This is a genomic window from Streptomyces sp. NPDC091272 (assembly GCF_044757485.1).
In the GTDB taxonomy this organism is placed as follows: Bacteria; Actinomycetota; Actinomycetes; order Streptomycetales; family Streptomycetaceae; genus Streptomyces.
In genome coordinates, this window is record NZ_JBIVVC010000003.1 from 509,632 (window position 1) to 624,974 (window position 115,343).

Here is a 115,343-nt window from a genome sequence, read left to right on the forward strand (position 1 = left end):
GGTCGTGCACCGCGACATCAAGCCGGCGAACATCCTCCTGGAGGCGACCGGCACCGGTCGCCCGCACCTGCGGCTCTCCGACTTCGGCATCTCGATGCGCAAGGGCGAGCCCCGCCTGACCGAGACCGACTACGTGGTGGGCACCCCCGGCTACTTCGCACCCGAGCAGATGATGGGCGCCGAACCGGACTTCCCCGCCGACCTGTTCGCCGTCGGACTGGTCGCCCTCTATCTGCTCAGGGGCCAGAAGCCGGACTCCCGGGCGCTGATCGAGCACTTCGCCTCGTACGGCACCCCCGCCGCACCCGAGGGCATTCCGGAGCCCTTGTGGCAGGTCGTCGCGGGGATGCTCCAGCCGGACCCGCAGGCGAGGTTCCGTACAGCCACGGGGGCGCGCAAGGCGCTGACCGCCGCGGTCGAGATGCTCCCCGACGCCTCCCCCGGAGAGGACCCGGTCGAGGTCTTCGACCAGATCGGCCCCCTGCCGCCGGGCTTCGGCCCGTCCGGCCCCGAACCGACTCCTCCTCGCCCCACCGGGGCCCAGGGCCCCACCTCTCCCCAGGAACGTCTCCAGGGCCCCTCCTCACCCCAGGAACGTCTCCAGGGCCCCTCCTCGTACCGGGAACACGAGCAGCGACCGGCGCCCGCGCATTCCTCCGACCCTCACCCCGGCCCCGAGCAGCGGCAAGACCCCGCGACCTCCCCCGGCCGGCACCAGAGCCCGGCCCCGCAACAGAGTCCGTCACCTCACCACCAGAGCCCGGCCCCGCAGCAGAGCCAGTCCCCGCAGCAGACGGCCATGTCCGGCCCCCTCCAGAGCCCGTCCCCGCAGCAGAGCCCGGCCATGTCGCAGACCGGTAGCTTCCATCTCGCTCCGCCCCCGCAGCAGAGCACCGACGGCGTCTCGTCCAACGGCCCTGCTCCGTCGTCCCTGCCCTCGACCCAGGCTCCGTCCTCCGCTCCGCCCGCCGCTCCTTCGTCCCCCGGGCCCGCCCATGCGGCGCCCCCGTTCCCCGGGGCGCTGCCGGGCCGCTCGCAGGCCCTGGGCGGCGCCGTCGACCATCAGCTGCCACCTACTCGTGGCTACACCTCCGGCTTCGCCGAGGGGCCCGCCCCCGCCGCCCCGACGGCGTACGGCTCACAGCCCCCGCAGAGCGCATTTGCTCAGACGCAGGCACCGGGACGGGCGCCTGCCGGGCAGAAGCGGCCGGGACCGCCCCCGAAGGTGACGGTCCCGGTGCTGATACTCGCGCTGCTCTGTTTCGCCGTGGGCCTCTGGGCCCTGACCCAGACCTGACCAGGGCCTACCAGGACGCCGGAGGCGGGCCGTACCCCTGCGGCGGGCCCTGCTGCTGAGGTGCCGACTGCGGTGTCTGCTGCGGGGCCTGATACTGCGTCGACTGCGGCGCCTGCCCCGGCGCCGGCTGCGGGTGCTGATACTGCGGGTGCTGCTGCGGGGCGTTCTGCTGCGGGGCGTTCTGCGGCGCGACGTTCTGCGGCGAGACGTTCTGCGGGGAGACGTTCTGCTGCGGGGCGCCCGGACGCTGCGCGTTCCGGTGCGGTGGGTTGCCCTCTGCCGCCGCCGCCCGGTGTCGCGCCAGCAGCGTCCACACCCCGAGGGCGAGCACGAGCACGGTGCCCGTGCCGATACCGGCGCCCGCGACCAGCTTCATCGTGCCGCTCTTCGCGGCCTGCGCACCGCTCTGTCCGCGGGCTGCCGCGTCCCGGTCGTCGTCCGACACCCCGAAGTCACCCGGCGTCCCCGCGTAGGCCGGGCCCTTGCCCTTGTCGCCCTTCACGCTGACCCGCAGGGTCAACCCGTACGCCGTGTCCCCGAAGGTCGTGCCGACCTTCGGGCTCAGGGAGACCCGCAGGTAGTACCAGCCCGCGAGCCGCATGTCCCCGTCACCGCTGCTGGAGGTGAAGCGGTTCTCGTACGCCACGGGCGGCAGCGGGTCCATCGCCGCCGTCTTCTGCTTCCCGTCGTACGACATCGAGCTCGCGGCCTGCACGAACCCGCGTGCGGGGTTGTACAGGTCGAAGGAGACCGCGCTGCCCACGAACCCGTTCTTCGTCCCGACGGCACTGTGCAGGTCGATGTCGGAGAAGATCTGCTGTCCCCAGTCGAGGGGCACCCGGTAGAAGAGCGACTGTCCCGGCCGGATCTCGTCGCGCCACTCGCCCGTGTCCAGCCCGGTGGCGTCGTTGAAGCCCGTGCCGCCGTGCCGCTTCTGCGGGCCGCCCACGGGCGGGGCGGGCGAGGCGCTGGGCCAGCTCTCGGGCGCCTCGGTGGGCCCGGCCGTCTTGAGACCCGGTTCGGACTGGTAACGGATCTCCAGCGGCCAGTCGTCCGGTGCCGAACCGTCCGCCGTGGTCCGCTCGACGAGTACGTAGTACGTGCCGGCCTCCTGACAGCTGCTGGCGCCCTCCTCGATCGTCCGCGCCGCGTAAGTACTGATCGGGCGGGCGAACTCCGCCGATCCGAAGCCCACGTTGTCGCCGGAGTCGCAGGAAGTGTTGCCGCGGTCCAGGACGGACACCTTGAGGCCGTCACCGATACCGACCTTGGGCCCGTTGCGGGGCACGGCGACCGCCGAGACGTACGCGTTGCTCTTGGCATCGAGGTCGAGCCGGTAGTACCTCTTGCCCTTCGGCCCGATGCTGTCCTTGTACGTCGCTCCTGCGGTCAGCGCCGGAGCGTCCGCCGTACTCACGCTCCCGCTGACCGGTTCGGCCGCCGTGTCGAAGACGTACGGTGCGGGCTCGCCCGCCGCCAGCGCCTGCCCCGGCAGTGCCACCACCGCACACAGCGCCGCCGCTCCGGCGAGCACCCTGCCCAGGCCGGAGCCCGTGAGCACCCGGCCCCTGCCGCGCTGCCTCTTCACACGCCACCCCCTGTCGCGTTCACCGCCGTCCGGCGCCGCACCGTGCGGAACACCGCTCCGACGACCGACCCTGACCGGTCCGCCGCACACCGCGGCGGTCGCGGTGCCGGACCATCGTGCCCCGCCCGCCCCAGGGCTGTCCGCCCGGGGGACCGATTTGCCGGTCGATGTTTCACGTGAAACATCGACCGGCCGGGGCGACCCCCGCTCCCGCCCCTTCCCCCTGAGGCTCCCGATCGCCGCTCTCGGCCCCGGCCCGGCCCCAGCTCCAGCCCCGGTCCTGGCCCCAGTTCCGGCTCCGGCTCCGGCTCCGGCTCCGCGCAGCAAAGAACCCCGGCCGCCTCAGCGACCGGGGTCCCTCACACTCTGACTACTGGAGCTCACACACCCGAACCTGCGGGCACGGAGTCAGTCGCCTCCGTCCACAGATCCTGCTCGGCGCGATCCGCCTGGATCTGGCGGTACACGAGGAGCCCGCCAATGGCGGCCAGTGCGACCAGGAGAAGCTTCTTCACCGCGCGACCTCGTCTTTCCTTGACGTAGGAGACCTTTGGCGGCCGACTATACACACCGGCCGAGACCTATCGGTGACCTACCGCGGGCTTCAACTCGGGGACGCAAAAAAGCGGTTGGCCCGGACGAGAACTTCCTCGTCCGGGCCAACCGGTGTCTGTGGGCCTAACAGGATTTGAACCTGTGGCCTCATCCTTATCAGGGATGCGCTCTAACCAACTGAGCTATAGGCCCGCTGCGCTCGCGCGCTGACTTCTGAAGATTAGCGCACGTGGGGGGCAGTGCCAAAATCGGTTCCCCGCCCCCCACCACGAGGCCCTACTCGTCCTCGGCGAGCGTGAGCTCCACACCGCCCACGAAACCTGCCGAGAGGTTGTAGATGAAGGCGCCCAGCGTCGCCAGGGCCGTCGCCAGGACCACGTCGATCACCGCGATGACCGACGTGAAGATGAGCACCCGGGGCAGCGACAGGAACGACTGGAGGTCGAACCCGCTGCTCTCGCCGGAGCCGGCCGTCGAGCTGGTCGCCTCACTGATCGTGCCGCCGACGGTCGCGAAGACGCCCATGGCGTCCATGACCATCCACAGCACGGCCGCCGCGATCACCGTGCAGATGCCCAGGGCGATCGACAGCAGGAAACTGACCTTCATCACCGACCACGGGTCGGCCTTGGCCACCCGCAGCCTTGCCTTGCGGGTACGCGGCGTCGTCCGCGCGCCGGTGCGGGGCCGCCGCACGGCCCCGGTCTGTCCGCCCTGTGTACCGCCACTGCTCTGTCCCGCAGGACCGCGCTGACCGCCCTGGGTGGCACCGCCGCCCTGCGGGGCACCGTGCGCCTGGTAGGCCTGCGGCGGGTGGTACGGCTGGGACCCGGGTCCCTGGGCCGGCTGCTCCCGCTCACCGGGCAGCGGCCCGGCCGCGTACCCGTCGTAGTTCTGGGGCTGCGGCCCCCGGGTGTCCGTCACAGTTCCCCCCTGGGAGTCCGCGGCAGAGCCACGGGCACCGGGTGCTCCAGCCCCGGAAGATTTTCCTCCGGTACCCGTGGCTCCACTCACGACCTACTCCTCGTGCTCCCCTGCCGAAGGCTCGGCGCCCTCGACGACTTCGGCAGCGGCCGTAGCAGCGACCGCACCGTCCGCATCGGTCTCCGGGCCGTCCTCGACGCCGTCGACCTCTTCGGCCTCTCGGCCGGCCTCGGCGTTACGGGCGATGCCGACGACGGCATCCCGCTTGCCCAGGTTGATCAGTTGGACGCCCATGGTGTCACGGCCCGTCTCCCTGACTTCGCTGACTCGCGTACGAATCACACCGCCGCCGAGTGTGATGGCGAGGATCTCATCCGTCTCCTCCACCACCAAGGCCCCGACGAGCGTCCCGCGGTCCTCCACGATCTTGGCGGCCTTGATACCCAGACCGCCTCGGCCCTGGACGCGGTACTCGTCGACGGGAGTGCGCTTCGCGTACCCGCCGTCGGTTGCGGTGAAGACGAACGTACCGGGCCTGACCACATTCATCGAGAGCAGTTCGTCTCCCTCGCGGAAACTCATGCCCTTTACACCCGATGTCGCACGGCCCATCGGGCGCAGCGCGTCATCCGTCGCCGTGAACCGGATCGACTGGGCCTTCCTGCTGACCAGCAGCAGATCGTCCTCGGCCGACACCAGCTCCGCGCCGATGAGCTCGTCGTCGCTGCCGTCCGCGGTCTCCCGCAGGTTGATCGCGATGACACCACCCGAACGGGGCGAGTCGTAGTCCTTCAGGGACGTCTTCTTCACCAGACCACCCTTGGTGGCCAGGATCAGGTACGGCGTCGCGTCGTAGTCCCGGATCGCCAGGATCTGTGCGATCTTCTCGTCCGGCTGGAACGCGAGCAGGTTCGCCACGTGCTGGCCACGCGCGTCCCGGCCCGCGTCGGGCAGCTCGTAGGCCTTCGCCCGGTACACCCGGCCCTTGTTCGTGAAGAACAGCAGCCAGTGGTGCGTCGTGGAGACGAAGAAGTGGTCGACGATGTCGTCCTGCTTCAGTTTCGTGCCCCGGACGCCCTTGCCGCCGCGCTTCTGCGACCGGTAGTCCTCGGTCTTCGTGCGCTTGACGTAGCCACCGTTGGTGATGGTGACGACGATGTCCTCCTCGGCGATCAGGTCCTCCATGGACATGTCGCCGTCGAAGGGCACCAGCTGGGAACGCCGGTCGTCGCCGAACTTGTCGACGATGACGGCCAGTTCCTCGCTGACGATGCCGCGCTGGCGCTCGGGCGAGGCCAGGATCGCGTTGTACTCGTTGATCTTGGACTGCAGCTCGTCGTGCTCCGCGACGATCTTCTGGCGCTCCAGGGCGGCCAGCCGGCGCAGCTGCATCTCCAGGATCGCGTTCGCCTGGATCTCGTCGATCGACAGCAGGCCCATCAGGCCCTCACGAGCGATCTCCACCGTGTTGGAGCGGCGGATCAGCGCGATGACCTCGTCGATCGCGTCCAGGGCCTTGAGCAGACCGCGCAGGATGTGCGCCCGCTCCTCCGCCTTGCGCAGCCGGAAGCGGGTACGCCGGACGACGACCTCGATCTGGTGGGTCACCCAGTGCCGGATGAACGCGTCCAGCGACAGCGTGCGCGGCACTCCGTCGACCAGGGCCAGCATGTTCGCGCCGAAGTTCGACTGCAGGTCGGTGTGCTTGTACAGGTTGTTCAGCACGACCTTGGCGACCGCGTCGCGCTTGAGCACGATGACCAGGCGCTGGCCGGTCCGCGACGAGGTCTCGTCACGGACGTCGGCGATGCCGCCGACCTTGCCGTCCTTCACCAGGTCGGCGATCTTCTGCGCCAGGTTGTCCGGGTTCGTCTGGTACGGAAGCTCCGTGACGACCAGGCACTGCCGGTTCTGGATCTCCTCGACCGCCACCACGGCGCGCATCGTGATCGAGCCGCGGCCCGTCCGGTACGCCTCCTCGATGCCCTTGCGGCCCACCACGAGGGCGCCGGTCGGGAAGTCGGGTCCCTTGATGCGCTCCATCAGCGCGTCCAGGAGCTCCTCGTGCGAGGCCTCCGGGTTGTCCAGGCACCACTGGGCTCCCGCGGCGACCTCGCGCAGGTTGTGCGGCGGAATGTTCGTGGCCATACCGACCGCGATGCCCGCCGAACCGTTCACCAGCAGGTTCGGGAAACGCGACGGCAGCACCGTCGGCTCCTGGTTACGGCCGTCGTAGTTGGCCGTGAAGTCGACGGTCTCCTCGTCGATGTCGCGCACCATCTCCATGGAGAGGTTCGCCATCTTGCACTCGGTGTAGCGCATCGCGGCGGCCGGGTCGTTGCCCGGAGAGCCGAAGTTGCCGTTGGAGGCGACCAGCGGCATCCGCATCGACCACGGCTGCGCCAGACGCACCAGCGCGTCGTAGATCGAGGAGTCGCCGTGCGGGTGGTACGTACCCATGACGTCACCGACGACGCGGGCGCACTTGTAGAAGCCCTTCTCGGGCCGGTAGCCGCCGTCGTACATCGCGTAGAGCACACGACGGTGGACGGGCTTGAGACCGTCCCGTACGTCGGGCAGCGCACGCGCCACGATGACGGACATCGCGTAGTCGAGGTACGAACGCTGCATCTCGGTCTCGAGCCCGACGGGCTCGATCCGCACGGTCTGATCCTCTACGGCGGGGGTAACAGGGGTGTTCTCGTCGGCCATTGCTGGTCAAAATCCTTTCGAAGCGGTCAGCGACGGACCGACTCAGATGTCGAGGAAGCGGACGTCCTTGGCATTGCGCTGGATGAACGAGCGCCGCGCCTCGACGTCCTCGCCCATGAGCACCGAGAACAGGTCGTCGGCCTGCGCCGCGTCGTCGAGCGTCACCTGGCCGAGCACACGGTGGTCGACGTCCATCGTGGTGATGCGCAGCTCCTCGGCGTCCATCTCACCGAGACCCTTGAAGCGCTGGAGGTCGCCCTCCTTGATGCGCTTGCCCTGCTGCTCGCCCGCCTCGCGGAGCGCGTCGCGCTCACGGTCGGAGTACGCGTACTCGACGTGGTCGCGGCCCCACTTGAGCTTGTACAGCGGCGGACGCGACAGATAGACGTGCCCGGCCTCGACCAGCGGCCGCATGAAGCGGAACAGGAAGGTCAGGAGCAGCGTGTTGATGTGCTGGCCGTCGACGTCGGCGTCCGCCATCAGGATGATCTTGTGATAGCGGAGCTTCTCGATGTCGAAGTCCTCGTGCACACCGGTGCCGAAGGCACTGATCAGCGCCTGCACCTCGGTGTTCTGGAGGATCTTGTCGATACGGGCCTTCTCGACGTTCAGGATCTTGCCGCGGATCGGCAGGATGGCCTGGTACATCGGGTTACGGCCGGACTTCGCGCTACCGCCGGCGGAGTCACCCTCGACGATGAAGATCTCGCACTTCGTCGGGTCGTTGGACTGGCAGTCCGACAGCTTGCCCGGCAGCGACGCCGACTCCAGCAGACCCTTGCGACGGGTCAGGTCACGCGCCTTACGGGCCGCGACGCGGGCCGTGGCGGCCTGGATCGCCTTGCGGATGATGTCCGCGGCCTCGTTCGGATTGCGGTCGAACCAGTCGTTGAGGTGCTCGTGGACGACCTTCTGCACGAAGGTCTTCGCCTCCGTGTTGCCCAGCTTCGTCTTCGTCTGGCCCTCGAACTGCGGCTCGCCCAGCTTCACCGAGATGATCGCCGTCAGACCCTCACGGATATCCTCGCCCGCGAGGTTGTCGTCCTTCTCCCGAAGGAACTTCTTCTCCCGCGCGTAACGATTCACCAGGCCGGTCATGGCCGCCCGGAAACCCTCCTCGTGCGTACCGCCCTCATGCGTGTGGATCGTGTTCGCGAACGAGTACACGCCCTCGCTGTACTGCGAGTTCCACTGCATCGCGATCTCGACCGAGAGCATCCGCTCCTTGTCCTCGGCCTCGACGTCGATGACGGTCGGGTGGATGAGCTCACCCTTGCGCGAGTTCAGGTACTTCACGAAGTCGACGATGCCGCCCTCGTAGAAGTACGTGACCGTACGCACCTGCTCGTCGTCCGCGGCGTCCGCCGTGTCCGCGCCGGCGACGGCCTTGGCCGACTCCCGCTCGTCCGTCAGCTTGATGGTCAGTCCCTTGTTGAGGAACGCCATCTCCTGGAAACGCCGCGACAGGGTCTCGAAGGAGTACTCGGTGGTCTCGAAGATGTCGCCGTCGGCCCAGAACGTCACCGAGGTGCCGGTCTCGGTGGTGGCCTCGTGGCGCTCCAGCGGCGCCACCGGCGCGCCGAGCTTGTACTCCTGCGTCCAGCGGTAACCGTCGGTGCGGATCTCCACCGCGACCCGCTGGGACAGCGCGTTGACCACGGACACGCCGACACCGTGCAGACCGCCGGAGACGGCATAACCGCCGCCGCCGAACTTGCCGCCCGCGTGCAGGACCGTCAGCACGACCTCCACGGCCGGCTTGCCCTCGGACGGGATGATGCCGACAGGGATGCCGCGCCCGTTGTCGACGACACGTACGCCGCCGTCGGCCAGGATCGTCACGTCGATCATGTCGGCGTGGCCGGCCAGGGCCTCGTCCACCGAGTTGTCGACGACTTCCTGCACCATGTGATGCAGGCCACGTTCACCGGTCGAGCCGATGTACATGCCCGGACGCTTGCGGACCGCGTCCAGGCCTTCCAGGACTGTGATCGCGCTGGCGTCGTACGCCGAGGTGACCTCGGAGCTGGTGCCCGCGGAGGGCACCGCCCCGGGTACCGCAGCACCGACGGCGGCCGCCTCGGTGGAGGCGCCGCCGCCGTCCTCGCCGGCAGTGGACGGAGTGATCTCGTTGGGGTTGCCGGAATCGGCCACGAAGCGCCCTTTCTGGCACAGCACAGGCCCATCCCCTGCCGTCGGCTGGGGGAATCCCCATCCCCAGGCAGGCAGGAGCGGCTGCGTCGTTCTGTGTGAGTCGACGTGCCCCGCGAAACAAGCGGGGACTAGTCATCAGTCTACCGGTAGCGCGGACACGAATGGGGGTTTGCCGGTACCTGAGTCCGCATGTGCCGCCCCGAACCGGGGTCGACCGACTCCCCATATCCGGGGAGGGGCTCCAGGCGGCTCACACCGGCATCCAGCGCTTCGGGCTGTCAACCTCCCGCTACGGTGAGGGACGCCTCACTCCTGTCACCCGGTTTCACGTGAAACATCCGGTTCATGTTTCACGTGAAACAGTGACGGAACAGCTCTACCCGTACGTATCGCCCGGACCCGTGCTGCCCGGCGCGCGCAGAGGCCCGTACCGGCGCTGCGGCGCGTTCGGCCCTTCGAGTTTGATCACCCGCACGGTGTCCCGGCCGAGTTCCTCGTTGAGCTGCTTCAGCAGGGTCGGCAGCATCCACTTCAGCTGGGTGGCCCACGCGGTGGAATCGCACCGCACCCACAGGATCCGCTCGTCCTCGTCGTACCTCAGCGGCTCGCTGTGCTGCGCCACCGGGCCTCCGACGATGTCCTTCCAGCGGCCCATCACACCGCTGACCGCGATCGGCATCTCCCAGCCGCGCTCGGTCTTCAGCCGGTCAAGCGCGGTTCCCAGCTTCAGCGGGTCGCGCCCGTCGGCCCCCGATCCCGACCGCAGACCGCCTCCACGGCGCACGGTCTTCTTCTGCTGCGCGGCGGCGCCCCGTGCGCGAGCCTGCTCCTTCGCGGCGGCCAGCGCCTGACGGGCCAGGTCCACACCGGAGGACTCCGGCACCCCAGGCGCTTCCAGCGCCTCCCGGCCGGTGGCCGGCTTCGGCACGACGGGCTTGTCCTTGCCGCTCACAACCGCGTCACCGCACCGTCGGCAACGGAGTAACGGGCGCCCGCCAGTACCCCTGGGACGTCGTCGTCCACAGCCGCCGTCACCAGCACCTGCTCGCCAGGCGCCACCAGCTCCGCCAGCCGCTCCCGGCGGCGCGCGTCCAGCTCCGCGAAAACATCGTCGAGGACCAGCACCGGTTCGTTGCCCTCCGCCCGCAGCAGGTCGTACGAAGCGAGCCGCAGCGCCAGCGCGTACGACCAGGACTCCCCGTGGCTCGCATAACCCTTGGCGGGCAACTGGCCCAGCTTCAACAGCAGTTCGTCACGGTGCGGGCCGACCAGTGTCACGCCCCGCTCGATCTCCTGCTTGCGCGCCTCGGCGAGTGCCTCCATCAGCTGCCCGTACAAATCCTCGCGGGAGAGCGCGTCCCCCGGGGCCGAGTTGCGGTACTCCAGCGCCACGGGCCCCCCGCCGGGGGCGAGTTGCTCGTACGCCTTGTCGGCCAGGGGCTGAAGCGTCGCGATCAGGTCCAGGCGCTGGGCGAGGAGTTCCGCACCGACCTTCGCCAGGTGCTGGTCCCACACGTCGATGGTGGACATGTCCATGGACCGGCCACCGTGCCGCCTGGCCATCGCCGCCGACTTCAGCAGGGTGTTGCGCTGCTTGAGCACCCGGTCGTAGTCCGACCGCACCCCCGCCATGCGCGGCGAGCGCGCCGTGATCAGTTCGTCGAGGAACTTCCGGCGCTCACCGGGGTCGCCCTTCACCAGGGCGAGGTCCTCGGGTGCGAACAGGACCGTCCGTACGATGCCCAGCACGTCCCGCGGCCGGACCTGCGAGGACCTGTTGATCCGGGCGCGGTTGGCGCGTCCGGGGTTGAGCTCCAGCTCGACCAGCTGGGAGCGCTCGCCCTGGGTGACGGCCGCCCTGATAACCGCCCGCTCGGCGCCCATCCGCACCAGCGGGGCGTCCGAGGAGACCCGGTGGCTGCCCAGGGAGGCCAGGTAGCCGACGGCTTCGACGAGATTCGTCTTGCCCTGCCCGTTCGCCCCCACGAAGGCGGTGACGCCCGGGTCGAGCGGAACCTCGACCCGGGCGTACGAGCGGAAGTCGGCCAGCGACAGATGCGTGACGTGCATGGTGTTGCGCCGACCTTCCCCCGACTGTGCCTTGCTGCCCTGTCGGGCCTACTTCTGCTGTGCTTACTTCTTGTTGGACTCGACCGCGTGGCCGCCGAACTGGTTGCGCAGTGCGGCGATCATCTTCATCTGCGGGGAGTCGTCCTGACGCGACGCGAAGCGTGCGAAGAGGGAAGCGGTGATGGCGGGCAGCGGCACCGCGTTGTCGATGGCGGCCTCGACGGTCCAGCGGCCCTCGCCCGAGTCGGCGGCGAAGCCCCGCAGGCTTTCGAGGTGCTCGTCGTCGTCCAGGGCGTTGACGGCGAGGTCCAGCAGCCAGGAACGGATGACCGTGCCCTCCTGCCAGGAGCGGAAGACCTCGCGCACGTCCGTGACGGAGTCGACCTTCTCCAGGAGCTCCCAGCCCTCGGCGTAGGCCTGCATCATGGCGTACTCGATGCCGTTGTGAACCATCTTCGCGAAGTGGCCGGCGCCGACCTTGCCCGCGTGGACCGAACCGAACTCACCCTCCGGCTTGAGGGCGTCGAAGACCGGCTGCACCTTCGCCACGTCGTCGGCTGCGCCGCCGTACATCAGCGCGTAGCCGTTCTCCAGGCCCCAGACGCCACCGGAGACGCCGCAGTCGACGAAGCCGACGCCCTTGGCCTTCAGCTCCTCGGCGTGCTTCTCGTCGTCCGTCCAGCGCGAGTTGCCGCCGTCGACGACCACGTCGCCCGGGGAGAGCAGCTCACCCAGCGCATCGATCGTGGACTGGGTGGCGTCACCGGCCGGGACCATGACCCAGACGACGCGCGGGCCCTTGAGCTTGCCCACAAGCTCTTCCAGGCTGTGAACGTCGGCGACGTCCGCGTTGCGGTCGTAACCGATGACGGTGTGACCGGCGCGGCGGATGCGCTCGCGCATGTTGCCGCCCATTTTGCCGAGGCCGACGAGACCGAGCTCCATCAGAGATTCCTTAACCTTCGAGGCGATTCGTACCCGGGTCCGAGCCTACGCCCGGCTTGTGCGGTTGGCCCGAGGGGCACGTGAGGCCCGGCGCCACCTGGCCCCGGGCCTGCACCGCGGTGTCCGGCGAGGTCAGCCGGACAGCCGCACCGGCATGATCAGGTACTTGTACGCGTCGTCCGCCTCGGCGTCCACGGCCGGGCGGCCGCTGAGCAGCGCCGGCTTGGTCGACGTCGTGAAGGAGAGCTGGGCGACCGGGGAGTCGATCGCGCTCAGGCCGTCCAGCAGGAACGTCGGGTTGAAGGCGATCGAGATGTCGTCGCCGTCGAGGTTCGCGTCGACGCGCTCCACAGCCTGTGCGTCGTCGCTGGAGCCCGCTTCGAGGATCAGCACACCCTGCTCGAAGGTCAGCCGGACCGGGGTGTTCCGCTCGGCCACCAGGGCCACACGCTTGACGGCCTCGACGAACGGGGCGGTCTCGATGACGGCGACGGAGTTGAACTCGGTCGGGAACAGCGTGCGGTACTTCGGCAGGTCGCCCTCGAGCAGACGGGTCGTCGTCCGGCGTCCGGCGCCCTCGAAACCGATCAGGCCCTCACCGGACCCCGAGCCGGACAGAGCGATGGTCACCGTGTCACCGCTGGTCAGCGACTTGGCGGTGTCCAGGAGCGTCTTGGCGGGCACCAGGGCGACCGCGGACGCCTCCGGGTCCTCCGGCTTCCACAGGAACTCGCGGACCGCGAAGCGGTAGCGGTCGGTCGACGCCAGCGTGACCGTCTCGCCCTCGATCTCGATGCGGACACCCGTCAGCACGGGCAGCGTGTCGTCGCGGCCGGCGGCGATGGCCACCTGGGCGGCGGCGGAGGCGAAGACCTCACCGGGAACGGTGCCCGTGGCGGTGGGCATCTGCGGCAGCGCCGGGTACTCCTCCACAGGCAGTGTGTGGAGTGTGAACCGCGAGGAGCCGCAGACCACGGTCGCCCGTACACCGTCTGTGGAAATCTCCACGGGCCGGTTGGGGAGCGCACGGCAGATGTCGGCGAGCAGCCGCCCGGACACCAGGACCGTGCCGTCCTCCTCGACCTCGGCGTCGACCGACACCCGGGCCGACACCTCGTAGTCGAAGCCGGAGAGGCTCAGTGCGCCCTCCTCGGCCTTCAGCAGAAGGCCCGCGAGGACGGGCACCGGCGGACGGGCCGGAAGGCTGCGGGCCGTCCAGGCCACCGCCTCCGCGAGTACATCGCGCTCCACCCGGATCTTCACCGGAACCGCCTCCTGCTGTTGCTGGCTCGCCCTGCTGGCTTTCGTCGTCTGGACCGGTGTCCCCGACCGTCGGCCGGGGAAGTTCACCGGGGAACAGTCTGACGCACGCCACCGACACTCGTTGCTGCTGCCGGTCAAGTCGAGCGGAGAGCGGCCTGGAGGCTTCGGGCCGAGTTGTACACAGGGCCTTCTTCTTTGCGGATTCCGGGCTAACTCTTAGTGGGAGTAGTAGTAGGGCCTGTGGAAACCGTGGATAACCCCGTTTTCGCAGCTCAGACCCACTTTTTTGTCCACCGCCCCTGTGGGCGGAGCCCGTGGACAACCAGCCGTCTCTGTGGACGGCGAGAAGTTCTGCACACCCGATGCACAGGCAGGGGCGACTTCCCCACAGCTGTGTCCCCAGCTTTACCCACCTTCCCCACAGCCCAACCGACCTCGTTGGTGTGACGCCTTTCACTCGACCCGGTGAGAGGGGGTGTTTCGTTGCCGAACAGTGGACAGCGCTGTGGAGAAGCTGGGGACAAGGCCACCGATCCTGTGGGCCGCCCGTGGACAACCCGGCTCGACCCCTGTGGAGGAAAAACTTGTCCACAGGCTGTGGATCAAAGTTTGCCACAATTCCACAAGCACCTGACCTGGTGTGATGAAGCCTCAGATGCCACCCCTGTGGACATAATCTGGACAACTTCCCAGTCCCCAGGGTGTGGACGGAACATCGTCCCAGGATCTGTGGAGAACTCCACCCGGTGGGCCCGAATTCGAACACCAACAGGTGTCAACAGCCTTGGGACAACGGGCGGAAGGCGCCTCGGACGGCCCTGCGAGCACCCCGATCGGGCCCGGTGGAGCCGGATCCAGGTGCTCGGGACGACGAAGAGGGCGCCGGGAGAATGCTTCTCCCGGCGCCCTCACAGACGTGGATCCGGCTTCGTCAGCCGTTCTTGATGCGGTTGGTGAGCTCGGTGACCTGGTTGTAGATGGAGCGGCGTTCCGCCATCAGGGCGCGGATCTTACGGTCCGCGTGCATCACCGTCGTGTGGTCGCGGCCGCCGAACTGCGCGCCGATCTTCGGCAGCGAGAGGTCCGTGAGTTCGCGGCACAGGTACATCGCGATCTGCCGGGCCGTCACCAGCACGCGGCTGCGCGAGGATCCGCACAGGTCGTCCACCGTCAGACCGAAGTAGTCCGCGGTCGCCGACATGATGGCCGGCGCGGTGATCTCCGGCGAGGCGTCCTCACCACCGGGGATCAGGTCCTTCAGCACCTGCTCGGTGAGACCGAGGTCCACCGGCTGACGGTTCAGGCTCGCGAAGGCCGTGACCCGGATCAGTGCCCCCTCCAGCTCGCGGATGTTGCGCGAGATGCGGGAGGCGATGAACTCCAGCACCTCCGGGGGGGCGTTGAGCTGCTCCTGCACGGCCTTCTTGCGGAGGATCGCGATCCGCGTCTCCAGCTCCGGCGGCTGCACGTCGGTGGTCAGGCCCCACTCGAAGCGGTTGCGGAGCCGGTCCTCCAGCGTGACCAGCTGCTTGGGCGGCCGGTCGGAGGAGAGCACGATCTGCTTGTTCGCGTTGTGCAGCGTGTTGAAGGTGTGGAAGAACTCCTCCTGCGTCGACTCCTTGCTCGCCAGGAACTGAATGTCGTCGACGAGCAGGATGTCCACGTCGCGGTAGCGCTTGCGGAAGGCGTCGCCCTTGCCGTCGCGGATGGAGTTGATGAACTCGTTGGTGAACTCCTCCGAGCTCACGTACCGCACCCGGGTGCCGGGATAGAGGCTGCGCGCGTAGTGACCGATCGCGTGCAGCAGGTGTGTCTTGCCGAGCCCGGACTCCCCGTAGATGAACAGAGGGTTGTACGCCTTCGCGGGGGCCTCGGCGACGGCGACGGCGGCCGCGTGCGCGAACCGGTTCGACGAGCCGATGACGAAGGTGTCGAAGAGGTACTTCGGATTCAGCCGTGCCTGCGGCTCACCCGGACCCGGCGCGGGCGCGGGCTGCGCGGCGAGCGGCCCCGGCGCTCCGCCGGCCACGGGCAGGTTCGGGTTGCGGCCGTGGCGCGGGCCCTGGTCCTGGCGGTCGGAGCGGTCCTGACGCTGCTGCTCGTACGACTGCTGGTCGTACGTCTGCCGGTCGGGCAGCTGGGAGCGGTAGTCGTGCTGCGGCGGACGGGAGTAGGGGTCGCGGTCCTGGAAGCCGCCCAGCCGGGGCTGCTGCCAGCCGCCGTGGTCGTCCTGCTGCTCGCCGGGCCAGGTGCCTGGCGCGGGACGCGACTCCTGGCGGTACTCGGGGTAGGCGGGGCGGGCGGTGGGCAGCCCGTCGTCCTGCTGGCGCCGCCCGTAGGAGTCGTAGCTGTCCCGGGTATCCCGGCTGTCGCGCGTGTCCCGGCTGTCGCGGCCGTCCCTGCTGTCGCGTCCGTCGTGTCCGTCGCGGGTGTCACGCGGGTCACGTCCGTCCCGGTTGTCCCGGGGGTCGCGCTGGAGAGGCTCGTCGTGCTGCGGGGACTGCTGCTGTGGCTGGTACGGGGACTGCTGCTGCCGCATGGGCTGGGGTGCGGGGGACTCCCCGACGGAGTCGTCCACCGTGATCGCGATACGGATCGGACGGCCGCACTCGTGGCTCAGTGCCTCGCTGACGAGCGGGGCCAGTCGGCCCTCCAGGACCTGCTTGCTGTACTCGTTCGGCACGGCGAGGAGGGCGGTGTCCGCGACCAGTGCGAGGGGCTGGCAGCGCTCGATCCACTGTCTGTCCTTGGCCTCGAACCCCTGCTGGCCCTCGCCGAGCAGGTGCTCCAGCACGCGTGGCCACACTGCGGCAAGATCGGCAGGTACGTCAGCCACAGGGCACGCTCTCTCACAGGTCCCACGAAGGTGTGGTTCTCGGGACGGGACGGGAAGGACAGGCCGGCAGGCACCTGCAGAACGACTGCATGCTTACGAAAGCCTGAATCCTGGTTCGGCCACGGTAGTCGTGGCAGCTCACACGGTTCAAGTTGTTGTCCACAGGCTGTGCACAGTGCGGCCTCGGGAGGCGCCGGTTTGACCGAATGGCGTAGCCGCGCGTACCGTAACCAGGTCGAGTTGTCGATGGCTGCTGCCGCCTGCCTCCGATGGGCAAAGATCATGGTCAATGATCGTGAAGCGGTGCACTGAGAGCGTTGCGAGCTTCCTCGTGGGCGCACGGTGACAGCCAGGCGATGTCCCGCCACCCCCGATTCATTTCTGGAGCCCCCGAGTGAGCAAGCGCACCTTCCAGCCGAACAACCGTCGTCGTGCCAAGACCCACGGCTTCCGTCTGCGCATGCGTACCCGCGCCGGCCGCGCCATCCTGGCGAACCGCCGTGCCAAGGGCCGCAGCGAACTGTCCGCCTGATCCCGTTCGGATCATGACGTGCTGCCTACCGAGAATCGGCTGAGGCGGCGCGAGGACTTCGCGACCGCGGTACGACGAGGGCGCCGCGCAGGCCGCCCGCTTCTTGTCGTCCACCTACGCAGTAGCGGTGCAACGGACCCGCACGCGCCAGGGGAGAGCTCTCCCCCGACGCGTGCGGGTTTCGTCGTGAGCAAGGCCGTCGGCGTCGCTGTCGTACGCAATGCGGTGAAGCGGAGACTGCGCCACCTCATGCGCGAAAGGATCGCCGAGCTGCCCCCCGGTAGCCTGGTGGTTGTACGGGCGCTGCCCGGAGCGGGTGACGCCTCCCACGCACAGCTGGCCCGAGACCTGGACGCCGCTCTGCAGCGGCTGCTGGGCGGGGCTCCCCATACCGAAGGTCAGGGGAGAGGCACGCGATGAAATACCCGCTGCTGGCGCTCATCAAGCTGTACCAGTGGACCATCAGCCCCATGCTCGGGCCGGTCTGCAGGTACTACCCGTCGTGTTCCCACTACGGATTCACGGCCATCGACCGGCACGGTGCGGTGAAGGGCACTGCGCTCACCGCCTGGCGCATCCTGCGGTGCAACCCGTGGTCGCCCGGTGGTGTGGACCATGTTCCGCCACGCACCCGACGACGGTGGCACGAAGCGCTGCGCGACGCGTGGCGCGGTAGCAAGGGCGAGAAGTCCGCCGTTGGCGTGTCTTCTCAGGGATCGGCCCCCGATACCCCGAGCCCGGCCGCAGAGACCTCGCCCAATGCTCAAGGAGCCTGATTAGTGGACACGATTGCCAGTCTGTTCAGCTTCATCACCTGGCCTGTTTCCTGGGTCATCGTCCAGTTCCACAAGGTGTACGGGGCCATCTTCGGCCCGGACACGGGCTGGGCCTGGGGCCTGTCCATCGTGTCCCTCGTGGTTCTGATCCGTATCTGCCTGATCCCGCTCTTCGTGAAGCAGATCAAGTCGACGCGGAACATGCAGGTGCTCCAGCCGAAGATGAAGGCGATTCAGGAGCGCTACAAGAGCGACAAGCAGCGTCAGTCCGAAGAGATGATGAAGCTGTACAAGGAGACGGGTACCAACCCGCTCTCCTCGTGCCTTCCCATCCTGGCGCAGTCGCCGTTCTTCTTCGCCCTGTACCACGTGCTCTCGGCCATCGCCGACGGCAAGAAGATCGGCGTCATCAACGACTCGCTGCTGGAGAGCGCCCGCCTGGCGCACATCTTCGGTGCCCCGCTTGCCGCCAAGTTCACGGACGGCGCCGCCAAGATCGAGAGCCTCGGAGCCTCGGCCACCTCGGTCAAGATCGTCACCGCGGTCATGATTGTGATGATGTCGGCGTCGCAGTTCTACACGCAGCGCCAGCTCATGACGAAGAACGTCGACCTCACGGTCAAGACGCCGTTCATGCAGCAGCAGAAGATGATGATGTACATCTTCCCCGTGATGTTCATGGTGATGGGCATCAACTTCCCCGTCGGTGTTCTCGTCTACTGGCTGACCACCAACGTGTGGACCATGGGCCAGCAGATGTACGTCATCAACCAGAACCCGACGCCTGGCAGCAAGGCCCAGGACTCTTACCTGCAGCGACTGCTGAAGAGCACGGTGGAGTCGGGCGAGGTCAAGGCGAAGCGCAAGCGCAACGTCGTCAAGGTGATCGTCGCCAAGGGCACGGACCGCAACGACGTCGAGCGCAAGTTCATCACCGGTCTGGCCAAGGCCGGATTCGTGGCTGAGGCGGACGGCACGGTCTCCAAGAGCACCAGCGCGCTCGCGGAGGCCGAGGGCGGCGCGTCCGTCGCCAGGCGCCAGCAGCCCAAGCGCCAGACCAAGGCCAAGCGCCAGACGGCCGCACCCCAGCAGGGCACGGCGGACAAGGCCACCGAGGACTCCGACTCCAAGACCTCCTTGGAGAAGAAGGACGCACCGCAGGACGCCAGGCCCTCAGCGGCCGGCAAGCCCGCCCGTTCCCAAGCCAAGTCCGGGCAGCGCAAGGGCCCGCAGCGGCCCAAGCACCCGTCCAAGAAGTAAGAAGGAGTCCTCCCGTGACGGACGGCACCACCACTTCCTCCGCGCCTGCCGAGGGCACCGACACCTTGTCGCGCCTGGAGCAGGAGGGCGAGATCGCAGCCGACTACCTCGAGGGTCTGCTCGACATCGCCGACCTCGACGGCGACATCGACATGGACGTCGAGGCCGACCGGGCCGCTGTCTCGATCATCAGTGACTCAAGCGGCCGTGACCTGCAGAAGCTCGTGGGCCGCGACGGCGAGGTGCTGGAAGCGCTTCAGGAGCTCACCCGCCTTGCGGTGCACCGTGAGACCGGTGACCGCAGCCGACTGATGCTGGACATCGCGGGCTTCCGGGCCAGGAAGCGCGAGGAACTCGCGGAGATCGGCGCCAAGGCGGCGGACGAGGCCAAGACCTCCGGTGCCCCGGTGAAGCTCGACCCGATGACGCCGTTCGAGCGCAAGGTCGTGCACGACGCCGTTGCCGCGGCGGGCCTGCGCAGCGAGTCCGAGGGCGAGGAGCCCCAGCGCTTCGTCGTCGTGCTCCCCGCCTGACCGGATCATTGCCCTTCGGCCCCGTCTGTTCGCAGGCGGGGCCGAATTTTGTCAGCCTGATAGTCAGCCACCACAGTGCGGTACGGAAGGACGGTCCCCGTGACGGAGGCAGCAGCGGAGCTTCCCCAGGCCCCGGAAGTAGCCAAGGCGGTATTCGGTGAGTTCTTCCCGGGAGCCGTCCGGTACGCGGAGCTGCTCGCGGACGCGGGGGTCGAACGGGGGCTGATCGGCCCGCGCGAGGTGCCGCGTCTGTGGGAGAGGCATCTGCTCAACTGTGCGGTGCTCTCGGAGGTCGTGCCGGAGAACATCACCGTGTGCGACGTCGGCTCCGGCGCCGGGCTCCCCGGCATTCCGCTGGCCCTGGCACGGCCTGACCTGAAGATCACTCTCCTGGAGCCGCTGCTGCGGCGTACGAACTTCCTCCAGGAGGTCGTCGAGCTGCTGGGCCTCGACCATGTCACGGTCGTGCGGGGGCGGGCCGAGGAAGTGATGGGGAAGGTCGATCCCGTGCACGTGGTGACCGCGCGTGCGGTGGCTCCGCTGGACCGGCTGGCCGGCTGGGGCGTGCCCCTGCTGCGGTCGTACGGCGAGATGCTCGCGCTCAAGGGCGACACCGCGGAGGAGGAGCTCAAGGGCGCGCGCGCCGCGCTCAGCAAGCTCGGTGTGGTGCGGACCGAAGTGCTCCAGGTCGGCGAGGGAGTCGTGGATCCGCTCTCCACGGTGGTGCGTGTCGAGGTCGGGGAGAGTCCGGGCGGAGTGCGGTTCGCCGCGAAGCGGGCCAAGGCCGCGCGGACGGGCAGGACGCGGCGGCGCCGCTGAACGCCCGCGCCCTGCTGAAGGCCCGCGCCCCGGTGATGCTCCATACATGGCGCGGTACGCCGACGGCGCGGAGTGTCGGTCTCTCCTGGTGAGCCCGTCCGTGCATCGTGTTTCACGTGAAACGTCGCTCGCTGCTGCAAGGAATCATCAGCCGGGGTCGTGCGGCTGCCACTCCGCACGAAACGAAACCCGAAAGGGTCATGGGGTTGTCCACAAAGGGGCGTTCTTCCACAGGAGAGCGGACCTCACTGGTTCACGACCCCCAAAGCGTGACAGGCTCTGAGCATTACGAGCCTGAAGTCGAGGAGGGTGAATCCTTGCGGTCCGACGCCAACATCGCGGGACCGATGACCGATCCGGTCCCCGGCCCCCGTTCAGAAGCGGCGGGGGACGATGTTTCACGTGAAACATCGCCCCTGCCGGACGACACTCCCATTGGACGTGCTGCCCAACTGGCGGTAGACGCTCTCGGCCGTGCCGGCGAGGGGCTGCCCAGGCCTGAGCAGACACGTGTGATGGTGGTCGCCAACCAGAAGGGTGGCGTGGGGAAGACCACGACGACGGTCAACCTCGCTGCCTCGCTCGCCCTGCACGGCGCGCGGGTCATGGTGATCGACCTCGATCCGCAGGGAAACGCCTCAACGGCGCTGGGAATCGACCATCACTCCGAAGTTCCCTCGATCTACGACGTTCTGATCGACAGCAAGCCGCTGTCGGACGTGGTCCAGCCCGTCCGGGACGTCGAGGGGCTTTTCTGTGCCCCGGCCACCATTGATCTCGCCGGTGCGGAGATCGAGTTGGTGTCCCTGGTGGCGCGGGAGAGCAGACTCCAGCGTGCCATTCAGGCGTACGAGCAGCCGTTGGACTACGTCCTCATCGACTGCCCGCCGTCCCTGGGCCTGCTGACCGTGAACGCGATGGTCGCCGGCGAGGAAGTGCTGATCCCCATCCAGTGCGAGTACTACGCGCTGGAAGGTCTCGGTCAGTTGCTGCGGAACGTGGAGCTGGTGCGCGGGCATCTCAACCCCGAACTGCACGTCTCGACGATCCTGCTGACCATGTACGACGGCAGGACGCGGCTCGCCTCGCAGGTGGCGGAGGAAGTACGCAGTCACTTCGCCAAGGAAGTCCTCAAGACCAGTATCCCGAGGTCCGTCCGGATCTCGGAGGCTCCCAGCTATGGGCAGACCGTGCTCACCTACGACCCGGGCTCCAGCGGCTCGCTCTCGTATCTCGAAGCGGCGCGGGAGATCGCGCTGCGAGGAGCCGGTGTCTTCTACGAGGCGCAGCACGCCCATGCTGTCGACCAGAACAACCAGCACAGCATGGCGGAGGGTGTTCAATGAGCAATCGACCTAGAGGACTGGGACGCGGGCTCGGCGCGCTGTTCCCGCAGGGACCGCAGGAGAGGCAGGCCCCAACTGCCGAGTCCGCGCCGGCGCCGCAGGCGTCCGCGCCGGTGCTGACGGCGGAGCGAGGGGTGGCCGCGGCGAAGGTGACCGCACTGCCCTCGGGCGATGTTTCACGTGAAACATCGATCCCGGCGCAGGAGCGAGAGCCCGAACACGCTACGACGGAGCTCTTGGAGGCACCCGCGGGGGCCTACTTCGCCGAGGTACCGATCCGGTCCGTCAATCCCAACCCGCGGCAGCCGCGCGAGGTCTTCGACACCGACGCCCTCGCCGAGCTGGTCACCTCCATCAAGGAGGTGGGCCTTCTCCAGCCCGTCGTGGTGAGGCAGACGAGTGCCGACCGCTACGAGCTCATCATGGGTGAGCGTCGCTGGCGGGCGTGCAAGGAGGCCGGGCTGGAGCGGATCCCCGCCATCGTCCGCGCCACCGACGACGAGAAGCTCCTTCTCGACGCACTGCTGGAGAACCTGCACCGGGCTCAGCTCAACCCGCTCGAAGAGGCCGCCGCGTACGACCAGTTGCTGAAGGACTTCGACTGCACGCATGACCAGTTGGCGGACCGGATCGGGCGTTCACGTCCGCAGGTCTCGAACACACTGCGTCTGCTGCGGCTTTCGGCGCCGGTGCAGAAGCGGGTGGCGGCCGGTGTGCTGTCGGCCGGACACGCACGCGCCCTGTTGATGCTCGATGCGTCGGAGGAGCAGGACGTCCTCGCCAAGCGCATCGTGGCAGAGGGACTCTCGGTGCGTACCACCGAGGAGGTCGTCAAGCTGATGAACTCCAAGCCGAAGAGCGAGACGAAGCCGAAGGGGCCGAGGGCGGGCACCCTGATGGCCCCCGCTCTGTCGGATCTTGCCACGCGGCTCTCCGACCGCTTCGAGACGCGGGTGAAGGTCGACCTCGGCAAGAAGCGCGGGAAGATCACCGTGGAGTTCGCGTCGGTGGAGGACCTGGAGCGGATCCTGGGCACCCTTGCCCCCGGCGAGGGACGGGTTCTGGAGAAGAGCCTGGCCGAGCAGGAAGACCAGGACGCGGAGAGCTGAGGCCTCCACGAACTGTGGTGCGGGGCGGGGGTGTTCGGGCAGTGGCCGGAACACCCCCGCCCTTTGCCTGTGGTCGGTACCCGTCCCCATGACCGGTGGATACGATGCTTCCTGGTACGGCGCATCCACTGTGATCCACCTCAGGGAGGGCGGAGCCATGCGAACGGTGAGCCGGGGCCAACTGGTGACTGCGGGGCTGGGGCTGGGGGCTGTCGGCGGGTTCGTCGGCAGTCTGATCCGGGAACGGAGCGCACTGAGCGCTGCTCGTGGTGCGGCAGGCGAGGAAAGTGGGGAACTGCCTTCATGGGGCGTCGGCTCGTACCGCTCACGCTGGACAACCTTGCGGATCTTCCCCACAGGTGCCGCGGCTGTGTCTTCTGGGAACTCGATCCCGTCCGCGGGAAGGCAGCGGTAGAGGCGGGCAGTGCAGCGCGGGAGAAGGAGTCATGGATTTCGGCCGTCCTGCTGGAGTGGGGTTCCTGCGGCAGGGTGGTCTATGTGGACGACGTCCCGGTGGGCTTCGTGATGTACGCGCCGCCGGCCTACGTGGCGCGGGCGACGGCCTTCCCCACGAGTCCGGTGTCCCCGGATGCAGTGCAACTGATGACGGCTCTGATCGTGCCCGGGTATCAGGGGCAGGGGCTTGGCCGGGTGATGGTGCAGACCGTGGCCAAGGATCTTCTCGGGCGGGGCTTCAAGGCGATCGAGGCGTTCGGTGACGCCCGATGGAAGGAGCCGGGCTGTCTGCTGCCGGCGGATCACTTGCTGTCGGTGGGATTCAAGACGGTGCGACCGCATCCGAGGCACCCCCGGATGAGGCTTGAGCTGCGTACGGCGCTGTCCTGGAAGGAAGACGTGGAGATGGCGCTGGACAAGCTACTCGGCGTGGTCCAGAAGGATCCTGTGCTCCGGCCGTTGTAGCCGGTGGTAGCGCCGCAGTCGGCTCAGGCCGGAGCGGTGCAAACAGTGAGGGCCCATCCCGTACGGGATGGGCCCTCACTGTTTCACGTGAAACAACAGCGGCGACTACTGCTCGCCGATGAAGGGATCCAGGTCGCGGACGATCGCGGCCTTCGGCTTGGCGCCGACGATCGTCTTGGCCACCTCGCCGTTCTGGTAGACGTTCAGCGTCGGGATGGACATGACGCCGTACTTGGCAGCGGTGGCCGGGTTCTCGTCGATGTTGAGCTTGACGACCTCGATCTTGTCACCGTGCTCGGCCGCGATGGCTACGAGGGACGGCGCGATCTGGCGGCACGGACCGCACCAGGCGGCCCAGAAGTCGACGAGCACGGGCTTGTCGCTCTTGAGGACGATCTCGTCGAAGGAGTCGTCGGTCACGTTCTTCAGGTCGCCGGCCACGGCGGCCTCCTTCACTTCTCTGGGGTGTGGGGTGGGGAGGGGTCAGGCTGCGGGGGTCTTCTCCGGCTCGGGCACCTTCTCGGTGTCGGCGAGCGCAGCGAGATAGCGCTCGGCGTCGAGCGCGGCGGAGCACCCGGTGCCGGCAGCAGTGATGGCCTGCCGGTAAGTGTGGTCGACGACATCGCCCGCGGCGAAGACACCGGCCAGGTTGGTGCGGGTCGAAGGGGCTTCGACCTTCACGTAACCCTCGTCGTCCAGTTCGACCTGGCCCTTGAACAGCTCGCTGCGAGGGTCGTGGCCGACGGCGATGAACAGGCCGGTCACGTCGAGCGGGGCGCTCTCGCCGGTCTTGGTGCTGCGCAGGGTCAGGCCGGAGAGCTTCTGGTCGCCCTCGAGGGACGCGGTCTCGCTGTCCCAGGCGAACTTGATCTTCGGGTCGGCGAAGGCGCGTTCCTGCATCGCCTTGGAGGCACGCAGGGTGTCGCGACGGTGGACGATGGTGACGGACCTGGCGAAGCGGGAGAGGAACGTGGCCTCTTCCATCGCGGTGTCGCCGCCGCCCACCACGGCGATGTCGTGGTCCTTGAAGAAGAAGCCGTCGCAGGTGGCGCACCAGGAGACACCGCGTCCGGAGAAGGCGTCCTCCTTGGGGAGGCCGAGCTTACGGTGCTGGGAACCGGTGGAGATGATCACAGCCTTGGCGCGGTGCACGGTGCCGGCGGTGTCGGTGACCGTCTTGATGTCGCCGGTGAGGTCGACCGAGACGATGTCGTCGGGAATGAGCTCGGCACCGAACCGCTCGGCCTGGGCGCGCATGCTGTCCATCAGGTCCGGGCCCATGATGCCGTCGCGGAAGCCGGGGAAGTTCTCGACTTCGGTGGTGTTCATCAGCGCGCCGCCTGCGGTGACGGCACCTTCGAACACCAGCGGCTTCAGTGAGGCGCGCGCGGTGTACAGCGCGGCGGTGTAACCGGCCGGCCCGGAGCCAATGATGATCACATTACGGACGTCGCTCACGGGTTTCTTCCTCGTCTCTGCAGACTGCCTACTGCCAACCGGGGCCCGGTCTGAACCTTCCACCCCACCCAACGGATACTACGGGCCTGGCATTCCCGAGACGGACGGGCACGTTGGCGCGTGGGTCAGTGACGCGGGTAGGCGTGTGTCAGCAGCAGCTCGCCCTTGCCCGCAGGGGTGGCGTCCACGCACGCGGCGTCGATGACGTACGCCTGCACCATCGTGCTGTCCGAGGGGTGCGGCAGCAGTACGAGAAAGGCCTGCTTCCCTTCGTACATGCCCTGCTCGGTGCCCAGCGGTGTGTCGGGGCGGCCGGTGCCCCTCTGGATGCAGGAGGGGACGCCGAGAGCCTGCTTCGTGGAGTTGGGGCTTTCCTGTATGTCGACCGACGGAGCGTTCTTGTCCTTGGGGGTGCGCAGGCTTTCGTGGCGCGTCGCGCCGAGCAGGTTCTGGACGTGGTTCTGGAGCGGCGCACCGGAGAACTGCTGGATCTGTGCGGCGGACGCGGCGTCCTTGCCGGAGTGGTGCGGTGCGGACCGGAACGACTGGAACGACTGGACAAGCAGAACGGCGAGGCCGAGCGTTGCGACGCCCAGGACGGCGCTCCACACGGCACGGCGGCGGGGCTTGCGCGAACCGGGGCGTCCGGGCCCGGTCGTGGCGGGGGCGCGGCCGGCCCGCTGTGGGGCAGCAGGACGTTCCACGGATCGGCGCCGCGAGGGCGCAGACGATGTTTCACGTGAAACATCGGCAGGTTCGTCGGCCCCGTGAGCCCGTCGGCCGTCGCCGTGAGCTGTGCCGGCGACTGCCGAGGAGCCGGGCGCCTCGGCGGCGGACGCTGCGGAAGCGGGGGCCGCCGAGTCGGTCGCGGAGTCAGGGGCCGTGGAGTCCAGCAGGGCTTCGGCCGCCAGGGCCGCGTCGATACGCCCCGCGATGTCGGCGGGCATTCGCTGTGGACCGGGCAGGGTGCCGAGCAGCCCCCGGATCTCTTCCAGGGAGCGCTGCACGTCGGCGCAGAGTGCGCAGCCGTCGACGTGCTGCCGTACGTCCTCGGTGCGGGACGGCGACAGCAGTCCCTCCGCGAGGTCGGCGATCTCCGCGACATCCGGGTGCTGAGCCGTGCCGGTCATGGAGGTCACGCGCGCCCACCTCCGCCCTTCACAGCGGCAGGACCGTTCGGCCCTGCGTCTTTTGGTTCGGTTGCCGGTGGGACGGATGTCCCCGGCCTCCGGTTCCTTCCCCCTCCGGAGTCGTCGTTACCCCCGGCGCCGGTACGCAGATGAGTGAGGAGGGGAAGGAGTCTCGCCCGGCCGCGTGCGCAGCGGCTTTTCACCGTCCCCGCCGGCACGTCGAGGACCCGGGCGGCCTCCGCGACCGGGTACGCCTGCATGTCCACCAGGATCAGGGCTGCGCGCTGTTCGGCGGGGAGGGTGCGCAGTGCGGCGAGGAGTTCACGGTGCAGGTCCTGGCGTTCGGCGGGGGCCTCGGCGGACTCGTGGGGTTCCAGGAGCTGCTCCAGGCGCTCGGTGTCGTCCACGGGCGAGGTCTTGCGGGAAGCGGCCTTCCGGACCCGGTCGAGGCAGGCGTTGACCGTTATTCGGTGCAGCCAGGTGGTGACGGCGGACTGTCCGCGAAAGGTGTGGGCGGCCCGGAAGGCGGAGACCAGGGCGTCCTGGACGGCGTCGGCCGCCTCCTCGCGGTCGCCCAGGGTGCGAAGGGCGACCGCCCACAGCCGGTCGCGGTGCCGGCGGACGAGCTCCCCGAAGGCGTCCGGGTCCCCCTTGACGTGCCGGGCCAGGAGATCCTGGTCGTCGGCATCGCGCAGTGTGACTTCGTCCAACGGTGAGCCCCCTCTCCCCTGGCGGCTGAGTCAGCCGGTGAACTTCACATCGGTTATGGCCTGCTTGTACCCGGGGTCGCTGTACTCATCGCCGGGCGCCGACGGCATCGCGGTGATCCACACGAGCACGTACCGGGACTTCACCGGAGACTCTGCCCGCAGATCGGCGGTGGTGCCGTCGGTCTCGGTGGAAGCGATCTTCTTCATCGAGTCCAGCGAGGCCGATGACGACATGGAACCGGCGGCGTACAGGGAGATCGCGGTCTTGCTGCCGCTGTAGCTGAGCTGTATCGAGGCCGCCGAGACGTCCTTGGGGGCGCCGAGGTCGTAGACGATGCCGACACCCTGCTTGAAGGGGGCGAGCACCGGCCCGCCCTTGAAGGATTTCGTCCGCCAGTACGTCGAGCTGTCACCGTCGTACGTCTTGCCGACGTCGGAGGCGTGCTGCGGCTTGCCGTCCGGGTAGTACTCCTGGGCGTCCTTGACCGCGAGCGGACCGTTCGGCCTGGGCTTCTCGTCGCTGCCGTTGTTGATCGTGGTGTCGGTGGTGACGGGCTCGTCCGCGCTCTTGCGGTCCAGCAGGGTGTCGGCGAGCTGCCAGCTGCCCAGGCCGAGAGCGGCGATGAGGAGCGAGGCCACCCCCCACTTGAGGACCCGGCCGGTGCGGCTCTGCAAGGGCCTCGGCGGAGTCGGCACCGGCTGGGGGGCGGCGACGGGCCGCGGTTGCTGGCGCCCGTACGCACCCTGCTGGTACGTGGTGCGCTGATAGTCGGGCGGGGTGGTGAACGTGGGCTCCGGCGGACGGACGCGGGGCATTGCCGCGACGGCCTTGGCGAGCTCGTCGGGCGTCGTGCAGGGCGGCTCCTGGCGGGAGGCGGTGGCCCCGTCGTTGGCCAGGGCCCGCATGGCGAGTTCCGAGAGCCCTCGGTGGACGCCGGCTCGTACCTGGTCCGGGGCGATCAGCCCGATGCCCTTGGGTAGGCCGGTGAGACCGTAGGCGTCGCTCTCGTACGGCCAGCGCTGTGTCAGCGACGCGTACAGCAGCGCCCCGACCGCCTCGGTGTCGGTGAGCTGGGGGCGCTCGGCCGTGATGCCGCGCAGGGCCGCGTTCACCGCGAGGCCGCGGATCCGGTACTGGCCGGTGGAGGTGCGGAGCACGGCGCTCGGGGTGAGCCGCAGGTGGGACAGGCCCTCCCGGTGCGCGGCTGCCATGGCCTGCGACACCTGGCTGACGAGCTGGTACGCGTCGTGCGGCTCCAACGGTCCGGTGGCGAGCACGGCGGTCAGCTCGGTGGCGTCGGGCAGCCACTCGTGGACGACGTAGACGAGGTCGTTCTCCTCGACCGCGTCCAGTACCTGTACGAAGCGGGGGTCGCCGAGCAGTGCCGAGGAGCGGGCCGCGGCGAGCACGGACCTGGCCCGTGCGTGGTCCGCGGGCAGCAGGTGGACGCCGACGGCCCGCCGCAGTTTCTCGTCCACCGCGCGCCAGCTGCTGAACCCGTCCAGGCGGGTGACGCACTCCTCGAGCCGGTACCGTCTGGCCAGCTTGTGGCCGCTGTGCAGCTCGGGCGCGACGATCGGGGTCTCGGTGCCCTTCTTCTGGCCCGCCTCGTTCTGTGTGCTCATCTCCGATGTGCCCTGGCCTTCCGCCACCCCGTCGGCCGTGGCCCTGTCCGCACCAGCGGCAGACGATGCCCTTCCGCCGGAGGCGGGAGAAGGGCCGTCACCGCTGTTGTCGGCCACGTCGACGGCAGCCGTGCTACGTTCCGCCACCGTCGTTCCTGCCTCCCCATCCGTTGCGCGCTGCTGAGCAGCTTTGCCAATTGTGCCCACAGTCCGCTGCTGTGCACGACACACGACGGCGGGCGATGGTTGTGCGGACGTGTACGTTCCTCAGCGGCCGAGCCGTCCGCGGACCATACCGACCAGAGCGTTCAGCTCCGCGATGTGCATCTTTCTCGCGGCCACGAAGAAGACGCCGAGGAGGACTGCCCCGCCCACGATCAGAGCGGCGAGAGAACCGAGAACGCCCTGGCCGAGGGCTTGCGAGAGCGCATACCCCGCCGCACCGGCAAGCATGGCTGCCGGAACCGAGGCGATCGCCAGGCGTGCGTACGTACGCAGGACGTTCGCCCCGTCCAGATCGCCGCCGAGCCGCCTGCGCAGCCGCTGCCAGGCGATGCCCACACCGATCGCGTAGGCGAGTCCGTAGGACGCGGCCATACCGGTGACGGCCCAGCGGTCCGGCAGCAGGAGGTAGCAGAGCGCGGAGGCCCCGGCGTTCACCACTGCCACGATGACCGTGTTGTAGAAGGGGGTGCGGGTGTCCTCGTACGCGTAGAAGGCGCGCAGGACGACGTACTGCACGGAGTACGGGATCAGGCCGAGGCCGAAGGCCATCAGCATGTAACCCATGTTCGTGGCCGGGGCGATCCCCGAGGAGCCGAAGATCAGTGTGCAGATCGGTACGCCCAGCGCGAGGAAGGCGAAGGCGATCGGGACGATGGCGACGGCGGTGGTGCGCAGACCCTGCGAGATGTCGTCGCGGACCGCGCCCGCGTCGCCCTCGTTCGCCGAACGGGACAGCCTGGGCAGCAGCGCGGCCATCAGGGAGACGGTGATGATGGCCTGCGGCAGTCCCCAGATGAGCTGGGCGTTGGCGTAGGCGGCGAAGCCGATGCCGTTGCCGTTCTTGCCGACGGCGGCGGTGGCCAACTGGATGACGACGATGGCGCCGGCTTGGTTGGCGAGGACGAACAGGATCGTCCACTTGGCGAGCTTGGCCGCTTTGCCGAGGCCCTGCCCCTTCCAGTCGAAGCGGGGACGCAGCTTGAAGCCGGTCTCGCGCAGGTACGGGATCATCGCGAGGGACTGGACGACGAGGCCGAGCAGGACACCGATGCCCAGCAGGCGCTCGCCCGCCGGCGGGATGCTCGTCACCTTCATTCCGGAGTTCGCCGAGGTGCCGTACACCCAGATGAACATGCCGAGCGTGCTGATGATGACGATGTTGTTGAGGACCGGTGTCCACATCATCGCGCCGAACTTTCCGCGCGTGTTGAGGATCTGTCCCATCACCACGTGGACGCCCATGAAGAAGATCGTGGGAAGGAAGTAGCGCAGCAGGGTGACGGCGACGTCGTTGGCTGCCGCGTCCTGGGAGATCTGCACCGACAGGAAGCGCACCAGGAGGGGTGCGAAGACCATCGCGAGGGCGGTGAGAGCGCCGAGGGCCACGGTGACGAGGGTCAGCAGGCGGTTGGCGTAGGCCTCGCCGCCGTCCGCGTCGTCCTTCATGGCGCGTACCAGCTGCGGTACGAAGACGGAGTTGAGGCCGCCGCCGACGGTCAGGATGTAGATCATCGTCGGCAGCTGGTACGCGACCTGGAAGGTGTCGCCGAGCAGGCCGGCGCCGAGCGCCGCGATGATCAGGGCGGAGCGGATGAAGCCGGTGAGGCGGGAGACCATGGTGCCCGCGGCCATCACCGCACTGGACCGCATCAGTCCTGCCGCGCGGCCGGCGGGCTTCTTCGGCGGGGGGGCAGCCGCGGGTTCCGGGGCCGCGGGGGCGGGAATGCCCGGGACCTGCTGGTCGCGGTAGAGGTGCGCGAACGCGTCCTGTTCCGGCCGGTCGTCCTCACTGGCCCTGGTCACCAGGTCGTCGACGCCGGTGAACTGCACGGTGCGGGCGTCGTCGCCGTACGGCAGGTGGCGGGAGGGCCCGTCGGGCTCGGGCGGCGGGGTCTGGGCCCACACCCTCGGGTCCGGGGCATGGGGCGGCGCGGCCGGCTGCTGGTAGAGCGGCGGCGTCTCCTGGTAGGTGCCGGGCGGTGGCGGGGGGTGCGAGGCACGGTCGTACAGCGCCTCGGTCACCGGGTCCTGCGCGGAGATGTCCTGCGCCCGGTAAGGATCGTGCTGATAGGCGGACTGCAGATAAGGATCTTCCTGGGCGGGCGGCGGAGGCTCCTGCCGCGGGGGCGCGTGGCCCGCGGCATCGCCGCCCGCGCGCTGCCCGCGGTCACCGTCGTACGGCGCGTTCATTGCAACCCCACCTCATCGTCCCCGGCCGACGGCCACGACATCGCTCAACGGTCCTTGCTCAACGGTCCACTTTCTCACCCGTGGCCGAAGGCTCCCCGCTTTCCGGACCGGTGTCCGGGTTCGGGTCACTCGGCTGCTCGGGGTCCCCACCGTCGGGAGCGCCGTTCTCGGGCGCCTCGCCGCGGGCCGCCGAGCGCTTGCGCTGCGAGTACATCTTGATTCCGGCCAGGACGAGGAGGAGCACGCCGCCGGCGATCACCAGCATCACCGTGGGGGTGACCTCGTTGACCTTCACCGTGAAACGCATCTCCGGCCCGTACGGAGTGCCGTCCTCGGTGAACAACTGGGCGACCACCGGCACCTTGCCGTTGGCGTTCGCGGTCGTCGCGATCTTCACGGACTGGCTGTGCCCGCCCCTGACCTTGATCGGTTGCTCGGTGACCGCGCTGCCCTCGCCCTCGCCGAGCTTCAGCCGGGTCGGCTTGGTGGACTGGAGGCGCAGCACCAGGTGGTGGACGTCCTGCACGAGCTTGTTCTGCACCGTCACCGGGATCGTCGCGCTTCGCCCCGAAAGGGTCGCGGTCGACTTCTCGATCAGGGTGATCTCGCTGGTGAGGTCGTACAGATAGCGCTGGACGTCCGCACGGTAGATGCCCGCCGCCACGTCGTGGCCGCGCCAGGACGTCGACATCTCGCGGTTTATGGCATTGCCGAACGGGGTGACGACCCGCTCCGGGCGCGTCAGCACCACCTTGAAGTGGTCGAGTGTGTTCTGCGTCGCCTTGATGTCCTCGAAGGCGGAAGTGGGGAGCTCCCGGTCGCGCAGTGTGCCGGGGTAGGCGGCGGAACCGGGCACCTGGGTGGTCGCGTCGGGATCCGGTTTGGCCTTCGCGGCGGCCACGAGGTCGAGCGGCTCGGTCCAGCGCTGGGAGTCGAGGGCGCGCAGGGCGGAGGCCATCGTCTGGGCCTGGGTGACGCTCGGCATGCGCTGCGGAGCGACGACGGTGCTGCGTTGTCTGTCCTCGTCCTGCTGGGTCAGCGCCAGCGTCTGGGCGAGGAACTCCTGGACGGCCAGCGTGGAGTTCTCCGCCCTGGACATGTCGCCCTGGAAGGCGGTGGACAACCGGGCGTCGGCGACGATCGCGGTACGGCCGGCGCCGATCGGGCGGGCGGAGGTCGGGGAGTACGGAAGCCCTCGGATCTCGCGCAGGCTGTCGCTGCGGGCGATGACGTTGTGGGCGCCGGCCGAGGTGGCGGTGTTCATGATCGCGGGGTCCACGGCTCCGTCGATCGGCCAGGCGAAGTCCGTGGACGCCTTGACGTGCAGGGTCGAGTCCACGGTGATCTCGGCGGCCTTGGTGGCCCGCTGCAACTGGTTCAGGGAGCCGGGAACGTTCTTGCCGCGGTGGGCGAGGGAAGCGAGGTCGGGGTCGGCGAAGGGGAGCGCCACCACCTTCTTGCCCTTCACGGCGTTCTCGACCGAGTTCAGCCACTGCTTGGCCACTGCCTGGCTCTTGCCTGGCACGTTGACGCCGGTCGCCTTGTCCTTGACCGTGTAGCCCTTCACCATCGCGTCGACGGTGGCGAGCAGGTCGGGATCGATGACCCAGGTCACCGGGAGCTCGTTGCCGAGCGAGACCAGTTGTCCCAGCCGTCCGCCGGGGGCGAGCTCCTTGGCGAGGTCGTCGTTCTCGAAGACGGGGGTCTGCTGCTCGTCCGATCCCGTCTCGGCGCTCAGCCGGGTCGTGGAGATCAGCGGCCACATGTAGGTGAGCTGGGTCTTCTGCTTCGTGCCGTCGTCCTGCCAGGGAAGGAAGGTCCGCTCGACGCCCAGCACCCGCTCGGCGCCCTGCCCGGCGGACTTCCCGGAGAGCGTCACACCCAGCTGATACACGCCCGCGTCCTCCAGTCCCAGCTTGTCGACGGGGACGGCGAGGCTGAAGTCCGTACTGACGCCGGACGGCAGCTTCGGGATCTTGACGACGTAGGTCTCCAGCTCCTGGGGCTCGTTGCCCGCGGAGTAGCCGCTGCGCGCGGCGGCCGCGTCGATCTGGGTGCGGCCGGAGAGCCTGCTGCTCACGCCGAGCCCGACCCTGGCCTCGGTGATGGTCTCCCGGCCCTTGTTGGTGACCGTCCCCGACACCGTGACGGTGTCGTCCTTGACCGGGGCACTGGGGGTCAACGAGTCGAGGGAGACATCGACCGTGCGCGACCCCGACGCCTCCGTCGCCGCGTACGCCGCCGGGGCTGCCGGGAGCTCCGCCAGGCCGACCAGGAGCGGGGCACCGGCCATGAGGGATGCCGCACGCCTTACCCATCGGCGGGCAGGAGAAGGAGTCATCCCCTGGAAGTCTGCCGCCTCGGCCACGCGCTCGCCCGTCCCTCGTCGTCGTTGGCTGCCGTTGATGGTTGTCCGGTTCCTGCGTCCACGCATGGTAACGATGCGCGCCACGGCGAAGTGCCGCGGACTGCGCCACATGATCGGAAGAGTCTCTCAGGGCCCCGCGAAAACGATGACACTCCGCCCGGCGGGGGCACGTACCCTTTTCTGTTGTGCCGAACGCCAACGAAGACAACTCCAGCGCCCTGAGTCAGGTGCAGCGCCGCGCAGTGAGCGAACTGCTGCGGGTCTCACCCGTCGCCGACGACCTCGCCCGCCGATTCCGGGAGGCGGGCTTCCGGCTGGCCCTGGTCGGCGGCTCGGTCCGGGACGCGCTCCTGGGCCGGCTCGGCAACGACCTGGACTTCACCACCGACGCCCGTCCCGAGGAAGTACTGAAGATCGTCCGGCCCTGGGCGGATGCCGTGTGGGAGGTGGGGATCGCCTTCGGGACCGTCGGTTCGCAGAAGGACGGCTATCTGATCGAGGTGACGACCTACCGCTCCGAGGCGTACGACAGGACCTCGCGCAAGCCCGAGGTGTCCTACGGCGACTCCATCGAGGAGGACCTCGTCCGCCGCGACTTCACCGTGAACGCGATGGCGGTCGCCCTCCCGGAGAAGGATTTCGTCGATCCGCACGGCGGCCTCGACGACCTCTCTGCGAAGCTGCTGCGCACGCCGGGGACGCCGGAGGACTCCTTCTCGGACGACCCGCTGCGGATGCTGCGTGCGGCCCGGTTCGCCGCGCAGCTCGACTTCGAGGTGGCCCCCGAGGTGGTGGCGGCGATGACGGCGATGTCCGAGCGGATCGGGATCGTCTCCGCCGAGCGGGTGCGTGACGAGCTCAACAAGCTGCTGCTCTCCGACCACCCGGCCAAGGGTCTCTCCTTGCTCGTCGACACCGGCCTCGCGGACCACGTGCTGCCCGAGCTGCCCGCACTGCGGCTGGAAAGTGACGAGCACCACCGGCACAAGGACGTCTACGAGCACTCCTTGATCGTTCTCCAGCAGGCCATCGATCTGGAGGAGGACGGGCCGGACCTGGTGCTGCGGCTGGCCGCACTGCTGCACGACATCGGCAAGCCGCGCACCCGGCGCTTCGAGCAGGACGGCCGGGTCTCCTTCCACCACCACGAGGTGGTCGGCGCGAAGATGACCAAGAAGCGCATGACCGCGCTGAAGTACTCCAACGACATGATCAAAGACGTGTCGAAGCTGGTGGAGCTGCACCTGCGCTTCCACGGCTACGGCACGGGCGAGTGGACCGACTCGGCCGTGCGCCGGTACGTCAGGGATGCCGGCCCGCTGGTGGAGCGGTTGCACAAGCTGACCCGCTCGGACTGCACCACCCGCAACAAGCGCAAGGCGACCGCGCTCTCACGGGCCTACGACGGGCTGGAGGAGCGCATCGCACAGCTCCAGGAGCAGGAGGAGCTGGACTCCATCCGGCCCGACCTGGACGGCAACCAGATCATGGAGGTCCTCGGTATCAGCCCCGGGCCCGAGATCGGCAAGGCCTACAAGTTCCTGCTCGAACTCCGCCTGGAGAACGGGCCGATGGGATACGACGAGGCAGTCGCAGCGCTCAAGGAGTGGTGGGCGGCCCAGGACTGAGCCGATGTTTCACGTGAAACATCACTCCTGGCCATGGGGTCGGCGACCGGGAGTGTTTCACGTGAAACGACGCCCAGCCCTGGTGGTTGGCGGCCGCGAATGTTTCACGTGAAACATCGTCCGCCTCGCGCGAGCCGGTTCCAGCGGGCCAGTGCCAGTGCCACCCCCGCGTAGAGCGCCGCGGTTGCACAGACCAGGGCTGCCGAACGCCCGTCCGGCGGCAGTACCAGGGCCGCCGTGGCCGCCGCGCCGACGAACGCCACGTTGAAGAGCACGTCGTAGAGCGAGAAGATGCGGCCCCGGTAGGCGTCGTCCACGGAGGACTGCACCTCCGTGTCCGTGGCGATCTTCGAGCCTTGGGTGGCGAGGCCGAGGAAAAAGGCACCGGCCAGGACCGGTACGGGTGAGAACGGCAGCCACAGCGCCGGTACGAGGACGGCGGCCGACGCGGCACACAGCACCGTCCAGCCGTACGGCCCCAGCCGCGCGGTTGCCCACGGGGTGAGCAGCGCCGCCGCGAAGAACCCGGCGCCGGAGATTCCCGCGGCGAGCCCCAACAGCGCCAACCCGTCAGCGCCGTCACCCCGGGCGGACGTATCGGCCCACGCGTACCGGCACAGCATCAGCACGGTCACCGTCAGTGCGCCGAAGCAGAAGCGCAGCACAGTCATCGCAGCCAGGGCGCGGGCAGCGGAGCGTTGTACGGCCAGGTGGCGCAGTCCGTCCCGCAGTCCTTGGGCGGTGGAGGCGAGCGCCGCGCCCAGCCGGGGTTTCCTCAACTCGGGTTCCGGGCCCAGCAGATCGCGGCCCATGCGCAGAGCGGCCAGTGCCGATCCGAGGTAGAGCAGGGCGCCCAGGAGAACGACCACGGCGTCGGAGTCCGGGCCCAGCAGCCGTACGCCGAATGCGAGTCCGCCGCCCAAGGTGGCGGCGAGGGTGCCGGCTGTGGGCGAGAGCGAGTTGGCGACCACCAGACGCTCGGTGTCCACGACGCGCGGCAGGGCGGCCGAGAGCCCGGCCAGGACGAAGCGGTTGACTGCGGTGACCGACAGGGCGGAGGCGTAGAAGATCCAGTCGGGAGCGGAACCCACGATCAGCAGTGCCGTGCACGCGGCGAGGGCCGCGCGCAGCACGTTGCCGTACAGGAAGACCTGGCGGCGGTTCCAACGGTCGAGCAGGACCCCGGCGAACGGGCCGACGAGTGAGTACGGGAGCAGCAGCACCGCCATCGCGGAGGCGATCTCCGCCGGCGAGGTCTGCTTCTCGGGAGAGAAGACCACGTACGCGGCCAGGGCGACCTGGTAGACGCCGTCCGCGCACTGGGAGAGCAGCCGCACGCTCAGCAGGCGCCGGAAGTCGGGCAGGCGCAGCAGCACCCGCAGATCACGCACGACGGACATGCGAGCAAGGGTCACACACGGTGGTTGCGAGGTGGGGGCCGGGCGGGCATGGATGTTCCGGTGATGCCTGCGGCTTGCCGGGAGGTGACGAGGAGGGGCCCCGGACAGCTGCTGTCCGGGGCCCCTCCTCGTGGAAACGGTGGCGGAGCTTAGCGCTCGACCTCGCCCTTGATGAACTTCTCGACGTTCTCGTAGGCCTCGTCGTCGAAGTACTGCACCGGCGGGGACTTCATGAAGTACGAGGAGGCGGACAGGATCGGGCCGCCGATGCCACGGTCCTTGGCGATCTTCGCGGCACGCACGGCGTCGATGATGACGCCCGCGGAGTTCGGGGAGTCCCACACCTCGAGCTTGTACTCGAGGTTCAGCGGAACGTCGCCGAACGCACGGCCCTCAAGGCGGACATACGCCCACTTGCGGTCGTCGAGCCAGGCCACGTAGTCGGACGGGCCGATGTGGACGTTGTCGGCACCCAGGTCGCGGTCGCGGATCTGCGAGGTGACGGCCTGCGTCTTGGAGACCTTCTTGGACTCCAGGCGGTCGCGCTCCAGCATGTTCTTGAAGTCCATGTTGCCGCCGACGTTCAGCTGCATGGTGCGCTCCAGGCGCACTCCGCGGTCCTCGAACAGCTTCGCCATGACGCGGTGCGTGATGGTGGCGCCGACCTGCGACTTGATGTCGTCACCGACGATCGGGACGCCCGCCTCGGTGAACTTGTCCGCCCACTCCTTGGTGCCGGCGATGAAGACCGGAAGGGCGTTGACGAACGCGACCTTGGCGTCGATGGCGCACTGCGCGTAGAACTTCGCGGCGTCCTCGGAGCCGACCGGGAGGTAGCAGACCAGGACGTCGGCCTGGGCGTCCTTCAGGGCCTGGACGACGTCGACGGGGGCCGCGTCCGATTCCTCGATGGTCTGGCGGTAGTACTTGCCCAGGCCGTCGAGGGTGTGGCCGCGCTGGACGGTGACGCCGGAGGACGGCACGTCGCAGATCTTGATGGTGTTGTTCTCGCTGGCGCCGATGGCGTCCGCGAGGTCCAGACCGACCTTCTTGGCGTCGACGTCGAAGGCGGCGACGAATTCCACGTCCTTGACGTGGTACTCGCCGAACTGGACGTGCATCAGACCGGGCACGCGACTGTCCGGGTCAGCGTCCTTGTAGTACTCGACGCCCTGGACCAGCGACGCAGAGCAGTTGCCCACGCCGACGATGGCTACGCGAACGGAACCCATTGACGGTTGCTCCCTGTGTGTTCTCGACGAGGCCTGCGGAGTGCAGGCTTCAGTTGGCGGTGTCGTCGGACGGGCCCGGCGGGGTGGTACCCCGGTGCCGGGGCAGGCCGTCCTTGTCACCTGATGTGCGGTCACCGGCTGTGCGGTCACCTGATGTGCTGCCGGACGACGTGGTGCCGTGCGGCAGACCGGAGCCGGGATCGCCGTCGGATCGGCGCTGATCCCGGCCTGCCCGCTCGCTCTCGATCAGCTCGTTCAGCCAGCGCACCTCGCGCTCCACGGACTCCATGCCGTGCCGCTGCAGTTCGAGTGTGTAGTCGTCCAGGCGCTCACGGGTGCGGGTGAAGGAGGCCCGCATCTTCTCCAGCCGCTCCTCCAGCCGGCTGCGGCGCCCTTCGAGGACCCGCATTCGCACCTCGCGTTCCGTCTGCCCGAAGAAGGCGAAGCGGGCTGCGAAGTGCTCGTCCTCCCAGGAGTCGGGGCCGGTGTGCGAGAGCAGCTCCTCGAAGTGCTCCTTGCCGTCCGCCGTGAGCCGGTAGACGATCTTGGCGCGGCGTCCGGCGAGCGAGGCGGCGAGCGCGTCCTCGGGGGCGCTGCCCGGCTCCTCGATCAGCCAGCCGTGGGCGACGAGCGCCTTGAGGCACGGATAGAGCGTGCCGTAGCTGAAGGCCCGGAAGACGCCCAGCGAGGTGTTGAGCCTCTTGCGCAGCTCGTACCCGTGCATCGGGGACTCACGGAGCAGGCCGAGAACGGCGAACTCGAGGATGCCGGAGCGTCTGCTCATCCTTCGCCTCCCTGCCGTTCCTGTGAAGTCCCGCCCGCTGTCCAGCACTTATGCCGAACTTATGCCGGGCTGATGTATCGACTCGATACATCCAGACGATAGAACGACCGTCCGCCCGCGACAAGGCCAGGCATGGTGAACGGCGTCACATCACCAATTCGTGGGACTCGACTTGCCTGATTTGGGACGAACATCGGCACTGGGAGGGTTTTGAGCCTGCGTAGTCTGTGCGGCATGCAAAACACCGGGAGCCGCGTGACGCAAGGGGGCGTCGTGTTTCCGGGAGTAGCAAGGGCTGGCCTGTGGGAGGGCACGTCCGCATTTCGGGGGGACCGGAACTCAACTGCCGCTTCCAGGCGAACTCGCCTGCCCGAGGAGTAGTCGTTCGATGAGCGAGCACCGTCGCAAGCCTCCGCAACCGCAAGGTGGCGGACGTGCCGCGGCCAGGAAAGCCGCCCAGCAACCTTCAGGCCGCCGTGCGGCCCCGTCGTCCCGCGGCCCCGCCGCGGGGGCGCCGTCTGGTGCGCACAGTCAGGAGGCTCCGTACGGCCAGGAACGCCCGCACGGAGGAAGGGCCGAGGCCCGCCGGGCCGCCCAGCGAGGCGGTGGCGGCGGCGGACGCCGGGGAGGCGGAGGCGGAGGCGGCCGGGGTGGCGACGAGGGCCCCGGGCGTGGCCGCGGCAGGGGCGACAGGCCGCAGAAGAAGAGGTTCATCGACTACCCACGCTCCACGAAGCACGGGTGGCAGCGGTTCGTGCCGTCCTGGAAGCAGGTCGTGGGGGTGTGCGTCGGCTTCGTCGGCGCGCTGATGGCGGCGGGCAGCATCGCGTACGCCATGGTCGGCATCCCCAAGGTGCACGCGACCGCCACGGCGCAGAACAACGTGTACTACTGGGACGACGGAAAGCCCATGGTGGCCACCGGCGGTGAGTTCAACCGCCAGGAGCTGGCCTACGACAAGATTCCTCCCGCCATGCGCTACGCGGTGATCTCCGCGGAGAACAAGTCCTTCGAGGACGACCCCGGTGTCGACCCCATGGGTATCCTGCGCGCGGTCGTCAACATGGCCAAGGGCGGTAACACCCAGGGCGGTTCCACGATCACCCAGCAGTACGTGAAGAACTCCATGCTCGAACAGGACCAGACCCTGGGGCGCAAGGTCCGGGAGCTGCTGATCTCGATCAAGGTGGGCGGTGAGGTCGACAAGACAGAGATCATGGCCGGCTACCTCAACGTCTCCTACTACGGGCGTGGTGCGTACGGTCTGCAAGCCGCGGCACGCGCCTACTTCGACAAGGACGCCGAGAACCTCAACGCGAGCGAGTGTGCCTTCCTGGCAGCGGTGCTCAAGGGTGCGACCTACTTCGACCCGGCCGGCGCGGAGTCCATCGACCCGGAGGCCACCCCGGTCAAGAACCGCAAGCGTGCCGAGGACCGCTGGGGCTGGATCCTGAACGAAGAGGTGAAGGACGGTCACCTCAGCGCGGCGGAGCGGGCGAAGTTCCGGGAGTTCCCGAAGGTCGTGGCGATGAAGAAGAACGCCCAGCTGAGCGGCCAGATTGGCTACCTGGTCGACCTCGCCAAGGCCAACTTCATCAACAAGAACGACAGGGGCATCGACGCCGAGGACCTCTCCAAGGGCGGGTACCGCATCTACACCACCTTCAACAAGAAGAAGGTGGAGCGGCTGGAGAAGGCCGTGAAGAGCGTCTACGACAAGAAGATCGACCCCGCGAAGCGCCCCGAGACCGACACCCACGTCCAGTTCGGCGGCGCCTCGGTCGACCCCAGGACCGGTGCGATCGCAGCGGTCTACGGCGGCACGGACGCCACCAAGCACTTCACCAACAACGCCGACCAGACCGGCGCCCAGGTCGGCTCCACCTTCAAGCCGTTCGTGCTGGCGGCGGCGATGCAGCACGGCAAGCGCGACCCCGCGGGGCCTGCTGAGCAAGGGATGGACGAGCGCACCCTGGTCTCCCCCAAGAGCATCTACAACGGTGACGACCAGCTCAAGATCAAGCAGTACAACGGGGAGATCTGGCGCGACGAGAAGGACAAGGAGTGGTCCCAGACCAACGACGGGCACGAGTCGTACGGTCCGATCGACCTCCGCGAGGCGATGCGGGTGTCCGCCAACTCGCCCTACGTACAGCTGGGTATGGACGTCGGCATCAAGCAGGTGCGGGAGACGGCCAAGTCGGCCGGGCTGCTGGACTCCAGCCTGGCCAAGGGCGAGAACCCCTCCTTCTCCATCGGTATCTCCGACCCGAGCGCCATCCGGATGGCCGGTGCGTACGCCACCTTCGCGGCCAGTGGCGAGCAGAACGAGCCGTACTCGGTGCGGGAGGTGAAGAAGGGCGGTGAGCCCTTCTGGAAGCACCAGCAGAAGTCGACGCCGGACGCGATCGACTCCAACGTGGCCGACAACGTCACCGAGGTCCTGAAGAACGTCGTCGAGAAGGGCACCGGCTCCAACGCGCGGATTCCGGGTCGCGACGTGGCAGGCAAGACCGGTACCACCGACGGCAACAAGTCCGCGTGGTTCGTGGGCTACACGCCGGAGCTGTCGACCGCCATCGACATGTACCGGCTGGACGACAACGCGGAGAGCAAGAAGCGCGCGTTCCTGGAGATGTTCGGCACGGGTGGCGAGAAGAAGATCCACGGAGCTTCGTTCCCGTCCCAGATCTGGCACGACTACATGGTGGACGTGCTGCCCGAGAAGGGCGGGACCTTCCCCGTCCCTGAGCCCATCGGCGAGACGGTGTGGGGCGGTGGCGCCAAGAGCCCGGAGCCCACGCCGACCGTGACGCCGTCCGAGACGCCGTCCGAGACGACCACGCCCACGCCGCCGCCCGTGACGACGCCCCCCACCACTCCGCCCGCGGAGACGAAGCCCCCCGGCGGTGGCGAGGAGTGCGACGTCTGGGACTGGGAGTGCCAGCAGGGCAACAACGCCGGCGGAGCCAACAACGGCGGTGACAACGGAGGTCAGGACCCGGGCCGTCCGCCCGAGGAGACCAAGCCCCCCGGCGGTGACACCACCGGCGGCGGCGAGGACGCCGGCGGGGACAACGGCGGCAACGACACCGGAGGCGGCATCTTCGGATGAGCGGCCACCGGTAGGACGCCGGAGGCCGAGCGCCCACCAGGGCCGTCGCACCGAGTACGCGGGTGCGGCGGCCCTCTGCCGTGTTCCGGGCCGTGCGGCCGCCCTCCCCCGGGCATCGGGCGGCCCCTCGCGCACCGAGCGCGCTCGCGGTCGTTCTTTCTGTCGTGCAGGCACTGTGCGCCCCCCCGAGCCTGGTCGTGCTTTCCGTCGCGCACAGGCGGGTACGGCAGGATGTCCCGCATGACGAGCGTGCACGAGGACCGGCCCGTACCACCGACGCGGCAGGACGAGGTCGCCGCCGCGGGGAGTGAACTCATCGGCGGGCCCATCGGCCGGTGGGCCCGACTCGGCGGCAGCCGGCTCACCCCAGTCCGGGTGGTCGCCCTTGCGGCGATCGGCATGTTCGCCCTCGGCATGGTGCAGAAACTGCCCTGCTACAACTGGGCCTGGTTCCAGGGCACCAGCTCCCAGTACACCCACGCCTGCTACTCCGACATCCCGCACCTGTTCGTCGGACGGGGTTTCTCCGAGAACCTGGTTCCCTACTTCGACCGGCTGTCCGGCGACATGAACTTCCTCGAATACCCGGTCCTCACCGGGCTGTTCATGGAAGTCGCTTCCTGGCTGACCCCGTCGGGCGGCACCCTCCAGCACCGTGAGCAGATCTACTGGCTGGTCAACTGCGGCATGCTGATGATCTGCGCCGTCGTCATCGCCGTCTGTGTCGCCCGCACCCACCGCAGGCGTCCCTGGGACGGACTCCTCGTCGCCCTCGCGCCTGCCTTCGCCCTCACCGCCACCATCAACTGGGACCTCCTGGCGATCGCCCTGACCGCCGCGGCGATGCTGATGTGGTCCCGTGGCAGGGCGCTCGCCTTCGGCATCCTCGTCGGACTGGCCACCGCCGCCAAGCTGTACCCCGTACTGCTTCTCGGGCCGGTGTTCCTGCTGTGCTGGCGGGCGGGCAGGTGGCGGGAGTTCGGTGCGGCGCTGCTGGGCACCGCGGGCTCCTGGCTGCTGGTGAACCTTCCCGTGATGCTCCTCGCGCCGGAGGGCTGGAAGAAGTTCTACACGTTCAGCCAGGAACGGCAGGTCGACTTCGGCTCGTTCTGGCTGATCATCACGCAGCGCACCGGGAAGTCGTTCGAGGTCGAGGACGTCAACACTTACGCCACCCTGCTGATGCTTCTGATGTGCGCCGGCATCGGCTGGCTCGCCCTCGCCGCCCCGCGCCGTCCGCGCTTCGCGCAGCTCGCCTTCCTGGTGGTCGCCGCGTTCATCCTCACCAACAAGGTCTACTCACCGCAGTACGTCCTGTGGCTCGTCCCGCTCGCGGCGCTGGCCCTCCCCCGCTGGCGCCACCTGCTGGTCTGGCAGGCCTGCGAAGTCATGTACTTCCTCGGGATCTGGCTGTACCTCGCCTTCACCACCAGCGGCGACAAGCACCAGGGGCTGCCCACCGACGGCTACCAGCTCGCCATCGCCCTGCACCTGCTGGGAACGCTCTACGTGTGTGCGGTCGTCGTCCGCGACATCCTGCTGCCCGAACGGGACGTCGTGCGACGCGACGGCTCCGACGACCCGTCGGGAGGGGTGCTGGACGGAGCCCCGGACGTCTTCGCCATCGGCCGCTCCGCCCGCGGCACCTCGTACAAGGCGCAGCAGGTCCAAGGGCCTCGTGTCCAGTGGGGAACCGGGCAGGGCGCCACCACCGCGGCCGACTGATCCCAGACGGCCTTTCGTCATGTTTCACGTGAAACATGGCGTCCGGTGGTGCGGCTCAGCGCTCCACCAGCCGGTCGAACTGCGTCGTCGTGTGCCGCAGATGTGCCACCAGCTCCTCGCCCACCTTCGGCTCGGCCGCGTCGGACGGTACGAACAGGATGGACACCTGCATGTGCGGCGGCTCGGCGAACCACCGCTGCTTGCCGGCCCATACGAACGGGGCCAGGTTCCGGTTCACCGTCGCCAGACCGGCCCGCGCCACACCCTTGGCCCGCGGCATCATCCCGTGCAGCGCCTTCGGCGCCTCCAGGCCCACCCCGTGCGACGTGCCGCCCGCCACGACCACCAGCCAGCCGTCGGAAGCCGCCTTCTGCTGCCGGTAGCCGAACCGGTCGCCCTTGGACACCTGTGTCACGTCCAGCACGGCGCCCCGGTACTCGGTCGCCTCGTGGTCACCCAGCCACAGTCGCGTGCCGATCCGGGCACGGAATCGGGTCTGGGGGAACTGCTGTTGCAGCCGCGCCAGTTCCTCCGCCTTCAGGTGGCTGACGAACATGGTGTGCAGCGGGAGGCGTGCCGCGCGCAGTCGGTCCATCCACGTGATGACCTCCTCGACCGCGTCCGAACCGTCCGTGCGGTCCAGCGGCAGGTGCAGTGCAAACCCTTCCAGGCGTACGTCCTCGATCGCCGCGTGCAGCTGGGCGAGTTCGGACTCCTTCACCCCGTGCCGCTTCATGGAGCTCATGCACTCGATGACGACCCGGGCACCTACCAGGGCGTGCACCCCGTCCACGGAGGAGACCGAACGGATCACCCGGTCCGGCAGCGGCACCGGCTCCTCGCCCCGCCGGAACGGGGTGAGTACCAGCAGGTCGCCGCTGAACCAGTCCTTGATCCGGGCCGCCTCGTAGGTCGTTCCCACAGCGAGGATGTCCGAGCCGAAGCGCGTCACCTCGTCCGCGAGACGCTCGTGGCCGAAGCCGTAGCCATTGCCCTTGCAGACCGGCACCAGGCCGGGGAACTGCTCGATCACGGACTTCTGGTGCGCCCGCCAGCGCGCGGTGTCGACGTAAAGAGTGAGCGCCATGAGCCGGTCCGGAACCTTTCCCGTTGCTGCGGTGAGTCAGAGACATGAAACGTGCGAGGGCCGCTCGGGCCCGGACATCAGCGGCGCGACATGTAGACGTCGAGCGCCTTGTGGAGCAGCTTGTTGAGCGGGAAGTCCCACTCACCGAGGTACTGGGCCGCCTCGCCGCCCGTGCCCACCTTGAACTGGATCAGCCCGAAGAGGTGGTCCGTCTCGTCCAGCGAGTCGGAGATGCCGCGCAGGTCGTAGACCGAGGCGCCCATCGCGTACGCGTCACGCAGCATCCGCCACTGCATCGCGTTCGAGGGCCGGACCTCGCGGCCGATGTTGTCGGAGGCACCGTAGGAGTACCAGACGTGTCCGCCGACCACCAGCATGGTCGCCGCCGAGAGGTTGACGCCGTTGTGGCGGGCGAAGTACAGCCGCATCCGGTTGGGGTCCTCGGTGTTGAGTGCCGACCACATGCGCTGGAAGTACTCCAGCGGGCGCGGCCTGAAGTGGTCGCGGACCGCCGTGATCTCGTACAGGCGCTGCCACTCCGCCAGGTCCTGGTAGCCGCCCTGGACGACCTCGACACCGGCCTTCTCGGCCTTCTTGATGTTGCGGCGCCACAGCTGGTTGAAGCCCTTGTGGACCTCCTCCAGCGACCGGTTCGCCAGCGGGACCTGGAAGACGTAGCGGGGCTGCGCGTCACCGAAACCGGCGCCGTCGTCCTCACCCTGCTGCCAGCCCATCTTGCGCAGCCGGTCCTGGACCTCGAAGGCGCGCGGTTCGATGTGGGTGGCCTCCACGTCCCGCAGACGCTTCACGTCCGGGTCCTGGATGCCGGCCTTGATGGCCGCCGCGTTCCAGCGGCGGATCACCACGGGCGGGCCCATCTTCACGGAGAACGCGCCCTGCTGCTTCAGGTGCGTCAGCATCGGCTGCAGCCACTCGTCGAGGTTGGGCGCGTACCAGTTGATCACCGGGCCCTCGGGCAGGTACGCCAAGTAGCGCTTGATCTTGGGAAGTTGCCGGTACAGGACGAGCCCGGTGCCGACGAGTTCACCGGACCTGTCGAACCAGCCCAGGCTCTCCGAGCGCCACTCCGCCTTCACGTCGGCCCATGCCGGCACCTGCATGTGGCTCGCCGCGGGCAGACTCTGGATGTACGCCAGATGCTGCTCTCGGCTGATGGTCCGAAGGGTCAGGCTCGTCATGCGGGGCGCTCCTCGGCAGGTGTGTCCCCATGGGATCAGGGGCTCCGGCTCTCGCGCCGAAGCCTACTGGGCAAAGGGAGCACCCCGCCCGGCCTGTCCTGCCGGAACCGGAGGCAGAACGGAGACGGCACCGGTGCGGAACACCGGTGCCGTCTCGGACGTCAGCCCAGGAGCCCGCCGAACAGCCCGCCGTGCGCCATGCCGAGGAAGAAGCCGATGGCAGAGGCGCCCAGCCCGAGGATCGTCACGAACCTCTCCCGGGTGGTCGCCGAGACGAACATCCCGTACCCGCCGACCAGGATGCCGACCAGGCCCGCCCAGGAGCTCAGCAGGTGGAGGTGGTGGAACATCGCCGTCACCAGCGCCAGCACACCCAGTACCACCGTCACCGCCATCAGGGTGTCCTGGAGCGGATGGGACTTCCCGTCGGTCGCGAAGAGGGAGATGGACGAGTCGCGTCGTATTGCCTGTGCCATGGGGCACCTCCTGGCAGAAGGCGACGCCCTGTGGCGCCGCTCACACCCGATGAGTACAGATTGCGTCCCCTCTGGGCCCGATTTCAACCGGAAGCCTCTCTACGGGTACTCTGGACGGTCTGCACCGGTGTCACCGCTGCCCTAAACGTTTCCGCGGGTTCTTTCCCACGGGAGTGTCAGTGGCAGCCGATACCGTTGCGTACGCATCACGACCCTCCTGCCACGGAACGACCGTGGCCGCTGAGTCCAAAGGAGGTGGGTTCCACATGCGTCACTACGAAGTGATGGTCATCCTCGACCCCGATCTCGAGGAGCGCGCTGTCTCCCCGCTGATCGAGAACTTCCTCTCCGTCGTCCGTGAGGGCAACGGAAAGGTCGAGAAGGTCGACACCTGGGGCCGTCGTCGTCTGTCCTACGAGATCAAGAAGAAGCCTGAGGGCATCTACTCGGTCATCGACCTGCAGGCCGAGCCTGCGGTCGTCAAGGAGCTCGACCGACAGATGAACCTGAACGAGTCGGTCCTCCGGACCAAGGTCCTCCGCCCCGAGACCCACTGAACCTCGGTTCAGCGGTAATCGGGTCCGAGTAGCACCCACCAGCAGCACCACAGCAGCCAGCAGCAATCCCCGCCGAGAGGTTCACCCATGGCAGGCGAGACCGTCATCACGGTCGTCGGCAATCTCGTCGACGACCCCGAGCTGCGCTTCACCCCGTCCGGTGCGGCGGTCGCGAAGTTCCGTGTCGCGTCCACCCCCCGCATCTTCGACAAGCAGACCAACGAGTGGAAGGACGGCGATGGCCTGTTCCTCACCTGCTCGGTCTGGCGTCAGGCGGCGGAGAACGTCGCGGAGTCGCTTCAGCGAGGCATGCGCGTCGTCGTGCAGGGCCGGTTGAAGCAGCGGTCCTACGAAGACCGTGAGGGCATCAAGCGCACGGTCTACGAACTGGACGTCGAGGAAGTCGGCCCCAGCCTCAAGACCGCCACGGCCAAGGTCACCAAGACCACCGGTCGCGGCGGCCAGGGTGGCGGGTACGGCGGTGGCGGCGGCCAGCAGGGTGGCGGCGGCGGCAACTGGGGCGGCGGCTCCGGTGGCGGCCAGCAGGGCGGCGGAGCTCCCTCCGACGACCCCTGGGCCTCCAGCGCGCCGGCCGGTGGACAGCCGCAGCAGGGCGGGGGTGGCTGGGGTGGAAACTCCGGCAACTCCGGCTCCGGCGGTGGCGGTGGCTACTCGGACGAGCCGCCCTTCTAGGGCAGCTCGAACCCCCACTTCTTGATCACACAGGAGAAACACCATGGCGAAGCCGCCTGTGCGCAAGCCTAAGAAGAAGGTCTGCGCGTTCTGCAAGGACAAGACCCAGTACGTGGACTACAAGGACACGAACATGCTGCGGAAGTTCATTTCCGACCGCGGCAAGATCCGTGCCCGCCGCGTCACCGGCAACTGCACGCAGCACCAGCGTGACGTCGCCACGGCTGTCAAGAACAGCCGTGAGATGGCGCTGCTGCCCTACACGTCCACCGCGCGATAAGGGAAGGGTGACCGACAGATGAAGATCATCCTGACCCACGAGGTCTCCGGCCTCGGCACCGCAGGCGACGTCGTCGACGTCAAGGACGGTTACGCTCGCAACTACCTGGTTCCCCGTGGCTTCGCGCTGCGCTGGACCAAGGGTGGCGAGAAGGACGTGGCGCAGATCCGCCGCGCCCGCAAGATCCACGAGATCGCGACCATCGAGCAGGCCAACGAGATCAAGGCCAAGCTCGAGGGCACGAAGGTCAGCCTGGCCGTCCGCTCCGGCGACGCCGGCCGTCTCTTCGGCTCCGTGACCCCCGCCGACGTCGCTGCCGCGATCGTCTCCGCCGGTGGTCCGAAGGTCGACAAGCGTCGCGTTGAGCTCGGCGCCCCGATCAAGACCCTCGGTACGCACCAGGTCTCCGTGCGTCTGCACGACGACGTGGCCGCGAAGCTCGGCGTCGAGGTCGTCGCTGCCTGAGTGCAGCACGCCCCGGCCTGAGAAGGTCTGAGCACGAGGAAGGGCCGCACCCCTTGGGGTGCGGCCCTTCTCTCTTTACGGACCCGGAGCTCTACGGCCCGCCGGACCGCTGTTTCACGTGAAACAGTGCCCTGCGCGGTGGATCGGCGAGTGGCACCGTTCTCACGTGAGAAGCGCCCGGGCGTGGATCAGCGGGTGGCGCCCGTGACGATCCAGCGGCCGGAGCGGGTGCGCCACCACAGCGTGGCCATCCGGACCGCCATCATCAGAACCATGGCCCACCACAGGGCTGTCAGGCCGCCGCCCAGCTTCGGGACGAGCAGTGCAACCGGGGCGAACACCGCCAGGGTGGCGAGCATCGCCCAAGCCAGGTAGGGGCCGTCGCCCGCGCCCATCAGGACACCGTCGAGGATGAAGACCACCCCTGAGACGGGCTGGCTGACGGCCACCACCAGGAGCGCCGGCAGCAGGGTGTCCCGTACCACCGGGTCGCTGGTGAAGAGGGGTACGAAGAGCGGACGGGCGAGCACGACGAGAACGCCCAGCACCACGCCGGCGGCGATGCCCCACTCGACCATGCGACGGCAGGCCGCCCGAGCGCCCTGCTCGTCCCCTGCGCCCAGGTAGCGTCCGATGATGGACTGCCCGGCGATCGCGATCGCGTCCAGGGCGAAGGCCAGCAGGGTCCACAGGGTCAGGATGATCTGGTGTGCGGCGATGTCGGCGTCCCCCAGTCGCGCCGCCACCGCGGTCGCGATCATCAGTACCGCGCGCAGCGACAGCGTGCGGACCAGGAGCGGCACCCCGGCCTGTGCCGAGGCGCGTATCCCCGCGGCGTCCGGACGCAGCGAGGCACCGTGCCGGCGGGCGCCACGGACGACGACCACGAGGTAGACGGCGGCCATCGCCCACTGGGCGGCCACGGTGCCCCATGCGGAGCCGGCGATGCCGAGCCCGAAGCCGTACACGAGGAGCACGTTGAGCACGCCGTTCGCGACGAAGCCGCCGATGGCGACGTACAGCGGGGTCCTGGTGTCCTGGAGGCCGCGCAGGACGCCGGTGGCCGCCAGCACCACGAGCATGGCGGGGATGCCGAGACTGGAGATCCGTAGGTAGGTGATGGCGTGCGGGGCGGCCGTGTCGGAGGCGCCGAAGAGATCCACCAGACCGGGCGAACCGGGCAGGACGACGGCGATGACGACCGCACCGAGGAGTAGGGCCAGCCAGATGCCGTCCATGCCTTGTCGGATGGCGGCGGCGAGGTCCCCGGCGCCCACGCGGCGGGAGACGGCGGCCGTGGTGGCGTACGCGAGGAAGACGAAGATGCTCACCGCGGTGGTGAGGAGCCCGGAGGCGATGCCGAGGCCGGCCAGCTGGGGCGTGCCCAGGTGGCCGACGATCGCGCTGTCGGCCATCAGGAACAGCGGCTCGGCCACCAGGGCGCCGAACGCCGGGAGGGCGAGGGCGACGATCTCGCGGTCGTGTTGGCGGCGGCCTGGTTTCGATGCCGCGGGAGCCTGTGTCATGAGCTCAATCTAATCTTCCACAGGTAAGAGATGCAATTGCCTTGGGACCCTTACTCAATGTGGTGTGGAGGGTCCGGTCGTGCGCCGTTTGAAGTGATCTTGGACCGACTTGAAAAGTTTTTCTCCCCCACAGTCAGTGGACGGCGTTTGTGCAGGTCAGACGGGTGACGTGAGGTCCGTCCCGGACTTGTCCACAGCACTGTCCCCCGGTCCATGCACAGGTTCTGGCAAGTTCTCCACAGCAAGACGGCGGTTTCTCACAGGCCCTGTGGATAACCAGATTGGCTGACGGTGCCCGCGGGCCTACCGTGGACCGGCGCCCGACGTGTCTTCCGGCGTCGCAGGGCACCGGGAAACCACCTGACTTGATGTGCCGGAAGCGGAAGTCGGGCATCTCATTTGTCAGAGCCGTGCCGTAAGAAGAGTGGCACAGCGAGGTCCGCGGAGCGGACGGGAGGAGGTGGGCCCGGTGACGATTTCCGAGCCCTTGGACGACCCCTGGGCCGACAGCGGTCCGGGTGACCGTCTGCCCGCCCGTAACCGCGAAGGGGGACGCGGCCGCGACGAGAGGCATGACCGGGGCTCCGACGGCGGGGGCTGGGACGGGGGCGGGAGCAGCGGCTTCGAGCGCGTACCGCCGCAGGACCTGGACGCGGAGCAGTCCGTGCTCGGCGGCATGCTGCTCTCCAAGGACGCCATCGCGGACGTCGTGGAGGTCCTCAAGGGCCACGACTTCTACAAGCCGGCGCACGAGACGGTCTTCCAGGCGATCCTCGACCTGTACGCGAAGGGCGAGCCCGCCGACCCGATCACGGTCAGCGCCGAACTCACCAAACGCGGCGAGATCACCAAAGTAGGCGGCGCCCCCTACCTGCACACGCTGGTGCAGTCGGTGCCGACGGCGGCCAACGCCGAGTACTACGCGGAGATCGTCCACGAGCGAGCGGTGCTACGCCGCCTGGTCGAGGCCGGTACGAAGATCACGCAGATGGGGTACGCGGGCGACGGCGACGTCGACGAGATCGTCAACTCCGCCCAGGCGGAGATCTACGCCGTCACCGAACAGCGCACGTCAGAGGATTACGCACCGCTCGGCGACATCATGGAGGGCGCGCTCGACGAGATCGAGGCGATCGGTTCGCGCAGCGGGCAGATGTCCGGTGTGCCGACCGGTTTCACCGACCTCGACTCGCTGACCAACGGCCTGCACCCGGGCCAGATGATCGTCATCGCGGCCCGCCCCGCGATGGGCAAGTCGACGCTCGCGCTGGACTTCGCGCGAGCCTGTTCGATCCAGAACAACATGGCAAGCGTGATCTTCTCGCTCGAAATGGGCCGCAACGAGATCGCGATGCGCCTGCTGTCCGCGGAGGCGCGGGTTGCCTTGCACCACATGCGCTCGGGCTCGATGACGGACGACGACTGGACCCGGCTGGCCCGGCGGATGCCGGACGTCTCGGCAGCCCCGCTGTTCATCGACGACTCGCCGAACCTGTCGATGATGGAGATCCGGGCGAAGTGCCGGCGGCTGAAGCAGCGCCAGGACATCAAGCTGGTCATCATCGACTACCTGCAGCTGATGCAGGCCGGCGGATCCAAGCGGAGTGAGAGCCGTCAGCAGGAGGTCTCGGACATGTCGCGAAACCTGAAGCTGCTGGCGAAGGAACTGGAGGTACCGGTGATCGCGCTGTCCCAGCTGAACCGAGGCCCCGAGCAGCGCACGGACAAGAAGCCGATGGTCTCCGACCTGCGTGAATCCGGTTCGATCGAGCAGGACGCGGACATGGTGATCCTGCTGCACCGCGAGGACGCTTACGAGAAGGAGTCGCCTCGCGCGGGCGAGGCGGACATCATCGTCGGCAAGCACCGAAACGGCCCGACGGCGACGATCACGGTGGCGTTCCAGGGCCACTACTCGCGCTTCGTGGACATGGCGCAGACCTGATCCGGGGCGCCGCGGGGTCTTGACCGATCCGAAGGGACGCGTCGCAGAGGCGTGCCCGCGCGTCCGTCGCCGGGAACAGCCGTCCACGCGGCAGCGAACAGTCGGCCCGCCCGGGAGGGAACAGCCGGTCCGCGCGGCAGGGAACAGCCGGCCCGCCCGGGAGGGAACAGCCGGCCCACCCGGCAGGTTTGCACGGACGGAGGGGCAGGGCCGCACGGGCCGGAGCGGCCCGCAGGCCGCAGGGTCTTCGGCCACCGGGCCGGGGCCCGGTGCCCCGGGGTCGCGGTGCTCCCGCCGCTCCCTCGCACGACGTCGTACGCATTTGGGACCCAGACATATTTTCCGCAGGAGGACTCTTCATGACTGACCGGCCTTTGACGCTCATGGCAGTGCACGCCCACCCCGACGACGAGGCCACCAGCACCGGAGGGGTCCTGGCGCGCTATGCGGCGGAAGGAATCCGTACGGTTCTCGTGACATGTACCGACGGCGGTTGCGGCGACGGACCGGGTGGGATCAAGCCGGGCGACCCCGGCCACGACCCCGCGGCCGTCGCCTCGATGCGTCGTCAGGAACTCAAGGAGAGCTGTGACGTCCTGAAGATCAGCGATCTGGAGATGTTGGACTACGCCGACTCCGGAATGATGGGCTGGCCCAGCAACGACGCGCCCGGCTCCTTCTGGCGGACCCCCGTCGAGGAGGGTGCCGCCCGGCTCGCCGAGCTGATGCGGCACTACCGGCCCGATGTGGTTGTCACGTACGACGAGAACGGCTTCTACGGTCACCCCGACCACATCCAGGCCAACCGCATCACGATGGCGGCGCTGGAGCTGACCGATCTGACCCCGAAGGTGTACTGGACGACGATGCCGCGCTCGTCGATGCAGCGGTTCGGGGAGACGATGCGCGAGTTCCACGAGGACATGCCGGAGCAGGACCCCGCCGAGGCTGCCGCGCTGGCCGAGATCGGCCTGCCCGACGACGAGATCACCACCTGGGTGGACACCACGCCGTTCAGCGGGCAGAAGTTCGATTCGCTGGCCGCGCACGCCAGCCAGGGCGAGAACATCTTCTTTCTCAAGATGGGCAAGGAGAGGTTCGCCGATTTCATGGGCATGGAGACCTTCATACGGGTCAAGGACGCCACCGGGGCGGCGGTGCCGGAGAACGATCTCTTCGCCGGGCTGCGCTGACCACTGGCGCGGCGGCGCCTGACGCCCCGGGGGCAACTGACGCCCCGGGGGCACCTGGCGCCCCGCGGGGCGCACCGCGCGCCGCGCGTGGCGCACGGGCCGAGCAGTCTGCGCCTGCCGGCGCGCCAGTTCCGCGGGCCGAGCAGTCTGCGCCTGCCGGCGCGCCAGTTCCGCGGGCCGAGCAGTCTGCGCCTGCCGGCGCGCCAGTTCCGCGGGGGGAGCAGTCCGCGCCTACCTGCGCGGCACCTGCCTCACCCGTGCGGCCTCGCGGGTGAGGTGATCGCGCTCCGGCACGCTGGTCGCGGTGCGGGAGGCCTCCGCGTACAGCTCGGCGGCGAGTGTCAGGTCACCGGCCCGCTCGTGCAGGTACGCCCGTACCGCGGTGTGCCGGGGCAGGTCGGGCGGCACGTCGCAGAGCGCCGCCAGTCCGGCCTGCGGTCCGTCCGCCTCACCGACCGCGACCGCGCGATTGAGCCGTACCACCGCGCTGTCGGTGAGCCGCAGCAGCTCGTCGTACCACTCGACGATCTGTGTCCAGTCCGTCTCCGACGTGCTGGGGGCGTCCGCGTGCAGAGCGGCGATCGCCGCCTGTGCCTGGTACTCGCCCAACCGGTCGCGGGCGAGCGCGGTCTGCAGGATCGTCACGCCCTCGCTGATCAAACCGGTGTCCCAGCGCGTCCGGTCCTGCTCGGCCAGCGGCACCAGCCGGCCTCCCGCGCCGGTGCGGGAGGCGCGGCGCGCATGGTGGAGCAGCATGAGCGCGAGGAGCCCCGCGACCTCGGGTTCACCGGTGAGCGTGACGAGCTGGCGGGCCAGCCGGATCGCCTCGGCCGCCAGGTCGACGTCCCCGCCGTACCCCTCGTTGAACACCAGGTAGAGCACGCGCAACACCGTGGGCAGGTCGCCGGGCCGGTCGAGCCGCTGCTCCGCGATCCGTCGCTTGGCCCGGCTGATCCGCTGCGCCATGGTGGCCTCGGGGACGAGGTGTGCTGCCGCGATCTGCCGCGTGGTCAGGCCACCGACCGCCCGCAGCGTCAGGGCGACGGCCGAGGCAGGGGGCAGAGCCGGGTGCGCGCACAGGAAGTAGAGCCGCAGCGTGTCGTCCGTGGCGGGCGCGGGACCGGCCGGCGGTTCGACCTCCACCGCGAGTTCGCGGTTCCGTCGCGACGATTCGGCGCGGGAGGCGTCGATGAACTTGCGCCAGGCGACCGTGACCAGCCACGCCTTGGGGTCGCGCGGGGGGTCGTCCGGCCAGGTTTCCAGGGCCCGGACCAGGGCCTCCTGCACGGCGTCCTCGGCCGACGCGAAGGAGGCTCCGCGCCGGACGAGGACACCGATCACCGAGGGCACCAGGGCGCGCAGCAGCGACTCGTTCACTCGGTGACCGTGGGGGTCTCGCCGTAGAACGGCCGTACCTCCAGCCACTCGTGGATCGGCTTGCCGCCCGCGCCCGGGGCGGCCGACAGCTCACCGGCGAGCTCGACCGCGCGGTCCCAGTTCTCCACGTCGATGATCATCCAGCCGGCGATGAGGTCCTTGGTCTCGGCGAACGGGCCGTCGGTGACCGGCGGGCGTCCCTCGCCGTCGTACCGTACGAACGCGCCCTCGGGCGACAACGCCTGGCCGTCGACGTACTCACCGGTCTCCTCCAAGCGGGCCGCGAAGTCCCGCATGTACTGCATGTGCGCGTCGACCTCCTCCGGCTTCCAGCGGTCCATCGGTACGTCGTTGACCGGCGCAGGGGCACCGCGGTAGTGCTTCAGCAGCAGGTACTTCATGGTGGTTCTCCTTCTGTGCCGGCACGGGCCGGGGTGGCCCTTGCTGTCCCTGGGACGGAGCCGGTGTCACGTTCTCGACACCGCGCGCCCGCCGACTTCCAGAATTCTGAACCTGCGGGCGGCTTCCTTCGCGGAATTGACCTTCAGGTGACTTGAACGTCGACAATCGCGCTCATGAACGAGGACGGCGAGGATTCTGCGGACGGCGGCGGCTTCGAGGAACTGCTGAGCATCGGCGCGTTCGCCCGGCGGGTGGGCCTGGCGCCGAGTGCGCTGCGGTTCTACGACGACTGCGGGGTGCTGCGCCCCGCGCGGGTGGACGGCAGTACGGGGTACCGCTTCTACGGGCCGGGACAGGCGGCGCGTGCCGTGCTGGTACGGCGCCTGCGCGAGGCCGGGGTGCCTCTGGTGGACGCGTCGGTGGTGCTGGACGGTGCGCCGGACGACGCGCGGGAGGTGCTGCGGGGCCATGCCCGGCGCACCCGGGCCACGGCGCGGGCGGCGGGGGCGCTGATCGAGGAGATCCTGCGAGGGCTGCCTGGGGCGGAGGCGGGGGACCGGGATGAGGCGAGTACTCCGGTTGCTGTGCCCGCCGTGGGCACGGGGCCGGCTTCCGCCCGGGTGGGCGGGCCCGAACTGGCCGCTGCTGTAAGGCAGGTGGAGTCGGCGGTCGCCGGCGGGGCGTTGCGGGAGGAGTTCCCGGTGCTCGGATGCGTACTGGTCGAGTGGGACGGCGAAGCCGACGAGGTGCGCCTGGTCGCCACGGACCGCTACTGCCTGGTCGTACGGGTACTGAGGGCCGCGTCGGCGGGCGGGGGCGCTGCCCGGGTGCTGGTGGAGGCGGAGGAACTGCGCGCGGTCGGGGCGTGGGCGCTGCGGCGGCGGAGGTCGAGTGGGAAGCCGGCGGTGGTGGGCGGACCGCGCGGGTCCGGATGGCCGGTGCGGGGATCGCCGGTACGCCCGGGACGGACGGTGACTGGTGGGAGCTGTCGCCTCGTACGGGAGAGGAGTTTCCGCAGTACCGGACGGTGCTGGAGGGACTTCCCGAGGTACGTCACCGGGTGATCACCGAGCGGGCAGCGCTGCGCGACCTCCTCGCGGGCGGGGGTGGCGCCGTGGTGCTGAGGTCCGGCGCCGCGGGAGAACTCGTGGCCGAGGTACGGGAGACGGGCCGCCGGGAGGTGCTGCGCGCGGTGGTGGTTCGAGCGGGCGGGCAGGGGCCGACGGCGGTGCGGGTGGCGTTCGACCCGGAAGTGCTGTTGCAAGCGATCGATGCCGGGGTCGGGCCGGACGTACTGCTGGAGATCGGGTCGGCGGTGGAGCCGGTGGTGGTCCGCTCGGCGGACCAGGGCAGCTTCACGACGCTGGTGATGCCGGTGAGGGACGAGCGCGACGCTCATGGGGACGGTGGCGAGCGGGACGCGTACGCGGACGGTGGCGGGCGTAGCCACCGAAGGAGTGCCGAGGGGACGGGTGAGGGTTGTGGACGCTGAGAATCCGGTGGTGTTGCTGTGCGTGCGGGGGATGCGGGCGGAAGCGGCCGGCCGGGCCGACGAGGCACACCGGCTGTTCACAGAGGCGTGGGAGAGCGCGGTCGACGACTACGACGCCTGTGTGGCCGCGCACTATCTCGCCCGCCGGCAGTCCTCTGCGGAGGAGACGCTGCGATGGAACCGGGAGTGCCTGGAGCGGGCGGACCGGGTGGGCGACGAACGGGTGGCCGGGTTCTACCCGTCGCTGCATCTCAACATCGCGAAGTCGCTCGCGGAGTTGGGCTCCGTAGGCCCGGCGCGTGAGCACTACGAGCGGGCGGCTGCCCACATCGACGCGGTGCCCGAGGGGCCGTACGGGGACTGGATCCGGTTCGCGGTCGCGGAAGGGCTGAGGACGGGGAGCGCCGCAGCGGCGGGTGCTCCCGGGCAGGCGGATGCTCCCCGACCGGCCGGTGCTGCCGGACCGGCGGGCGCAGCCGGCGCGGTGGACGAACTGGTGACCCTGTGGTGCGCGCGGCAGGAGCTCAAGGCGCTGGGGCTCGTGCTTCCCGTCCTCCTGGGGAACCTGGGCACGGTCGCCGACCAGGAGCGGACGGTGCTGGTGCTGCGGATGGTTCATGCGGGGCGATGGCTTCCCGAACGGGAGCAGGCGCTGCTGGAGCGGGGCATCTCTGAGCTGACAGAGATCGGGGCAGCAGCGGGGCCGTGAAATGAGCTCGACGCGAGGGGAGGGGAGAGGTAGGTGTGGCACATGACTACTCCCGCGGACAAAACTCCTGGCACTGCTGGCACTGCTGGCACAGCTGGCGCCCCTGGCACTGCTGGCACTGCTGGTGCTCCGGGCGCCCCTGGCGCCCCTGGCACTGCTGGCGCTCCGGGCGCCCCCGCCGCTCCCGGCACCAGTGACGCCCCCCACGTGGACGACCTCCTGCCGGCCACCCGTCGCTCCCTGCTGCACCGCGTCGCCGCCGCGCAGGCGAACGGCCGCGCGCCGTCCCTGGTGGCCGCCGTGCAGCGGGAGGGCCGGGTGGTGTGGGCGGGTGCGCGGGGAGCCTCGGCTGACGGGCGGACGGCGAGCGAGGAAACGCAGTACCGGATCGGGTCCATCACCAAACCGTTCACCGCCGTGCTGGTGATGCGCCTGCGCGACGAGGGGCTGCTGGACCTCGCGGACCCGCTGGAGAAGTACGTGCCGGGCACCGGCGTGGGAGACGTCACCCTCCACCAGCTCCTGGGCCACACCGGAGGTCTGGCCGCCGAGACCCCCGGCCCCTGGTGGGAGCGGACCCCCGGTGACCTGCGTCCCGAGCTGGCGGACGTACTGGGTGACGTACGCACGCGAGAGGCCCGACCGCACCCCGCCGGGCGGGTGCACCACTACTCCAACCCCGGGTACACGCTGCTCGGTTCCGTGGTCGAGGCGGTGCGCGGAGTGCCCTGGGCGGAAGCGGTGCGGCGGGAGATCACGGAACCGCTCGGCATGACGCGGACGAGCGCACAGCCGCAGGCGCCGTTCGCGCAGGGGTGGGCGGTGCACCCCTGGGCGGACGTGCTGCTCCCGGAGCCCGCGGTGGATCTGGGACTGATGGCGTCGGCGGGGCAGTTGTGGTCGACAGCCGGTGACCTCTCCCGGTTCGGCGCCTTCCTGGCGTCGGGCGACGAGCGGGTGCTCGGCGCGGCTTCGGTACGGGAGATGCGGACGCCGGCCGCGCCGCTGGAGGCCGGGGGCTGGGGCGGCACGTACGGACTCGGGCTGCAGGTGATCAATGTCGACGGGCGGGTGCTGGTGGGACACGGCGGTTCGTTGCCCGGGTTCGTGGCCGGGCTGTGGGTGAGCGTGGAGGACTCGGTGGCGGCCGCCGTGCTGGCGAACGCGACGTCAGGGCCGCAGGTGGGATCGGTGGCCGCGGAGCTCGTACGCGTGGTGGCCGAGGCGGAGCCGCGCATCGCGCAGGAGTGGCGCCCGCTGCCGGACGCAGGGCTGGACCGGGAACTGCTGGAGCTGACCGGGGACTGGTACTGGGGCACGTACTCCTACGGGCTGCGGCTGCTGCCCGACCGGGGGCTTTCGCTCGCGCGGCTGGACGGCGGCGCGGGACGCGGCTCCCACTTCCGGGCGAGGCCGGACGGGACGTGGGTGGGGCTCGACGGTTACTACGCGGGGGAGACGCTGCGGGTGGTGCGGCGGCCGGACGACGGGTCGGTGAGCCATCTGGACCTCGGCTCGTTCGTCTTCACGCGGGAGGCGTACGAGTCCCGGGCGCCGGTCCCCGGCGGTGTGGACGCGCGCGGGTGGCGGGGCGTCGGGTAGCCCGCGCGCCTTGCCCGTCGCCGCCCACAGCTGTCCGCGGCGACGGGGCGAGCCGCACGCGGCCTGCTCGGCGACGCCTCAGAGCTGGAGCTTGAACCCGACGTGGGATGCGGTGAAGCCGAGCCGCTCGTAGAAACGGTGGGCGTCTGTACGACTGGCGTCGGAGGTGAGCTGTACGAGCTGGCAGCCGCGAGTGCGCGATTCCTCGACCGCCCACTCGATGAACCGGGTGCCGAGGCCGCTGCCCCGCTCGTCCGCCTGCACCCGTACGGCCTCGATGACGGAGCGGGTGGCGCCCTTGCGGGACAGACCTGGGATCAGGGTGAGCTGGAGCGTGCCGATGACGCGCCCGGCGCGCTCGGCGACGACGAGGAGCTGGTTCGGGTCTGCGTCGAGACGCTTGAGGGCTTCGAGGTACGGGGTGAGGTCGTCGGGGGACTCGCGCTGTGCGCCGAGCGGGTCGTCGGCGAGCATCGCGACGACGGCGGGCAGGTCCGCCTCGGTGACGGGGCGTATCACCAGGCCGTCCGGCAACTGGTGCGCGAGGTTGGACGCCGGGTCGGTCACAAGGTCGTTCCGAGTAGTCATGGGCGCAGGTTACGCAGGTCGGGTGGCCGGGGAGCGAAGCTCCTCGACGGTGCGCACCAGGGGGGCGAGTTCGGGGTTCTCGGCGGCCGCGTCGAGGGCTTCGCGCAGGGCGCTGTCGTTGCTGGGGCGGGCCTGGGCGAGGAGGGCCTGTCCGGTGGCGGTGACGTCGGTGTAGATGCCGCGGCGGTCGGTGTCGCAGAGGTACCGGGTCAGCAGGCCGCGGTCTTCGAGCCGGGTGACCAGGCGGGTGGTGGCGCTCTGGCTGAGCAGGACGGCCTCGGCGACCTGCCGCATCTGGAGGTGGCCGCCGGGTCCGCTGTGCTGGCGGCTGAGGACGTCGAGAAGCGAGTACTCACGGACGCTGAGGTCGTGGTGGGCCTGGAGAGCCTTCTCGATGTGCGCCTCGATGCGGCTGTGCAACAGGGAAAGGGCGCACCAGCCCTGGGCGAGGGCGGTGAGTGCGGGGTCGGTCGCGGTCATCTGGTCTCTCCTCGTCCCCTTGGCGCGGTGGGCGGTGTGCGCGGCTCCGGCGGGCGGAGCGGGCGGCCGGGGGTGCGGCTCAGCAACCAGGATAGGCGACAACCGCAATATCCCGCGCGTGCAATTAGTCTGCGGCCGGTGATGTGTTCGTTTTCCGGAAGTCTGCGGCCGGTGACGCGTTCGTTTTCCGGCCCATGCGGTGCGTCGCCCCGGCGCCGGGGATGAGATCTTCTCTTCAGGCTCCCTCGGGCTTCCTCAGGCACGGGGCAGATGGCGGGCGACCCGGAACGGCGTGACACAGGTCATGCGGATTGGGCGCCGGAGCGGCCATAACCGGGTTATGCGGATCATGAGGTGTGTTTCACGTGAAACATCGCGTCCTGGCTCGTGCCGGGGCCCGGCAGGAATGGTGCCTGGGTTCCTGGGAATGCGCTGCCTCGGGCCGAGGGGCCATGGGCATGGGGCGAAAGCAGCCTAGAGGTAAGGAGAGATCGGAAACCAGGACTTCCCGGTCTTCGCCCGTTCCGAGGTGCGGGCTGACACGCTGCGACGACGGGAACTGCGGCCAAGGCGCAGCGTTTCCGCCTTGCTCTCAATGAGGGAGAAGCGCGACCACATGACGTTCGAGGCGAGGCACAGAATGGATGCACCGACCACCACAACGGCCGGGAACAAGGACGCCGACAGCGAAGGCGTCGCCGATGTGAGCAGCGGCTGGTTCACCCCCATGTCCCCGGCGGAGACCGAGGTGACGCAACCCTCGCCGCCCACTGCCCGACCCTCGTCGGCCGCCGAGGGTTCTTCGACCGCCCCGCCGGCACCTGCCCGGCCGACCACGCCGGAGCCCGTCCGGGCCTCCACGCCGCCGACGCCCGCCGAGTCCGCCCCCTCGGCCCGCCCGGCTGCGGCCCAGCCCTCTCCCGACGCGCTTCGGGTGCGCCGCACGCTTGCCGAGATCGGGCCCGCCGCCGACCGGGCGACCTCGTACTTCTACGCGCTGCTCTTCGTCCGCCACCCCGACCTACGGGCGCTTTTCCCACCGTCGATGGACACCCAGCGCGACCGGCTCTTCAAGGCGCTGCTCACGGCCGCCGAGCACATGGACACGCCGGACGTGCTGCGGGAGTACCTGCGCCACCTCGGCTCCGGGCATCGCAAGTACGGGACGCAATCCGCGCACTACCCGGCGGTCGGGGAGGCCCTGATCGGTGCGCTGGCGCGGTACGCGGAGGCGGTCTGGGACCAGGAGACCGAGGCGGCCTGGGTGCGTACCTACACGGCGATCTCGCAGATCATGATCGACGCGGCGGCGGAGAGCGAGCTGCACTCCCCGGCGTGGTGGCACGCCGAAGTCGTCGCGCACGACCTGCGCACCCCCGACATAGCCGTGGTGACGCTGCGCCCGGACCAGCCGTACCCCTTCCTGGCCGGGCAGTACACCAGCCTGGAGACGCCGTGGTGGCCGCGGATCTGGCGGCACTACTCGTTCGCGGCGGCGCCGCGCGCGGACGGTCTGCTGACCCTGCACGTCAAGGCGGTGCCGGCGGGCTGGGTGTCGAACGCGCTGGTGCACAGGGCCCGTCCCGGGGACGTACTGCGGCTGGGGCCGCCGTCCGGGTCGATGACCGTCGACCACACCACGGACAGCGGCCTGCTGTGCATCGGCGGCGGCACCGGTATCGCGCCCATCAAGGCGCTGGTCGAGGACGTGGCCGAGCACGGGAACCGGCGACCGGTCGAGGTCTTCTACGGGGCACGCTCGGACCACGACCTGTACGACATCGACACGATGCTGCGCCTGCAGAAGTCCCACTCGTGGCTGTCGGTGCGCCCGGTGGTCGACGACCGGGCCCAGTTCCCGGACGCGGTACGGCAGTTCGGGCCCTGGAACGCGTACGACGCCTATCTGTCGGGTCCGCCCGGCATGATCCGCAGCGGACTCGACGCGTTGCGGACGATCGGGATACCGGGCAGCCGGATACGCCACGACTCCCTGGAGGAGCTCGTCGCGGCAGGCAACTGAGACCGCTGCCCGCCGCGGGCCGGTCCAGGACCCCTGGCCCGCAGCTCAGCCCAGGTCCTGGGCGAGCAGGGCCCGCACCCCCTCGATGTTGCCGTCCAGGTAGTGCCGCAGCGACAGCGGTACGAGATGGACGGCCGCGATGCCGACCCGGCTGAAGGGGACGCGGACGATCTCGTACTCGCCGAGGGGGTCGTCCACCTCCGGGCCGTGCCGCAGCGAGGTGTCCATGGAAGCGAGCCGGCAGACGAAGAAGTGCTGGACCTTGACGCCAGCTCCCGCATTGCCCGCGATGTGCTCGACGGTGTCGACGAAGCAGGGAACCACGTCGGTGATCTTCGCGCCGAGTTCTTCGTCCACCTCCCGGTGCAGGGCGTCGACGACACTGCCGTCGTCGGGTTCGACTCCCCCGCCGGGGGTCACCCAGTACGGGTCGACGCCTGGCTTGGTGCGTTTGATGAGGACGAGGTGGTCGCCGTCGAGGAGGACGGCGCGTGCGGTGCGCTTGACCACGGGACGTTCGGTCATGGCAATAACGTGGCCCGCCGGAGCCGTGCCGAAACTCCCGTGCCCCGGTCGGCTCCCGTTCAGCACCAGTCACCGGCAGCGCGCAGCAGCCATTCGTGCGCCCGCGCGAGACGCGGCTGGGCGAGTGTGCCGGACCGTACGGCCAGGAAGTAGGTGCGCAGCGGGGGCACCGCCGGCTCGTGCAGCGCCACCACGCCGCCCCGGGCGAGATCGTCCTCGCACAGGTAGCGCGGCAGGACGGCGAGGCCCGCGCCCGCCACGGTGGCCTGCAGGACGGCACGCAGGTCGGGAGCGATGACGGTGCCGGCGGCGGCGGGCGGGGTGTCGAAGACGGCGGCCCAGTACCGGGCGACGAGCGGCAGGCTCTCGTGCACCTCGACGACGGGCAGGTGCTCCAGGACGACGGCCCCCTTGGCGGCCAGGAGCTCCGGGGTGAGGTGCTTGGCCCAGCGGGGAGCGGCGACCAGGACGTGTTCCTCGTCGCAGAGGGCGGTGGCGCTGAGGAGCCCGCCGCGCGGCCGGTCGGTGGTGATGGCCAGGTCGTGGTGGCCGTCGGCGAGGCCCTCCAGCGTCTCCTCGGCACTGCCGAAGGTGACCCGCAACGCCAGGCCCTGGGCGGTGAGCGGGGAGAGTGCGGGCAGGGCGCGCAACGAGGTGAACTCGGGCGGCCCTGCCAGATGGAGGGTGCGCACCCCGGACCGGTCGTCGAGACCGGTCTCGACGATCTCCATCAGGGCGTCGAGATGCGGGGCGGCGCGATGGGCGAGTTCGTCACCGATGGCGGTGGGGGTCACGCCGCGGGCCCGGCGCAGGAACAGCGGGCGGCCCAACTGCCGCTCCAGTGTGCGTATCTGGCCGGTGACGGCGGGCTGGGACAGCCCGAGGAGCGCGGCGGCCCGGGTGAACGAGCCGGCCCGGTGAACGGTCACGAAGGTGCGCAGCAGGGCCAGATCCATGTCATGCCTTCCGCGTTGCGCGGTGTTCTGTCCACGACGGCCCGCGGGTGCTCGCCCACTTGCCCGGTCCGTCGTCCAGTCACCGTGGTCCGGTCCCCGCCGGTGTCCCCGAAGACGCAGTATAAATATGTCGATAGGTCTCTGTCGCCAGCGTGATTGGACACTGACGCTGAGTCAACTAGCCTTGTGCAGGCGGTTCTTCGCGCGCAGAACCGGGACGGTCCGAGCCACGAGGGGGGAGGCTCGGACCGTCCGTCCTACGCCGTGCGGCTACCCGGTGCTACTCATACGGCTGCCGTGTCCAACGGTCCGCCGGCGGCCTCCAGCGCCCGCAGTACGTCGACGGTCAGGTCGTTCACGTCCTCCGCACCGACCGACAGCCGGATGAAGCCCTCCGGTACGGCGTCGCCGCCCCACCGTCCGCGCCGCTCGGCAGTGGACCGTACGCCGCCGAAGCTCGTCGCGTCGTCGACCAGCCGCAGCTCCTCCAGGAACCGTTCCGCGAACGCCTTGTCCGGCAGGGTGAAGGACACCACGCACCCGAACCGCCGCATCTGCCGGGCGGCGACCGGGTAGGACGGGTCCTCGGGCAGCCCCGGGTAGCGCAGACCGCTCACGTACGGGTGACCCCGCAGCGCCGTCGCAAGTACCAGGGCGCTCGCCCCCTGACGGTCGGCGCGCAGTTGCAGGGTGGCCAGGGAGCGGTGCGCGAGCCAGGCCTCCATGGGGCCGGGGATCGCACCGACGACCTTGCGCCAGCGCCGTACCCGCGCCGCCAGTTCCGCGTCGCGGCAGGTCACGTAGCCCAGCAGCAGATCGCCGTGGCCGGTGAGGCCCTTGGTGCCGCTGGCCACCGAGAAGTCGGCGCCCAGGTCGAGCGGCCGCTGGCCGAGCGGGGTGGCGAGGGTGTTGTCCACGGCGACCAGAGTGCCGCCCTGGTGCGCGGCGTCGACAAGGCGGCGGATGTCGCAGACGTCCAGCCCGGGGTTGGACGGCGACTCGATCCACAGCAGCCGCGCCCCGTCCAGTTCGGCGAGCTGGGCGTCCCCCGCGGTCGGCGCCGTGCGCACGCTCACCCCGTACGCCTCCAGCTGCTCCCGTACGAGAGGGAGCGCCTGGTAACCGTCGTCGGGGAGCACCACCGTGTCGCCCGCCTTGGCCTGCGAGAGCAGGACGGCGGAGATCGCGGCCATGCCCGAGGCGAAGACGACGGTGTGGGCGGTGACGCCCCCGTTCTCCGAAGGAGGCGCCTCCAGTTCGCTGATCGCCCGCTCCAGATGCGTCCAGGTGGGGTTCTCGTCACGGCCGTAGGTGTACGGGCCCTTCGGTTCGCCCGGCAGGTGGAAGTGGGCCGCGAACACCGGCCCGGGAAGGGTCGGCTCGTAGGCCACCGGGTCGGGCAGACCGGCCCGTACGGACCGGGTGCCGTCGCCGTCCTCGTCGGATATCCCCATCGGGGGTCAGTCCCTTCCGTCGGGGAGGAGCACGTTCAGTGCCCAGGAGACAACGCTGATGATCAGGGCGCCGACCACGGCGGTCCAGAAGCCCTCGACGTGGAAGGCCAGGTCGAACTTGTCGGCCAGCCAGGACGTCAGCAGCAGCATCAGCGCGTTCACCACGAGTGTGAAGAGGCCGAGCGTGAGCACGAACAGCGGGAAGGAAAGGAGCCTCACCACCGGCTTGACCAGGAAGTTCACCAGACCGAACAGCAGAGCGACGACAATGAGCGTGCCCGCCTTGCTGCCCGTACTGGAGCCGGTGAGGGTGATGTCCTCCAAAAGCCACACGGCCACCAGGAGCGCGATCGCGTTGGCGACCGTCTTGACTGCGAAATTCATCATGTGTCTGATCGTGGCAGACATGATCGGGGAAATCAGTGCAGCCGATGCCGGTGCGGCACGGCGCGGGCGTGCGGCGAGGAGCAAGTGGGCATGAAGGCATTCCGACTGGACGAGCTGGAGGCGGAACGGGCCGCGAACGACGGCGCGTATCTGCAGTTCCTCAAGGAGAGGAACATGTCGGCGGGCCTGTACGCGCTCGACGCGGGCGACACCGACCCGCAGCAGCCGCACAACGAGGACGAGATCTACTTCGTGGTGAGCGGCAGGGCGGCGATCACCGTCGGCATGGAGACCTCGCAGATCGCGCGGGGCAGCGTGGTCTATGTACCGGCGGGAACGGCGCACAAGTTCCACCACATCTCGGAGGACCTGCGGGTGCTGGTGGTGTTCTCCCCGCCGGAGAGCTGACCGCGCAGTGACCGCGCGTTGTTCCGGGGGGATGTTTCACGTGAAACATCCCCCCGTGTGCATGCGGGTTCCCTAGGGGGTGGATCAGGGGTCTTCAAGGGCTGCGCGGTCCCCGCTCGGGGTGGCCCCCCGCCTAGCATCGGAGGCAGGGAAACACCGCAGATCCGGGCAGGAACCGGACCGAAGGAAGGGCAAGAAGATGGCTGCACGAGAGATGTTCGCGAGCCTGCCGGGCTGGGTGAAGTGGGTCGCGATCCCGGCCCTCGTCCTGCTGGTGTTCGGCGGCGCGATCCTGACGGCGATCGGCACGCTGATCGGACTGCTCTTCAAGCTGTTGGTACTGGTGGCCCTGGTCGGTGGACTGATCTACCTCGTGCGGCGGTTCAAGTCCTCCTCGTCGGGCGACTCCTCGCACGGTTGGTAGGCACTGGTTTCCCGTGCGGGCATTAGCCCGCCGGGGGGAATCTGACACGTGAAAGCAATTAGGGCCCCGGGCAAGGCAGTTAGGGTGAAAAACCGCTGCCGTCACCCGGGACTCCCGCTCCCCGGCGACCGCACTGCCCTTCGGGACCCCGGGAGCGACCCATGGCCACGGCCCAGCCCACGGCCCGGCAGAGCGCCGTAACCGCACCGTCCGTACCCGCACCCGGCGGCGCCTCCGCACCACCCGTACGACCCACACCCGGTAGCGCCTCCGTGCCACCCGCGCCTGGTGCCTCCGCGCCACGCGTACCCGGCGCGTCCGCACCGTCCGCACCCACCGCCGTGTCCGTCGTGTCCGCACGGCCCGTGTCTGCTCCCGCCGGCGGTCCCGCTCCCACCTTGATCGGTTCGGTGCAGCGTGCTCTGCGTCTCCTCGAAGCCGTGAGCGATCACCCCGACGGCGCCCCCGCCAAACAGCTCGCCCGCGAGGCGGGACTGCCGCTGCCCACCGCCTACCACCTGCTGCGCACCCTGACCCACGAGGGATACCTCCGTCGTGAGCAGGGTGTTTTCGTGCTGGGGGCCGCCGCGGAGCGGATCGGGCGCGGTGGTTCCGGGCAGGTTCGCCGCGGAATGATGACGGACACCATGGAACGGTGGCGCGACACGCTCGGCGTCGCCGTGTACTTCGGCGTCTACCGCGACGGTGAAGTCGAACTGACGGCCTCCGCCGAGAGCATCGAACACCCCGCCGTCGAGGAGTGGGCCGACCTCCGCGAGACGGCCCATGCGCACGCGGTCGGCCAGTGCCTGCTCTCCCAACTGGACACCGAGGCGCGCCGCGACCACCTCGACCGGCACCCCGTCGAGGCCATCACCCCGTACACCGTTCGTGACAGTGCGTCCCTGCTGGAGAGGCTGGCGGCGGTCGAGCGGATGCAACCCGTGCTGGAGCGTCAGGAGTACGTCCTGGGGACGGCGTGCGCGGCGGTGCCGATCACGATCGGGCCGATGGCGGCGGTGATGGCGATTTCGGTACCCCTCGCGGAGGAGGCCCGGCTGGTGCCCGCGATCGAACGGTTGCGCGGGGAAATGGGTGAGGTGGTTCGTTCGCTCATGTTCTCTATCAGTATCTGAAAACTCACTCCTTGTGATCTGTTACTGGTTCAAGCACGATGGCGTCAAGAGGGACGGATGGGATCGTTCCGGCCACTTTCTTCTACGGCAGGGTTGGCGATGCGCGAGTCGGTTCAGGCAGAGGTCATGATGAGCTTCCTCGTCTCGGAGGAGCTCTCCTTTCGTATTCCGGTCGAGCTCATGTACCAGGCGAAGGATCCCTACGCGATCAAGCTGACCTTCCACCTGCCCGGTGATGCGCCTGTGACCTGGGCTTTTGGCCGCGAGCTGCTGGTTGACGGAATCAACGAATCCTGCGGCGAGGGAGATGTGCACATCTCCCCGACCGACCCCGACGAACTTGCCGATGTGCACATCAGGCTCCAGGTGGGCGCCGACCGCGCGCTTTTCAGAGCGAGCGCGGCGCCGCTGGTGGCGTTTCTCGACCGCACGGACAAGCTTGTGCCGCTCGGCCAGGAGCACACGCAGAGTGACTATGCCGGATGCCTGGAGGACGAGTTGGGCCGGATTCTGGCGGAGGAGAACGCGGGCTGAGGCCCGGCGGGTTTACCGCCCGCAGGACCGCTCGCAGGACCGCTCGCAGGACCGTTCGCTGGTCCCGGCCGTGGGTTGCGCCCGCAGGACCCGCCCGGATCGAAACGCCAGAGGCGGCCGGAGTCACCCGGCCGCCTCTTCTGTCATGTGCCCCTGGCGTGCGCGCACCCCCGGCGTACCGGCCGTGTCGGCGGTGTCGGCCGCGCCGGCCGGTGACAGCGGTCTCGGTCGCGCCGGTCGCGTCAGCCCTTGCGGCGCCGGCCGCGTCCGGTGCGTACCGGCATCGAGGGCGAGGCGGTGCCCGAGCGGTCGGCGGAGACGACCAGCGCGGCGAGCGCGGTGGTCACGGGGACCGAGGCGACCAGCCCGATCGAGCCGACGAGGGTGCGCACGATCTCCTGGGCGACGAGCTCGCTGTTGGCGACCGTCCCCACACTGCTCTGGGCGATCGAGAACAGCAGCAGCAGGGGCAGGGCGGCGCCCGCGTAGGCGAGGACGAGGGTGTTGACGACCGAGGCGATGTGGTCGCGGCCGATGCGGATGCCCGCCCGGTACAGGGCGCGCGGGCCCATCGTCGGATCCGCCTGGTGGAGTTCCCAGACGGCGGAGGTCTGGGTGACCGTCACGTCGTCGAGGACACCGAGGGAGCCGATGATGACGCCCGCGAGAAGCAGGCCGCTCATGTCGATGGAGGGGTACAGGGTGTGGATCAGGCCGGTGCTGTCGTCGATGTTTCCCGACAGGAAGGCCCAGCCGATGAAGAGGGAGCCCAACAGTCCGATCAGCAGCAGCGAGACGAGGGTGCCGAGGACGGCGACGGAGGTACGGGCGTTCAGCCCGTGGCAGGCGTAGAGCGCGATCAGCATGATGGCGCTGGCACCGACCACCGCCACGACCAGCGGGTTCGAGCCCTGGAGGATGGCGGGCAGGATGAACAGGGTCAGGATCGTGAACGACGCGACGAGCGCGACCAGCGCCATCACGCCCTTCATCCGGCCGACGATCACCACCGCGACGGCGAAGATGCCTGCGAGCACGGTGAGCGGAAGCTTCCGGTCCACGTCGGTGACGGAGTACTGCAGTTCACGCGGCGCGTCCGGGGCGTACGCGACGACGACGCCCTGGCCCTGTTCCAACTGCCGGGGGGCGCCGGGCTGGACGATCTCGGTGAAGGTGCGGCCCTTGTCCGCGCCGCTGGTCACCTCGACCGTCGCCTTCTTGCAGTCGCCCTTGGCGCCGTCGCCGCCCGGTGGTGACAACGGGTCCGCCTGGCCCTGCGGTTGCTGCGGCTGTTCGGCGACGTTCGCGGCCTTGCAGTCGATGGCCTCGACCTGGACGACGCGGCCCTGCTCGGTCTGCCGGTCGAAGCCCACGCCGGTGCGCTCGTGGGTGGGTGCGCCACCGGGCCACAGGATCGCGAGGCCGACGAGGACGGCGGTGGCGAAGGGGATCAGTACCGCCGCGATGACCTTGCGCAGGTGTTTGGAGACGGGGGCCGCGGGCCCGTGGCTGTGGCTGTGGCCGTGCGAGGAGGCCGGCGGCGAAGGGGACGGCGGGGGCGGCTGTGTGGACGGCGGACCGGACGGCGGCTGTGGTGGGGTCACCCGGCGATCATCGCAAGAACGAGGGGGGCCCTCTGTTCAGCGCGCCCGGAATGGCGCTAGCGTGGGGGCACCTTTGCACACGCGGGAGCTCGGAGCACCGGGCTGAGAGGGCGCTGACCTCCGTACACGTACGGAAACGGCTGCGTCGACCGCTGAACCTGTTACCGGGTAATGCCGGCGTAGGGAGTAGGTCTCATGACCACGATGGATGCACGCACGCCTGCCTCCGGCCAGGAAGGGCGCAAGCCCGGCTGGCACAAGGGGTACGTCGACGGATCACGTCCGGACCTGCGGGTGCCGGTCCGTCAGGTGCACCTGACCAACGGGAAGGACGTGACGCTGTACGACACGTCCGGCCCGTACACCGACCCGACCGTCGAGACGGACGTACGCCGCGGCCTGGCCCCGCTGCGCGAGAACTGGATCGTCGGACGCGGGGACACCGAGGAGTACGCGGGGCGCCCGGTGCGTCCCGAGGACGACGGCATCAAGCACACCTCGCCACGCGGGGGCCTCAGGAACCTCGACGCGGTCTTCCCCGGCCGTCCGCGCCAGCCCCGCCGGGGCCGGAACGGGCAGGCGGTGACCCAGCTCGCCTACGCACGGCGCGGCGAGGTCACCCCGGAGATGGAGTACGTGGCCATCCGGGAGAACGTCTCGCCCGATGTCGTACGGGAGGAAATCGCCGCCGGACGCGCGGTGTTGCCCGCGAACGTGAACCACCCGGAGATCGAGCCGATGATCATCGGCAAGCGGTTCCTGGTGAAGGTCAACGCCAACATCGGCAACTCGGCCGTCACCTCCTCCATCGAGGAGGAGGTGGACAAGATGACCTGGGCCACCAAATGGGGCGCGGACACGGTCATGGACCTGTCCACCGGCCGCAACATCCACACCACCCGCGAGTGGATCCTGCGCAACGCGCCCGTCCCGATCGGCACCGTGCCGCTCTACCAGGCGCTGGAGAAGGTCGACGGCCGCGCCGAGGCCCTGACCTGGGAGGTCTACAAGGACACGGTCATCGAGCAGGCCGAACAAGGCGTGGACTACATGACCGTCCACGCGGGGGTGCGCCTCGCGCACGTACCGCTGACGGCGCGCCGCAAGACCGGCATCGTCTCGCGCGGTGGATCGATCATGGCCGCCTGGTGCCTGGCGCACCACCAGGAGTCCTTCCTCTACGAGCACTTCGAGGAGCTCTGCGAGATCCTCGCGGCGTACGACGTGACGTACTCGCTGGGCGACGGCCTGCGGCCGGGCTCCATCGCGGACGCCAACGACGAGGCTCAGTTCGCCGAGTTGCGGACGCTCGGGGAACTCAACACGATCGCCAAGCGTTTCCACGTACAGACCATGATCGAGGGCCCGGGACACGTCCCGATGCACAAGATCAAGGAGAACATCGACCTTCAGCAGGAGATCTGCGAGGAGGCGCCGTTCTACACGCTCGGCCCGCTGACGACCGATGTGGCCCCCGCCTACGACCACATCACCTCCGGCATCGGCGCCGCGATGATCGCCTGGTGGGGCACCGCGATGCTCTGCTACGTGACCCCCAAGGAGCACCTGGGGCTGCCCGACCGGGACGACGTGAAGACCGGAGTCATCACGTACAAGATCGCTGCGCACGCGGCGGACCTCGCCAAGGGCCACCCGGGTGCGCAGGAGTGGGACGACGCGCTGAGCGACGCGCGGTTCGAGTTCCGGTGGGAGGACCAGTTCAACCTGGCCCTCGACCCGGACACGGCACGGGAGTTCCACGACGAGACGCTCCCAGCCGAACCGGCGAAGACGGCGCACTTCTGCTCGATGTGCGGGCCGAAATTCTGCTCGATGAAGATTAGTAGAAGCATCACAGAACAGTTTGCCCCTGACCTGCTCTCTTCTGCCTCGGATGAGGAGATCGAGGCCGGGATGCTTGCGAAGTCCAAGGAGTTCGCAGCAAGCGGCAACCGCGTGTACCTGCCCCTGGCTGACTGATCGGTTGATTGGGGTGGAGGCTCCCGGCGAGTCTCCACCCACAGTCTGGTGCTACACAACCGCCCTGTGACCCGCGCCAGTTGTCATAGGGCGGTGTCACAATGTTCCGTATGGGTGAAGAATCGCGCTCTTCGGCCGACACAGTGGTGGCCCCGAACGGTCTGTCCGAACACGAACTCAATCTGGGCGAACGACTGCTAGGCGCGGGTGCCATCCTGCTCCATCAGCAGGGCGACGGTGAGACAGCTGCGATAGCTGCTGATGTGATCACGGTAGACGTGATGCTGTGGGATTCGGACTTCGGCCAGGAAAACTACAAGGCTTTGCTGGAGATTGAGCCGCATCTTCTTCCTCGCTTCACGGAGGAGATCCTGGAGCGGATGCGCTCCGCCATGCACAGTGTGCTCCGCAGGGAGAAGCGGGACGCGTCCGTGGGCTACATCGAAGCCGTCCCGGTGATCCCCCGGGTGAGCGCGAACTGGCGCGAGCAGCTGAAGGCGGTTGGTGGCCCGAAACCCACGAATCAGGCACGCCGGGTGCGGTTGGAACCGCAGCATCCTATTGAGGACGGCCTCCACTTCACCAACGAGTGGGAGCACCGTGTCTACAAGGTGCTCGCACACCGGCAAGCGGACCTCCCGGACAACGACACGATCGGCATCATGCCCCTAGGTGCCATGCGCGTCCGCGGGCACACGTATGAGCCTGACCTGCTGATTACGTATCGCGGCTGTGCCGGCGTCATTGAGATCGATGGCCCTTACCACAAGGGACGAGCCTCCGACGACAAGGGCAGGGAACGTCTGCTTCGGAATGCTGGCGTCAAGTACATCGATCGCCTCGATGTCTGTGACTCCACAGACAGACTTGAGGTCGAGAAGTTCGTGACTGACTTTCTTAGGCATCTCGGCGGCTAGGACGGCTGCCCGTATCCGAAGGTGCTTGAGCCACATGCTGTGAGCGCTCGTGCTCGATGAAGATCAGTAGAAGCATCACAGAGCAGTTCGCCCCGGATCTCGCTGTGACCAGCGACGATGAGGTTCAAGCCGGGATGCTCGCCAAGTCTAAGGAGTTCGCAGAGTCGGGGCACCGGGTGTACCTGCCAATTGCGGACTGATCCTCTGACGTCAGAGCGGCCCCCCGCATCTCACGCTGTGCGGGGGGCCGCTGCTGTTCCGGAGCGGCAGCTACTGGGCCGCCCCCCTGGTCAGTTCGGTTACGAAAGTTGTCCACGCTTCGGCTCGCACGATGAATGCGGGCCCGTCGGGGACCTTGGAGTCTCGTACGGCCATCATCATGCCGTCGTCCAGTTGTGCGCCCTCCACACAATTGCCACCCTGGTCATTGCTGTAACTGGACTTGTGCCAGTCCATGCCTCGAACGGCCTCAGCGCAGAGGCGTGCACCCTCGACGCAGTCGCCACCCTGGTCATTGCTGTAACTGGATTTGAACCAGTCCGCGCCGCTGAGCGCACCTGCGTTGATGATGGTCACTAGCTGTGCTCCTTGATTGCTGTCTTGATCATGCTCAGGGACTCTTGCGGCCCTGCGGCGAGCGCGCTGAGATCTGCGAACGCGTCTTCGTACCGCTCGATGGCGTCATCCTGGCGGATCACCCACGCGTCGGCGAGGTTCTCCAGATACACGAGCGGCTTGAGGGCCGCACGCTCCGGGAACTGGAGAACGGAGAACTTCCCGTTCATGCCGGAGTGCGCGCCTGCCTTGAATGGCACGACCTGAATTCTGACGTTGGGGCGCGCTTCGACCATGGCGATGATGTGCCCCAGTTGGTCACGCATCAACGCGGGTGATCCGACCGTCCGGCGTAGTACCGCCTCGTTGAGGATCGCCGTGTACTTCAGTGGCGGCGTCGTGCGGTGCAGTACCTCTTGCCTGGTCGTGCGGACGGTCACCAACTTGTCCACGTCGTCTGCCGAGAGACCTTCGTGTGCCCGCTCGTGAATCACGCGCACGTACGCCTCGGTCTGTAGCAGGCCGGGGACGAACTCGGCCTCGTACGTCTGGAGCACTGTCGCCGTGGACTCCAAGCCGAGGAACGCTTTGAAGCCGGGCCTGATGATGGGCCGGTACTCGGCTGACTGCCACCAGTCACGTTTGGTCTTGGTCACGGCGGCGTACCCCTGAAGCAAGGCCCTCGTCTCCGGGCTGGCTTCGTAGATCTCGCAGAGAGCCATCACTTCGGCGGGCTCCACCGCCGCGTTCTCGCCGGTCTCCAGCCTGGTGAGCTTCGACGGGCTCCAGATGAGCCGCCTGCACACCTGGGCCGCTTTGAGACCCGCAGCTATCCGCAGGGTGCGGAGTTCGCTGCCGAGTTGAAGACGGCAGAGCGCGGGCGTTGCCGCCTCCACGTCTGTGATCATCTGCTTTCCCCTCTGCGATGTGTTCAGTGTGTCGGCGAACGTTCCGGCCGTGCAAGGAACGTTCTGCGGATTTGCGGGACCTCACGCGCTCGGATGCGAACTCGCCGTGACAGCAAGGAACTTGACGACCAAATTTGGCTAGCAGAATTCTGTTTTCACCGTTCCAGAGTAGCCACCGGAGTGTCAGTCTCGTGTGTAGTCGCTCGGCTCCAGACGGTTGCTCCTCTGGAGCGGGCTGGCGAGTCCGGGAAAGCATTCGCGGGAGAGTGGAGACGGTGAAGTGAGCGAGCAACAGGCGTTGGGTGCCGCTGAACCTCGGCCCGCTCAAGGCGACTTCGCCATTGACGAGCGGCGGAACAAGGTGGGCATAGTCCAGCTCACCACCCACCGTTACGTCCAACTGCGCCCCCTCGACCTCGGGGTTTCCTGGGATGCCGATCCGGCGGTTGTGCGGCCGTTGACGGTGCTGGAGTACCTGAGTGCGCGTGTAGCGGTCGCGAATGGGGCCCGGTGGTTGGTGTGACGCGGACTGAGGCGGTGGCGGCGATCGGGTCGTTGGTGGAGCACTCGGAGGCAGGCGCTCGGGGTGTGTGTCTGGCTGCTGAGGAGTGGGAGAGCCCGGCGACTCGCCGCGTGTCGTTCACGGTGTTCGTTCGGCCGCTGGGTGGTGGCAAGGAGTGGACGGCTCCGCCCTCGAAGGTGCGCCTGGTGGTGGATGGCGAATGAGCAGACCCGACTTCTGGTGCGAGATCACGGTGAGCGCGGGGGTGCAGGACTTTCCCTTACGTGGCTACCTGGCGTCTTCGCCTCGCCTGGCGGTGCGCTGGCTGCGCGAACAGGCTTCACGCCTAGCGGACTTGGCGGACCCGGCCCCCTCTGCGCCATGGCTTCAGTGCGAGTGCGACGCGGTGGCCGGCACTCGTGCGGTGCTGCAACAGGTGTCGCCCGAGCTGCCGGACGGGCCGCAGGAGTTGCGGTCCTGGCGTCATGACTGGCGGGGTCAGGAATCACTGATGGGCTCCCTCGCCGATGGCGGGCTGGTCCGCTTCGTCTCCGATACCGGCAGTGCGGTCCTGGTGTTCTCCGCGCGCCCCCTGCGGACGTACTTCGCTGATGAGTGGCGGTTGCGCGAACTACTCGTTCCGGTCTGACCCGGCCCCTTGAACTTCCGTCCTGGCCGCGTGAGCCCTCAGGAAGACCCGGCACTCCTGCCGGGTGGGGCTCGTGGCTCCCCTTCCCGTGGCCGGGGCGGAACCATTTCCCGTCCGGCTGCCTGAGTGCGGTCGGCAGCCGGACGGGGTACCACGCGGGCCCGTGGGCCTGCTCGCAAGGTTCGCAACGTTCGTGACGAGAGCAAGGAGACTGCTATGGGATGGGGAACAGGCAAGGGTGGCGGTGGCGGCGACGGGAAGCACTCCGGGGCCAAGGACCCGGGGAAGGACAAGCCCAACCCGGATACGAAGAGTCCGAAGCCTGAGCCGAAGCACAAGGGGAAGTAGGCGCCACGGAATGACGATGATCGGAGCAGAGGAGCGGGCCGCGATGCGCGGCCTGCTCCGCTCGGTGAGTGAAGATCTCGGGGCCCCGGTGTCGCCGGGCTGGGAGTCCGCGTTCTGGGGGGTGCCCCGGCATGCCTTTCTCCCGGAGACGGTGTGGGTGGGTGATGACCTGGAGGAGTGTTCTCGTTCGTCGGCCCCGGCGGAGTGGCTGCGGTGGGCGTACGCGGATGCTCCGGTGGTGACGCAGGTGAACGACGGCCTGGAGGCGGAGGCGGGGGACCGGTGGGCGTCGTGTTCGGCGTCGGCGCCCTCGATCGTGTTCCGCATGCTCGACCTGCTGGATGTGCAGCCTGGTCATCGGGTGCTGGAGATCGGGACGGGGACGGGGTGGAACGCGGGTCTTCTTTCCCATCGTGTGGGCTCGGACCTGGTGTCTACGGTGGAAGTCGATCCGATGCTCTCCGGGCGGGCGGCACGGTCGTTGAAGGCTCTGGGCCTGGAGCCGGATGTGGTGTGCGGTGACGGGGCGTTTGGTGCTTGGTCGCGCCACCACTTCGATCGGGTGATGGCCACCTGTTCGGTGCGGTCGGTGCCTGCGGCCTGGGTGGATCAGGCGGTGCCCGGCGGGGTGATCCTGCTCCCGTGGGAGTCGCCGTGGTTCTGCTTCGGCCTGCTGCGGTTGATCGTGGACGGGCATGGGGTCGCGTCGGGGTCCTTCTTGCCGCACTCGGCGTTTATGCCGATGCGCCAACAACGCGTGAACCTGCGCATCTTCCGGGATGTGGTCCGCGATGAACACGTGCCGGCCGAATCACACACCGAGGTTGACCCCCGGTGGCTGGCGGGCGGGAACTGGTCGGCGATGTTCGCGCTGGGGCTGCTGCTGCCGAGGGTGTGGCACACCTGGCACGAGAACCCAGACGTGGACGGTGTGACACAACGCCTGTGGCTGGCCACTACGGACGCCACTTCGTGGGCGGCGGTGGACTGGGACGGAACGAGCCGGGACCGGTTCACGGTGTGGCAGCACGGGCCGGTGAACCTGTGGGACATGGCGGAAGCGGCTTATCTCTGGTGGAGCAACGCGGGCAAGCCGGGGCCGGAACGCTTCGGGATGACCGTGGACGCCGACGGCACTCACACCCCGTGGCTGGACTCCCCGGACCGCCCGGTGCCTCGTCTGTGACCTGGCGGGCGGGGCGGGGTGGGAAAAGCGGCCCGCGGATTTCTCCGCGCAGAGCAAGGCACCTCACCTCTGGCCCCGTACGCACTCGTCATCCAAGCTTGACCCGCTCGCGCACTGCCGGAAGCAGACCATGAACAGCTTCTGGACGTTGGACCGTGTCCGCACCTGTTTGCGCACGTTCCGCGACCTCGACCACACGCATCAACTCGGCCTCTTAGCCTTTCGGTTGGAAACCTGGTGGTGTCGGCACGTGTGGCAACGGGAGCTGTACCGGCTCCTTGACGCCTCCCTCCTGGTCCACGGCGGACGCTCGTGTCCCATTGAGCCGCCCTACACCCGCCCCTCCCGCCCTCGGGGCAACGCATGACGTAACTACCCCCGGGCGCCTCTGCCCCGGCTGTCTGCCTTCCGCGCTGATGGCCGGGGCTGTGCTGCCGTACTGGGGGAGTGCTCAGCATGCGCACGCGGGTGGCCGGGGCGGCTTTGGCCGGTGTCCTGTTCGGGTTGGGGTCGGGCATGTTCAGGGGGCCGTACGCTGGCCCGGCAACTCGGGCAGTCTGTGGACCTGCCCGGAATTTGAACGAGTGGCCCCCTGGACTTGTCCGACGCGGGCCCCGATCCGAACAGGTGGGTAAAGCCGCCCCGGACGCCCGCCCCAGCCACGGCATCGTGAGCACCCCGATGCCTGCCGAGGCTTCTCCGACCGCAGTGCTGCACCGTTGGTCCGCGCGTCGGGTCCGGGGAGATGACTGGGGATGTGCGGGCTTCTTCGCGGATCGGCGTCCGCTGTGGGGCTGTTGCGCGCTGAGCGGGCGGGGCCGTCGCGCGGTGGCGTAGACATTTAGCGCGGCGGCCGCGGCCGCCAGCGCGCGCGGGTCGCGAAGCGGCCCGCCTTGATCCAGTAAAGAAACTCTGAACAACTCAGTGAAGCTGGGTTTTTGGTCGCCTCTGGTCCCGGGCTCAGGGGCGGTAGCGGCCGGTGTTCTTGAGCCTGTCCATAAGAAGATTCAGCTGGTCAGCCTGCTCGTCGGGGTCGGGTTCCCCGTTGACACGTCGGCGACGGGCCTGGTCCTCCTGAAGTGCGCGAAGTTCTGCCTGAGCGGCTTCCAGCTCGGTACGGGCTTGCTGCACTCGTACTGCGGCCTGTTCCGCTTTCGCGTTGACTTCCTCGTCAGTCTCACCGCTGAACTTCACGGCGTCTTCTTCGGCACGTCTCTGCTCGGCGTCGTCCCGCAAGCCCTGGTGGTAGCGCCGCAAGAAGCGTTCGCGACCGTCGGCCTTCGCGCTGACGAACACACCACGCCCTTGAACCGAGTAGATGAGGTTCTCGTCCTTGAGGAGCCGCAGGGCGTTTTGAACGGTCGAGTTGGCGATGCCGAACTGTTCCTGGAGCTCGCGTGCGGAGGGCAGTTTGTCGCCAGGCTTGAGCTCGGTATAGATGAGCTCTCGGAGCGCTTCCGCAGTGCGGACGTAGGGACGGGTGTGCTCCTCCGATGGTGCCGTCTGCCAGCCACGGCGAGTATCGCCGAGCCCTACGTACTGGGGGTCCCGCTCGTCATGGATGACGTCCGCATTGGGCTCGCCTTCCTCGGTCTCTAGCCCTGAGTCGCCCACGTCACCCTCATCGGGGTTGCCCGCGCTAGTGGCCGGCACTTGGACTGCACCCGGCTTGGGGGCCCGGACGTAGCTGCCTCGTCCGAGGACGGAGTAGATCAGGCCCTCGGATTTCAGGAGCCGCAAGGCGTTCTGAACCGTCGAGCTGGAAATGCCGAATCGGCGCTGCAACTCGCGGGCCGACGGGAGCTTCATCCCTGCCCGCAGTTCTCCGCATGCGATCGCAGTACGTAGCACCTCGGCCGCCTGCACGTAGGGCGGCCGAGGGTCTTCGTTCAAGGGCAGCGTCATGTTTTCGAGGGTAGCGGCGTTCCACCTACGCGGTACACCTGCACGCCGGACTGGGCCCACTCGCTGGGCATGTGCGAACCGTCTCGCCTGTAGTGCCGTATCGGGTGGGATCTACTGTTGCGGGTGTGCCGCCGTAGCGCTAGGGTTCTGTCATCGGTCGACGTACGACTGATGACGGAAAGGAAGTTTTGCCATGGCCATGACCTACATCCGCGTGGGGCTGCTCCCGTCGACGACCTTCATGGTCGGCACGGTTGCGGCGGCGAAGTGGAAGGACCAGGAGAACGGTCTGCGGGCGGTGGACCGCGAGACGGGTCAGCCGATGTTCACGCTGACGCTCTTCCTGATGGAGGAAGACCGCGCGGAGGCAATGAAGATCTCGATCCCGTCGGGCGGTCTTCCCAACGGTCTGCACCCGGGCCGGTTCGTGAAGCCGGTGGACCTGTTCGCGATCCCGTGGGCCCGGATCTTCAACGAGGCCCTTCAGGAGGGTGTCGCCTACCGCTGCGCCTCCCTGGAGCTGACGGAAGCCCCGGCCGTGCCGCAGGAAGCGGCGGCCTGATCTTCGCCCCGTCTGCTCCGCACGCACAGGACGGTGCATCGGGCGCGCCGTCCTGGCGTCGGGCGGACTCTCCTCCGCCCCTGACCTTCCCTCGTATCGAAAGGCTTCTTCGTGGTGAACGAAATCAATGAGGTGATGAGCGGGGTGCAGACCGCTCTCCCCGACGTCGCCCTGATCTGTGCGATCGCGCTGACTGTGTGGGCGGTGGTGTGGGTGGTCCGCTACCTGGCTGCCTCGCCGATGAAGCGCCGGAGCATACGGCAGGCGGTCCGTATCCGAGGGTCCTGGAGGCGGCTGGCACGGATGGCGAACCTGTCGGTAACCGACCGCCTGCCGACCGCCTTCGCCTCCCTGTCGAGCGGGGACAAGGAACCCAAGCCCCGGGTCCTGGTACCTCGTATCAAGGTCACCCCTGACGAGTTCGGGGTGATGGTCCGGGTGAAGTGCCTGCCGAACGTGGGCCTGAAAGAGTTCCAGAAAGCGGCCCCGTACCTGGCGGACGCCTGGCGCATGACCCGCGTCTCTGTGCTCCCGGACAAGCCGGGCCACGTCCTGATCCGTGGCGTGCGGGTGGACCCGCTGATCACCCACACCACGCACACCCCCACGGGCCGGGAGCCGAAGAAAGTGGCCATGTGGGACCTGGGAGTGGACGAGTTCGGCATGCCCGTCTCCATCCCGCTCTGCGACGTGCCCGGCGTGACCATGGCGGGCCTGCCCGGCTTCGGCAAGACCTCCGCCATTAACCGGCTGATCTGCGACTGGGCCCCTTCCGGGGCAGTGCAGTTCAACGTGTTCGACGGCAAGGTCTCCCACGCCTACGAGGGCGACTACGCGGACGTGACCTCACGCCTGTACGCCTTCACCGGTGACGACCTGGAAGCGGCGAACAAGGAGTTCAAGCGCCTGGTGGAGTTGCGCCGTGCCCGCTCGGCCTCGCAGAAGCGTGCCCGGGGAATCAAGAACTTCTGGCACGCCGGACCGACCGAGGAATGGCCGCTGATCGTCACGATCATCGACGAGGCACACACCTACTTCCGCGACTACAAGGGCTCCGACCCGCAGACCAAGAAGCTCGCCGCGCTGAGTGCCGAGAACGCCCGCCTGGTGGAAGACCTCACCAAGAAGGGCCGCGCCCTGGGCTTCCTCACCGTGATCATCACGCAGAAGACCACCGGCGACGCGATCCCCACGTTCATCCGCGACGTCTGCCCGGTCGGCCTGTCCTTCGCTCAGAAGACTGCCGACGCTGCTGTGGCCGCGCTCGGCGACGACATCCGCCAGTGGCCCGAAGCCAACCCCGTCACCCTTCAGGACTCCGCGTACGTCGGCGTCTGCGTCATGAACGCCCACGGCCGTCCCGGCTTCGTGCGTATCCGCACCCCCTACGTCTCCGACGCAGACACCGCCCGCATCGCGGACGCGACCGCCCACCTGACCCGCGACCCCGGGCTGATCCTCGAAGTCGTCACCGGTGAGTTCACCATCCACCTGTCCAAGACCCTCCCCGACGCTGCCTGAGCACCCCGGCCCACCGACACCGCCCACACCCCCGAAGGGAGGTGAACCCTCATGTCACAAGACCGGATCACTCAGCGCACGGTGACCGTGGTCATGGCCGTGATCGCCCTCCTCGCGTTCGTATTCTCCTTCGGCAACGTGTGGAACCTGGCCCTGCGTCTCGGCGTCCCCGGCCCGGTCGCCCCGCTCATCGCCCCGATGGTGGACCTGTCCGTGGTCGGCCTCATGGTTGCCCTGCGGCACCTGTCCCTGCGCGGCGTCCCGGCCGAAGACCTCACCGGGGCAACCCGTCTCATGCACGTCTCCGGCTTCTTCACCCTCGCCCTGAACATCGCCGAACCGATCCTGGCCGGGCACTACGGACGGGCCTGCGTGGATGCCGTCGCCCCCCTGCTCCTCCTGGGCTGGGGAGCCGTCGGCCCCACCCTCCTGCGCCACTTCCACGCCGTCGCCACCCCTGCCCCCGTGGTCCTGCCGGAACCTGACCGCACCGGAGCACTCCCGACGCCCACCCCGGCCTCGGCCGCAGAGGACACTTCCGCACCCCCGGAAGCTCCCGCCCCTGCACCGGTCCCGGCACCGGCCGTGGCTCCGCCGGTGGAACCTGCCCCTGCCCCGGCCGTGCCTACTCCAGTAGCCCCGGCCGCGCCCGTTCCGGCGGCTCCGGTGCCTGCGGCTCTCCTCGACGCCGCCCGGGAGATCGCGGACGCGCACACCACCACCCACGGCACCCCGATCACCGCGCCCCAACTCAAGGCCCGGCTCGGCGTCAGCCTCCCGCTCGCCACTGCCGCACACGCCGCACTGACCGGCTGAGCCCCCCGGCCGGCACTCTTGCCCGGCCCCTCCCACACCCCACGCCCGACAGGGCCCGACTCGTCATGCCCGCGCGGCGGCACCCACCTACCTGGTGCCGCCCGCTGGCCCCACCCCGGAATGGACACCACAGCTCATGGGCCGCTCCCTCGACCTGCGCCACGTCATCAGCCCCGCCGTCCGTGACCTCCTCGACCTCGCCAACAGCGGCAATTTCGACCGCGTCACCGAACAGGTCCGCCACCTGCGCGGCTGCACCGGCCCCATCAACCTGACCGGCCACACCACCACCCGCACCCCCGCCGGGGAAGTGGTCCGGTCCTACTCGACCGCCGACGAACCCACCGGCCGACTGCTGACCACCTGCGGCAACCGCCGCTCCTCCCGCTGCCCCGCCTGCTCCCGCCTCTACGCCGCCGACACCTACCACCTCATCAAGGCCGGACTCTCCGGCGGGAAGAACGTCGCCGAAACCGTCCGCGACCACCCCCGCGCCTTCCTCACCTTCACCGCCCCCTCCTTCGGCCCCGTCCACAACCACCGCACCACCCAAACCGGCACCCCCCGCCGCTGCCGCTGCGGCACCACCCACCCCGACGACGCCCCCGAACTCGGCACCCCCCTGAACCCCCGGACCTACGACTACACCGGGGCCGTGCTCTGGAACGCGCACGCCTCCCAGCTCTGGGCCCTCTTCACCACCTACTTCCGCCGCATCCTCGCCAAACAACTCGGCCTGAAAATGTGGCAGTTGAACGAATCGCTGCGACTGTCCTTCGCGAAGGTCGCCGAATACCAGCAACGCGGCCTGGTCCACTTCCACGCCGTCATCCGCTTCGACGGCTCCGACGGACACACCACCCCGCCCCCCGCCTGGGCCACCTATGAAGCCCTGGAGAAAGCCGCGACGGCAACAGTCGAGACCACATCTCTGACCGTGTCCTCCGACACCGTGGGAGACCACGAAATCCGCTGGGGCGAAAAGTTCGACTGCCGCCCCATCAAAGCCTTCGGAGAGGGCCGGTACACGGATCAGTCCGTGGCGGGCTACGTCGCCAAGTACGCCACCAAAAGCGCCGAAGGAACCGGCACCGTCGACCGCACCCTGATCTGCCGCACCTGCCAGGGACGGGGAACCGTCGGCGGACGCATCAAAGACATCTGCCCCGACTGCGACGGCACCCAACAAGCCGAACCCCTCCGGGACCTTCCCGTACACCGGCACGTCCGGCAGATGATCCGCACCGCCTGGGCCCTCGGCGGCCTCACCGAATTCGCTGATCTCAAGCTCCGCAAGTGGGCCCACATGCTCGGCTTCCGGGGGCACTTCTCCACCAAATCCCGTGCCTACTCCACCACCCTCGGCGCCCTCCGCGACGTCCGCCGCGCCTGGCGCACCGCCCAAGCAGAAGCACACCGCCTCGACACCGGCCATGACGAAACCACCCTCGTCACCGAAGCCTCCTGGGCCTACCTCGCCACCGGCTACCGCCCCGGTGAACGACTCCTCGCCAACCAAACGCGCCATGAGATCAACCAGGCCCGCGAAGCCAGAGCACGGGCCAAGACAGAAGGAGAGGTGTGGCAGTGACCACCGTCATGGAGCCGAGTGCGCGGAAGAGTCTCACCTGCGACGAGGCGGCCGTTGACCTTTGGATTGAACGCTGTCTGAGCGACGCCCCGCCGCTTGGAGAGGGTCAGCTTCGACGTATCGGCGAGATCCTTGGTGTCACCCTGACTCGGAAGAGCGCCACACCGGCCTGAGCTGTGACACGTCGAATGGCTTTCGGCCCTTGCCGCTCGGCTCGGCGATCACCGCGTGAAGCACCCCCTTAATCATCTCCCGCTTCTGGGTGAGGGTCTTCGCCTCCCACTCAGCGTCAATGTCTGCCGTGGCAGCCTCGGCGGTTGCTAGCAGCTCCAAGTGCTTCCCGTAGTCGGCCCGCAGCTCTTTCACCAGCGCATCGAGCGCAGGGAGGTTGCGGAAGAACGTCTCATCATCGATCTGGCCTGACTGCCAGCGCTGTTCGAGCGCGTTACGTCGGCCAATAGTTGCTTCCAACTCATCCCCCCTAGTCCAGTCAGGGACCTCGCGGGTGGCGGCTGCGGCATCCTTCTTGAGTTTGGCTCTCACAAGCCGCTCGATGTGCTTGTCTGTCTCGTCGCCTCGCTTGTACGTCTTGTTGCAGCCACCGTCCACGGTCTTCTTGCACATGTACGCGTGCTTGTAGGTGAGCCACGTGTTCGCCTTGATGCCGATCATTTTGTTGTTGCAGGACGTTCCGTCGGGCAACTTGCTCCCGCATCGCAGGATGCCGGTAAGCACGTACTTGTGGACGAGCCCACCGCGAGGCTGGCCCGTGCCACGGCCTCGCTTCTTGATCGTGGCCACCACAGCGAACCATTGCTTGGGCGTGATGATGGATTCCCACTCGCCCACGATGGGTTGCCCATCGTCATCCCGAACTAGCTCGCCCTTGATCTCGCGGTATCCGCAGAGTCGGGCGTTCACCAGGACTTGTTTCACGGTCGCGTACTGGACGGCGTTCCCCCTGGCGGTCACGAACTCCGCCTTCTTCCATTCCGCGGTGACCTCACTGATGGAAGCACCGGCGATCACGTCCGTCACCGCCCGCCTGATGGCATCTGCTTCCCTGGGCCGGAGGGTGACCTTGTCGTCATCCCAGCCGAACGGTCGCCATGCGGAAACCGACTGTCCTCGGATCGCTCGGTTGTGGTGGCTGGTTCTGCTCCGCCTCTGCTTCTTCCTCGTCTCGGCGAGTGACATGGCGACACCCACCAGTCCCTTCACCTCGAACCCCTCGGCGTAGAGGTCCTGGGGCCCGTTGGAGTCGTAGTAGACGCGGTCAGGGTGCCCCGTGAAGGCTCGGAGGTAGCGTTCCCAGTCGCCTGGGCGTCGGTAAAGCCGGTCGTCGTTGATCGCCATCACGCCATGGACGGGGTATCCCTCGGGTGTGCGTCCTGCGGTGAGGTCCACCAGCATCTGTTCGAAGTCATCCCGGATGACCTCTTCCTTGCTGGCGCTCTTGTCGTTGTCCGTATACCGGTAGACGACAAGCCAGTTCAGGTTCTTAGCCTTCGTGGTCAGCTCGCGGTGCTGGTCCTCGATGCCGTGTGCGTCCTTTGCGCGTCCGTCGAAGCTGATGCGGGCGTAGCAGACGACGCACTTCAACGTGGGATCGGCGGTGAGCATCGCTTGGACCTCGGCGACGCTTGGCAGATCGGCCGGCATACCTCTGAGGCTGCTGACGAGTTCTTCGCGGGTGGCCATGTCTCCCCCTCGGTCGGCTCCCTGACGCAGATCGGGGAGCAACCTAGCATGTGTGTCATCTAGCAGTGTTCTGCTCGATGAAGATCTCGCACGACATCCGGCGCGAGCACGGGGGGACGGCGCAGGAGATCGAGGCGGGCATGGCGGAGAAGTCCGCGGAGTTCGCCGCCGCGGGCAACAGGGTGTACCTGCCGATCGCGGACTGAGACCGCTCGGCGTCGGCCCCCTCCGGGCCGGAGTGACGGCTTCGGCCCAGAGGGGGCCGCGCGGGCCGGAGCGACGGCTTCGGCCCGCTTCGGCCCGGAGGGGGCCGCGCCGGTCACTCCGGTTTGTGGTCCGGGCCGCCGTAGTCGGGGCTGGAGAAGTCCGGGCTGGAGTAGCTGGGGCGGGTCCGGTGGCCGTTGCCGCTGTGCTCGCTGGGGCTGCCGAAGTCGGGCCGGGAGTAGCCGAGGCCGGGGATGCGGTTCTGCCGGGGCTGTTCGGGGACGGCGGGGGCGGTCTCGGGCGGCCTGGTGAGTTCGTCGCGCAGGAACGGCAGGATGCCCCGCTCCAACAGGGCCCGCGTCCAGGCTTCCCTGGCCCGGTCGACCTCCTCGTTGCTCGCGTCCCGGTGGCCGACCTGGAAAGCCGTCGAGCGGTTGCGCAGTGCGGTGAACAGCAGTCCGACGACCGCGCCGAGCAGCCCCGCCACGGTGAGCGCGCCGAACACCCAGCCGGCGGTCAGCACCGCCCCGGCGACCGCGGGCGCGGGGTCGAGCATGCTCAGCAGATACCCGACCAGCAACAGCACCACCGCTGCGATCCCGGCCAGCACGGGCGTGAGTACGGCGACGACGGCGACGGCTCCCGCGCCGGTGGTCTCCGCGTGCTCGCCGACCCCGGGCACGAGGAGGGCGCCGGGCGACGGGACGGCGGGAGAGCGCAGATCTTGGCGCGCCTTGACGTAGTGGTCGTACTCGGCCGACGCGTGAGCGGCGATTATCGCGCTGGCACTGAGCGCCATGGTGCGCAACTGCTCGCTGTTCAGCCGCTGTCCCAGCGCGGCGAGATCCGGGCGTTCGTGCGCGGTGCGCAGTGCTTCGTCGAGGGTCCGCTCGAACTCCGGGCGGTCCTCGGCCAGCAGGTGCGGAGCGCTGTTCATGTGCATCCCCCGATGCTCCGTAGGGCCGGGTTGCCCTCTTCGGTGGGCAGTTGGGCGGAAACGGAGGAGAGCCTGCTACGGATAACCCGATGGTAGAGCGGTTACGGCACGGGTTGACAGGGGGTTTCAGGAAATTGGCCCGACGGCGCGGGCGTGCGCGCCGGGCGCGCACACGCCCCCGTAACCCTCAGTCACCCAGCGGGAGCCGCACCACGAGCAGCTTTCCGGCCATGGTCACGCCGCCGTCCATGGCGATGGCCAGCGAGTCCGCATAGACGTGCGGCCCCTCGACGACCGGTCCCGAGCTGCCCTCTCCGTCTCCCGCGTCCTCGTTGCCGACCTGGCCCAGGAGGTAGGGGATGGGACTGTGACCGTGCACGATGCGCTCGCCGCCATATGCGCCCAGCAGTTCCCGTACGGCGTCGGAGCCGCCTTCGTCACGGAACGCGAAGCGCTTGGTGAATTTACGGAAGACGTCCCAGCACTCGTCCGCGTCGTTACGCGTGAGGATGTCGTGCACCGTGTCGTTGACGTCCTCGATGGTGGCGCCGTAGTCGAGGTAGGCCGTGGTGTCGGAGTGGGTGAGCAGGTGCCCGTCCTCCAGGGCCACCGCGTCGAGGCGGGACATCCACTGGAGGTGGACGTCCTGGAGGCGCTCCATGTCGTGCTTCTGTCCGCCGTTGAGCAGCCAGGCCGCCTGGAAGGTGGCGGTGCCCGCGCCGGAGTTGACGGGGGTGTCGCCGAATCTGCGGGCGCCGAGCAGCAGCAGCTCGTGGTTGCCCATCAGTGCCTTGCAGTAGCCGCCCGCCGCCGCCGACTCGGCGGACAGCCGCATCACCAGGTCGATGACGCCGATGCCGTCCGGGCCGCGGTCGGTGAAGTCGCCGAGGAACCAGAGCCGCGCGTTGCCCGCGGCCCAGTGGCCCTCGTCGTCGATGAGGCCCTGCTCGTGCAGGGCGTCCAGCAGCTCCACGAGGTAGCCGTGCACGTCGCCGACGACGAACAGCGGGCCCAGGCCCTCGCCCTCGGACCGCTCCTCGGTGTCCGGCCGCGCGACGGGCCCGGTGTCGCCGGGCCCCGCGCTGTCGTCCCGGCTGATCACCGGGAGATCGCGTTGGGTGGGCGTGTAACCCTCGGGTTCGTCGCCCTCCTCGTACGCCTGCCTCGCCTCGTTCGCCTGCCCGGTGCCGTACGACGCGACGGGAGCCTGGGCGTAAGGAGGCACCCGGAAATCCCGCAACGTCGCCGTACGCACCGCGGGTCCCTGACCGGCCCCCTGAGTCATTGACCCCTCCACCACCGTCGCACCGCCGTACACCTTGGGGTCCCACCTGGTCTCCGGTGGTCCGCCGTGTCGTGCGCCCATCATAGGAATGCGGCCCGCGCTGTGTGAGGCACCAGGGGTGGTGAATCCGGGTACACACCCGGTTCACCGGTTGTTTCGTCCGTATTGCGGAGATCGGTCCCGGTGTTGATTTTCGGGACGGCTCTCCGCTGCCGCCCCGGCCGGCCCGTCCGTCAGTCCCCCGATGGCGAGCGCGGCGCACTCACGGTGGTGCGCGGAGGACGTCGCTGGGAAGAGGTACGGATGATGAGTTCGGTCGGTATCACCTGCTCGACGGGTTGCCCGGTGTCCAGTCCCTCGATGGCGTCGATGAGCAGCTGGACGACGGCGGTACCGATACGGCGGGGTTTGAGCGAGAGCGTCGTGATGGGCGGCTCGGTGCTCGCGTACACGGTCGATTCGGAGCAGCAGACGAGGAGCAGGTCCTCGGGGACCCGCAGCCCGTAGCGGCGGGCGGCGGCGAGCAGATCGGTGCCGTTGGGGTCGAAGAGTCCGTACACGGCGTCCGGGCGGTCCGGGCGGGCGAGCAGCCGGTCGGCCGCGACGGCGCCCGCGCACGGGTCGTGGGCGGGGTAGGACTCGTACACCGGGTCCTGTCCGACGCGCTCGCACCAGTGCAGGTACGCGGTGGTGGAGAGCCGGGTGTAGGTGTCGGTGGTGGTGCCGGTGAGCAGGCCGATGCGGCGGGCGCCGGCGTCGGCGAGGTGGTCGAGGAGTTCGAGTACGGCGGCCTCGTGGTCGTTGTCGACCCAGGCGGTGACCGGCAGGGTGCCGGCTGGGCGGCCGTCGGAGACGACGGGCAGCCCCTGGCGCATGAGCTCGGTGACGACCTGGTCCTCGTCGGACGGGTCGATGACGACGGTCCCGTCGAGTGCGACGTTCTGCCACACGTCGAAGGGGCTGTGGCGGGAGGAGGCGGGCAGGATGACGAGGGCGTAGCCGCGGGCGAGCGCGGCCGAGGTCGCGGCTCTGGCCATCTCCGCGAAGTACGCGAATTCGGTGAAGGTGAAGGGTTCGTCCCCGTAGGTGGTGACCGTCAGGCCGATGAGGCCCGACTTTCCGGTACGGAGCGTGCGGGCCGCCGCGGACGGGCGGTAGCCCAGCCGGTCGGCGACCTCGCGGACGTGGCGACGGGTGGCGTCCGGGAGCCTGCCCTTGCCGTTGAGGGCGTCGGAGACAGTTGTGATGGAGACACCGGCTGCGGCGGCGACATCCCGGATGCCTGCACGTCCTGGCCGACTGCCTCGCCGGGGTGTCTCGGTCCGGCTCACCTGATGCTTCCCTGCTGCTGTCATGGCGACCCGATAGTAGGGCGCGGAGGACCGATTGGCGTGGGTGCATATGCGCGCATTGACAGGCACGTTTCTGCACAGGGAGAAGTCCTCAATGACCATGGAAGCCAAGGGAGTTACGGGGTGTGAGGCCGTGGAGTCCAGCGGCAGGCGGTGTGAGTCCGGCATCTGCCCGAAGTCTCGATGAGGTCTCAACTCACCAGTTCGGGGGACGCGCGCCACGGCGTGAGCCACCGGCGCGCGTGAACGACAGGGGCGCGCCCCCAGTGGATCACGCCGTCCGGGACAGACCTCGGCGGCCCCTTCGCAGCACCGTCCAATCCTCATAGGGTGAGCAGTATTGGCGGTACGTACGGTCGAGGAGGACCTTAAGTGAGCGACACGAGCGGTACGAGCGCGACGAGCCCCAAGCTGCGCGCGGTGCTGGACGGCATTCCCACGTACAAGCCCGGGAAGCCGGCCTCGGCCGCCGACACCGAGGCCCCGGCGGCGTACAAGCTGTCCTCCAACGAGAACCCCTACCCCCCGCTCGCGGGCGTGATGGAGCGCGCGATTGCGGCGGCCGGTGCGTTCAACCGGTACCCCGACATGGCCTGCACGGGGCTGATGGAGGAGCTGGCGAACCGTTTCGGCGTGCCCGTTGCACACCTGGCGACCGGCACCGGCTCGGTCGGGGTGGCCCAGTCACTGCTCCAGGCGACCTCGGGGCCCGGCGACGAAGTGATCTACGCCTGGCGGTCCTTCGAGGCGTACCCGATCATCACGCGGATCAGCGGGGCGACGGCGGTACAGGTGCCGCTGACCGACGGCGACGTGCACGACCTGGACGCGATGGCGGACGCGATCACCGAGAGGACCCGGTTGATCTTCGTCTGCAACCCCAACAACCCCACCGGCACCGTGGTCCGCCGCGCGGAGCTGGAACGCTTCCTGGACCGGGTGCCCAAGGACGTCCTGATCGTCCTGGACGAGGCCTACCGGGAGTTCATCCGTGACGAGCAGGTGCCGGACGGCATCGAGCTCTACCGGGACCGGCCCAACGTCGCGGTGCTGCGGACCTTCTCCAAGGCGTACGGTCTGGCCGGGCTCAGGATCGGCTTCGTGGTGGCGCACGAGCCGGTCGCGGCGGCGCTCCGCAAGACGGCGGTGCCCTTCGGGGTGAGCCAGATCGCCCAGGAGGCGGCCATCGCCTCGCTGCGCGCCGAGGGCGAGCTGCTGGAACGGGTGGAGGCGCTGACCGCGGAGCGGGCCCGGGTGTACGAGGCGCTGACCGGGCAGGGCTGGACGGTGCCCGTGACGCAGGCGAACTTCGTGTGGCTGCGGCTGGGGGAGCGCACGACCGACTTCGCGGCGGCGTGCGACCGGGCGGGTGTCGTGGTGCGGCCGTTCGCGGGCGACGGAGTGCGGGTGACGATCGGCGAGACCGAGGCGAACGACCTGTTCCTGAAGGCGGCGGAGGAGTTCCGCAAGGAGCTGTGACCGGAGGAGCTGTGACCGGTTCGAGGTGATTGCCGGTGCCCCTGTGAGCCGTGCGCGGCTTGCGGGGGCACCGGTGTTTTTTATGGGCACCCCCCTGGACAGCTCCGAATGGGCGTGCGACATAATGCTTGTGAATGTGAACGCGTTCACAAGCGTGTCCCGGTTCGTCCCGCGATTAGTGGGATTAAAGGGGCAAACTGCCGACGATACCGGCGAAGTAAGGAGAGGACGACGTGGACCTGGCTCTGGCGCCTGAGACCCTGGCGCGATGGCAGTTCGGCATCACCACCGTCTACCACTTCCTGTTCGTCCCCCTGACGATCTCGCTCGCGGCGCTCACCGCCGGGTTGCAGACCGCCTGGGTGCGGACCAACAAGGAGAAGTACCTCAAGGCGACCAAGTTCTGGGGGAAGCTCTTCCTCATCAACATCGCGATGGGGGTGGTCACCGGCATCGTGCAGGAGTTCCAGTTCGGCATGAACTGGTCGGACTACTCGCGCTTCGTCGGTGACATCTTCGGTGCGCCGCTGGCCTTCGAGGCGCTGATCGCCTTCTTCTTCGAGTCGACCTTCATCGGACTGTGGATCTTCGGCTGGGACAAGCTGCCGAAGAAGATCCACCTCGCATGCATCTGGCTGGTGTCGATCGGCACCATCCTCTCCGCGTACTTCATCCTGGCGGCCAACTCCTGGATGCAGCACCCGGTGGGCTACCGGATCAACAAGGAACGCGGCCGGGCCGAGCTCACCGACTTCTGGAAGGTGCTCACCCAGGACACCGCGCTCAACCAGTTCTTCCACACTCTGACCGCCGCGTTCCTGGTGGGCGGCGCGTTCCTGGTCGGCATCGCGGCCCTGCACCTGGCCCGCAAGAAGCACGTCCAGGTGATGCGGACCTCGCTGCGGCTCGGCCTGGTCACCGTGGTGGTTGCCGGTCTGCTGACCGCGGTCAGCGGCGACCTGCTCGGCAAGGTCATGTACAGGCAGCAGCCGATGAAGATGTCGGCCGCCGAGGCGCTGTGGGAGGGCGAGGCGCCCGCGCCGTTCTCCGTCTTCGCGATCGGCGACGTCGACAAGGGACACAACCGGGTCACCGTCGAGATCCCCGGAATACTGTCCTTCCTCGCCCACGACAACTTCACCGAGTACGTCCCGGGCATCAACGAGATCAACAAGGCGGAGCAGGAGAAGTTCGGCCCCGGCGACTACCGGCCCAACATCCCCGTCGCCTACTGGGGCTTCCGCTGGATGATCGGCTTCGGCATGGCGTCCTTCGGCCTCGGGCTGCTCGGGCTCTGGCTGACCAGGAAGAAGTTCCTGCTGCCGCCCGGCCTGCGGACCGGCGAGGACGAGGTGCCCAATCTGGTGCTCTTCCGCAAGAAGGCACTCAGCCCGCGCCTCGCGTCGCTCTACTGGGTTGTCGCCCTGTGGACCATGCTCTTCCCGCTGATCGCCAACTCGTGGGGCTGGATCTTCACCGAGATGGGCCGGCAGCCATGGGTCGTCTACGGGGTGCTGAAGACCTCGGCAGCCGTCTCCCCCGGCGTCTCGCAGGGCGAGGTGCTCACCTCGATGACCGTCTTCACCCTGCTCTACGCGGTGCTGGCCGTCATCGAGGTCAGGCTCCTGGTGAAGTACGTCAAGCTCGGCCCGCCCGAGCTCACCGAGGCGGACCTCAACCCGCCCACGAAGATCGGCGGCGACGACCGCGACCCCGACCGGCCGATGGCCTTCTCGTACTAGGGACCGGTGAACTGCTGTGGAACTCCATGACGTCTGGTTCGTCGTCATCGCCGTCCTGTGGATCGGCTACTTCTTCCTGGAGGGATTCGACTTCGGGATCGGCGTACTGACCAAGCTGCTCGCCAAGGACCGCAAGGAACGACGGGTCCTGATCAACACCATCGGGCCCGTCTGGGACGGCAACGAGGTGTGGCTGCTGTCCGCGGGCGGCGCCACCTTCGCCGCCTTCCCCGAGTGGTACGCCACCCTCTTCAGCGGGTTCTATCTGCCGCTGCTGCTCATCCTGGCCTGCCTGATCGTGCGCGGAGTCGCCTTCGAGTACCGGCACAAGCGGGACGAGGCGCGCTGGCAGACCAACTGGGAGCACGCGATCTTCTGGACCTCGCTGCTGCCGGCCTTCCTGTGGGGAGTGGCCTTCGGGAACATCGTGCGAGGCGTGCGGATCGACGCGGACATGGAGTACGTCGGTAACTTCCTCGACCTGCTCAACCCGTACGCCCTGCTGGGCGGCCTCGTCACGCTGACGCTGTTCACCTTCCACGGAGCTGTGTTCGCGGCGCTCAAGACGCTCGGCGACATCCGGACCAGGGCGCGCGCCCTGGCCGTGAAGCTGGGCGTACTGACCGCGGTGCTGGCACTGGTCTTCCTGATCTGGACCCAGGTCGACAAGGGCGACACCAGCAGTCTCGTGGCGCTGGTCGTGGCCGCCGTGGCTCTGGTCGTGGCCATCGGGTGCACGGCGGCCGGCCGGGAAGGCTGGGCGTTCGCCCTGTCCGGCGTGACCATCGTGGCCGCGGTCGGGATGCTCTTCCTGACGCTCTTCCCGAACGTCATGCCGTCCTCGCTGAACGATGCCTGGAGCCTCACCGTCACCAACGCCTCGTCCACCCCGTACACCTTGAAGATCATGACCTGGTGCGCGGGCATCGCCACTCCGGTGGTGCTGCTCTACCAGGGCTGGACGTACTGGGTGTTCCGCAAGCGCATCGGCACTCAGCACCTCGCCGACGCGCACTGATGCCGTTCCCGTTCCCTGGACCGCGACACGGTCCAGGGGTCCCTAGTGGGGGATGTTTCACGTGAAACCGATCGACCCGCGTCTGCTCCGCTACGCCCGCGCCACCCGCTTCTTCCTCGGGGCGGTGGTCGTCCTCGGGCTTGCCGGGGCGGGCCTGGTCGTCGCCCAGGCGATGCTCGTCGCGGAGGTGGTGGTCGGGGCGTTCGAGGACGGGCTGGGGTCCGGCGGACTGCGCACCCCGCTGCTCCTGCTGGCGGCGGTCGCCCTCGGCCGCGCGCTGGTGGCCTGGCTGACCGAGCTCGCCGCACACCGGGCGAGCGCGGCGGTCAAGTCCGAACTGCGGGGGCGGCTGCTGGAGCGGGCGGCCGGCCTCGGTCCCGGATGGCTGGGCGGCCGACGGGTCGGTTCGCTCGTCGCGCTGGCCACCCGGGGGGTGGACGCGCTGGACGACTACTTCTCGCGCTACCTGCCGCAACTGGGACTCGCGGTCGTCGTTCCGGTGGCCGTGCTCGCGCGGATCGTCACCGAGGACTGGGTGTCGGCGGCGATCATCGTGGTGACGCTGCCGCTGATCCCGCTCTTCATGATTCTCATCGGGTGGGCCACCCAGTCCCGGATGGACCGGCAGTGGCAGTTGCTGTCGCGGCTGTCCGGGCACTTCCTGGACGTGGTCGCCGGGCTGCCGACGCTCAAGGTGTTCGGGCGGGCCAAGGCGCAGGCCGAATCGATCCGGGCCATCACCGGCGAGTACCGGCAGGCCACCATGAAGACGCTGCGGATCGCCTTCCTGTCGTCGTTCGCCCTGGAACTGCTGGCCACCCTGTCGGTGGCGCTGGTCGCCGTGACCATCGGGATGCGGCTCGTCCACGGTGAACTCGACCTGTACACCGGGCTGGTCATCCTGATCCTCGCGCCGGAGGCATATCTGCCGCTGCGCCAGGTGGGGGCTCAGTATCACGCGGCGGCGGAGGGGTTGTCGGCCGCGGAAGAGATCTTCGTGGTGCTGGAGACCGAGCTGCCCGCGGGCGGTTCGGCGGACCTGCCGGTCTCCAACGCGCTGCGGGTGGAGGGGGTGACCGTACGGCACGAGGGACGTGCGGCGGCCTCTCTTGAGGCGGCGTCGCTGGAGGTCGGGCAGGGCGAGACGGTGGCCCTCGTCGGGCCCAGCGGGGTCGGCAAGTCGACGCTGCTGAACGCGGTGCTGGGGTTCGTACCGCTGGAGCAGGGGCGAGTCACCGTCGGCGGCACCGACCTGGCGGACGTGGACCTGGAGAAGTGGCGGGAGCGGGTGGCATGGGTGCCGCAGAGGCCGCACCTCTTCGCCGGGACAGTCGCCGAGAACGTACGGCTGGCTCGGCCGAACGCCGACGACGCGGCTGTGTGGGACGCGCTGCGGGCGGCAGGGGCGCACGAGTTCGTGACCGCGCTGCCGCACGGGGTGGAAAGCCTTCTCGGGGAGGACGGGGCAGGGATCTCCGCAGGGCAGCGGCAGCGGCTCGCGCTGGCGCGGGCGTTCCTCGCCGACCGGCCCGTGCTGCTTCTGGACGAGCCGACGGCGGCGCTGGACGGCGAGACCGAGGTCGGCATCGTCGAGGCGGTACGAAGGCTGGCGGTGGGGCGGACCGTGCTGCTGGTCGTCCACCGGCCGGCACTGCTGGCGGTGGCCGACCGCGTGGTGGAGCTCGGCGTGGCGGGGGCCGCGCCCGGCGGCGCCTTCCCCGCACCGCGTGCTGCGGAGGTACGGCCTTCGCAGCGGCCGACCGCCGTCGACGGCGATGTTTCACGTGAAACAGGGGCCGGGGCCCGCGGCGCCGTGGGCGGGGTGCTGCGCCGGGTACGGCGGGATGCTGGAGAGCAGCGTGGCCGGCTCGGACTCGCCCTGCTTCTCGGGAGCCTGGCGCTCGGATCGGCCGTGGGGCTCATGGCGGTCTCCGGCTGGCTGATCTCGCGGGCCTCGGAGCAGCCACCGGTGCTGTACCTGATGGTGGCGGTCACCGCGACGAGGGCCTTCGGTATCGGGCGGGCGGTCTTCAGGTACGCGGAGCGGCTGGTGTCGCACGACGCGGTGCTTCGGATGCTGGCGGACATGCGGGTCGCCGTGTACCGGCGGTTGGAGCGGATCGCGCCCGCCGGGCTGCGCGAGACACGGCGCGGGGATCTGCTCTCGCGGCTGGTCGCCGATGTGGACGCGTTGCAGGACTACTGGCTGCGGTGGGCGCTGCCCGCAGGAGCCGCAGTCGTGGTGAGCGTGGCGGCCGTCGGGTTCACCGGATGGATGCTGCCGGAGGCGGGGGCGGTGCTCGCCGCCGGGCTGTTGGCCGCCGGGGTGCTGGTGCCGCTCGTGAGCGGGGCGACGGCGCGGCGTGCCGAGCGACAGCTGGCTCCGGCCCGCGGGGCGCTGGCCGTACGGGTTGCCGATCTACTCGGTGGCGTGGGCGAGTTGACGGTGGCAGGAGCGCTGCGACGGCGGCTCGCCGCTGTGCGGGACGCGGACTCCGTGCTGACGCGGATCACTTCGCGTGGGGCTTCGGCCACCGCGCTGGGCGGCGGTCTTTCGGCTCTGGTGTGCGGGCTGACCGTCGTCGGAGCGGCCTGGGTGGGCGCGCAGGCCGTGGCCGACGGGCGGCTGGCCGGGGTGCAGCTCGCTGTGGTGGTGCTGACCCCGCTGGCCGCGTTCGAGGCGGTGACCGGGCTGCCGCTGGCCGTGCAGTACCGGCAGCGGGTGCGGCGCAGTGCCGAGCGGGTGTACGAGGTGCTGGACGCGCCCGTTCCCGTACGGGAGCCGCAGAGCCCGGCGAAGGTACCCGCCGCACCCTTCCCGGTGGAGGTACGGGGGCTGTCCGCGCGGTACGCCGGGCAGGAGCGGGACGCGCTCGCCGGGGTGGACCTGACGCTGGAGGCGGGGAAGCGGATCGCAGTCGTCGGGGCGAGCGGAGCGGGCAAGACGACCCTCGCACAGGTGCTGCTGCGGTTCCTGGACGCGACGGAAGGCAGCTACGAGATCGGTGGCGTGGCCGCCGGCTCCCTCGACGGGGACGCCGTGCGCCGGGTCGTGGGGCTGTGCGCGCAGGACGCACACCTCTTCGACAGCTCGGTACGGGAGAACCTGCGGCTGGCCAGGACCGACGCGGACGACGCCCAGCTCCTGGAAGCGCTCGGGCGGGCCCGGTTGCGGGACTGGGTGGAGGCCCTGCCGGAGGGGCTCGACACCCTCGTCGGTGAGCACGGGGCTCGGCTGTCGGGCGGTCAGCGGCAGCGGCTCGCGCTGGCCAGGGCGCTGCTGGCCGACTTCCCCGTGCTCGTACTGGACGAGCCGGCCGAGCACTTGGACCTGGCGACGGCCGACGCGCTGACGGCCGACCTGCTGGCCGCAACCGAGGGCCGGACGACCGTGCTGATCACGCACCGGCTGCAAGGGCTGGAGGACGTCGACGAGGTGCTGGTGCTGGACGAAGGGCACGTCGTGCAACGTGGCGCCTTCGGGGCCTTGGCCGGGGTGGACGGGGCGCTGCGCCGGATGCTGGAACGGGAGCGGGAGGTGGAACCGGTCGGGTAGGGGGCGGGGCGGGGGCGGTCCGACCGGGCGGGCGGATGGTCGGCGCAGGCGGGACGGCCTGCCGGGGGAACGGCCGGGGTGTGCGGTCGGACTGGGCCGGGGGGGGGAAGGGTCGGCGCGGCTGGCCCGACCGGCCGGGGGAATGGTCGGCGCGGGTGGTCCGACCGGCCGAGGCCGCTTGCTCAGTGGCCATAACTGCTCGGGGCGCCGGCGTAAGCGGTCCAAACGCCCGCTGGTCGACTTTCCCCTTTAAATAGGACTAACTAGTCTCAAGGGCATGTCAGCGCAGCACGACCCGCCCGCCCCGAAGGACCACCTCGACGCAGCGACCGAGGCGACCCGGAGTCTGCAGGGGCTCTCGACCGAACTCACCGCGCGGGTGCCTCAGCTGCTGGAGGCCATGCGCTCGGTGGGCACCGGCCTCGAACTGCACTCCACCCTGGACCGGATCTGCGAGACCGCCGCCGAGCTCGCCGACGCCAAGTACGCCGCGATCGGGGTCGTCGACGAAGAGGGCGAAGGGCTCCGCGACTTCGTGACGTACGGCGTGAGCGAGGCGGAGGCGGCGGCGATCGGCCGACTGCCCGGTGGTCAGTCCGGGCTGCTCGGGGCGCTGATCAGGGACCCGGTGCCGGTTCGGCTCGGGGATCTCACGGCCGACCCCCGGTTCGAGGGCTTTCCCGCCCACCATCCGGCGATGCGGACCTTCCTCGGGGTGCCGATCCGGGTGCAGGGCGAGATCTTCGGCAACCTCTACCTCGCCGAGAAGAGGGACGGCGGCGAGTTCAACGACTACGACCTGCACATGCTGCGCGTGCTGGCCACCGAGGCCGGGATCGCCATCGGCAACGCCCGGTTGTACGAGGCGGCCCGCCAGCGGGAGCGGTGGATCGACGGGTCGGTGGCCGTGACGACGGCGCTGCTGTCCGGTGGTGATGCGGACGACGCGTTGACCGTGGTCGCGGAACAGGCACGGCGGCTGGCCGACTCGGCGGCCGGGATGGTGCTGCTCCCCGTGGAGGAGGGCGGGCTGGAGATCGCGGCGGTGTCCGCCGACAATCCGGGTGATTCGCTGGGCCTGGTGATTCCGGCGGAGAGTCCGATCGTGGGGCTGTTGCTGGGCGGCGAGTCGGTGTTCGTGAGCGACGCGGCCACCGATCCGCGTGTGATCACCAAACTCTCCGGCCTGTACGGGCCCAGCATGTTGCTGCCGCTGCACAGCGGCGGCCGGGTGCTGGGCGCACTCGCGACGCCCCGTGCGCGAGGCGGAAAGCCGTTCACCGAGGTGGAGCGGACCCTGGCCACGCAGTTCGCCTCGCAGGCCGCGCTGGCTTTGATGATGGCGGAGTCGCAACGCGATCGCGAGCGTCTGGCGGTCTACGAGGACCGCGACCGTATCGCCCGTGACCTGCACGATCTCGTCATCCAGCGGTTGTTCGCGACCGGAATGATGCTGGAGGGCGCGCAGCGCAGGTCGGTGGTGCCCGCGGTGCAGGAGGGCGTGGGCAAGGCCGTGGACGAGCTGGACGTGACGATCCAGGAGATCCGAACGGCGATCTTCGCACTGCAGCAGGGTCCGGCCGAGGCGCCGTCCGGGCTGCGTACCAGGGTGCTGCGGGAGATCAACATGGCTGCGGTACCGCTCGGCTTCAAACCCGCACACCACTTCGTCGGGCCGGTGGACGCACTGGTCGGCGAGCTGACCGGGAAGAACCTGATCGCCGCGCTGCGGGAGGCGCTGTCGAACGCGTTCCGGCACGCGGAGGCGTCGCGGATCGAGGTCGTCGTGGACGCCACGGTCACCCTGGCGGACGGGCGCCGGGCCGTACGGCTCACGGTGGCGGACGACGGTGTCGGCATCCCGGACGGCGGGCGTCGCAGCGGGCTGCGCAATCTGAGCCGGCGGGCGGAGGCGCTGGGCGGCTCCAGCTCGTACGGGCCGGGGCTCGGCGAGGGGGGAGGGGGGACGGCGGTGGTGTGGGAGGCGCCGCTCTAGGTGCGCCTGGAGGTGTGTCCGGGCGGCAGGAGGGGGGAGACCGGGGGTGGGTGCCGGGGGGCCCGGGGTGGCGCCCGGGGCCGCCACTGACATGGTCAGACCGAGACCCAGACCCAGACCCAAGCCCTGTGGACTGCCGCTGCGGACGCGGAGGGCGTTTCGTCAGGGCCGGCTAGGGCCGGTGTTCCGCCAGGATCTGTTCGATGACGGCTGCCACACCGTCCTCCTCGTTGGGGGCGGTGCGGCCCGACGCAACAGCCAGGACCGCCGGATGGGCGTTGCCCATGGCGTACGGGCGCCCTGCCCAGGCCAGCATCTCGATGTCGTTCGGCATGTCACCGAAGGCCACGACCTCCTCGGGGGCGATGCCTCGTTCGGCGCAGCAGCGGGCCAGGGTGCTCGCCTTGGAGACACCGGGGCCACTGATCTCCAGGAGCGCGGTAGGGCTGGACCGGGTGACCGAGCCGAGACCGCCGACGGCAGCCCTGGCCAGGTCGAGAAAGTCGTCCGGGGTGAGCGAGTCATGGTTCGCCAGGAGCTTGATGACGGGGTCGCCGCTGCCGGGGGCCTGTTCGTGCAGCAGTTCCTCGGCGGTGGCGACGCTCGCCGCCGGGTCGAACTGGAACGGCGGGTAGTCCGGTTCGTAGTGGATGCCACTGGTCAGCTCCACGGCGAAGGAGGTGCCCGGGGCGGCGGCGCGCAGCGCGGCCACGGTGGCGAGGGCGTCGACGCGCTCCAGGGGGCGGACCTCGATCAGTTCGCCGCCCGCGTGCAGATCGACGACGGCGGCGCCGTTGGCGCAGATCGCCAGGCCGTGGCCGTGCACGTGCGCACTGACCACGCCCATCCAGCGGGCGGGCCGACCGGTCACGAAGAAGACCTCGATGCCCGCTGCCTCGGCGGCGGCGAGAGCGGCGACGGTGCGCGGCGAGACGGTCTTGTCGTCACGCAGGAGGGTGCCGTCCAGGTCGGTGGCGATCAGGCGCACGGGAGTGGTCGCGCCGGAACCGGCACCTGCGCCGTCGGCCGGGCGGGGGCGGGGGTCGGTAGCTGAGGTCACCACCTCATCCTCTCGCATGGAACGCACGGACGTGCGAAAGGGTGCACATTTGAGGGGGCACAACCGGACGGAAAGCCTCCGCCGCCTGCCCGCCCGCTGACCGACCAACCCGCCGGCCGCCCGGCCGCCCGGCCGCCCGGCCTCGCCCAGCCCAGTCACCCCAACTGTGTCAGCCCCTCCGTCGCGATCTGCTCGAAGACCTTCTCGTCCGCCGCGAACTGCGTGTCCGCGATCGGCCAGTGCAGCACGAGCTCGTCGACGCCCAGCTCCGCGTGGCGCCCGGCGAAGTCCACGAACGCGTCCAGGGAGTCCAGCGGCCGGTCCGGGGTGAACCCGGTGAGCAAGGTCTTGCCGAGCTCCCCCGCGTCCCGCCCGATCGCCTCACACGCCTCACCGAGCCTCGCGATCTGCCCCCGGATCGCTGTCAGGGACTCCTGAGGGGTGCCGTTCTCGTAGAGCTTGGGGTCACCCGTGGTCACCCACGCCTGACCGTGCCTCGCGGCGAGCTTCAGCCCGCGCGGTCCGGTCGCCGCCACCGCGAACGGCAGCCGCGGCCGCTGTACGCACCCGGGCACGTTCCGTACGTCCCCCGCCGACCAGAACGTGCCGTCGTACGACACCGCGTCCTCACTCAGCAGCCGGTCCAGCAGCGGTACGAACTCGGCGAAGCGGTCCGCACGCTCCCTCGGCGTCCATGGCCGCTCCCCCTCCGGCAGGAGCGCCGTCGCGTCGAACCCGCCCGCGCTGCCCGCGCCGATGCCGAGAGTGACGCGTCCCCCGCTGACGTCGTCGAGCGAGATCAGCTCCTTGGCCAGGGTCACCGGGTGGCGGAAGTTCGGCGAGGTCACCAAGGTGCCCAGCCGCAGCCGGCCGGTGGCACAGGCGGCAGCCGTCAGCGTGGGGAGCGCCCCGAACCAGGGGCCCTCCCGGAACGGCACCCGCCACGACAGGTGGTCGTAGGTGTACGCGGTGTGGAAGCCGAGCTCCTCGGCCCGCTGCCACACCTCCTTGCCGCCCTCGTGCCAACGGCGGACCGGCAGAATCACAGTGCTCAGACGCATGAGTCGACTGTACGGTCCCCGCTCACGCTCCCGGAAAGCCCAGGAAGTCCGCCGGTACGTGTGCCGTGAGCCAGACCCCGTTGGCGCTGACCCGAAAGGCATGCCCGGCGCGGTGCATCGCCCCGGCGCGCACGCACAGAACCACCGGCCGGCCCCGGCGGGCCCCGACCCGGGTGGCCGTCTCCCGGTCGGGGGACAGATGCACGTCGTGCCGGTTCATGGGGCGAAGGCCCTCGCTGCGGATCGCCGTCACGGCACGGGGGTTGGTGCCGTGGAAGAGGTGTTCCGGCGGCTCGGCCGCGGGGAGCGCCAGATCGACGCCGGCCACCGTGTGCCCCTGGCTGGCGCGGATCAGGGTGCCGCGCCGCGGATCGTCGTCCCGGACCGCGAACCGTTGCTTGTCGTTGTCGGCGACGACGTGGTCCAGCTCGGCGCGGGTGAGGTGGAAGCCGTGCGCGGCGGTGGCCCGGATCAGCGCCTCGACCTCCACCCAGCCGTGGTCGTCGAGGGTGAGCCCGATGCGCTCGGGCTGGTGCCGCAGGTGCCTTGAGAGGTACTTCGACACCTTGGTGGCACGGTGCTCATTCATGCGCTCAGAGTCCTCGCCCCGGGGCCTGGTGCGCATCCGAATTAGGCGCGACGGGCGAGCAGTTCGAAGTAATCCACAGCCAACTCGCCTTTTCCACAGCGAAAATGAAGGATCTGTGGATAACTCGTGCCCTTTTTAGGATGTTTTATCAATTTTGGCACGATTGTGTCGTCCGGTGGAGAGGGAGTCCAAGGTCCTTGCCTGAAGTTCCCTTTCCGTCGCCGCGGTGACGAACGCCGAGGCGTTCTCCGGGCCGACCAACGCCTGGACCGCGGCGATCGTTCTGGCCGGGAGGGTGAGTGCGCGCGGCCGCAGGTCCGGTTCCGGCGCGGGCCCGGACCCCAGGTGCTGCTGGAGGTGCCGGGTGGCGAACAGCCGCATGGCACGCGCCAGTTCGGCGTCCACACTCTGCTGGGCCAGCGGTCGGAGCCGCCGGACCAGTGCGGCTGCCTCCGCCGCGTCCGAGTCGGTCGGCGGCCGGTGTCCGAGATAGCGGGCGAAGACGTGCTCGGTGGTGAACTCCAGGAACCTGGCCGCTATGTGCTCCACCTGTCCCCGCAGCTCCCACAGGTGATCCGAGATCGCCTTGAGGGGCACCCCCGCCGCGTACAGCTCGGCCGCCACCGCGAGCTCCTGCGGTGACGGCACCAGGAACTCGTCGTCGCGGCCCGCGATCCGCTCCAGCACACCCAGCTCCACCGCCTCGGCCACCGCCGCGTCGTCGGGCCGGCCGCCGAACCGCTCGTCCAGCTCCGCCCGCGTGATCCGGGCCGACTCCTCGTCGGTCCAGGGCCCGCCTACCTCCGCCGCCAGGCCGAGGACACCGCCGAGCCCACGCCCCGCGTCCCAGGCCTCCAGCAGCTCCTTGATGCTGGCCAGGGTGTAGCCGCGGTCCAGCAGGTCGGCGATCTGCCGCAGCCGGGCCAGGTGCGCCTCTCCGTACACATTGGCCCTGCCGCGCCGCTCGGGCCTGGGGAGCAGCCCTCGGTCCTGGTAGGCGCGGATCGTACGGACCGTGGCACCACTGCGGTGAGCGAGGTCCTCGATCCGGTACTCGGCCTCCGCCTGCTGTCCGGACATGGTCACTTCCTTGTCTGCCGGTTCAGGACCGCAGCGCCGCCCGGCCCACCGCCCCCGCGGCGGCGCGCGCGGCCGGCGAGGTCGCGAGGTACTCGACGGCCCTGCGCAGCGAGCCTTCCTGCGAGGGATGGTACGACCGCCGGAGGTAGCGGGGTATCGCCGCACCCAGCTCCCCCCAGGTCGGCAGCAGTCCCTTGGCGACCGCCTTGTTGTGCGCGCGGAGCGAGTAGCGCTGCCGTCCCACGAGCTGCGGGTCGTGCCGTATCAGGTACGAGGCGCCCCACGCCCACAGCCACAGCATCACCGGCGCGACCACGGCCATGCCCTCGATCCTGCGGGCGTAGCGGGCCGGGCCGTCGCCGCCGCAGTGCTGGTACATGTCGAAGGCCACCGCGCGGTGCTCGACCTCCTCCGCGCCGTGCCAGCGCAGCAGGTCCAGCATCACCGCGTCCGGACCGGCCCGGTCCAGCCCTTCCGCACCCAGCACCCAGTCGCCGAGCACCGCCGTGAACTGCTCGATCGCGGCGACCACGGAGAGCCGGAAACGCAGCCACTCCCGGGCGGGCACCGGCGCTCCGAACGGCGGGCTCTCACCGAGGAGCTTCTCGAAGAGGAAGTCGACGTGCTTGGTGTAGGCGCCGGTGTCCAGTCCCTGGCCGGCCAGGTGGTCGAGGACGTAGCTGTGCTGGACGCTGTGCGTGGCCTCCTGCCCCATGAACCCCTTGACCTGCTGGAGGAGCCCGGGGTCACGCACCAGCGGCAGCGCCTCCTTGAAGACCTTGACGAACCAGCGCTCGCCGGCCGGCAGCAGGAGGTGCAGCACGTTGATGACGTGGGTGGCCGTCGGCTCGTCCGGTATCCAGTGCAGCGGGGTTTCGCGCCAGTCGAAGGAGACCCGGCGGGGAGCGATGACGTGATCCGCCCCGGCCGTGTGACGGCTCTCGAGGCCGGTGGTCCCGGGCATGTCATGGCTCTCGGGACCGGTTTCGCCGGCCGTGTCACGGCTCCCGGGGCCGGTGGTGGGTTCGGTGCTCACAGCGGCGGCTCCAGACGGGCGATCGCACGCAGGGTCCTCGGTGCGAAGCGGGACATGAGGTGGGCGCCGCGCGCCTCGGGCGTGACCGGAACCACTGCCTGGTTCTTCACCACCGCGCGCAGTACGGCCTCGGCGACCTTCTCCGGCGGGTAGTTGCGCAGCCCGTACAGCCGCGAGGAGCGTTTCTGTTTCCGCTTCTCCTCGTCCTCCGTCACTCCGGTGAAGCGGGAGGTGGCGGTGATGTTGGTGTTGACCAGGCCGGGGCAGATCGCGCTGACGCCGATGCCCTCCCCGGCGAGTTCGGCGCGGAGACACTCACTGAGCATGAGTACCGCGGCCTTGGTCGTGCTGTAGGCGGGCAGCGCCTTGGACGGCTGGAACGCGGCGGCGGAGGCGGTGTTGACGATGTGGCCGCCCTGGCCGCGGTCGGCCATCTGTTTGCCGAAGGTACGGCAGCCGTGAATGACACCCCACAGATTGACGTCCAGGACCTTCTTCCAGTCCTCCGCCGTCGTGGTCATGAAGGAACCGGACATGCCGATTCCCGCGTTGTTGACCAGTACGTCGACGATGCCGTACTCGGCGGCGACCTTCTCGGCCAGCTTCTCCATGGCCTGGCCGTCACTCACGTCGACGACCTCCGGCCAGGCTTCGGGCGCGCCGATCAGCCGGGACAGTTCGGCGGTGCGGAACGCCCCCTCGGCATCCCGGTCCACCGCCACGATCCGGGCCCCCGCCTCGGCGAAGGCGAAGGCGGTGGCCCGTCCGATGCCGCTGGCAGCACCGGTCACCAGGACCAACTGGCCCCCGAACCGGTCGGCGTGCTTCCCGGGGGCCGTCGAAGCGCGTGGCGCCACCCCTGCGGCACTGTCCTCGTTCGCCGTCACGAACTCGCCGATCCACGACGCGAGCTGGTCGGGCCGGGTGCGCGGAACCCAGTGCTTCGCGGGGAGGGTGCGCCGCAGCAGTTGCGGAGCCCACATCTCAAGGTCGTCGTAGAGGCGCTCCGAGAGGAAGGCGTCCCCGGTGGGGGTGATCAGCTGGACGGGTACGTGGGCATACGCGTCGGCGCGAGGCCTGCGCAGACGGGCCCGCACATTGTCACGGTAGAGCCAGGCGCCGTGTGCGGCGTCCTGCGGCAGCGACGGCGTCGGGTACCCGTCGGCCGGCACCTTCTCGATCCGCTGGAGGATCTTCGGCCACCGCTTGCCGAGCGGCCCGCGCCAGGCCAGCTCCGGCAGCACCGGCGTGTGCAGCATGTACACGTACCAGGACTTGGCGCCCTGCCCGAGCAGTTGCGCAGTACGCCGCGGTGTCGGGCGGGACATCCGCTTCTTGATCCAGTGCCCGAAGTGGTCCAGCGAGGGACCGGACATGGAGGTGAAGGAGGCGATCCGCCCCTGCGTCCGCGGGACGGTGGCGAACTCCCAGCCCTGCACGGAGCCCCAGTCGTGTCCCACCAGGTGCACAGGCCGGTCCGGACTGACCGCGTCCGCGACCGCCAGGAAGTCGTCGGTCAGTTTCTCCAGCGTGAACCCGCCGCGCAACGGCTTGGGCACCGACGACGCGCCGTGCCCGCGCACGTCGTACAGCACCACGTGGAAGCGCTCCGCCAGCCGGGTCGCGACCCCGGACCACACCTCCTTGCTGTCGGGGTAGCCGTGCACCAGCACCACGGTCGGCTGTGCCTCGTCCCCCCACTCGGCGACGCACAGCTCGATGCCGCCGGTGCGCACCCGGCGCTCGCGCGCCCCTTCCGGTCCGGTCGTCCCCATCGTCATGCCGCCTTCTCCTCGGCCCAGCGCCGCACGTGCGGCAGGTCGTCGTCCAGCCAGAACGCGCTCTGCTCGGGATCCGTGGAGTCGGTGACGACCAGGATCTCCTCGAACTTCACGCCCGTACCCCGGAAGCCGAGGTGCGGTTCCACCGCCCACAGGCCGGGTCGCGGCGGGTGGTCGGAGAACTTGTACGGGCTCCACAGCGGCGACCAGCCGTCCCGGTGCCCGTGCAGCGCGTCGCCCGCGAGACCTTTCAACGACTGTGTGCCGAACCCGAACACATGCGGTGACCAGGCCCGCTCCCGCACCCGGTCGATCTTGTGGGCGATCACCCCGAAGGGGTAGGCGCGGTGCCGGTTGGCGTACCCCTGGCGCACCATCAGGCGTTCGACGTTCTCGTAGATCTCCCGCAGGGTCCGCTTCTCCCGCACCTGGTCGAGGATGAGCTCGCGGTGCGCCTCCAGGTCCGCCAGCAACCGGTTGTGCACGGGGTTGAGCCCCAGGCAGCCCGAGTATCCGATGTCCGCGGTGAAGCCCTTGTGGACCGGTGCCATGTCGAGCACGAAGGGCATCCCCGGCTCCAGCTTCCGGTTCGTCGGGAAGAACTGGAGCGGTATGCGGAAGCCGGTGAACGCCGTGCGGTCCCCGAACCACGCGAACGGCAGGTGGAACCAGTCGCGCACACCGCGCTCACGCAGCCACACCCGCTGCATCCGCGCCGCGTCGCGCTCCGTCACACCGGGCACCAGCTGCGCGGAGACCGCCTCGGCGCACTCGTAGGCGAGGCGCTGCACCTCTTTGAACCCGCGCAGCTCCGCGGTCAGTTCGCCTCGTGTGCCGGCGATTTCTGAGATTGCTGAGGCCATGCCACCCGTCCGTCCCGTGTAGCGGTACGCGTCCGTAACTTGACACTGATGAATGTGACAATGCTCGACGGCTACGTCAAGGGGTGTGCACACGGCCTGTGGACAACTCCGCGTGATCCACCCGTGGTTCGATGCGGCGGGCGTCGGCGGTCAACCCCTCTCAACCCGTGGGACTGCTCCCCCCTACGGGTCCGTACGACCAGAGGCGGAGGCGGGAACAACCGCCTGGGCTGACGTCCGATGTGGTCCGCGCCACTACCTTCGAGGTGTGACCAAAGTGATCGCGACCGAATCCCTGAGCATGCGGTTCCCCCGGGTGACCGCACTTGACCGGCTCTCCCTGGACATCGGGCCCGGAGTAACGGGCCTGGTGGGTGCCAACGGGGCCGGCAAGTCCACGCTGATCAAGATCCTGCTGGGTCTGAACCCCGCCACGGAAGGCCGGGCCGCCGTGCTCGGGCTCGACGTCGCCACCAGTGGCGCCGAGATCCGTGAGCGCGTCGGGTACATGCCCGAGCACGACTGCCTGCCGCCGGACGTCTCGGCCACCGAGTTCGTCGTCCACATGGCGCGCATGTCCGGGCTGCCCGCGACCGCCGCCCGCGAGCGGACCGCCGACACCTTGCGCCACGTCGGCCTCTACGAGGAGCGCTACCGCCCCATCGGCGGTTATTCGACGGGTATGAAGCAGCGGGTCAAGCTGGCCCAGGCCCTGGTCCACGACCCGCAGCTGGTGCTTCTCGACGAGCCGACCAACGGCCTCGACCCGGTCGGCCGTGACGAGATGCTCGGCCTGATCCGCCGCGTCCACACCGACTTCGGGATCTCGGTCCTGGTCACCTCGCACCTCCTGGGCGAGCTGGAGCGCACCTGCGACCACGTCGTCGTGATCGACGGTGGCGCGCTGCTGCGGTCCAGTTCGACCAGTGACTTCACCCAGACCACCACGACCCTCGCGGTCGAGGTGACCGACTCCGACACCCACCCCGACGGCACGCGCGCGTTGCGTGAGGCGCTCACCACGGCAGGTGTCATCCTGCACGCCGCCGAGGAGCAGGGCCTGCCGGGCGCCGGCCACATCCTCCTCGTCGAGGGCGAGGGCGACGCCACGTACGACCTGGTCCGGGACACCGTGGCCGACCTGGGCATCGGCCTGGTGCGGATGGAACAGCGCCGCCACCACATCGCCGAGGTCTTCCGCACGGAGCAGTCCCCGGACGCGATGAGCCAGCCGTCCGGAACGAAAGCCTCCGGCTCGGCAGCCTCCGGCTCGGCAGCCTCCGGAGCAACGGCCTCCGCATCAACAGCCTCCGGATCAACCGCCTCCGGAATAACACCTTCCGGTGCGGCGGCGGCCGGCGCGGTCGCCACCGGATCACCGGCCCGGCCGGGCGCGGACAACGCAACTCCCGCAAGCGCCCCCCATGGCGCCCCGCGGGCCGAGAAGCAGAAGGGAGGCGGCCACGATGGCAACTGAACTCACGCCGCCGGGCGCCGACCCGACGCGCATCCACAACATCGGCTACCGCAAGTACGACGGCCCACGCCTCGGCCGCGCGTACGCCCGCCGGTCGCTCTACTCGCAGTCCCTGCGCGGCGCCTACGGACTGGGCCGCAGCGCCAAGTCCAAGGTGCTGCCGATGATCCTGTTCGGCGTGATGGTCCTGGTCGCGGCGATCATCGTCGCGGTCGCGGTGGCCGCCCCCGCGGGGACCATGACCAAGCTGCCGGTGTCCTACACGGCGTTCGCGATCTTCCTCCAGCCCGTCATCAGCCTCTACCTGGCGGCGCAGGCCCCCCAGACGGTCTCGCGTGACCTGCGCTTCAAGGCGGTGCCGCTGTACTTCTCGCGGCCGATCGAGCGCAGGGACTACGTCCTCGCCAAGTTCGGCGCGATGGCTTCCGCGCTGTTCCTCCTGACCGCGGCCCCGCTGGTGGTCCTCTACGCGGGCGCGCTCCTCGCCGAGTTCGACTTCGCGGACCAGACCAAGGGCTTCGGGCAGGGACTGGTGTCCGTGGCGTTGCTGTCCGTCCTGTTCGCCGGGCTCGGGCTGGTGATGGCGGCGCTCACCCCGCGCCGCGGCTTCGGCGTCGCCGCCGTGATCGCCGTGCTGACCATCTCCTACGGTGCGGTCTCGACCGTCCAGGCCATCGCGTACACACAGGAGGCGACGGGCGCGGTCGAATGGCTCGGCCTGTTCTCGCCCATCACCCTCATCGGCGGCGTCCAGACCGCCTTCCTCGGTGCCACCTCGTCCTTCCCCGGCGGGAGCGGCCCCGGCGCCGGAGCGGGCGTGGTCTATCTGCTGGTCGTCCTCGCGCTCATCGCCGGCTCGTACGCCGTCCTGATGCGCCGCTACCGGAAGGTCGGGCTGTGACAGTCATCGACATCACCAAGGCCTCCCGCTGGTTCGGGAACGTCGTCGCCGTCAACGACGTGACGATGAGCATCGCTCCCGGCGTCACCGGCCTCCTCGGCCCCAACGGCGCCGGGAAGTCCACCCTGATCAACATGATGGGCGGGTTCCTCGCGCCCTCCAACGGCACCGTCACCCTGGACGGCAAGCCGATCTGGCGCAACGAGAGCGTCTACAAGGAGATCGGCGTCGTCCCCGAGCGGGAGGCGATGTACGACTTCCTCACCGGCCGCGAATTCGTCGTGGCCAACGCGGAACTGCACGGCCTGGACGACCGGGCGGCCCAGCACGCGCTGGCCACGGTCGAGATGGAGTACGCCCAGGACCGCAAGATCGCCACGTACAGCAAGGGCATGCGCCAGCGCGTGAAGATGGCGTCCGCCCTGGTCCACGACCCGTCGGTGCTGCTGCTGGACGAGCCGTTCAACGGTATGGACCCCCGTCAGCGCATGCAGCTGATGGACCTGCTGCGCCGCATGGGCGCCGAGGGACGCACCGTGCTGTTCTCCTCGCACATCCTGGAGGAGGTCGAGCAGCTCGCCTCGCACATCGAGGTGATCGTCGCCGGACGGCACGCCGCCTCGGGCGACTTCCGCAAGATCCGCCGTCTGATGACGGACCGCCCGCACCGCTATCTCGTCCGGTCCGGCGACGACCGCGCCCTGGCCGCCGCCCTCATCGCCGACCCGTCCACGGCCGGCATCGAGGTCGACTACACGGAACGGGCACTGCGCATCCAGGCCGTCGACTTCGGCCGCTTCACCGAGCTGCTCCCGCAGGTCGCCCGCGCGCACGGCATCCGCCTGTTCACGGTGCAGCCCTCCGACGAGTCCCTCGAATCGGTCTTCTCCTACCTCGTCACGGCCTGAAAGGAGCTTGCTGCGATGTACGAACCCACCGTCGCCCGGCTCACCTACCGGGCCCTCCTCGGCCGCCGCCGCGCGGCCATCCTCTTCATCCTGCCCGCCCTGCTCATCGTCATCGCGGTCGCGGTGCGGATACTGGTCGGCGTGGACGACGGCGTGGCCGCCGACGTCCTGGGCGGCTTCGCGCTCGCCACGATGGTGCCGCTGATCGGCGTCATCGCCGGTACGGGCGCGATCGGCCCGGAGATCGACGACGGCTCCATCGTCTATCTGCTCTCCAAGCCGGTGAAGCGACCGACGATCATCTCCACCAAGCTGATCGTCGCCATCGCCGTCACCATGGCCTTCTCCGCGATCCCCACCCTCATCGCCGGCCTGATCCTCAACGGCAACGGCGGCCAGATCGCGATCGCCTACACGATCGCGGCCCTCGTCGCCTCCATCGCCTACAGCGCGGTCTTCCTGCTGCTCGGCACCGTCTCCCGGCACGCGGTCGTGTTCGGTCTGGTGTACGCGCTGGTGTGGGAGACCCTGTTCGGCAGCCTGGTGCCCGGTGCGCGGACCCTCAGCATCCAGCAGTGGGCGCTCTCACTGGCCGAGAAGGTGGGCACGAACGGCACGATCACCTCGGACGTCGGGCTTCCCACGGCGGTGGTCCTGTTGGTGGTGGTCACCGGCCTGGCCACCTGGTACGCGGGTCAGAAGCTGCGTTCGCTCACTCTTGCGGGTGACGAATAGCCCACGGCGGCTTTTTCGGGAACGGGAGGCGCCCCCGGTTCGTATGACACATACGAACCGGGGGCGCCTCCCGTTTCTGCCGAACAGGCCCCGAGCCTCAGCACCTTGAAAGCTGCAGAGAGAGTCGAGAAGGCGGCGAGACCAGATCTTCCCGTGCCCGGCCGGGCGGTCAGGTCTTCCCGTGCCGGGCCTGGAGGTCAGGTCTTCCCGTGCCCGGCCTGGAGGTCAGATCTCCCGGCCCCTGACCTGGAGGTCAGATCTTCCGGTCCCTGGCTGCGAAGAGTCCCACCACCAGGGCCGCCGCACACACGCCCAGCATCAGGGCGATCGGCACCGTCCAGTCGCCGGTCACCTGGTGGACGGCGCCCGCTGCCAACGGGCCGACGGCGGCCAGCAGATAGCCGATCGTCTGCGCCATGCCGGAGAGCCGTGCCGCGGTCGCCGCGTCCCCGGCGCGCAGCACGATCATCGTCAGTGCGAGTCCCACGGCGCCGCCCTGACCGATGCCGAGGATCGCCGACCACAGCCAGGCTCCCGCCACCGGGGCGACCATCAGGCCGGCATAGCCGGTCGCGACGAGAGAGGCGACAACAGCGACCAGCGGGCGCTGGCTTCGCATCCGGCCCGCCAGCAGGGGGACGACGAATGCGCCCGCGACCTGGATCAGGTTGTTGAACGCGAAGATCACGCCCGCCGTGGACCGGCTCATGCCGTGATCCGTGAAGATCGTCGGCATCCACGCGATCAGGACGTACGACCACAGGGACTGGAGGCCCATGAAGAGAGTGACCTGCCAGGCCAGCGCCGAGCGCCAGACGCTCTTCGGGGAGGTTGCGGCAGCGGCGGCCGGGGCGACCCGTACCTCGTGTCCGGTACGGCCGCGGGTGATCAGAAGCTGAGGCAGCCACGCCACCGCGGCGACCGCCGCCAGCAGCGACCAGAACGCCAGCGACGCCTCCCAGGAGCCGCCGAAGGCCTTCTCCAGCGGCACAGAGGTGGCGGCCACGACAGTGGCGCCGGCAATCATCGAGCCCGTGTAGACCGAGGTCATCGGCGCGGCCTTGTCGGGGAAGTCCCGCTTGATCAGACCCGGCATCAGCACATTGAGGAGGGATATCGCGACACCGATCAGCAGACCACCGCCGTACAGAGCCGCCGTCGAGGGGAGGACCCGCACCAGGATGCCCACGCCGAGCAGCAACAGGGCCGCGAACAACACCAGTTCGGTACCGAAGCGCCGTCCCAGCCAGGGGGCGATCATCGCGCCGACACCCAGGAAGAGCACCGGTACGGAGGTCACGAGACTGGTGGCCGTCGACGACAGCCCGAAACTGTCACTGATCTCGCCGACAAGCGGGGACACGCTCGCGAGTGCCGCCCGCATGTTGAGCGAGGCCAGCACGATGCCCACCATGAGCAGTACCGGATGCGCCAGCAACGCCCGCCGCGCGGCGACCCCTTGGGGAGTGGGCCGGACGTCGGCCTCGGCGTCCAGCAGTAGTTGATCGGCATCCGGGCGTGACAAGGCAAGCACCTTTCTCGGGTGGGAGATGGGGGGGTGGGCAATGAGGGCGGCAGGCGGGATTCAGCGACCGACGAGGCCGCGGATCACGTCGATCGGCACCTGGAGGAGCGCCCGCGCGGCCTGTTCCGCCGTGGCCGGGTCGCCGCTCTCCACGGCGTCGACCAGGGCGGCGTGCGCGTCCAGGTCGATGGGCGGCATTTTGTGATCACCGAGTGAGGTGACCAGGGACTCGTGCACCTGGGCGGAGAAGAAGCGGTAGACCTCGCTGAAGGCCGCGTTGTGGGTGGCTTCGACGACGCTCCGGTGGAAGACGAGATCGGCGTCGGCCGCCCGGTCGCCGTGTTCGCGCAGTGCGGCCAGGGCGGTACGCAGTGCGCGGAGATCGTCTTCGTCGCGGCGTACCGCGGCGAGCCGGGCGGCCTCTGCCTCCAGGGCGACGCGCAGTTCCAGTACGTCGAGTACGCCGGCGTGCTGCATGCCTCGCAAGACCGCTGCCGGGTCGGCCGTCGAGCGGACGAAGGTGCCGTTGCCCTGGCGGGACTCCAGCAGACCGGCGTGCACCAGGACACGTACGGCCTCGCGGACGGTGTTCCGGCCGACACCGAGTTGTTCGGCCAGCACGTGCTCGGTGGGGATCCGGTCGCCGACGGACCACTCGCCGTCAGCGAGCTGGTCGCGGAGCTGATCCACGACCGAGTCCACGAGGGACTTGCGCCCCGCCGCCTGAAGAGCCATCTCGGCGTCCCGCTTTCAGAGTGATTCGCCCGGTTGCCCAGTCATCCTACAACCGGCCGCCCGGTTAGGTGTACACCCCCTTTAAATGAGGCGGAGGCCGGGCGGTGAGGACAGGGCGGGCCGGTCGGCGGGCGAAGAGGCCGGGTGGTGGCGACCAACGGGGTCAGTCAGCGGCAAGGGGGCCGGTGGCAGCCGGCCGTACACAGATGCGGGGCGGGGCGGGAGCAGCACCTCGGTGCCGACCCCGCCCCGCCCCCCGGAATCTCAGCGCTGCAGCAGGTTCTCCAGGACCACGGCGATTCCGTCGTCCTCGTTGGACGCGGTGATCTCCTGGGCGACGGCCTTCAGCTCGTCGTGAGCGTTGGCCATGGCAACGCCGTGCGCCGCCCAGCCGAACATCGGAACGTCGTTCGGCATGTCGCCGAAGGCGATCGTGTCCGCGGCCTTCAGCTTCAGCCGGCGCGCGGCCAGCGACAGACCGGTCGCCTTGCTCAGGCCGAGCGGCAGGATCTCCACGACCCCTTCGCCGGCCATGACCACGTCCACCAGGTTCCCGACCGTCGCCCGTGCGACCTGCGCGAGGGCGTCGTCGGACAGCCCGGGGTGCTGGATGTACACCTTGGTCAGCGGTGCGGCCCACACCTCGGCGGGGTCCTCGAACGGGACGTACGGCAGCGGGCCCTCGTGCACCCGGTAGCCGGGGCCCATCAGGACCTCGCCGTCCATCCCGTCCCGGCTGGCGGCCAGCGCCAGCGGGCCGATCTCCGCCTCGATCTTGGAGAGCGCGAGGCCGGCGAGTTGCCGGTCCAGCGTCACCGAGGTCAGCAGCCTCCGCTCGCCGGCGTGATAGACCTGCGCGCCCTGCCCGCACACCGCGAGTCCCTTGTACCCGAGGTCCTCGAAGATGTGCTTGGTCCAGGCGACGGACCGGCCGGTCACCACGATGTGCGCGGCGCCCACCGCGCAGGCCGCGTCGAGCGCGTCGCGCGTACGCTGCGACACAGTCTGGTCGTTGCGCAGCAGCGTGCCGTCGAGGTCGGTCGCGATCAGCTTGTACGGGAACGGGGCCTGGGCGTCCGGGACGGCGGAGGCAGCGGTAGTCACTTGGCGATCGGCTCCAGGACCTCGCGGCCGCCCAGGTAGGGACGCAGGACCTCGGGGACCCGTACCGAACCGTCCGGCAGCTGGTGGTTCTCCAGGATCGCCACGATCGTGCGAGGGACCGCGCACAGCGTGCCGTTCAGGGTGGAGAGCGGCTGGACCTTCTTGCCGTCACGCATCCGGATCGAGAGCCGGCGGGCCTGGAAGCCGTTGCAGTTCGACGCCGAGGTCAGCTCGCGGTACTTGCCCTGGGTCGGGATCCAGGCCTCGCAGTCGAACTTCCGCGACGCGGAGGCTCCCAGGTCACCGGTGGCCACGTCGATCACCTGGAACGGCAGTTCAAGGGCGGTCAGCCACTGCTTCTCCCAGCCCAGCAGCCGTTCCAGCTCGGCCTCCGCGTCCTCCGGGTGCACATAGGAGAACATCTCGACCTTGTCGAACTGGTGCACGCGGAAGATGCCGCGGGTGTCCTTGCCGTACGTCCCGGCCTCGCGGCGGAAGCAGGGCGAGAAGCCCGCGTAGCGCAGCGGCAGCTTGTCCGCGTCGATGATCTCGTCCATGTGGTACGCGGCGAGCGGGACCTCGGAGGTGCCGACGAGGTAGTAGTCGTCCTTCTCCAGGTGGTACACGTTCTCCGCGGCCTGGCCGAGGAAGCCGGTGCCCTCCATCGCGCGCGGGCGGACCAGCGCGGGTGTCAGCATCGGGACGAGGCCGGCCTCGGTGGCCTGGGCGATGGCCGCGTTGACGAGCGCGAGCTCAAGGAGCGCGCCGACACCGGTGAGGTAGTAGAAGCGCGAGCCGGAGACCTTCGCGCCGCGCTCCACGTCGATGGCGCCCAGCGCCTCGCCGAGTTCGAGGTGGTCCTTGGGCTGGAAGCCCTCGGCGCCGAAGTCGCGGATCGTGCCGTGCGTCTCGCGGACGACGAAGTCCTCCTCGCCGCCCACCGGCACGTCCTCGTGGACGATGTTGCCGAGCTGGAGCAGCAGGCGCTGGGCCTCGTCGGCGGCCTCGTTCTGTTCGGCGTCCGCGGCCTTCACGGCGGCCGAGAGCTCGCCGGTGCGCTTGAGCAGCTCGGCCTTCTCGTCGCCGACGGCCTTCGGGATCAGCTTGCCGAGCGACTTCTGCTCGTTGCGGAGTTCGTCGAAGCGGACGGCGGACGACCTGCGCCGCTCGTCGGCGGAGAGCAGGGCGTCGACGAGTGCGACGTCCTCTCCACGGGCGCGCTGGGAGGCGCGAACACGGTCGGGGTCCTCACGGAGCAGGCGAAGGTCAATCACCCCACCAGGCTACCGGTGACTACCTGCGCCCCTCACCCTGATATCCCCGTCCACTCCTGTCCGGGTGCGCTGTTTGACCGTAATGCCGGCATTGAGAGTTCGATGGACCGGTGGTGCCGAATCGGGCATCACGGCCTTTTCCCTTGCGCGGGGCGGGAGTTGGGTCACGGCTTGTCCACAGGGGGTGGGTGTTCCTGCAAGTTATCCACAGGGTGTGCGAAAGATCTGTGGATGCCGGAATGGATCATTCCGAAAGGGGCATCCGGGGCGATGGATTCCCTCCCCAAACACCCCTCACACACTCATTCGAGTGGGAATTGCTCCCCCTAAAGAGTTGATCAACTCAATTGAGGTGACACCGCCGTACCTGTCGGCCTGTGGAAGGAAGAGGGGCTCTAGGGCGATTTGTCGACCATGTCGCGTTACGTTGTCGACTTGTCCCCAGGGGGCGACCCTGTCCTGTGGATAACTTTGCCGTTGTCCTCAGGCCCGGCCGTCCTGGCACCGGGCCAGCCAGTCCGACGCTTCCGTGAACTCCCGGTCCGACGTCCCGTGCCGCAGTTCGGGCACGTCCTCCACCGCGACGCCGGCCCTCGGGTAGGAACCCAGGAACCGCACCTTGGGCGCGATCCGCTTCAGTCCCATCAGCGCCTCACCCACCCGGCGGTCCGCGATATGGCCCTCGGCGTCCACCGCGAAGCAGTAGTTCCCGATGCCCGCCCCCGTCGGCCGGGACTGGATGAGCATGAGGTTCACGCCCCGTACCGCGAACTCCTGGAGCAGTTCGAGCAGCGCACCCGGGCGGTCGGGGCCCAGCCAGATCACCACCGACGTCTTGTCCGCCCCGGTCGGCGCGGCGGGGCGTGCCGGACGGCCCACCAGCACGAAGCGGGTCTGCGCGTTCACCGCGTCGTGGATGTCGGTGACCAGCGGCTCCAACCCGTAGGTCGCCGCCGCGAACTCCCCCGCGAAAGCGGCGTCGTAGCGCCCCTCCTGGACCAGTCGCGCCCCGTCCGCGTTCGAGGCGGAGGACTCCCACACCGTCTCCGGCAGGTTCTCCTTGATCCAGTTGCGCACCTGCGGCTGGGCGGCCGGGTGGGCGGTCACCGTCTTGATGTCGTGGAGTTTCGTGCCCGGTCGCACCAGCAGCGCGAACCGGATGGACAGCAGGACCTCGCGGTAGATCATCAGCGGTTCGCCCGAGGTCAACGCGTCGAGGGTGGCGGTGATCCCGCCCTCCACCGAGTTCTCGATCGGTACGAGTGCCGCCGCCGCCTCTCCGTTGCGTACGGCGTCCAGTGCGGCAGGCACCGACACCATCGGGGCGAGCTCACGGGTGGCGGCTTCGGGGAGCGTACGGAGGGCGACCTCGGTGAAGGTGCCTTCGGGGCCAAGGTAGGCGTAGCGCGTCGCTGACATACGGTCACCCTAATGGGCCGTACGGGACCCGGCTCAGCCGTCCCAGGACCGTGCACGGCTCTCTCAGGTCCCGGCTCGCCCATGCGCGGCCCCCAAGGTCCCGGCCCCAGTACGGTCGGTAGGTCGCCGATCCCGAGAGTCTCCCGGCTCAGCCCTCCAGCAGACGCTGTCCCACGTACTCGCCCTTGCTCGGGCCGCCCGGTACCGCGAACAGGCCGCTTGCCTCGTGCCGGATGAACTTCGACAGTGCGTCCCCCCGGTCGAGCTTGCGCTGCACCGGCACGAAGCCCCGCATCGGGTCCGCCTGCCAGCAGATGAACAGCAGGCCCGCG

The 115,343-nt window shown here is 69.2% G+C and carries 100 protein-coding genes, 1 tRNA gene, 1 pseudogene and 1 riboswitch (2 of these 103 only partly in view); of the genes and pseudogenes, 48 read left to right on the top strand and 54 right to left on the bottom strand.

All coding sequences use genetic code 11. The features are described 5' to 3' along the window. On the top strand, positions 1-1,297 hold the 3' portion of the coding sequence (locus ACIQM4_RS11610) for a protein kinase (protein ID WP_401589400.1). Its footprint begins 365 nt before the window's first position; 1,297 of the gene's 1,662 nt are visible here — the last part of the coding sequence; its start codon lies off the left edge, out of view; its stop codon occupies positions 1,295-1,297. 7 nt (positions 1,298-1,304) lie between these two features. On the opposite strand, the gene ACIQM4_RS11615 is transcribed toward ACIQM4_RS11610, so the two are convergent. From ACIQM4_RS11615 to dnaA, 11 genes are all read right to left on the bottom strand, one after another. Further along, on the bottom strand, positions 1,305-2,885 hold the full coding sequence (locus ACIQM4_RS11615; protein WP_401589403.1) for a hypothetical protein: 1,581 nt from the start codon (positions 2,883-2,885) through the stop codon (positions 1,305-1,307). 380 nt (positions 2,886-3,265) lie between these two features. After that, positions 3,266-3,400, bottom strand: coding sequence for a DLW-39 family protein (locus tag ACIQM4_RS11620; RefSeq protein ID WP_003958712.1), 135 nt, complete (start codon positions 3,398-3,400; stop codon positions 3,266-3,268). A 158-nt stretch (positions 3,401-3,558) separates the two neighbouring features. Further along, positions 3,559-3,632: transfer RNA gene (locus ACIQM4_RS11625), tRNA-Ile, on the bottom strand. 84 nt (positions 3,633-3,716) lie between these two features. Beyond that, positions 3,717-4,364 carry a DUF3566 domain-containing protein gene (locus tag ACIQM4_RS11630; RefSeq protein ID WP_401589405.1) on the bottom strand — a complete coding sequence of 216 codons (648 nt, stop codon included), beginning with the start codon at positions 4,362-4,364 and terminating at the stop codon, positions 3,717-3,719. 93 nt (positions 4,365-4,457) lie between these two features. Beyond that, positions 4,458-7,076 carry a DNA gyrase subunit A gene (gene gyrA, locus ACIQM4_RS11635; RefSeq protein ID WP_401589408.1) on the bottom strand — a complete coding sequence of 873 codons (2,619 nt, stop codon included), beginning with the start codon at positions 7,074-7,076 and terminating at the stop codon, positions 4,458-4,460. 42 nt (positions 7,077-7,118) lie between these two features. Then, positions 7,119-9,254 carry a DNA topoisomerase (ATP-hydrolyzing) subunit B gene (gene gyrB / locus ACIQM4_RS11640; RefSeq protein ID WP_401589411.1) on the bottom strand — a complete coding sequence of 712 codons (2,136 nt, stop codon included), beginning with the start codon at positions 9,252-9,254 and terminating at the stop codon, positions 7,119-7,121. A 352-nt stretch (positions 9,255-9,606) separates the two neighbouring features. Continuing rightward, positions 9,607-10,158 carry a DUF721 domain-containing protein gene (locus ACIQM4_RS11645; RefSeq protein ID WP_401590133.1) on the bottom strand — a complete coding sequence of 184 codons (552 nt, stop codon included), beginning with the start codon at positions 10,156-10,158 and terminating at the stop codon, positions 9,607-9,609. Between the two features lie 20 nt (positions 10,159-10,178). Then, on the bottom strand, positions 10,179-11,300 hold the full coding sequence (gene recF, locus ACIQM4_RS11650) for a DNA replication/repair protein RecF (protein ID WP_401589413.1): 1,122 nt from the start codon (positions 11,298-11,300) through the stop codon (positions 10,179-10,181). Between the two features lie 63 nt (positions 11,301-11,363). Next, on the bottom strand, positions 11,364-12,245 hold the full coding sequence (gnd, locus tag ACIQM4_RS11655; protein ID WP_401589416.1) for a phosphogluconate dehydrogenase (NAD(+)-dependent, decarboxylating): 882 nt from the start codon (positions 12,243-12,245) through the stop codon (positions 11,364-11,366). Positions 12,246-12,377: 132 nt separating this feature from the next. Then, positions 12,378-13,508 carry a DNA polymerase III subunit beta gene (gene dnaN / locus ACIQM4_RS11660; RefSeq protein ID WP_401590136.1) on the bottom strand — a complete coding sequence of 377 codons (1,131 nt, stop codon included), beginning with the start codon at positions 13,506-13,508 and terminating at the stop codon, positions 12,378-12,380. Positions 13,509-14,439: 931 nt separating this feature from the next. Then, complete coding sequence (gene dnaA / locus ACIQM4_RS11665) at positions 14,440-16,344, bottom strand: chromosomal replication initiator protein DnaA (protein ID WP_401589418.1); 1,905 nt, start codon at positions 16,342-16,344, stop codon at positions 14,440-14,442. Between the two features lie 394 nt (positions 16,345-16,738). On the opposite strand from dnaA, the gene rpmH reads away from it, so the two are divergent. The 9 genes from rpmH (at position 16,739) to ACIQM4_RS11710 (ending at position 23,640) form a co-directional block, all read left to right on the top strand. After that, positions 16,739-16,876: a 50S ribosomal protein L34 gene (gene rpmH / locus ACIQM4_RS11670; RefSeq protein WP_015797593.1), complete on the top strand. Its 138-nt coding sequence runs from the start codon at positions 16,739-16,741 to the stop codon at positions 16,874-16,876. An 18-nt stretch (positions 16,877-16,894) separates the two neighbouring features. Then, positions 16,895-17,296 (top strand): ribonuclease P protein component, encoded by a 402-nt coding sequence (rnpA, locus tag ACIQM4_RS11675; protein ID WP_401589421.1) that lies wholly within the window; start codon positions 16,895-16,897, stop codon positions 17,294-17,296. After that, positions 17,293-17,652 carry a membrane protein insertion efficiency factor YidD gene (gene yidD, locus ACIQM4_RS11680; RefSeq protein ID WP_401589424.1) on the top strand — a complete coding sequence of 120 codons (360 nt, stop codon included), beginning with the start codon at positions 17,293-17,295 and terminating at the stop codon, positions 17,650-17,652. Before rnpA ends, yidD begins: the two co-directional genes overlap by 4 nt. Positions 17,653-17,655: 3 nt before the next feature. Continuing rightward, positions 17,656-18,912 (top strand): membrane protein insertase YidC, encoded by a 1,257-nt coding sequence (gene yidC / locus ACIQM4_RS11685; RefSeq protein ID WP_401589427.1) that lies wholly within the window; start codon positions 17,656-17,658, stop codon positions 18,910-18,912. A gap of 14 nt (positions 18,913-18,926) precedes the next feature. Then, positions 18,927-19,445: a protein jag gene (locus ACIQM4_RS11690; protein WP_401589430.1), complete on the top strand. Its 519-nt coding sequence runs from the start codon at positions 18,927-18,929 to the stop codon at positions 19,443-19,445. Positions 19,446-19,544: 99 nt separating this feature from the next. Further along, positions 19,545-20,264, top strand: coding sequence for a 16S rRNA (guanine(527)-N(7))-methyltransferase RsmG (rsmG, locus tag ACIQM4_RS11695; protein WP_401589432.1), 720 nt, complete (start codon positions 19,545-19,547; stop codon positions 20,262-20,264). Between the two features lie 269 nt (positions 20,265-20,533). Continuing rightward, positions 20,534-21,610, top strand: coding sequence for a ParA family protein (locus ACIQM4_RS11700; RefSeq protein WP_401589434.1), 1,077 nt, complete (start codon positions 20,534-20,536; stop codon positions 21,608-21,610). Continuing rightward, complete coding sequence (locus tag ACIQM4_RS11705; RefSeq protein ID WP_401589437.1) at positions 21,607-22,719, top strand: ParB/RepB/Spo0J family partition protein; 1,113 nt, start codon at positions 21,607-21,609, stop codon at positions 22,717-22,719. Before ACIQM4_RS11700 ends, ACIQM4_RS11705 begins: the two co-directional genes overlap by 4 nt. A 303-nt stretch (positions 22,720-23,022) precedes the next feature. Next, positions 23,023-23,640 carry a GNAT family N-acetyltransferase gene (locus ACIQM4_RS11710; RefSeq protein ID WP_401589439.1) on the top strand — a complete coding sequence of 206 codons (618 nt, stop codon included), beginning with the start codon at positions 23,023-23,025 and terminating at the stop codon, positions 23,638-23,640. A gap of 105 nt (positions 23,641-23,745) precedes the next feature. Here the strand turns inward: ACIQM4_RS11710 and trxA are convergent, their stop codons facing one another. The 7 genes from trxA to ACIQM4_RS11745 form a co-directional block, all read right to left on the bottom strand. After that, complete coding sequence (trxA, locus tag ACIQM4_RS11715) at positions 23,746-24,081, bottom strand: thioredoxin (RefSeq protein ID WP_401589442.1); 336 nt, start codon at positions 24,079-24,081, stop codon at positions 23,746-23,748. A gap of 42 nt (positions 24,082-24,123) precedes the next feature. Further along, positions 24,124-25,098, bottom strand: coding sequence for a thioredoxin-disulfide reductase (gene trxB / locus ACIQM4_RS11720; RefSeq protein WP_401589444.1), 975 nt, complete (start codon positions 25,096-25,098; stop codon positions 24,124-24,126). A 125-nt stretch (positions 25,099-25,223) separates the two neighbouring features. Continuing rightward, positions 25,224-26,237, bottom strand: coding sequence for a hypothetical protein (locus ACIQM4_RS11725; protein ID WP_401589447.1), 1,014 nt, complete (start codon positions 26,235-26,237; stop codon positions 25,224-25,226). Beyond that, positions 26,234-26,938: an RNA polymerase sigma factor SigM gene (gene sigM / locus ACIQM4_RS11730; RefSeq protein WP_401589449.1), complete on the bottom strand. Its 705-nt coding sequence runs from the start codon at positions 26,936-26,938 to the stop codon at positions 26,234-26,236. Before sigM ends, ACIQM4_RS11725 begins: the two co-directional genes overlap by 4 nt. A 30-nt stretch (positions 26,939-26,968) precedes the next feature. Next, positions 26,969-28,711, bottom strand: coding sequence for a protein kinase family protein (locus ACIQM4_RS11735; protein ID WP_401589452.1), 1,743 nt, complete (start codon positions 28,709-28,711; stop codon positions 26,969-26,971). 120 nt (positions 28,712-28,831) lie between these two features. Next, positions 28,832-30,979: a murein biosynthesis integral membrane protein MurJ gene (gene murJ / locus ACIQM4_RS11740; protein WP_401589455.1), complete on the bottom strand. Its 2,148-nt coding sequence runs from the start codon at positions 30,977-30,979 to the stop codon at positions 28,832-28,834. 58 nt (positions 30,980-31,037) lie between these two features. Next, a complete protein-coding gene (locus ACIQM4_RS11745; protein WP_401589458.1) occupies positions 31,038-33,347 on the bottom strand; it encodes a DUF6049 family protein in 2,310 nt (769 codons plus the stop codon). A 185-nt stretch (positions 33,348-33,532) separates the two neighbouring features. On the opposite strand from ACIQM4_RS11745, the gene ACIQM4_RS11750 reads away from it, so the two are divergent. Beyond that, positions 33,533-34,975, top strand: coding sequence for a CCA tRNA nucleotidyltransferase (locus tag ACIQM4_RS11750; RefSeq protein WP_401589461.1), 1,443 nt, complete (start codon positions 33,533-33,535; stop codon positions 34,973-34,975). Between the two features lie 104 nt (positions 34,976-35,079). On the opposite strand, the gene ACIQM4_RS11755 is transcribed toward ACIQM4_RS11750, so the two are convergent. The 3 genes from ACIQM4_RS11755 to ACIQM4_RS11765 all read right to left on the bottom strand — a co-directional run bounded on the left by ACIQM4_RS11755 (position 35,080) and on the right by ACIQM4_RS11765 (position 38,391). Continuing rightward, positions 35,080-36,375: an MFS transporter gene (locus ACIQM4_RS11755; RefSeq protein WP_401589463.1), complete on the bottom strand. Its 1,296-nt coding sequence runs from the start codon at positions 36,373-36,375 to the stop codon at positions 35,080-35,082. A 149-nt stretch (positions 36,376-36,524) separates the two neighbouring features. Next, positions 36,525-37,607 (bottom strand): inositol-3-phosphate synthase, encoded by a 1,083-nt coding sequence (locus ACIQM4_RS11760; protein WP_401589466.1) that lies wholly within the window; start codon positions 37,605-37,607, stop codon positions 36,525-36,527. 49 nt (positions 37,608-37,656) lie between these two features. Then, positions 37,657-38,391, bottom strand: coding sequence for a helix-turn-helix transcriptional regulator (locus ACIQM4_RS11765; protein ID WP_401589469.1), 735 nt, complete (start codon positions 38,389-38,391; stop codon positions 37,657-37,659). A 388-nt stretch (positions 38,392-38,779) separates the two neighbouring features. On the opposite strand from ACIQM4_RS11765, the gene ACIQM4_RS11770 reads away from it, so the two are divergent. Together ACIQM4_RS11770 and ACIQM4_RS11775 are read left to right on the top strand one after the other, a co-directional pair. Continuing rightward, positions 38,780-41,506, top strand: a complete 2,727-nt coding sequence (locus ACIQM4_RS11770) for a transglycosylase domain-containing protein (protein WP_401589471.1) — start codon at positions 38,780-38,782, stop codon at positions 41,504-41,506. A 240-nt stretch (positions 41,507-41,746) separates the two neighbouring features. Then, positions 41,747-43,231 (top strand): glycosyltransferase family 87 protein, encoded by a 1,485-nt coding sequence (locus tag ACIQM4_RS11775; protein WP_401589474.1) that lies wholly within the window; start codon positions 41,747-41,749, stop codon positions 43,229-43,231. Positions 43,232-43,286: 55 nt separating this feature from the next. Here the strand turns inward: ACIQM4_RS11775 and ACIQM4_RS11780 are convergent, their stop codons facing one another. The 3 genes from ACIQM4_RS11780 to ACIQM4_RS11790 form a co-directional block, all read right to left on the bottom strand. Beyond that, entirely contained in the window at positions 43,287-44,318 is a 1,032-nt protein-coding gene (locus tag ACIQM4_RS11780) for an alanine racemase (protein WP_401589476.1), read from the bottom strand. Positions 44,319-44,395: 77 nt separating this feature from the next. Further along, entirely contained in the window at positions 44,396-45,517 is a 1,122-nt protein-coding gene (locus ACIQM4_RS11785) for a lipid II:glycine glycyltransferase FemX (protein WP_401589481.1), read from the bottom strand. Positions 45,518-45,678: 161 nt separating this feature from the next. Then, on the bottom strand, positions 45,679-45,993 hold the full coding sequence (locus ACIQM4_RS11790) for a hypothetical protein (RefSeq protein WP_401589483.1): 315 nt from the start codon (positions 45,991-45,993) through the stop codon (positions 45,679-45,681). 266 nt (positions 45,994-46,259) lie between these two features. Between ACIQM4_RS11790 and rpsF the strand changes: the two genes are divergently transcribed. From rpsF to rplI, 4 genes are all read left to right on the top strand, one after another. Beyond that, the gene (gene rpsF / locus ACIQM4_RS11795; protein WP_006604399.1) at positions 46,260-46,550 is read left to right on the top strand and encodes a 30S ribosomal protein S6; all 291 of its coding nucleotides are present in this window, start codon (positions 46,260-46,262) and stop codon (positions 46,548-46,550) included. 87 nt (positions 46,551-46,637) lie between these two features. Continuing rightward, the gene (locus tag ACIQM4_RS11800; protein WP_401589485.1) at positions 46,638-47,243 is read left to right on the top strand and encodes a single-stranded DNA-binding protein; all 606 of its coding nucleotides are present in this window, start codon (positions 46,638-46,640) and stop codon (positions 47,241-47,243) included. Positions 47,244-47,286: 43 nt separating this feature from the next. Beyond that, positions 47,287-47,523 carry a 30S ribosomal protein S18 gene (gene rpsR / locus ACIQM4_RS11805; protein WP_003967857.1) on the top strand — a complete coding sequence of 79 codons (237 nt, stop codon included), beginning with the start codon at positions 47,287-47,289 and terminating at the stop codon, positions 47,521-47,523. Positions 47,524-47,541: 18 nt separating this feature from the next. Then, positions 47,542-47,988 (top strand): 50S ribosomal protein L9, encoded by a 447-nt coding sequence (rplI, locus tag ACIQM4_RS11810; RefSeq protein WP_401589487.1) that lies wholly within the window; start codon positions 47,542-47,544, stop codon positions 47,986-47,988. A gap of 188 nt (positions 47,989-48,176) precedes the next feature. Here the strand turns inward: rplI and ACIQM4_RS11815 are convergent, their stop codons facing one another. Continuing rightward, entirely contained in the window at positions 48,177-49,514 is a 1,338-nt protein-coding gene (locus ACIQM4_RS11815) for an MATE family efflux transporter (RefSeq protein WP_401589490.1), read from the bottom strand. Positions 49,515-50,001: 487 nt separating this feature from the next. Here ACIQM4_RS11815 and dnaB point away from each other — a divergent pair, with 487 nt between their 5' ends. Together dnaB and ACIQM4_RS11825 are read left to right on the top strand one after the other, a co-directional pair. Then, positions 50,002-51,459: a replicative DNA helicase gene (dnaB, locus tag ACIQM4_RS11820; RefSeq protein ID WP_401590139.1), complete on the top strand. Its 1,458-nt coding sequence runs from the start codon at positions 50,002-50,004 to the stop codon at positions 51,457-51,459. A gap of 359 nt (positions 51,460-51,818) precedes the next feature. Next, entirely contained in the window at positions 51,819-52,652 is an 834-nt protein-coding gene (locus tag ACIQM4_RS11825; RefSeq protein WP_401589492.1) for a PIG-L family deacetylase, read from the top strand. 231 nt (positions 52,653-52,883) lie between these two features. Here ACIQM4_RS11825 and ACIQM4_RS11830 read toward each other — a convergent pair whose 3' ends face one another. Both ACIQM4_RS11830 and ACIQM4_RS11835 read right to left on the bottom strand, forming a co-directional pair. Then, a complete protein-coding gene (locus tag ACIQM4_RS11830; RefSeq protein ID WP_401589495.1) occupies positions 52,884-54,029 on the bottom strand; it encodes an RNA polymerase sigma factor in 1,146 nt (381 codons plus the stop codon). After that, positions 54,026-54,430, bottom strand: coding sequence for a YciI family protein (locus ACIQM4_RS11835; protein WP_401589498.1), 405 nt, complete (start codon positions 54,428-54,430; stop codon positions 54,026-54,028). Before ACIQM4_RS11835 ends, ACIQM4_RS11830 begins: the two co-directional genes overlap by 4 nt. A gap of 174 nt (positions 54,431-54,604) precedes the next feature. On the opposite strand from ACIQM4_RS11835, the gene ACIQM4_RS11840 reads away from it, so the two are divergent. The 4 genes from ACIQM4_RS11840 (at position 54,605) to ACIQM4_RS11855 (ending at position 58,234) form a co-directional block, all read left to right on the top strand. Continuing rightward, positions 54,605-55,495: a MerR family transcriptional regulator gene (locus tag ACIQM4_RS11840; protein ID WP_401589500.1), complete on the top strand. Its 891-nt coding sequence runs from the start codon at positions 54,605-54,607 to the stop codon at positions 55,493-55,495. Beyond that, positions 55,492-55,923 carry a hypothetical protein gene (locus tag ACIQM4_RS11845; protein WP_401589503.1) on the top strand — a complete coding sequence of 144 codons (432 nt, stop codon included), beginning with the start codon at positions 55,492-55,494 and terminating at the stop codon, positions 55,921-55,923. Before ACIQM4_RS11840 ends, ACIQM4_RS11845 begins: the two co-directional genes overlap by 4 nt. Then, the gene (locus ACIQM4_RS11850; RefSeq protein WP_401589506.1) at positions 55,913-56,632 is read left to right on the top strand and encodes a hypothetical protein; all 720 of its coding nucleotides are present in this window, start codon (positions 55,913-55,915) and stop codon (positions 56,630-56,632) included. Before ACIQM4_RS11845 ends, ACIQM4_RS11850 begins: the two co-directional genes overlap by 11 nt. A gap of 207 nt (positions 56,633-56,839) precedes the next feature. Then, a complete protein-coding gene (locus ACIQM4_RS11855; protein WP_401589508.1) occupies positions 56,840-58,234 on the top strand; it encodes a serine hydrolase domain-containing protein in 1,395 nt (464 codons plus the stop codon). A 78-nt stretch (positions 58,235-58,312) separates the two neighbouring features. On the opposite strand, the gene ACIQM4_RS11860 is transcribed toward ACIQM4_RS11855, so the two are convergent. Next, complete coding sequence (locus ACIQM4_RS11860) at positions 58,313-58,708, bottom strand: GNAT family N-acetyltransferase (protein ID WP_401590142.1); 396 nt, start codon at positions 58,706-58,708, stop codon at positions 58,313-58,315. Positions 58,709-58,831: 123 nt separating this feature from the next. After that, positions 58,832-59,302 carry a MarR family winged helix-turn-helix transcriptional regulator gene (locus tag ACIQM4_RS11865; RefSeq protein WP_401589510.1) on the bottom strand — a complete coding sequence of 157 codons (471 nt, stop codon included), beginning with the start codon at positions 59,300-59,302 and terminating at the stop codon, positions 58,832-58,834. Between the two features lie 640 nt (positions 59,303-59,942). Here ACIQM4_RS11865 and ACIQM4_RS11870 point away from each other — a divergent pair. Further along, positions 59,943-61,325 (top strand): globin domain-containing protein, encoded by a 1,383-nt coding sequence (locus ACIQM4_RS11870; protein ID WP_401589513.1) that lies wholly within the window; start codon positions 59,943-59,945, stop codon positions 61,323-61,325. A gap of 45 nt (positions 61,326-61,370) precedes the next feature. On the opposite strand, the gene ACIQM4_RS11875 is transcribed toward ACIQM4_RS11870, so the two are convergent. From ACIQM4_RS11875 to ACIQM4_RS11890, 4 genes are all read right to left on the bottom strand, one after another. Continuing rightward, the gene (locus ACIQM4_RS11875; RefSeq protein WP_401589515.1) at positions 61,371-61,850 is read right to left on the bottom strand and encodes an NUDIX domain-containing protein; all 480 of its coding nucleotides are present in this window, start codon (positions 61,848-61,850) and stop codon (positions 61,371-61,373) included. A gap of 59 nt (positions 61,851-61,909) precedes the next feature. Beyond that, positions 61,910-62,806: a LysR family transcriptional regulator gene (locus ACIQM4_RS11880; RefSeq protein ID WP_401589517.1), complete on the bottom strand. Its 897-nt coding sequence runs from the start codon at positions 62,804-62,806 to the stop codon at positions 61,910-61,912. 284 nt (positions 62,807-63,090) lie between these two features. Further along, positions 63,091-64,260 (bottom strand): cystathionine gamma-lyase, encoded by a 1,170-nt coding sequence (locus ACIQM4_RS11885; protein ID WP_401589520.1) that lies wholly within the window; start codon positions 64,258-64,260, stop codon positions 63,091-63,093. A 6-nt stretch (positions 64,261-64,266) separates the two neighbouring features. After that, a complete protein-coding gene (locus ACIQM4_RS11890) occupies positions 64,267-64,647 on the bottom strand; it encodes a phage holin family protein (protein WP_401589522.1) in 381 nt (126 codons plus the stop codon). 90 nt (positions 64,648-64,737) lie between these two features. On the opposite strand from ACIQM4_RS11890, the gene ACIQM4_RS11895 reads away from it, so the two are divergent. The 4 genes from ACIQM4_RS11895 (at position 64,738) to ACIQM4_RS11910 (ending at position 67,149) form a co-directional block, all read left to right on the top strand. Beyond that, entirely contained in the window at positions 64,738-65,055 is a 318-nt protein-coding gene (locus ACIQM4_RS11895; RefSeq protein WP_401589524.1) for a cupin domain-containing protein, read from the top strand. A gap of 199 nt (positions 65,056-65,254) precedes the next feature. Continuing rightward, the gene (locus ACIQM4_RS11900; RefSeq protein WP_401589527.1) at positions 65,255-65,479 is read left to right on the top strand and encodes a DUF5326 family protein; all 225 of its coding nucleotides are present in this window, start codon (positions 65,255-65,257) and stop codon (positions 65,477-65,479) included. A 365-nt stretch (positions 65,480-65,844) separates the two neighbouring features. Beyond that, entirely contained in the window at positions 65,845-66,615 is a 771-nt protein-coding gene (locus ACIQM4_RS11905; RefSeq protein ID WP_401589529.1) for an IclR family transcriptional regulator, read from the top strand. A 99-nt stretch (positions 66,616-66,714) separates the two neighbouring features. Then, positions 66,715-67,149: an SsgA family sporulation/cell division regulator gene (locus tag ACIQM4_RS11910; RefSeq protein WP_401589532.1), complete on the top strand. Its 435-nt coding sequence runs from the start codon at positions 66,715-66,717 to the stop codon at positions 67,147-67,149. A 242-nt stretch (positions 67,150-67,391) separates the two neighbouring features. Here the strand turns inward: ACIQM4_RS11910 and ACIQM4_RS11915 are convergent, their stop codons facing one another. After that, entirely contained in the window at positions 67,392-68,753 is a 1,362-nt protein-coding gene (locus ACIQM4_RS11915) for a YibE/F family protein (protein ID WP_401589534.1), read from the bottom strand. Positions 68,754-68,824: 71 nt separating this feature from the next. Further along, positions 68,825-68,956, top strand: a riboswitch (TPP riboswitch). On the opposite strand from ACIQM4_RS11915, the gene thiC reads away from it, so the two are divergent. Further along, positions 68,949-70,733 (top strand): phosphomethylpyrimidine synthase ThiC, encoded by a 1,785-nt coding sequence (gene thiC / locus ACIQM4_RS11920; RefSeq protein WP_401589537.1) that lies wholly within the window; start codon positions 68,949-68,951, stop codon positions 70,731-70,733. Its footprint overlaps the riboswitch before it by 8 nt. Positions 70,734-70,843: 110 nt before the next feature. Further along, entirely contained in the window at positions 70,844-71,650 is an 807-nt protein-coding gene (locus ACIQM4_RS11925; protein ID WP_401589540.1) for a hypothetical protein, read from the top strand. 270 nt (positions 71,651-71,920) lie between these two features. On the opposite strand, the gene ACIQM4_RS11930 is transcribed toward ACIQM4_RS11925, so the two are convergent. Both ACIQM4_RS11930 and ACIQM4_RS11935 read right to left on the bottom strand, forming a co-directional pair. Continuing rightward, positions 71,921-72,226: a DUF397 domain-containing protein gene (locus ACIQM4_RS11930; RefSeq protein ID WP_401589542.1), complete on the bottom strand. Its 306-nt coding sequence runs from the start codon at positions 72,224-72,226 to the stop codon at positions 71,921-71,923. Then, positions 72,226-73,113, bottom strand: a complete 888-nt coding sequence (locus tag ACIQM4_RS11935) for a helix-turn-helix domain-containing protein (RefSeq protein WP_401589544.1) — start codon at positions 73,111-73,113, stop codon at positions 72,226-72,228. The genes ACIQM4_RS11930 and ACIQM4_RS11935 overlap by 1 nt, the downstream gene beginning before the upstream one ends. Positions 73,114-73,393: 280 nt before the next feature. Between ACIQM4_RS11935 and ACIQM4_RS11940 the strand changes: the two genes are divergently transcribed. From ACIQM4_RS11940 to ACIQM4_RS11955, 4 genes are all read left to right on the top strand, one after another. After that, entirely contained in the window at positions 73,394-73,636 is a 243-nt protein-coding gene (locus tag ACIQM4_RS11940) for a hypothetical protein (protein WP_401589547.1), read from the top strand. 199 nt (positions 73,637-73,835) lie between these two features. Next, positions 73,836-74,264 (top strand): hypothetical protein, encoded by a 429-nt coding sequence (locus tag ACIQM4_RS11945; RefSeq protein WP_401589549.1) that lies wholly within the window; start codon positions 73,836-73,838, stop codon positions 74,262-74,264. Between the two features lie 216 nt (positions 74,265-74,480). Next, a complete protein-coding gene (locus ACIQM4_RS11950; protein ID WP_401589552.1) occupies positions 74,481-74,612 on the top strand; it encodes a hypothetical protein in 132 nt (43 codons plus the stop codon). Between the two features lie 10 nt (positions 74,613-74,622). After that, entirely contained in the window at positions 74,623-75,798 is a 1,176-nt protein-coding gene (locus ACIQM4_RS11955) for a methyltransferase (RefSeq protein ID WP_401589554.1), read from the top strand. A 960-nt stretch (positions 75,799-76,758) separates the two neighbouring features. Here the strand turns inward: ACIQM4_RS11955 and ACIQM4_RS11960 are convergent. Next, complete coding sequence (locus ACIQM4_RS11960; protein WP_401589557.1) at positions 76,759-77,703, bottom strand: GntR family transcriptional regulator; 945 nt, start codon at positions 77,701-77,703, stop codon at positions 76,759-76,761. Between the two features lie 193 nt (positions 77,704-77,896). On the opposite strand from ACIQM4_RS11960, the gene ACIQM4_RS11965 reads away from it, so the two are divergent. The 4 genes from ACIQM4_RS11965 (at position 77,897) to ACIQM4_RS11980 (ending at position 82,193) form a co-directional block, all read left to right on the top strand. Beyond that, positions 77,897-78,265, top strand: coding sequence for a hypothetical protein (locus ACIQM4_RS11965; protein WP_401589560.1), 369 nt, complete (start codon positions 77,897-77,899; stop codon positions 78,263-78,265). Positions 78,266-78,379: 114 nt separating this feature from the next. After that, on the top strand, positions 78,380-79,786 hold the full coding sequence (locus tag ACIQM4_RS11970; RefSeq protein ID WP_401589562.1) for a cell division protein FtsK: 1,407 nt from the start codon (positions 78,380-78,382) through the stop codon (positions 79,784-79,786). A 51-nt stretch (positions 79,787-79,837) separates the two neighbouring features. After that, positions 79,838-80,602, top strand: a complete 765-nt coding sequence (locus ACIQM4_RS11975) for a DUF2637 domain-containing protein (protein WP_401589565.1) — start codon at positions 79,838-79,840, stop codon at positions 80,600-80,602. Between the two features lie 136 nt (positions 80,603-80,738). Further along, a complete protein-coding gene (locus ACIQM4_RS11980; RefSeq protein ID WP_401589567.1) occupies positions 80,739-82,193 on the top strand; it encodes a replication initiator in 1,455 nt (484 codons plus the stop codon). 138 nt (positions 82,194-82,331) lie between these two features. On the opposite strand, the gene ACIQM4_RS11985 is transcribed toward ACIQM4_RS11980, so the two are convergent. Beyond that, positions 82,332-83,894: a recombinase family protein gene (locus tag ACIQM4_RS11985; protein ID WP_401589570.1), complete on the bottom strand. Its 1,563-nt coding sequence runs from the start codon at positions 83,892-83,894 to the stop codon at positions 82,332-82,334. Positions 83,895-83,971: 77 nt separating this feature from the next. Here ACIQM4_RS11985 and ACIQM4_RS11990 point away from each other — a divergent pair, with 77 nt between their 5' ends. Continuing rightward, a complete protein-coding gene (locus ACIQM4_RS11990; protein ID WP_401590181.1) occupies positions 83,972-84,100 on the top strand; it encodes a hypothetical protein in 129 nt (42 codons plus the stop codon). 113 nt (positions 84,101-84,213) lie between these two features. Here ACIQM4_RS11990 and ACIQM4_RS11995 read toward each other — a convergent pair whose 3' ends face one another. The 3 genes from ACIQM4_RS11995 to ACIQM4_RS12005 form a co-directional block, all read right to left on the bottom strand. Continuing rightward, complete coding sequence (locus ACIQM4_RS11995) at positions 84,214-85,041, bottom strand: hypothetical protein (RefSeq protein WP_401589572.1); 828 nt, start codon at positions 85,039-85,041, stop codon at positions 84,214-84,216. A 181-nt stretch (positions 85,042-85,222) separates the two neighbouring features. Continuing rightward, positions 85,223-86,320, bottom strand: a complete 1,098-nt coding sequence (locus ACIQM4_RS12000; RefSeq protein WP_401589575.1) for a metallophosphoesterase — start codon at positions 86,318-86,320, stop codon at positions 85,223-85,225. Between the two features lie 233 nt (positions 86,321-86,553). After that, positions 86,554-87,675 (bottom strand): LacI family DNA-binding transcriptional regulator, encoded by a 1,122-nt coding sequence (locus ACIQM4_RS12005; protein ID WP_401589578.1) that lies wholly within the window; start codon positions 87,673-87,675, stop codon positions 86,554-86,556. A gap of 369 nt (positions 87,676-88,044) precedes the next feature. On the opposite strand from ACIQM4_RS12005, the gene hisC reads away from it, so the two are divergent. The 5 genes from hisC to ACIQM4_RS12030 all read left to right on the top strand — a co-directional run bounded on the left by hisC (position 88,045) and on the right by ACIQM4_RS12030 (position 97,463). After that, positions 88,045-89,151, top strand: coding sequence for a histidinol-phosphate transaminase (gene hisC, locus ACIQM4_RS12010; protein ID WP_401589581.1), 1,107 nt, complete (start codon positions 88,045-88,047; stop codon positions 89,149-89,151). A 233-nt stretch (positions 89,152-89,384) separates the two neighbouring features. Then, complete coding sequence (locus ACIQM4_RS12015; protein WP_401589584.1) at positions 89,385-90,893, top strand: cytochrome ubiquinol oxidase subunit I; 1,509 nt, start codon at positions 89,385-89,387, stop codon at positions 90,891-90,893. A 16-nt stretch (positions 90,894-90,909) separates the two neighbouring features. Then, positions 90,910-91,911, top strand: a complete 1,002-nt coding sequence (gene cydB, locus ACIQM4_RS12020; protein ID WP_401589586.1) for a cytochrome d ubiquinol oxidase subunit II — start codon at positions 90,910-90,912, stop codon at positions 91,909-91,911. Between the two features lie 61 nt (positions 91,912-91,972). Then, complete coding sequence (gene cydD / locus ACIQM4_RS12025) at positions 91,973-95,467, top strand: thiol reductant ABC exporter subunit CydD (RefSeq protein WP_401589589.1); 3,495 nt, start codon at positions 91,973-91,975, stop codon at positions 95,465-95,467. A 277-nt stretch (positions 95,468-95,744) separates the two neighbouring features. Continuing rightward, complete coding sequence (locus ACIQM4_RS12030; protein ID WP_401589592.1) at positions 95,745-97,463, top strand: GAF domain-containing protein; 1,719 nt, start codon at positions 95,745-95,747, stop codon at positions 97,461-97,463. Between the two features lie 172 nt (positions 97,464-97,635). Here the strand turns inward: ACIQM4_RS12030 and ACIQM4_RS12035 are convergent, their stop codons facing one another. The 7 genes from ACIQM4_RS12035 to ACIQM4_RS12065 all read right to left on the bottom strand — a co-directional run bounded on the left by ACIQM4_RS12035 (position 97,636) and on the right by ACIQM4_RS12065 (position 104,933). Then, entirely contained in the window at positions 97,636-98,523 is an 888-nt protein-coding gene (locus tag ACIQM4_RS12035) for an HAD family hydrolase (protein WP_401589595.1), read from the bottom strand. A gap of 155 nt (positions 98,524-98,678) precedes the next feature. Beyond that, positions 98,679-99,584 carry an LLM class flavin-dependent oxidoreductase gene (locus ACIQM4_RS12040; RefSeq protein WP_401589598.1) on the bottom strand — a complete coding sequence of 302 codons (906 nt, stop codon included), beginning with the start codon at positions 99,582-99,584 and terminating at the stop codon, positions 98,679-98,681. A gap of 22 nt (positions 99,585-99,606) precedes the next feature. Then, complete coding sequence (locus tag ACIQM4_RS12045; RefSeq protein ID WP_401589600.1) at positions 99,607-100,173, bottom strand: RNA 2'-phosphotransferase; 567 nt, start codon at positions 100,171-100,173, stop codon at positions 99,607-99,609. 135 nt (positions 100,174-100,308) lie between these two features. After that, on the bottom strand, positions 100,309-101,253 hold the full coding sequence (locus ACIQM4_RS12050; protein ID WP_401589603.1) for a MerR family transcriptional regulator: 945 nt from the start codon (positions 101,251-101,253) through the stop codon (positions 100,309-100,311). A gap of 22 nt (positions 101,254-101,275) precedes the next feature. Then, on the bottom strand, positions 101,276-102,217 hold the full coding sequence (locus ACIQM4_RS12055; RefSeq protein ID WP_401590145.1) for a metal-dependent hydrolase: 942 nt from the start codon (positions 102,215-102,217) through the stop codon (positions 101,276-101,278). Positions 102,218-102,285: 68 nt separating this feature from the next. Continuing rightward, the gene (locus tag ACIQM4_RS12060; protein ID WP_401589605.1) at positions 102,286-104,070 is read right to left on the bottom strand and encodes an SDR family oxidoreductase; all 1,785 of its coding nucleotides are present in this window, start codon (positions 104,068-104,070) and stop codon (positions 102,286-102,288) included. Further along, entirely contained in the window at positions 104,067-104,933 is an 867-nt protein-coding gene (locus ACIQM4_RS12065) for a M24 family metallopeptidase (RefSeq protein WP_401589608.1), read from the bottom strand. The genes ACIQM4_RS12060 and ACIQM4_RS12065 overlap by 4 nt, the downstream gene beginning before the upstream one ends. Positions 104,934-105,234: 301 nt before the next feature. On the opposite strand from ACIQM4_RS12065, the pseudogene ACIQM4_RS12070 reads away from it, so the two are divergent. The 4 genes and pseudogenes from ACIQM4_RS12070 to ACIQM4_RS12085 all read left to right on the top strand — a co-directional run. Beyond that, positions 105,235-106,170 (top strand): annotated as a pseudogene (locus ACIQM4_RS12070) (ABC transporter ATP-binding protein); the annotation flags it as partial. Between the two features lie 229 nt (positions 106,171-106,399). Next, positions 106,400-107,311 carry an ABC transporter permease gene (locus ACIQM4_RS12075; protein ID WP_401589610.1) on the top strand — a complete coding sequence of 304 codons (912 nt, stop codon included), beginning with the start codon at positions 106,400-106,402 and terminating at the stop codon, positions 107,309-107,311. Continuing rightward, positions 107,308-108,219: an ABC transporter ATP-binding protein gene (locus ACIQM4_RS12080; RefSeq protein ID WP_401589613.1), complete on the top strand. Its 912-nt coding sequence runs from the start codon at positions 107,308-107,310 to the stop codon at positions 108,217-108,219. The genes ACIQM4_RS12075 and ACIQM4_RS12080 overlap by 4 nt, the downstream gene beginning before the upstream one ends. Positions 108,220-108,234: 15 nt before the next feature. Beyond that, a complete protein-coding gene (locus ACIQM4_RS12085) occupies positions 108,235-108,954 on the top strand; it encodes an ABC transporter permease (protein WP_401589615.1) in 720 nt (239 codons plus the stop codon). A gap of 253 nt (positions 108,955-109,207) precedes the next feature. On the opposite strand, the gene ACIQM4_RS12090 is transcribed toward ACIQM4_RS12085, so the two are convergent. The 6 genes from ACIQM4_RS12090 to efeB all read right to left on the bottom strand — a co-directional run. After that, entirely contained in the window at positions 109,208-110,479 is a 1,272-nt protein-coding gene (locus ACIQM4_RS12090; RefSeq protein WP_401589618.1) for a CynX/NimT family MFS transporter, read from the bottom strand. 60 nt (positions 110,480-110,539) lie between these two features. Continuing rightward, a complete protein-coding gene (locus tag ACIQM4_RS12095) occupies positions 110,540-111,214 on the bottom strand; it encodes a FadR/GntR family transcriptional regulator (protein ID WP_401589621.1) in 675 nt (224 codons plus the stop codon). Positions 111,215-111,478: 264 nt separating this feature from the next. Next, positions 111,479-112,318, bottom strand: a complete 840-nt coding sequence (locus ACIQM4_RS12100) for an HAD family hydrolase (protein ID WP_401589623.1) — start codon at positions 112,316-112,318, stop codon at positions 111,479-111,481. Next, positions 112,315-113,592 (bottom strand): serine--tRNA ligase, encoded by a 1,278-nt coding sequence (gene serS, locus ACIQM4_RS12105; protein WP_401589626.1) that lies wholly within the window; start codon positions 113,590-113,592, stop codon positions 112,315-112,317. Before serS ends, ACIQM4_RS12100 begins: the two co-directional genes overlap by 4 nt. 483 nt (positions 113,593-114,075) lie before the next feature. After that, positions 114,076-115,011 carry a prephenate dehydratase gene (gene pheA / locus ACIQM4_RS12110; RefSeq protein WP_401589629.1) on the bottom strand — a complete coding sequence of 312 codons (936 nt, stop codon included), beginning with the start codon at positions 115,009-115,011 and terminating at the stop codon, positions 114,076-114,078. A 148-nt stretch (positions 115,012-115,159) separates the two neighbouring features. Then, on the bottom strand, positions 115,160-115,343 hold the 3' portion of the coding sequence (gene efeB / locus ACIQM4_RS12115) for an iron uptake transporter deferrochelatase/peroxidase subunit (protein ID WP_401590147.1). 1,055 nt of this gene lie beyond the right edge of the window; 184 of the gene's 1,239 nt are visible here — the last part of the coding sequence; its start codon lies beyond the right edge, outside the window; it ends in the stop codon at positions 115,160-115,162.

What these genes read in the sequence shown, in the direction of transcription:
- gyrA (WP_401589408.1), bottom strand. Translation starts at nt 7,076, where the DNA reads ATGGCCGACGAGAACACCCCTGTTACCCCCGCCGTAGAGGATCAGACC.
- recF (WP_401589413.1), bottom strand. Translation starts at nt 11,300, where the DNA reads ATGCACGTCACGCATCTGTCGCTGGCCGACTTCCGCTCGTACGCCCGG.
- gnd (WP_401589416.1), bottom strand. Translation starts at nt 12,245, where the DNA reads ATGGAGCTCGGTCTCGTCGGCCTCGGCAAAATGGGCGGCAACATGCGC.
- yidD (WP_401589424.1), top strand. Translation starts at nt 17,293, where the DNA reads ATGAAATACCCGCTGCTGGCGCTCATCAAGCTGTACCAGTGGACCATC.
- ACIQM4_RS11705 (WP_401589437.1), top strand. Translation starts at nt 21,607, where the DNA reads ATGAGCAATCGACCTAGAGGACTGGGACGCGGGCTCGGCGCGCTGTTC.
- ACIQM4_RS11710 (WP_401589439.1), top strand. Translation starts at nt 23,023, where the DNA reads ATGGGGCGTCGGCTCGTACCGCTCACGCTGGACAACCTTGCGGATCTT.
- murJ (WP_401589455.1), bottom strand. Translation starts at nt 30,979, where the DNA reads ATGAACGCGCCGTACGACGGTGACCGCGGGCAGCGCGCGGGCGGCGAT.
- ACIQM4_RS11755 (WP_401589463.1), bottom strand. Translation starts at nt 36,375, where the DNA reads ATGTCCGTCGTGCGTGATCTGCGGGTGCTGCTGCGCCTGCCCGACTTC.
- ACIQM4_RS11760 (WP_401589466.1), bottom strand. Translation starts at nt 37,607, where the DNA reads ATGGGTTCCGTTCGCGTAGCCATCGTCGGCGTGGGCAACTGCTCTGCG.
- ACIQM4_RS11765 (WP_401589469.1), bottom strand. Translation starts at nt 38,391, where the DNA reads ATGAGCAGACGCTCCGGCATCCTCGAGTTCGCCGTTCTCGGCCTGCTC.
- ACIQM4_RS11770 (WP_401589471.1), top strand. Translation starts at nt 38,780, where the DNA reads ATGAGCGAGCACCGTCGCAAGCCTCCGCAACCGCAAGGTGGCGGACGT.
- ACIQM4_RS11775 (WP_401589474.1), top strand. Translation starts at nt 41,747, where the DNA reads ATGACGAGCGTGCACGAGGACCGGCCCGTACCACCGACGCGGCAGGAC.
- ACIQM4_RS11780 (WP_401589476.1), bottom strand. Translation starts at nt 44,318, where the DNA reads ATGGCGCTCACTCTTTACGTCGACACCGCGCGCTGGCGGGCGCACCAG.
- ACIQM4_RS11785 (WP_401589481.1), bottom strand. Translation starts at nt 45,517, where the DNA reads ATGACGAGCCTGACCCTTCGGACCATCAGCCGAGAGCAGCATCTGGCG.
- ACIQM4_RS11790 (WP_401589483.1), bottom strand. Translation starts at nt 45,993, where the DNA reads ATGGCACAGGCAATACGACGCGACTCGTCCATCTCCCTCTTCGCGACC.
- rpsF (WP_006604399.1), top strand. Translation starts at nt 46,260, where the DNA reads ATGCGTCACTACGAAGTGATGGTCATCCTCGACCCCGATCTCGAGGAG.
- ACIQM4_RS11800 (WP_401589485.1), top strand. Translation starts at nt 46,638, where the DNA reads ATGGCAGGCGAGACCGTCATCACGGTCGTCGGCAATCTCGTCGACGAC.
- rpsR (WP_003967857.1), top strand. Translation starts at nt 47,287, where the DNA reads ATGGCGAAGCCGCCTGTGCGCAAGCCTAAGAAGAAGGTCTGCGCGTTC.
- rplI (WP_401589487.1), top strand. Translation starts at nt 47,542, where the DNA reads ATGAAGATCATCCTGACCCACGAGGTCTCCGGCCTCGGCACCGCAGGC.
- ACIQM4_RS11815 (WP_401589490.1), bottom strand. Translation starts at nt 49,514, where the DNA reads ATGACACAGGCTCCCGCGGCATCGAAACCAGGCCGCCGCCAACACGAC.
- ACIQM4_RS11825 (WP_401589492.1), top strand. Translation starts at nt 51,819, where the DNA reads ATGACTGACCGGCCTTTGACGCTCATGGCAGTGCACGCCCACCCCGAC.
- ACIQM4_RS11835 (WP_401589498.1), bottom strand. Translation starts at nt 54,430, where the DNA reads ATGAAGTACCTGCTGCTGAAGCACTACCGCGGTGCCCCTGCGCCGGTC.
- ACIQM4_RS11840 (WP_401589500.1), top strand. Translation starts at nt 54,605, where the DNA reads ATGAACGAGGACGGCGAGGATTCTGCGGACGGCGGCGGCTTCGAGGAA.
- ACIQM4_RS11860 (WP_401590142.1), bottom strand. Translation starts at nt 58,708, where the DNA reads ATGCTCGCCGACGACCCGCTCGGCGCACAGCGCGAGTCCCCCGACGAC.
- ACIQM4_RS11865 (WP_401589510.1), bottom strand. Translation starts at nt 59,302, where the DNA reads ATGACCGCGACCGACCCCGCACTCACCGCCCTCGCCCAGGGCTGGTGC.
- ACIQM4_RS11870 (WP_401589513.1), top strand. Translation starts at nt 59,943, where the DNA reads ATGGATGCACCGACCACCACAACGGCCGGGAACAAGGACGCCGACAGC.
- ACIQM4_RS11875 (WP_401589515.1), bottom strand. Translation starts at nt 61,850, where the DNA reads ATGACCGAACGTCCCGTGGTCAAGCGCACCGCACGCGCCGTCCTCCTC.
- ACIQM4_RS11880 (WP_401589517.1), bottom strand. Translation starts at nt 62,806, where the DNA reads ATGGATCTGGCCCTGCTGCGCACCTTCGTGACCGTTCACCGGGCCGGC.
- ACIQM4_RS11885 (WP_401589520.1), bottom strand. Translation starts at nt 64,260, where the DNA reads ATGGGGATATCCGACGAGGACGGCGACGGCACCCGGTCCGTACGGGCC.
- ACIQM4_RS11890 (WP_401589522.1), bottom strand. Translation starts at nt 64,647, where the DNA reads ATGATGAATTTCGCAGTCAAGACGGTCGCCAACGCGATCGCGCTCCTG.
- ACIQM4_RS11895 (WP_401589524.1), top strand. Translation starts at nt 64,738, where the DNA reads ATGAAGGCATTCCGACTGGACGAGCTGGAGGCGGAACGGGCCGCGAAC.
- ACIQM4_RS11900 (WP_401589527.1), top strand. Translation starts at nt 65,255, where the DNA reads ATGGCTGCACGAGAGATGTTCGCGAGCCTGCCGGGCTGGGTGAAGTGG.
- ACIQM4_RS11910 (WP_401589532.1), top strand. Translation starts at nt 66,715, where the DNA reads ATGCGCGAGTCGGTTCAGGCAGAGGTCATGATGAGCTTCCTCGTCTCG.
- thiC (WP_401589537.1), top strand. Translation starts at nt 68,949, where the DNA reads ATGACCACGATGGATGCACGCACGCCTGCCTCCGGCCAGGAAGGGCGC.
- ACIQM4_RS11925 (WP_401589540.1), top strand. Translation starts at nt 70,844, where the DNA reads ATGGGTGAAGAATCGCGCTCTTCGGCCGACACAGTGGTGGCCCCGAAC.
- ACIQM4_RS11935 (WP_401589544.1), bottom strand. Translation starts at nt 73,113, where the DNA reads ATGATCACAGACGTGGAGGCGGCAACGCCCGCGCTCTGCCGTCTTCAA.
- ACIQM4_RS11945 (WP_401589549.1), top strand. Translation starts at nt 73,836, where the DNA reads ATGAGCAGACCCGACTTCTGGTGCGAGATCACGGTGAGCGCGGGGGTG.
- ACIQM4_RS11950 (WP_401589552.1), top strand. Translation starts at nt 74,481, where the DNA reads ATGGGATGGGGAACAGGCAAGGGTGGCGGTGGCGGCGACGGGAAGCAC.
- ACIQM4_RS11955 (WP_401589554.1), top strand. Translation starts at nt 74,623, where the DNA reads ATGACGATGATCGGAGCAGAGGAGCGGGCCGCGATGCGCGGCCTGCTC.
- ACIQM4_RS11960 (WP_401589557.1), bottom strand. Translation starts at nt 77,703, where the DNA reads ATGACGCTGCCCTTGAACGAAGACCCTCGGCCGCCCTACGTGCAGGCG.
- ACIQM4_RS11965 (WP_401589560.1), top strand. Translation starts at nt 77,897, where the DNA reads ATGGCCATGACCTACATCCGCGTGGGGCTGCTCCCGTCGACGACCTTC.
- ACIQM4_RS11975 (WP_401589565.1), top strand. Translation starts at nt 79,838, where the DNA reads ATGTCACAAGACCGGATCACTCAGCGCACGGTGACCGTGGTCATGGCC.
- ACIQM4_RS11980 (WP_401589567.1), top strand. Translation starts at nt 80,739, where the DNA reads ATGGGCCGCTCCCTCGACCTGCGCCACGTCATCAGCCCCGCCGTCCGT.
- ACIQM4_RS11985 (WP_401589570.1), bottom strand. Translation starts at nt 83,894, where the DNA reads ATGGCCACCCGCGAAGAACTCGTCAGCAGCCTCAGAGGTATGCCGGCC.
- ACIQM4_RS11990 (WP_401590181.1), top strand. Translation starts at nt 83,972, where the DNA reads ATGAAGATCTCGCACGACATCCGGCGCGAGCACGGGGGGACGGCGCAG.
- ACIQM4_RS11995 (WP_401589572.1), bottom strand. Translation starts at nt 85,041, where the DNA reads ATGCACATGAACAGCGCTCCGCACCTGCTGGCCGAGGACCGCCCGGAG.
- ACIQM4_RS12000 (WP_401589575.1), bottom strand. Translation starts at nt 86,320, where the DNA reads ATGACTCAGGGGGCCGGTCAGGGACCCGCGGTGCGTACGGCGACGTTG.
- ACIQM4_RS12005 (WP_401589578.1), bottom strand. Translation starts at nt 87,675, where the DNA reads ATGACAGCAGCAGGGAAGCATCAGGTGAGCCGGACCGAGACACCCCGG.
- ACIQM4_RS12030 (WP_401589592.1), top strand. Translation starts at nt 95,745, where the DNA reads ATGTCAGCGCAGCACGACCCGCCCGCCCCGAAGGACCACCTCGACGCA.
- ACIQM4_RS12040 (WP_401589598.1), bottom strand. Translation starts at nt 99,584, where the DNA reads ATGCGTCTGAGCACTGTGATTCTGCCGGTCCGCCGTTGGCACGAGGGC.
- ACIQM4_RS12045 (WP_401589600.1), bottom strand. Translation starts at nt 100,173, where the DNA reads ATGAATGAGCACCGTGCCACCAAGGTGTCGAAGTACCTCTCAAGGCAC.
- ACIQM4_RS12050 (WP_401589603.1), bottom strand. Translation starts at nt 101,253, where the DNA reads ATGTCCGGACAGCAGGCGGAGGCCGAGTACCGGATCGAGGACCTCGCT.
- ACIQM4_RS12055 (WP_401590145.1), bottom strand. Translation starts at nt 102,217, where the DNA reads ATGCCCGGGACCACCGGCCTCGAGAGCCGTCACACGGCCGGGGCGGAT.
- ACIQM4_RS12060 (WP_401589605.1), bottom strand. Translation starts at nt 104,070, where the DNA reads ATGACGATGGGGACGACCGGACCGGAAGGGGCGCGCGAGCGCCGGGTG.
- ACIQM4_RS12065 (WP_401589608.1), bottom strand. Translation starts at nt 104,933, where the DNA reads ATGGCCTCAGCAATCTCAGAAATCGCCGGCACACGAGGCGAACTGACC.
- ACIQM4_RS12075 (WP_401589610.1), top strand. Translation starts at nt 106,400, where the DNA reads ATGGCAACTGAACTCACGCCGCCGGGCGCCGACCCGACGCGCATCCAC.
- ACIQM4_RS12085 (WP_401589615.1), top strand. Translation starts at nt 108,235, where the DNA reads ATGTACGAACCCACCGTCGCCCGGCTCACCTACCGGGCCCTCCTCGGC.
- ACIQM4_RS12095 (WP_401589621.1), bottom strand. Translation starts at nt 111,214, where the DNA reads ATGGCTCTTCAGGCGGCGGGGCGCAAGTCCCTCGTGGACTCGGTCGTG.
- pheA (WP_401589629.1), bottom strand. Translation starts at nt 115,011, where the DNA reads ATGTCAGCGACGCGCTACGCCTACCTTGGCCCCGAAGGCACCTTCACC.